The 99133-nt window shown below is 66.3% G+C and carries 83 protein-coding genes and 2 pseudogenes; 47 read left to right on the plus strand and 38 right to left on the minus strand.

Going from position 1 to position 99133, the window contains the following annotated elements:
• Window positions 1–249: 249 nt before the first annotated feature.
• Window positions 250–498 carry a hypothetical protein gene (locus tag ACFQZZ_RS08080; RefSeq protein WP_378676122.1) on the plus strand — a complete coding sequence of 83 codons (249 nt, stop codon included), beginning with the start codon at window positions 250–252 and terminating at the stop codon, window positions 496–498.
• Here the strand turns inward: ACFQZZ_RS08080 and ACFQZZ_RS08085 are convergent.
• Entirely contained in the window at window positions 492–2663 is a 2172-nt protein-coding gene (locus ACFQZZ_RS08085) for a putative bifunctional diguanylate cyclase/phosphodiesterase (RefSeq protein WP_378676125.1), read from the minus strand. The genes ACFQZZ_RS08080 and ACFQZZ_RS08085 overlap by 7 nt on opposite strands.
• Before the next feature lie 139 nt (window positions 2664–2802).
• Between ACFQZZ_RS08085 and ACFQZZ_RS08090 the strand changes: the two genes are divergently transcribed.
• Window positions 2803–3609 (plus strand): SAM-dependent methyltransferase, encoded by an 807-nt coding sequence (locus ACFQZZ_RS08090; protein WP_378676128.1) that lies wholly within the window; start codon window positions 2803–2805, stop codon window positions 3607–3609.
• Between the two features lie 85 nt (window positions 3610–3694).
• Window positions 3695–4696, plus strand: coding sequence for an aldo/keto reductase family protein (locus ACFQZZ_RS08095; RefSeq protein WP_378676130.1), 1002 nt, complete (start codon window positions 3695–3697; stop codon window positions 4694–4696).
• Window positions 4697–4905: 209 nt separating this feature from the next.
• On the opposite strand, the gene ACFQZZ_RS08100 is transcribed toward ACFQZZ_RS08095, so the two are convergent.
• From ACFQZZ_RS08100 to ACFQZZ_RS08115, 4 genes are all read right to left on the minus strand, one after another.
• Window positions 4906–6132 (minus strand): cytochrome P450, encoded by a 1227-nt coding sequence (locus tag ACFQZZ_RS08100; RefSeq protein ID WP_378676133.1) that lies wholly within the window; start codon window positions 6130–6132, stop codon window positions 4906–4908.
• An 80-nt stretch (window positions 6133–6212) separates the two neighbouring features.
• A complete protein-coding gene (locus tag ACFQZZ_RS08105; RefSeq protein ID WP_378676135.1) occupies window positions 6213–7055 on the minus strand; it encodes a cytochrome c biogenesis CcdA family protein in 843 nt (280 codons plus the stop codon).
• Window positions 7052–7861, minus strand: coding sequence for a DsbA family protein (locus ACFQZZ_RS08110; RefSeq protein WP_378676137.1), 810 nt, complete (start codon window positions 7859–7861; stop codon window positions 7052–7054). The genes ACFQZZ_RS08105 and ACFQZZ_RS08110 overlap by 4 nt, the downstream gene beginning before the upstream one ends.
• Window positions 7862–7983: 122 nt before the next feature.
• Complete coding sequence (locus ACFQZZ_RS08115; protein WP_378676139.1) at window positions 7984–8421, minus strand: hypothetical protein; 438 nt, start codon at window positions 8419–8421, stop codon at window positions 7984–7986.
• 299 nt (window positions 8422–8720) lie between these two features.
• Here ACFQZZ_RS08115 and ACFQZZ_RS08120 point away from each other — a divergent pair, with 299 nt between their 5' ends.
• Together ACFQZZ_RS08120 and ACFQZZ_RS08125 are read left to right on the plus strand one after the other, a co-directional pair.
• Window positions 8721–10547, plus strand: coding sequence for a S8 family serine peptidase (locus ACFQZZ_RS08120; protein WP_378676142.1), 1827 nt, complete (start codon window positions 8721–8723; stop codon window positions 10545–10547).
• 17 nt (window positions 10548–10564) lie between these two features.
• Complete coding sequence (locus tag ACFQZZ_RS08125; protein ID WP_378676144.1) at window positions 10565–11923, plus strand: serine-threonine protein kinase; 1359 nt, start codon at window positions 10565–10567, stop codon at window positions 11921–11923.
• Between the two features lie 17 nt (window positions 11924–11940).
• Here ACFQZZ_RS08125 and ACFQZZ_RS08130 read toward each other — a convergent pair whose 3' ends face one another.
• Window positions 11941–13257, minus strand: a complete 1317-nt coding sequence (locus tag ACFQZZ_RS08130; RefSeq protein WP_378676147.1) for an FAD-dependent oxidoreductase — start codon at window positions 13255–13257, stop codon at window positions 11941–11943.
• A 36-nt stretch (window positions 13258–13293) separates the two neighbouring features.
• On the minus strand, window positions 13294–13776 hold the full coding sequence (locus ACFQZZ_RS08135) for a MarR family winged helix-turn-helix transcriptional regulator (RefSeq protein ID WP_378676150.1): 483 nt from the start codon (window positions 13774–13776) through the stop codon (window positions 13294–13296).
• 103 nt (window positions 13777–13879) lie between these two features.
• Between ACFQZZ_RS08135 and ACFQZZ_RS08140 the strand changes: the two genes are divergently transcribed.
• Entirely contained in the window at window positions 13880–15415 is a 1536-nt protein-coding gene (locus ACFQZZ_RS08140) for a DHA2 family efflux MFS transporter permease subunit (protein WP_378676153.1), read from the plus strand.
• 106 nt (window positions 15416–15521) lie between these two features.
• Here the strand turns inward: ACFQZZ_RS08140 and ACFQZZ_RS08145 are convergent, their stop codons facing one another.
• A complete protein-coding gene (locus ACFQZZ_RS08145; RefSeq protein WP_378676155.1) occupies window positions 15522–15953 on the minus strand; it encodes an SRPBCC family protein in 432 nt (143 codons plus the stop codon).
• Between the two features lie 412 nt (window positions 15954–16365).
• On the opposite strand from ACFQZZ_RS08145, the gene ACFQZZ_RS08150 reads away from it, so the two are divergent.
• The 5 genes from ACFQZZ_RS08150 to ACFQZZ_RS08170 all read left to right on the plus strand — a co-directional run bounded on the left by ACFQZZ_RS08150 (window position 16366) and on the right by ACFQZZ_RS08170 (window position 20469).
• Window positions 16366–17829, plus strand: coding sequence for an ATP-binding protein (locus ACFQZZ_RS08150; RefSeq protein WP_378676158.1), 1464 nt, complete (start codon window positions 16366–16368; stop codon window positions 17827–17829).
• Entirely contained in the window at window positions 17829–18263 is a 435-nt protein-coding gene (locus ACFQZZ_RS08155) for a roadblock/LC7 domain-containing protein (protein ID WP_378676161.1), read from the plus strand. Before ACFQZZ_RS08150 ends, ACFQZZ_RS08155 begins: the two co-directional genes overlap by 1 nt.
• 34 nt (window positions 18264–18297) lie before the next feature.
• A complete protein-coding gene (locus tag ACFQZZ_RS08160) occupies window positions 18298–18648 on the plus strand; it encodes a DUF742 domain-containing protein (protein ID WP_378676164.1) in 351 nt (116 codons plus the stop codon).
• Window positions 18623–19228 carry an ATP/GTP-binding protein gene (locus ACFQZZ_RS08165; RefSeq protein WP_378676167.1) on the plus strand — a complete coding sequence of 202 codons (606 nt, stop codon included), beginning with the start codon at window positions 18623–18625 and terminating at the stop codon, window positions 19226–19228. The genes ACFQZZ_RS08160 and ACFQZZ_RS08165 overlap by 26 nt, the downstream gene beginning before the upstream one ends.
• Before the next feature lie 143 nt (window positions 19229–19371).
• Window positions 19372–20469, plus strand: coding sequence for a cytochrome P450 (locus tag ACFQZZ_RS08170; protein WP_378676170.1), 1098 nt, complete (start codon window positions 19372–19374; stop codon window positions 20467–20469).
• 80 nt (window positions 20470–20549) lie between these two features.
• On the opposite strand, the gene ACFQZZ_RS08175 is transcribed toward ACFQZZ_RS08170, so the two are convergent.
• From ACFQZZ_RS08175 to ACFQZZ_RS08185, 3 genes are all read right to left on the minus strand, one after another.
• On the minus strand, window positions 20550–21980 hold the full coding sequence (locus ACFQZZ_RS08175; protein WP_378676173.1) for an amidase: 1431 nt from the start codon (window positions 21978–21980) through the stop codon (window positions 20550–20552).
• 140 nt (window positions 21981–22120) lie between these two features.
• Window positions 22121–22342: a hypothetical protein gene (locus ACFQZZ_RS08180; protein ID WP_378676176.1), complete on the minus strand. Its 222-nt coding sequence runs from the start codon at window positions 22340–22342 to the stop codon at window positions 22121–22123.
• 82 nt (window positions 22343–22424) lie between these two features.
• Window positions 22425–23141, minus strand: a complete 717-nt coding sequence (locus tag ACFQZZ_RS08185) for a DUF4386 domain-containing protein (RefSeq protein ID WP_378676178.1) — start codon at window positions 23139–23141, stop codon at window positions 22425–22427.
• Between the two features lie 99 nt (window positions 23142–23240).
• Between ACFQZZ_RS08185 and ACFQZZ_RS08190 the strand changes: the two genes are divergently transcribed.
• Complete coding sequence (locus ACFQZZ_RS08190; RefSeq protein WP_378676181.1) at window positions 23241–23960, plus strand: TetR/AcrR family transcriptional regulator; 720 nt, start codon at window positions 23241–23243, stop codon at window positions 23958–23960.
• 313 nt (window positions 23961–24273) lie between these two features.
• On the opposite strand, the gene ACFQZZ_RS08195 is transcribed toward ACFQZZ_RS08190, so the two are convergent.
• From ACFQZZ_RS08195 to ACFQZZ_RS08205, 3 genes are all read right to left on the minus strand, one after another.
• Window positions 24274–25410 (minus strand): BTAD domain-containing putative transcriptional regulator, encoded by a 1137-nt coding sequence (locus tag ACFQZZ_RS08195; protein ID WP_378676184.1) that lies wholly within the window; start codon window positions 25408–25410, stop codon window positions 24274–24276.
• A 116-nt stretch (window positions 25411–25526) separates the two neighbouring features.
• Window positions 25527–27368: an alkyl/aryl-sulfatase gene (locus tag ACFQZZ_RS08200; RefSeq protein WP_378676474.1), complete on the minus strand. Its 1842-nt coding sequence runs from the start codon at window positions 27366–27368 to the stop codon at window positions 25527–25529.
• 473 nt (window positions 27369–27841) lie between these two features.
• Window positions 27842–29425 (minus strand): amino acid permease, encoded by a 1584-nt coding sequence (locus tag ACFQZZ_RS08205; RefSeq protein WP_378676187.1) that lies wholly within the window; start codon window positions 29423–29425, stop codon window positions 27842–27844.
• A 254-nt stretch (window positions 29426–29679) separates the two neighbouring features.
• Between ACFQZZ_RS08205 and ACFQZZ_RS08210 the strand changes: the two genes are divergently transcribed.
• The 3 genes from ACFQZZ_RS08210 (at window position 29680) to ACFQZZ_RS08220 (ending at window position 33022) form a co-directional block, all read left to right on the plus strand.
• Window positions 29680–31224 (plus strand): phytoene desaturase family protein, encoded by a 1545-nt coding sequence (locus ACFQZZ_RS08210; protein ID WP_378676189.1) that lies wholly within the window; start codon window positions 29680–29682, stop codon window positions 31222–31224.
• A gap of 64 nt (window positions 31225–31288) precedes the next feature.
• Window positions 31289–32263: an NAD(P)H-dependent flavin oxidoreductase gene (locus ACFQZZ_RS08215; protein WP_378676192.1), complete on the plus strand. Its 975-nt coding sequence runs from the start codon at window positions 31289–31291 to the stop codon at window positions 32261–32263.
• A 315-nt stretch (window positions 32264–32578) separates the two neighbouring features.
• Window positions 32579–33022, plus strand: coding sequence for a hypothetical protein (locus ACFQZZ_RS08220; RefSeq protein WP_378676195.1), 444 nt, complete (start codon window positions 32579–32581; stop codon window positions 33020–33022).
• A gap of 24 nt (window positions 33023–33046) precedes the next feature.
• Here ACFQZZ_RS08220 and ctaD read toward each other — a convergent pair whose 3' ends face one another.
• Entirely contained in the window at window positions 33047–34789 is a 1743-nt protein-coding gene (ctaD, locus tag ACFQZZ_RS08225; RefSeq protein ID WP_378676198.1) for a cytochrome c oxidase subunit I, read from the minus strand.
• Between the two features lie 425 nt (window positions 34790–35214).
• Here ctaD and ACFQZZ_RS08230 point away from each other — a divergent pair, with 425 nt between their 5' ends.
• A complete protein-coding gene (locus ACFQZZ_RS08230) occupies window positions 35215–36720 on the plus strand; it encodes a phosphatase PAP2 family protein (protein WP_378676201.1) in 1506 nt (501 codons plus the stop codon).
• A 250-nt stretch (window positions 36721–36970) separates the two neighbouring features.
• A complete protein-coding gene (ald, locus tag ACFQZZ_RS08235) occupies window positions 36971–38077 on the plus strand; it encodes an alanine dehydrogenase (RefSeq protein WP_378676203.1) in 1107 nt (368 codons plus the stop codon).
• On the opposite strand, the gene ACFQZZ_RS08240 is transcribed toward ald, so the two are convergent.
• Complete coding sequence (locus ACFQZZ_RS08240) at window positions 38074–38589, minus strand: Lrp/AsnC family transcriptional regulator (RefSeq protein ID WP_378676206.1); 516 nt, start codon at window positions 38587–38589, stop codon at window positions 38074–38076. The two genes, ald and ACFQZZ_RS08240, sit on opposite strands and share 4 nt — an antisense overlap.
• A 338-nt stretch (window positions 38590–38927) precedes the next feature.
• Between ACFQZZ_RS08240 and ACFQZZ_RS08245 the strand changes: the two genes are divergently transcribed.
• On the plus strand, window positions 38928–39821 hold the full coding sequence (locus ACFQZZ_RS08245; protein WP_378676209.1) for an EamA family transporter: 894 nt from the start codon (window positions 38928–38930) through the stop codon (window positions 39819–39821).
• A gap of 54 nt (window positions 39822–39875) precedes the next feature.
• On the opposite strand, the gene ACFQZZ_RS08250 is transcribed toward ACFQZZ_RS08245, so the two are convergent.
• From ACFQZZ_RS08250 to pruA, 3 genes are all read right to left on the minus strand, one after another.
• Entirely contained in the window at window positions 39876–41309 is a 1434-nt protein-coding gene (locus tag ACFQZZ_RS08250; protein WP_378676477.1) for an amino acid permease, read from the minus strand.
• A 168-nt stretch (window positions 41310–41477) separates the two neighbouring features.
• Entirely contained in the window at window positions 41478–42452 is a 975-nt protein-coding gene (locus ACFQZZ_RS08255) for a proline dehydrogenase family protein (RefSeq protein ID WP_378676212.1), read from the minus strand.
• A complete protein-coding gene (gene pruA / locus ACFQZZ_RS08260) occupies window positions 42452–44104 on the minus strand; it encodes an L-glutamate gamma-semialdehyde dehydrogenase (RefSeq protein ID WP_378676215.1) in 1653 nt (550 codons plus the stop codon). The genes ACFQZZ_RS08255 and pruA overlap by 1 nt, the downstream gene beginning before the upstream one ends.
• Window positions 44105–44280: 176 nt before the next feature.
• On the opposite strand from pruA, the gene ACFQZZ_RS08265 reads away from it, so the two are divergent.
• The 3 genes from ACFQZZ_RS08265 (at window position 44281) to ACFQZZ_RS08275 (ending at window position 47709) form a co-directional block, all read left to right on the plus strand.
• Window positions 44281–45933, plus strand: coding sequence for a PucR family transcriptional regulator (locus ACFQZZ_RS08265; protein ID WP_378676480.1), 1653 nt, complete (start codon window positions 44281–44283; stop codon window positions 45931–45933).
• Window positions 45934–46171: 238 nt separating this feature from the next.
• A complete protein-coding gene (locus tag ACFQZZ_RS08270) occupies window positions 46172–47008 on the plus strand; it encodes an RNA polymerase sigma factor SigF (RefSeq protein ID WP_378676218.1) in 837 nt (278 codons plus the stop codon).
• A 29-nt stretch (window positions 47009–47037) separates the two neighbouring features.
• Window positions 47038–47709, plus strand: coding sequence for a S1 family peptidase (locus tag ACFQZZ_RS08275; protein ID WP_378676220.1), 672 nt, complete (start codon window positions 47038–47040; stop codon window positions 47707–47709).
• Window position 47710: 1 nt separating this feature from the next.
• On the opposite strand, the gene ACFQZZ_RS08280 is transcribed toward ACFQZZ_RS08275, so the two are convergent.
• Window positions 47711–48814, minus strand: coding sequence for a glutamate--cysteine ligase (locus ACFQZZ_RS08280; protein ID WP_378676222.1), 1104 nt, complete (start codon window positions 48812–48814; stop codon window positions 47711–47713).
• A 148-nt stretch (window positions 48815–48962) separates the two neighbouring features.
• On the opposite strand from ACFQZZ_RS08280, the gene ACFQZZ_RS08285 reads away from it, so the two are divergent.
• The 4 genes from ACFQZZ_RS08285 (at window position 48963) to ACFQZZ_RS08300 (ending at window position 50707) form a co-directional block, all read left to right on the plus strand.
• Window positions 48963–49172, plus strand: coding sequence for a hypothetical protein (locus ACFQZZ_RS08285; protein WP_378676225.1), 210 nt, complete (start codon window positions 48963–48965; stop codon window positions 49170–49172).
• Complete coding sequence (locus tag ACFQZZ_RS08290) at window positions 49169–50008, plus strand: alpha/beta fold hydrolase (protein ID WP_378676228.1); 840 nt, start codon at window positions 49169–49171, stop codon at window positions 50006–50008. Before ACFQZZ_RS08285 ends, ACFQZZ_RS08290 begins: the two co-directional genes overlap by 4 nt.
• A 74-nt stretch (window positions 50009–50082) precedes the next feature.
• A complete protein-coding gene (locus ACFQZZ_RS08295) occupies window positions 50083–50235 on the plus strand; it encodes a hypothetical protein (protein WP_378676231.1) in 153 nt (50 codons plus the stop codon).
• Window positions 50236–50374: 139 nt separating this feature from the next.
• On the plus strand, window positions 50375–50707 hold the full coding sequence (locus ACFQZZ_RS08300) for a hypothetical protein (RefSeq protein ID WP_378676234.1): 333 nt from the start codon (window positions 50375–50377) through the stop codon (window positions 50705–50707).
• Window positions 50708–50788: 81 nt separating this feature from the next.
• Here the strand turns inward: ACFQZZ_RS08300 and ACFQZZ_RS08305 are convergent, their stop codons facing one another.
• Window positions 50789–51571: an IclR family transcriptional regulator gene (locus tag ACFQZZ_RS08305; protein WP_378676236.1), complete on the minus strand. Its 783-nt coding sequence runs from the start codon at window positions 51569–51571 to the stop codon at window positions 50789–50791.
• 87 nt (window positions 51572–51658) lie between these two features.
• On the opposite strand from ACFQZZ_RS08305, the gene hutH reads away from it, so the two are divergent.
• The 4 genes from hutH (at window position 51659) to ACFQZZ_RS08325 (ending at window position 57681) form a co-directional block, all read left to right on the plus strand.
• Window positions 51659–53206: a histidine ammonia-lyase gene (gene hutH, locus ACFQZZ_RS08310; RefSeq protein ID WP_378676239.1), complete on the plus strand. Its 1548-nt coding sequence runs from the start codon at window positions 51659–51661 to the stop codon at window positions 53204–53206.
• A 159-nt stretch (window positions 53207–53365) separates the two neighbouring features.
• The gene (gene hutU, locus ACFQZZ_RS08315; RefSeq protein ID WP_378676242.1) at window positions 53366–55018 is read left to right on the plus strand and encodes a urocanate hydratase; all 1653 of its coding nucleotides are present in this window, start codon (window positions 53366–53368) and stop codon (window positions 55016–55018) included.
• Window positions 55019–55085: 67 nt separating this feature from the next.
• Complete coding sequence (locus ACFQZZ_RS08320) at window positions 55086–56285, plus strand: allantoate amidohydrolase (protein WP_378676244.1); 1200 nt, start codon at window positions 55086–55088, stop codon at window positions 56283–56285.
• Window positions 56286–56376: 91 nt separating this feature from the next.
• Window positions 56377–57681, plus strand: coding sequence for a formimidoylglutamate deiminase (locus ACFQZZ_RS08325; protein ID WP_378676247.1), 1305 nt, complete (start codon window positions 56377–56379; stop codon window positions 57679–57681).
• A gap of 37 nt (window positions 57682–57718) precedes the next feature.
• On the opposite strand, the gene ACFQZZ_RS08330 is transcribed toward ACFQZZ_RS08325, so the two are convergent.
• Both ACFQZZ_RS08330 and ACFQZZ_RS08335 read right to left on the minus strand, forming a co-directional pair.
• A complete protein-coding gene (locus ACFQZZ_RS08330) occupies window positions 57719–58618 on the minus strand; it encodes a dienelactone hydrolase family protein (RefSeq protein ID WP_378676249.1) in 900 nt (299 codons plus the stop codon).
• A gap of 83 nt (window positions 58619–58701) precedes the next feature.
• Window positions 58702–59133 carry a MarR family winged helix-turn-helix transcriptional regulator gene (locus ACFQZZ_RS08335; protein ID WP_378676252.1) on the minus strand — a complete coding sequence of 144 codons (432 nt, stop codon included), beginning with the start codon at window positions 59131–59133 and terminating at the stop codon, window positions 58702–58704.
• An 85-nt stretch (window positions 59134–59218) separates the two neighbouring features.
• On the opposite strand from ACFQZZ_RS08335, the gene ACFQZZ_RS08340 reads away from it, so the two are divergent.
• On the plus strand, window positions 59219–61033 hold the full coding sequence (locus tag ACFQZZ_RS08340) for an ABC transporter ATP-binding protein (protein ID WP_378676256.1): 1815 nt from the start codon (window positions 59219–59221) through the stop codon (window positions 61031–61033).
• A 62-nt stretch (window positions 61034–61095) separates the two neighbouring features.
• Here the strand turns inward: ACFQZZ_RS08340 and ACFQZZ_RS08345 are convergent, their stop codons facing one another.
• The 3 genes from ACFQZZ_RS08345 to ACFQZZ_RS08355 form a co-directional block, all read right to left on the minus strand.
• Window positions 61096–62160 carry a PQQ-dependent sugar dehydrogenase gene (locus tag ACFQZZ_RS08345; RefSeq protein ID WP_378676259.1) on the minus strand — a complete coding sequence of 355 codons (1065 nt, stop codon included), beginning with the start codon at window positions 62158–62160 and terminating at the stop codon, window positions 61096–61098.
• A 106-nt stretch (window positions 62161–62266) separates the two neighbouring features.
• Window positions 62267–64090 (minus strand): protein kinase, encoded by a 1824-nt coding sequence (locus ACFQZZ_RS08350; RefSeq protein ID WP_378676262.1) that lies wholly within the window; start codon window positions 64088–64090, stop codon window positions 62267–62269.
• 73 nt (window positions 64091–64163) lie between these two features.
• Complete coding sequence (locus tag ACFQZZ_RS08355) at window positions 64164–65048, minus strand: bile acid:sodium symporter family protein (RefSeq protein WP_378676264.1); 885 nt, start codon at window positions 65046–65048, stop codon at window positions 64164–64166.
• Window positions 65049–65256: 208 nt separating this feature from the next.
• Between ACFQZZ_RS08355 and ACFQZZ_RS08360 the strand changes: the two genes are divergently transcribed.
• Entirely contained in the window at window positions 65257–67314 is a 2058-nt protein-coding gene (locus ACFQZZ_RS08360; protein WP_378676266.1) for a CocE/NonD family hydrolase, read from the plus strand.
• A gap of 123 nt (window positions 67315–67437) precedes the next feature.
• Complete coding sequence (locus ACFQZZ_RS08365) at window positions 67438–71457, plus strand: hypothetical protein (protein WP_378676268.1); 4020 nt, start codon at window positions 67438–67440, stop codon at window positions 71455–71457.
• Between the two features lie 103 nt (window positions 71458–71560).
• Here the strand turns inward: ACFQZZ_RS08365 and ACFQZZ_RS08370 are convergent, their stop codons facing one another.
• On the minus strand, window positions 71561–72661 hold the full coding sequence (locus tag ACFQZZ_RS08370) for a serine hydrolase domain-containing protein (RefSeq protein ID WP_378676271.1): 1101 nt from the start codon (window positions 72659–72661) through the stop codon (window positions 71561–71563).
• Window positions 72662–72886: 225 nt separating this feature from the next.
• Between ACFQZZ_RS08370 and ACFQZZ_RS08375 the strand changes: the two genes are divergently transcribed.
• Together ACFQZZ_RS08375 and ACFQZZ_RS08380 are read left to right on the plus strand one after the other, a co-directional pair.
• On the plus strand, window positions 72887–73396 hold the full coding sequence (locus tag ACFQZZ_RS08375) for an RDD family protein (RefSeq protein ID WP_378676272.1): 510 nt from the start codon (window positions 72887–72889) through the stop codon (window positions 73394–73396).
• A gap of 403 nt (window positions 73397–73799) precedes the next feature.
• Complete coding sequence (locus ACFQZZ_RS08380) at window positions 73800–74321, plus strand: gluconokinase (protein WP_378676274.1); 522 nt, start codon at window positions 73800–73802, stop codon at window positions 74319–74321.
• Here the strand turns inward: ACFQZZ_RS08380 and ACFQZZ_RS08385 are convergent.
• Together ACFQZZ_RS08385 and ACFQZZ_RS08390 are read right to left on the minus strand one after the other, a co-directional pair.
• A complete protein-coding gene (locus ACFQZZ_RS08385) occupies window positions 74318–75121 on the minus strand; it encodes a M50 family metallopeptidase (protein ID WP_378676277.1) in 804 nt (267 codons plus the stop codon). The genes ACFQZZ_RS08380 and ACFQZZ_RS08385 overlap by 4 nt on opposite strands.
• Before the next feature lie 43 nt (window positions 75122–75164).
• Entirely contained in the window at window positions 75165–76229 is a 1065-nt protein-coding gene (locus ACFQZZ_RS08390; RefSeq protein WP_378676280.1) for a Gfo/Idh/MocA family oxidoreductase, read from the minus strand.
• Window positions 76230–76519: 290 nt separating this feature from the next.
• On the opposite strand from ACFQZZ_RS08390, the gene ACFQZZ_RS08395 reads away from it, so the two are divergent.
• On the plus strand, window positions 76520–78244 hold the full coding sequence (locus ACFQZZ_RS08395; RefSeq protein WP_378676283.1) for a thiamine pyrophosphate-dependent enzyme: 1725 nt from the start codon (window positions 76520–76522) through the stop codon (window positions 78242–78244).
• 10 nt (window positions 78245–78254) lie between these two features.
• On the opposite strand, the gene ACFQZZ_RS08400 is transcribed toward ACFQZZ_RS08395, so the two are convergent.
• The 3 genes from ACFQZZ_RS08400 to ACFQZZ_RS08410 form a co-directional block, all read right to left on the minus strand.
• Window positions 78255–79196, minus strand: a complete 942-nt coding sequence (locus ACFQZZ_RS08400) for a tellurite resistance/C4-dicarboxylate transporter family protein (RefSeq protein ID WP_378676286.1) — start codon at window positions 79194–79196, stop codon at window positions 78255–78257.
• 412 nt (window positions 79197–79608) lie between these two features.
• Entirely contained in the window at window positions 79609–80280 is a 672-nt protein-coding gene (locus tag ACFQZZ_RS08405; protein ID WP_378676288.1) for a response regulator, read from the minus strand.
• Complete coding sequence (locus ACFQZZ_RS08410) at window positions 80262–81950, minus strand: ATP-binding protein (RefSeq protein WP_378676291.1); 1689 nt, start codon at window positions 81948–81950, stop codon at window positions 80262–80264. The genes ACFQZZ_RS08405 and ACFQZZ_RS08410 overlap by 19 nt, the downstream gene beginning before the upstream one ends.
• 149 nt (window positions 81951–82099) lie before the next feature.
• Here ACFQZZ_RS08410 and ACFQZZ_RS08415 point away from each other — a divergent pair, with 149 nt between their 5' ends.
• The 5 genes from ACFQZZ_RS08415 to ACFQZZ_RS08435 all read left to right on the plus strand — a co-directional run bounded on the left by ACFQZZ_RS08415 (window position 82100) and on the right by ACFQZZ_RS08435 (window position 86769).
• Entirely contained in the window at window positions 82100–82906 is an 807-nt protein-coding gene (locus tag ACFQZZ_RS08415) for an ABC transporter ATP-binding protein (protein ID WP_378676294.1), read from the plus strand.
• Entirely contained in the window at window positions 82896–83783 is an 888-nt protein-coding gene (locus ACFQZZ_RS08420; RefSeq protein ID WP_378676296.1) for an ABC transporter permease, read from the plus strand. Before ACFQZZ_RS08415 ends, ACFQZZ_RS08420 begins: the two co-directional genes overlap by 11 nt.
• 2 nt (window positions 83784–83785) lie before the next feature.
• Window positions 83786–84838 carry an ABC transporter substrate-binding protein gene (locus ACFQZZ_RS08425; RefSeq protein ID WP_378676299.1) on the plus strand — a complete coding sequence of 351 codons (1053 nt, stop codon included), beginning with the start codon at window positions 83786–83788 and terminating at the stop codon, window positions 84836–84838.
• Between the two features lie 116 nt (window positions 84839–84954).
• Window positions 84955–86106 carry an aromatic ring-hydroxylating dioxygenase subunit alpha gene (locus ACFQZZ_RS08430; protein WP_378676302.1) on the plus strand — a complete coding sequence of 384 codons (1152 nt, stop codon included), beginning with the start codon at window positions 84955–84957 and terminating at the stop codon, window positions 86104–86106.
• A gap of 33 nt (window positions 86107–86139) precedes the next feature.
• Entirely contained in the window at window positions 86140–86769 is a 630-nt protein-coding gene (locus tag ACFQZZ_RS08435) for a TetR/AcrR family transcriptional regulator (protein WP_378676305.1), read from the plus strand.
• A gap of 84 nt (window positions 86770–86853) precedes the next feature.
• Here the strand turns inward: ACFQZZ_RS08435 and ACFQZZ_RS08440 are convergent, their stop codons facing one another.
• Window positions 86854–87657, minus strand: coding sequence for a siderophore-interacting protein (locus tag ACFQZZ_RS08440; protein WP_378676308.1), 804 nt, complete (start codon window positions 87655–87657; stop codon window positions 86854–86856).
• 53 nt (window positions 87658–87710) lie between these two features.
• On the opposite strand from ACFQZZ_RS08440, the pseudogene proY reads away from it, so the two are divergent.
• Together proY and ACFQZZ_RS08450 are read left to right on the plus strand one after the other, a co-directional pair.
• A pseudogene (gene proY / locus ACFQZZ_RS08445) lies at window positions 87711–88142 on the plus strand (proline-specific permease ProY); the annotation flags it as partial.
• Between the two features lie 239 nt (window positions 88143–88381).
• Window positions 88382–89095, plus strand: a complete 714-nt coding sequence (locus ACFQZZ_RS08450; RefSeq protein WP_378676311.1) for an endonuclease/exonuclease/phosphatase family protein — start codon at window positions 88382–88384, stop codon at window positions 89093–89095.
• On the opposite strand, the gene ACFQZZ_RS08455 is transcribed toward ACFQZZ_RS08450, so the two are convergent.
• A complete protein-coding gene (locus ACFQZZ_RS08455; RefSeq protein ID WP_378676314.1) occupies window positions 89054–90460 on the minus strand; it encodes a flavin monoamine oxidase family protein in 1407 nt (468 codons plus the stop codon). The genes ACFQZZ_RS08450 and ACFQZZ_RS08455 overlap by 42 nt on opposite strands.
• Window positions 90461–90671: 211 nt before the next feature.
• On the opposite strand from ACFQZZ_RS08455, the gene ACFQZZ_RS08460 reads away from it, so the two are divergent.
• Both ACFQZZ_RS08460 and ACFQZZ_RS08465 read left to right on the plus strand, forming a co-directional pair.
• Window positions 90672–90881: a hypothetical protein gene (locus ACFQZZ_RS08460; protein WP_378676317.1), complete on the plus strand. Its 210-nt coding sequence runs from the start codon at window positions 90672–90674 to the stop codon at window positions 90879–90881.
• Window positions 90878–91642: a hypothetical protein gene (locus ACFQZZ_RS08465; protein WP_378676320.1), complete on the plus strand. Its 765-nt coding sequence runs from the start codon at window positions 90878–90880 to the stop codon at window positions 91640–91642. The genes ACFQZZ_RS08460 and ACFQZZ_RS08465 overlap by 4 nt, the downstream gene beginning before the upstream one ends.
• A 12-nt stretch (window positions 91643–91654) precedes the next feature.
• Here ACFQZZ_RS08465 and ACFQZZ_RS08470 read toward each other — a convergent pair whose 3' ends face one another.
• The 3 genes from ACFQZZ_RS08470 to ACFQZZ_RS08480 all read right to left on the minus strand — a co-directional run bounded on the left by ACFQZZ_RS08470 (window position 91655) and on the right by ACFQZZ_RS08480 (window position 94899).
• Window positions 91655–92149, minus strand: a complete 495-nt coding sequence (locus ACFQZZ_RS08470) for an SRPBCC family protein (RefSeq protein WP_378676322.1) — start codon at window positions 92147–92149, stop codon at window positions 91655–91657.
• A gap of 105 nt (window positions 92150–92254) precedes the next feature.
• Window positions 92255–93667, minus strand: coding sequence for an MDR family MFS transporter (locus ACFQZZ_RS08475; RefSeq protein WP_378676324.1), 1413 nt, complete (start codon window positions 93665–93667; stop codon window positions 92255–92257).
• Between the two features lie 431 nt (window positions 93668–94098).
• Window positions 94099–94899: a hypothetical protein gene (locus tag ACFQZZ_RS08480; protein ID WP_378676327.1), complete on the minus strand. Its 801-nt coding sequence runs from the start codon at window positions 94897–94899 to the stop codon at window positions 94099–94101.
• A gap of 293 nt (window positions 94900–95192) precedes the next feature.
• On the opposite strand from ACFQZZ_RS08480, the gene ACFQZZ_RS08485 reads away from it, so the two are divergent.
• On the plus strand, window positions 95193–95939 hold the full coding sequence (locus ACFQZZ_RS08485; RefSeq protein ID WP_378676330.1) for a TetR/AcrR family transcriptional regulator: 747 nt from the start codon (window positions 95193–95195) through the stop codon (window positions 95937–95939).
• Window positions 95940–95946: 7 nt separating this feature from the next.
• Here ACFQZZ_RS08485 and ACFQZZ_RS08490 read toward each other — a convergent pair whose 3' ends face one another.
• Window positions 95947–96945 (minus strand): diiron oxygenase, encoded by a 999-nt coding sequence (locus ACFQZZ_RS08490; RefSeq protein ID WP_378676333.1) that lies wholly within the window; start codon window positions 96943–96945, stop codon window positions 95947–95949.
• 79 nt (window positions 96946–97024) lie between these two features.
• Here ACFQZZ_RS08490 and ACFQZZ_RS08495 point away from each other — a divergent pair.
• Both ACFQZZ_RS08495 and ACFQZZ_RS08500 read left to right on the plus strand, forming a co-directional pair.
• Window positions 97025–97814, plus strand: a pseudogene (locus tag ACFQZZ_RS08495) (acyl-CoA dehydrogenase family protein); the annotation flags it as partial.
• 80 nt (window positions 97815–97894) lie between these two features.
• Complete coding sequence (locus tag ACFQZZ_RS08500) at window positions 97895–98557, plus strand: hypothetical protein (protein WP_378676336.1); 663 nt, start codon at window positions 97895–97897, stop codon at window positions 98555–98557.
• Window positions 98558–99133: the final 576 nt, after the last annotated feature.

Below are 99133 nucleotides of genomic sequence, written 5' to 3' on the forward strand. Positions count from 1 at the left end.
GCAAATCGAGGCACCGGAATGTGGTCCGCAGGGCGAGCTCTCGCTGGTTGCCCACCCGTCAGGATAGCGAACCGACCGACCGCTATGGCGCGCTTTGGGCCGCCGAAAGTGCGTGTGGCGGAATGGCATTCGGCGTACGATTTGGGTTGCGCATCAAGGTTGCTGTCAGTGATCGGCAGCGAAATCATCGCCACCCCAATGGGTTTGGCGAGCTAACCCTATTTCCAATAAGTTTCGTGGAGTCAAGTAATGCCCGGAACAGTTCTCGCACCAGGTCAGAACGCGAATTTCGGAGCAGGCGTGCTCGCCGGCAGTCTAGTGGTCACCACGCCGACGGCGGGGACCTTCAGTGTCACCCTCGGCGGCGGGGCCGCGGTACCCCACGCGCCTGGTGTCGCGGGCGGCGTGACGGTCGCGGTCAACGGCGCCGCTGTCACGGTGCTCAACACCACGCCGGGCGTGGGTTCGCCTGCGGGAGATATCGTCCTGAACTACTGACCCGTTGGTGCGGCTCGAGAGCGGGCCGCACGCTGCGGTGGTGCGGGTGACCGGCCTGCGAGCAGGTCGGTCACCCGGTCGATGGGCATGGGCCGATGAAACAGCCAGCCTTGGGCGGTGTCGCAGCCGAGGTCGTGGAGACGGTTGGCTTGGTAGCGGGTTTCGACGCATTCGGCGGTGACGGTGAATCCGAGCGCGTGACTGAGTTCGATGATCGATTCGAGAACGAGTACATCGGTGGGGCTGACCGCGTCGGGGGTGCGGATGCGGTGGACGAACGGGCCGGCGAGTTTGATCACGTCGAGTGGAAGTTGGCTGAGGTACGCCAAATTGGAGTAGCCGGTGCCGAAATCGTCGATCGCGATGTGGACACCGAGCGCGGCGAGCGTGCGCAGTGCCTCCAGTGGCCGCCCGCTGGTCTGCATGAACGCCCGTTCGGTCAGCTCGAGTTGCAGGCTGCCCGGGGGGATTCCGGTGTCGGCGATGACGTGTTGTACCCGGTCCAGCCAGGTGGGGTCGGCCACTTCGGCGGCGGAGACATTGACGCTGACGGTCGGTGCGCGGTCGGGGTAGCGGTCGTGCCAGTGGTGGCTGTCGCGGCAGGCGCGTTCGAGGACGAGCGCGCCCAGCGCGCCGATGTGGCCGTTGTCCTCGGCGAGGTCGACGAACTGGGCCGGGGTGAGCACGCCGAGGTCCGGATGCCGCCAGCGCACCAGGGCTTCCACCGCAACCATCCGCTGGTCGGCCAGGGCGACGATCGGTTGGTAGTCGAGGAAGAGTTCGCCACGGGTCAGCGCGGCGGGCATGGCCGCCGACAGCTCGGTGCGGGTGTGCTCGCGCCTGCCCCGGTCGGCGTCGAACACCGCGTAGCGGCCGCGCCCAGCGGCCTTGGCCCAGTACATCGTGGTGTCGGCGGCTTGGAGGAGTTCGTCGGCGCTGGTGTGTTCGGCGCGGCCTTCCATCACACCGATGCTGGTGGTGACGGACAGGTGGTGGCCGTGGACGTCGAACGGCCGGGCGAAGGCATCGAGCACGGTCTGGGCGAACTCGGCCACGTCGTCGCCGTCGGCGGATTGTGGGACGAGGATGACGAATTCGTCGCCGCCCATGCGGGCCACGAGCTGACCGGGTCGGGTGGCGCAGGCGCTCAGGCGGGCGGCGGCCTGCACGAGCAGTGCGTCGCCGATCGCGTGCCCGAAGGTGTCGTTGACGAATTTGAAATGGTCGAGGTCGACGTAGCAGAGTCCGAAGGTGGCGGTGGTGTCGGCAAACGCGGCGGCGAGCGCGTCGATGAAGCGGGACCGGTTCGGCAGACCGGTCAATTGATCATGGTGGGCGCGATAATTCAGCCGTTCCCGCAGCGCGCGCCATTCGGAGATGTCTTCCACCAACACCAGCGTGTATTGCGGGTCACCGTGCTCGTCACGGATGAGTGAGACGTTGAGATTGGTCCACACCGTGTGGCCGTCGCGATGTAGGTAGGCCTTCTCCAGTTGCACGTTGTCGTGGTCACCCCGCAGCAGCGCCACGTAGAGATCCCACATGCCGCGATCGTCGTCGGGGTGCACCAGATCGGTGACCGAGAGCTCGCACATTTCGGTGGGCAGATAGCCGAGCATGGCGGCGAATGCGGTGTTGACCTCGATGATCCGGCCGGTCAGATCCGAAAGCCCGGTACCGATTCCGGCCTGGGTGAACACCGCGCGCAACCGCGCCTCGCTGGCCCGCAGCTGTTGCTCGACGCTGCGCCTTGCGACGATCTCGGCGGCTCGTACGCTTTCCTGCTCGGCGAGCAGCCAGCCGCGGAAGGTTCGGATGTAGCCGCTCGCGAACGCCCCGAGCAGGTCGGCGAGGCGATCGGGCGGTATTCCGCCCGCCGCACCGAAATGTCCTCCGAGTACTGCGATACTGCGGCCGAGCACCTCGTCCCCGACGAAATGCGATCGAGCGAGCTCTGCCCCGAGCTCGGCGATCCGAGCTGTCGGTTCCGGAGTGTGGGCGGCGGCCTCGAACTCACCGGCCAGTTCGGTCAGCAATAGGCGCGTTTCCTCCGCGCTCATCGGCACCACGTGGTCACGAGCCCCACCCGTGAGTGCGGCCGTCCAGCGGCCGGCCAAGGCGTGCGGGCCGTCGGAAGCTGGCCCGGGCCCGGCATCCCAACCCATGGGGTCTGATCTTACCGCCGCAGCAGGCCGCGCGTGAACTACAGCATGGTGCGCAGCGCTGGGATACTATGGCGGCGCCTCCGTCCTCGATGTGCGGGTGCAGCTGAAATCTGTGCGGTACGAAAGGATTTCATACTCCATGACCAGACCGAGTTGGGCTCCCGAGGGTATTGATCTGGACCGTCCGAGCGCGTCGCGCGTCTACGACTATTTCGTCGGCGGCATGCACAACTTCGAGATCGACCGGCAGCTCGCACGGCAGATCGAGGCATTCACCCCGAACGTCGCCGAAACCATGCGCGCGAACCGGGATCTGCTGCGCCGCTGCGTGCGCTTCCTCGTCGACGCGGGAATCAACCAGTTCCTCGACATCGGTTCCGGGATCCCGACCGTCGGCAACGTGCACGAAGTCGCCCAGGGACGCGACCCGTCGGCGCGGGTGGTCTACGTCGATATCGACCCGGTCGCGGTCGCGCACAGCCAGGCGATCCTCGACGGTGACGCACGCACCGCGGTCATCCAGGCCGACATCGCTCAGCCCGATGCCATTCTGGCCGATCCGCAGGTAGCGAAGTTGATCGACTTCGCCGAGCCGGTCGCGGTCCTGCTGCTCGGCGTGCTCCATTTCGTGTCGGACGAGGCCGACCCGCTCGGCTGCGTAGCCGGTCTGCGGGACGCGGTCGCTCCAGGTAGCTTCCTCGCCATCACGCACGCCACGTCGGACGGGCAACCCACCGAGGTGCTCGAGGCACAGAAACTCTCCGGCCGTACGTCGACAGAGATCGTGCTGCGCTCCAAGGACGAGATCGCCGCCTACTTCGACGGTTGGTCGCTGGTCGAACCCGGACTCGTCCACCTGCCGCTGTGGCGGCCCGACAACCCGGACGACATCGGCGCCCATCCCGAACAATCCGGCGCCTACGGGGGTGTGGCGCGCAAGCACTGAACTCCCGGCCGTGGACGGCGCCTATCCTCGGAAGCTGACGTGACCCGTCGCCCCAGGTACCGCCCTCCAGACCCGAGGAGCACCGATGGAATACCGCAGGCTCGGCCGCAGCGGCCTGACGATCAGCGAGATCGCCTACGGGAACTGGCTGACGCACGGATCCCAGGTGGAGGCGGACGCGGCGAAGGCCTGCATCCGCGCTGCGCTGGACGTCGGTATCACCACCTTCGACACCGCCGATGCCTATGCGGGCACCCGCGCCGAGGACATCATGGGGCGCGCGCTGGAAGGCGAGCGCCGATCGGGGCTGGAAATCTTCACCAAGGTGTACTTCCCGACCGGGACGGGTGAGAACGATAATGGGCTGGGGCGCAAGCACATCCTGGAATCGGTGGACGCCTCGCTGCGTCGGCTGCGCACCGACTACGTCGATCTCTACCAGGCACACCGATACGACCACTCCACTCCGCTCGAGGAGACCATGGAGGCCTTCGCCGACGTGGTCCGCTCCGGCAAAGCGCTCTACATCGGCGTTTCGGAGTGGACTGCCGACCAGCTGCGCGCCGGGCATCAGCTGGCCCGTGAATTGCGGATCCCGCTGATCTCCAATCAGCCCCAGTACAACGCGATCTGGCGCGTCATCGAAGCCGAAGTGCTTCCGGCCTCCGAGCAATTGGGTATCGGGCAGATCGTCTGGTCGCCGATTCTGCAGGGCGTGCTCACCGGAAAATATCAGCCGGGCCAGCCACCGCCCGAAGGGTCGCGGGCCACCGACGAAAAGGGCGGAGCCACCTTCGTCGGTCGCTTCCTGCGCGACGAAGTACTCGAACGCGTCCAACTGCTGCGACCGCTCGCCGATGAGGCAGGCTTGTCGCTCGCTCAGCTCGCCGTGGCCTGGGTACTGCAGAACCCAGGCGTCTGCGCCGCCATCATCGGCGCATCGCGTCCCGAGCAGGTCACCGAGAACGCCGCCGCCGCAGGCACCCGACTCGACACCGACCTGCGGAAAGCCATCGATGAGGTCCTCGAACCCGTCGTCGAACGCGACCCACGGCTCACCGCGGGCTATCCGGCCAACAACACCTGACCCCCACCTGCTCGGTCAGTCGACCTGCGGCAATACCTCGGCGGCGAGGCGTGTTGCCGGGTACTGGAGCAGCTGCTCGTCACCGGTCCGCCGTTGGTGACCCGGTTCGCGGCAGGCGAAAAGCTCGCGGTCACGATCGAACCGGCAGGCGGCTCGGCGCAGCCGACCAGCACGCCGATCGTCGGCATCGATCTCGGCTGAGCTCGGGACTATTCGAACCGCACTTCCCAGCGCTTGATCCCGTTGAGCCAGCCCGAGCGCAGCAGCTCTGGTTCGGCGACCTGGCTGATATCGGGCATGGCGTCGGCGATGGCGTTGAACATCAGGTCGATCTCCAGTCGGGCCAGGTTCGCGCCGAGGCAGTAGTGCGTTCCGGCGCCGCCGAATCCGACGTGCGGATTGGGGTCGCGCAGCACATCGAAGGTGAACGGATCGTCGAAGGCTGTCTCGTCGAAATTGGCCGAGCTGTAGAACATTCCGACTCGCTGGCCCTTCTCGATCGCCTGGCCGCCGAGCTCGACATCCCTGGTCGCGGTGCGCTGGAAGGCGGCGACCGGCGTCGCCCATCGCACGATCTCGTCGGGCGCGGTGCGCGGGCGACGCTCGCGATAGAGCTGCCACTGATCGGGGTGGTCGACGAAGGCCTTCATGCCGTGGGTAATGGAATTGCGGGTGGTTTCGTTGCCGGCCACCGAGAGCAGGATGACGAAGAAGGCGAATTCCGACGAGCTGAGGTGCTCGCCATCGATATCGGCATTGACCAGCGCGGTGACGATGTCGTCGGCCGGGCATTTGCGCCGCTCCTCGGCCAAATTCCAGGCGTAGCCGGACAATTCGAGCTGCGCGGTGGCCGAGTCACCCGCGAATTCCGGATCATCGGCTCCGATCATCTGATTCGACCAATTGAACAGCTTCTTGCGGTCCTGCTGCGGGACACCCAGTAGTTCGGCAATGGCCTGCAGCGGTAGCTCGGAAGCGACCAGCTCGACAAAATCGCCGCTGCCGTTTTTCTTCGCGTCGGCGACGATAGTCGCGGCCCGTTCGGTGAGCGCGCGCCGCAGGCTCTCCACCGCACGCGGCGTGAAGCCCTTCGACACGATGCGGCGGCTCTTGGTGTGCGCAGGCGGGTCCATATTCAGCATGATCACCCGCTGCACTTCGATCTGTTCGCGGGTGATCTGCGGCTGATAGCGGATGATCGCGGTGTTCTCGGTCGAGGAGAAGACCTCCGGATGTCGCGAAATCTCTTTGATATCTTCGAGTTTGGTGACCACCCAGTAGCCGCCGTCGTCGAACCCGCTCACGCCCATCGGCTGCGCATTCCACCAGACCGGCGCGGTTCGCCGCAGCTCGGCGAACTCCTCGACCGGTCTGCGTGTCGCCCACAGATCGGGATCGGTGAAATCGAAGCCCGCGGGTATCGACGGTGTGGCCATGGCCACCTCCCAGACTGGAACGCGTTCTAGACGTCAATTCAAGCACGGGAGAGGGCCGGGGCGGAGCGGTTCGGACGGCCTTATTGCCGACTCCGGGTTGGTCTACCGCCGCGCAGCAGCCACCACGCCGAACCCACCATCGCGGTGGCGCCGAGCAACAGCAGCACCGTAGTGTCGGACACTGCGTCGCCGAAATGTCGCACCCTGTCCTCGAGGGCGAATTCGGTATCGGCGCCGAGTACTCCGGGCAGCGCCGAGGCTCCGTCGAACAACAGGAATAGTGCGCCGAGCAGGATGAAGAAGAGTCCGGAGACGGTGGACGTGGTGTGCAGGCGCAACGGCCCAACGATGAAACCGCGACCGCGCAGCCAGCGCCTACTGCCGAGATCGAAACGGTCCCAGAGCAAGGCCAGCAGAAACAGCGGCACCGACATCCCCAATGCGTAGACGGCGAGCAAAAGCCCGCCATTGATCGGGGAGCCGCCGACGGCCGCCACCGTGAGGATCGACCCGAGGATCGGCCCCGCGCAGAATCCGGCCATTCCGTAGACCATGCCGAGCACGTAGACCGCCCCGGCCTGCTCAGGCCGCCCGCGACGGGCGGCGGCGCGCTGCGCGAAACCCGCCGCGAACCCGCGGCCGAAGATTTGCAGCACGCCCATCGCGATGATGGTCCACCCTCCGATGGCGATCAGCAGGTCACGGTGGCCGATGAAGAGCCGACCCGCGAACGACCCGGCAGCGCCGAGTGGGACCAGGGTGGTGGCGAGTCCGAGATAGAACAATCCGGTGCGGGCGAACAGCTTTCCGCGCGAGCTGAAAGAGTAGGCGAAGAAGCTGGGCAGCAGCAGCGCGCTGCACGGGCTCAACAGGGCCAGTAGTCCACCGAGGAAAGCGGCGAAATAGCCGATGCCGCCGGTCATTTCCCGAGGTCCTTGCCGCCGTCGCGCATCGCGCTCTGTTGAGCGGCCTCGATAATGGCGACGAACTGTTCGACCTGCTGGGCGCCGAGGACCGGCCTGCCGTTGATCAGGAACGCGGGCGTCGAGGTGATACCGAGATCGAAACCTTCGTTGGTGTCGGTGCGCAGCGCCGTCCGCGCGGCGTCCGAGCTCTGGTCGGCACGGAACCTGGCCATGTCCGGCACCCCGGCCAGCTCGGCGAATTCGGCCAGCTTGTCGGGGGTCAGTGTCCCGCTGTTCTTCTTCGGCGTGCTGTCGTAGACCGCCTTGCGGAATTCCCAGAACTTGCCTTGCTGCCCGGCGGCCCAGGCTGCCCGCGCGGCGTCCGCGGACTCCGCACCGAAGATCGGGAAGTTGCGCCACTCGATTCGCAGTGCACCGGCCTCGACATACTTCTCGATCAGCGCGGGTTCGGTGTTCTCGGTGAACAGGCGGCAGAACGAGCACTGGAAGTCGGAGTACTCGATCATGACGACGGGCGCGTTCACTGATCCCAGTGCCAGCGGGTCCTGCTGGTCACGCCGGGCAAGCTTGGCCAGTTCGCGGAATTGCGCGTTGGCGTCGGACGCCACCGGCGTGCTGTCGCCGGTGCGGCCGCTATCGGAATCCTTGCCGCCGGTCAGTACGACGGCGGCGATCACCAGACCGCCCGCCGCGACAAGGGCCAGCGCGGCGGCGATCGTGCGCGTCCGCGAGGTGGTTTCGGCGGCAGGCTCGGTCGCGTTCGGAGATCTACGGGGGCGTGCGGAGTTGGATCGACGTGACATTTTTCGGGTGCTCCTGACGGCCCGCTCCCGGTGCGGGGCAGGCGTGGACTACGGATGGGGGCATGACGGGACCAGGACGGAGATTCCGGAACGAGTCCGGGCAGGGGCCCGGCGTGGACCCTCTAAATCCGCAACACCGTCGTCAGGTGCGGGGCAGGCAGAGGCCGGTCGACGGTTCCATGCCGCTCATCGGCCGATGGGTACCAGCACGCGGGGATCGCCGTGAGACGCGCACCGCGCAGTGCGACCGGAAGCTGCCCGCCATCCCGCGGCGGGACGATGACCGGCACTGCCTCGGTGGCGCCGATACGCCCGTTTCCGCCGCAGCGCGGTGGCCCGTGGATGGAATCCGGCTGCGCCGACGCGTCCGGGTCCGGCAGCGGGAAGGCTTCGGATCCACCGGATACCTGCGACGTTTCGGTGGTCGACACCTCTTGCGACAGAGTGCTTCCGGTGATCAGACCGACAACGAGCCCGAGTACGGCGAGCACACCGACGAGCAGCGCACCGCAGCGCTGCTGACGGCGCCGACGAAGCGGCGCGTCGGGAAGGGCGGTCACGGCCGCACCATACCGGATCGGTGTCGTCCAGCGGCAACTACGGCGTAGCGTCGGGCTCGACTCGCTATGTCTACCCATCAGTCCGCTCCGGGCGGTCCGCTCCCGGCCGGATGGTCGTCAAGGGTGCTTCCAGTACTCCAATGAAGTCGTGTCTGCGCAGGTGAGGACGAGTAATGGACTACCCGTGTTATTGCGGCGCCGCGGTTCTACCTTCAGTGGGGTAGCGCGAAATCTCGGCGACGGTGCGCGATGGGCAGCACGACCTTCGCCGGGACGCGCGCTGAGGTAAGGAGACGCGCATGGCACTCACTCCGATCCCCGACCTCGGAGACCTGATTCTCGTTGCGCTGCAGGATGTGCAACAAGGAACCCCGGAGCATGTGATCGATCTGATCGAGGCGATGCCCGAGTTCCATCCCACCGAGGAAGATCGACAACCGGACCCGGCGCGCGAGAATTTCGTGCGATGGCAGTCGCGGGTCTATTCCGCGCGGCGTTATCTCGGCGACGAGGGTTTCGTCCTGTCGAACCGCCATCAGTGGCGCATCACCGAATCCGGTAAAGACGCCGCCCAAGAAGCACGGCGACGACTGACCAACCCGGAACTGCCTTCCGTCACGCAGAGTCCGGACCAGCGAAACCCCATTCAGCACAGTGTGATCACCAGGCCACTGCTCGATCCGGATGTGCGAGCACGGGTGCTCGATCAGCCGAGCGACGACGGCCAGCGGCTGTCGGTCGTCATCGAGTTGAATGTCGGCTACCTCGGTGGGCTGCAGGCGGCGACCGCCGCGCTGACCCGACTGCTCCACCAGCTCAACCATGGCGAGCGCAAGCCCGCCGCGGTCGAGCTGTTCGACGAGTACGTGGGGGCCAGGATGTCGATGCGGCAGGTCAAGCGGCTGGTCGAGCTCGATCACGACGAGCGACAGAATAATCACGGGCAGAACGTGATCCATCGCATCTGGCCCAATTTCCCGGTCAAGCCGCTGATCGATGTGTCGGCACGCACTGTCAAGGCCGACGCGGCGCGGCGCGCGTTCGACGCGTGCGGGCGCGGAATCCGCTGGGCGGTGGTTGATTCCGGGATCGATCGGACGCATCCGCATTTCGATGCCGGAAAAACCGTGCTCGCCGATGATGTCTTTCCATTGCACCGCGACTTCACCCAATCGGTGAATCCGGGCCCGGAGACCGCCGATGCGGCGCTGACGGATGGTTTGGGGCACGGTACCCACGTCGCCGGAATTATCGCGGGCTACCTCCCGAATGCCTTCCCCGAAGAGAACATTCAGGTGGTCACCCAGCAGTACACCGAGCCCGACGACCCACGGCCACTACGCGGATTCCGAAAGGTCGAACCCGCAGCGGTTTCCGGTATGGCGCCGCAGGCGCACCTGGTCAGTCTGAAGGTGCTGCGCTCCGAAGGCACGTCCGACATGATCTCGGTGATGGCCGCACTGCGGTATGTCCGGGAAATCAACGGCGACAACGACAAAATGACGAAGATCCACGGCGTCAACATCAGTTTGGGATACGAATTCGATGCCGAATGGTTCGCCTGTGGGCAGAGCCCACTGTGCAAAGAGGTCGACCGATTGGTCCGGTCCGGGGTGGTTGTCGTCGTCGCGGCGGGCAACACCGGCTACGGCCGGTTCAGTGCGCGGGAACGGCAGACCAATGTCGGTCTCACCATGACGATCAACGATCCGGGAAACGCCGCACGCGCTATCACCGTCGGTTCGACGCACCGTCAATCACCACACACCTATGGTGTTTCGTACTTCTCGTCGAAGGGGCCGACCGGCGACGGCAGGCTCAAGCCCGACCTGGTCGCTCCTGGGGAGCGGATCACCTCCTGCGCCACCGGGAAAGCCGCGGCCAAGTGGGGCATCACCGACGTCGCTTCGGGCGTCGCGTGTTACGGCGCGGACACCGGCACGAGCTTCGCGGCGCCGCATGTATCCGGAGCGATCGCCGCATTCCTCTCGGTGCGTCCGGAGTTCATCACCCAGGCCGACGAGGTCAAGGCGATCTTCGTGAAATCGGCTGTCCCGCTCGGCCGGGAGCGCTATTTCGAGGGCGCCGGTCTCGTCGACCTGATGCGCGCACTGCAATCGGTCTAGAACATCGGAGAAAGACAATGACCAAGGACATCGGCGGGCTGCCGCTGCTCGAGCTCAGGATCGACGAGAACGGTGATGTCGACCCCGACGGCGAGCGCGCGCTGGCCGCCGAACTCGACGCGACCGAACCGACAGATCTGCTCGTCTTCAGTCACGGCTGGAACAACACGCCCAGCGTTGCGAGTCGCTTGTACGAAGCCTTCTACGCGCAGCTGCCGCCGCTGCTCGCCGGACACGGTGTGCCGGACCGGAAGATCCTGCTGCTCGGCGTTTTCTGGCCTTCCAGCCGCTGGTCCGACGAACCGATTCCCGATTTCGACCCGGCCTCGGCCGTCGATCTCGGTGGCGGCGGGGGAGCGGCCGGACTCGGCGCCGCGCCCGAATTCGCGCCGCCCGCACCCCCGGACGCGGACATGCAGGCGATGATCCGTGCGGCGTTTCCGGATCAACAGCGCGCGGCGCTCGACGAACTGCTCGAGCTCCTGGTCAAACGGCCCGATGACCGTGCGGCACTGCAGCACGCGCGCGACCTCATCCAGACGATCGCCGCCGCGACCATCGGTGACGGCGACGGCGACGGCGAGCAGGCCGACGAACCGCCTTTCATCGCACAGCCTGATCCGGACGCGGATCTGTTCTCCCGCTTCGCAACCCAACTCGAAGAGCTCGGCATCGTGACCGGTGGCGCCGGTGGCGCCGCCGGATTCGGCGATACGTTCGGCCGCCTCTGGCACGGCGCGCAGGAGGCCGCCCGCCAACTCACCTACTTCCAGATGAAGCACCGCGCGGGCACCATCGGCGAACGAGGCCTCGGGCCACTGCTCGGGCGGCTGCTCGCGCGTAGACCCGCCCTGTGCATCAATTTGATCGGCCACAGTTTCGGCGCCCGCGTAGTGTCCTACGCACTCGCCGGGCTGCCCGCGAACAGCGCGGTCCGTTCGGTCACCCTGCTGCAGGGTGCGTTCTCCCACTTCGCCTTCGCCGCGTCGCTCCCGTTCGACGCGCGTCGCAGCGGGGCGTTGAACGGGAAGGATGCGAGGGTCGACGGCCCGATCACCGCCTGCTACTCCGAGCACGACTCCGCGGTCGGCACGCTGTATCCGCTGGCGTCGATGCTCGGCCGTGAGGACGCGGCGGGCTTCGATGACGTGACTTACCGCTGGGGCGGTATCGGCCACGACGGGCATCAGCCGGACGTAGCGGCCCTGGCGCTGCTCGACGTGGGAACCCGATACGACTTCGCCGGGCGCAGGCTGGTCAACATCGACGCGGCCCGCGTCGTGAAGAAGGGCTCGCCACCGTCGGGAGCCCACTCCGACATCATCCACCCAGAGCTCGCCTGGGTCGTCGTGTCCGCGGGCGGACTCGTCGGCTGACCGGCCGGCGACCATTCTCACTCGGAGCCGAAGCCCGCGAACATCTTCCGCTTGAGCGGTGGCACGGCCTCCGCTACCCGGAATACCGTCCGGCCGATGGCCCGCCCGACGGAGTTGTCGGACACCGTCTGCTCGGCGGCGGTCAGCGAGTCGCGCACGGCCGCGAAGCCGTACTCGATCATCTGCGCCTCGTAGTCGTGGATGGCGGCGAGCAGCGGTTGCTCGCCGTTGGCGGCGGCGACCAGTTTGCGGCACAGCAGCTGGGCGTCGCGCAGCGCGACATTGGCACCGATACCGCGGAACGGCGTCATGCTGTGGATCGCGTCGCCGAGCAGGGTGACATTCGTCGTCTCCCACTGCGGCACCGGAACCGAGGTGCGGATCGGGATGAGGGTGATGGTGTCGGTCTCGGATCCGCCGACGAGTTCGCGCAATTCGGGCGCCCACCCGGCCGTGAGCCGGTTGACCATGTCGTGCAACTGCGTGGCATCCAACGATTCCAGCTCGCCGGGGTAGTCGCCGCGCTTGGCGGCGTAGGCCCAGAAGACGTACGGCTGGGTGTTGTCGAAGAGCGCACCGGGGACGAGCGCGGCCGCGCCGTCGTTGCCGCCGATGCCGGAGTACCGCGGGTCCGGCCGATCGAATTCGTGCGGAGCGATGAACATCCCACATCCTTTGGGCGGCATGACCGCAAGGGGTGAGGCCAGGAATTTCGGCGCGAGCCGCCGCCTGCTTTCGTCGGTCAGGGTGAATTTGCCCGCGACGGTGACGATGCCGGTCTCCACCCGCTCCGCCCGCGGAAGGCGTTGTGCGCGAACGCGCGACGTTCCGCCGTCCGCGCCGACCAGGACATCACCGATGGCGGAACTGCCGTCGGCGAAGTAAGCCTCGACCCGGCCGTCGGGCAGTTCGGCGTAGCCGGTGATCGCCTTGTCGTACTGCACCACGGCACCGAGCTCGGCAAGCAGGATCTGGCGCAGGGTGATCCGGCTGATGCCGTAGTGGCGGTCGACCTCGTCGCGTTCACCCTCGGTCGCCTCGGAATCGAGATTCAGCAGCTCCTTCATCTGCTCGGTGACGAAGCCGAATCGGGTGGCGCCCTTGCCCGCGCTGACAATGAACGCCTGGTAGGCGGCCTCGGGCAGTAACCCGTGCAGCGCCCTGCTGCCGCTGGGATTGATGTGAATGCGGAACCCCTGCACCCGGTCGGTGCGGTGGCGGTCGCGTTCGTACACCGCGACGCTGACGCCCGCCTTGCGCAGGCCGTTGGCCAGCGCGAGACCGCCGATGCCGCCACCGGCGACAATCACATGCGGGGACTTGTTGGCAGACATGACATTTCCTTCCAATCTGTGCAATTCGCAGCACTCTTATTCCTGGCTCCAGCCGAAGGGCCTGCTGCGCCGCCCGGCATGGTGCTGTTGCTCCGCGCCGTGGGCGGCCCAGGACTCGATCAATCGGTCGAGCAATCCGGTCAGGGCGACCACGTCGGCCGCCGACCAGTCGGCGATCACCGCGCCGAAGACCTGCGCGCCGACGTCGAGGAACTGCCGCAGCTCCGCGCGGCCCGCGTCGGTCGCTTCGAGCAGCACCGCACGCCGGTCCGCCGGGTCCGCTTGGGTGTGCACCAGTCCGGCATCGGTCAACGCTTTGACGTGTCTGGTGATCGAGGAGGGCAGGGCGCTCAACCGCTCGGCCACCTCACCCGCCCGCAGCGGGCCGTGCTCGACGGCCAGCTGCAGCACGCCAACTCGGACCGGATCGAAGGCCTTGGCTGTCCCGACGCGCATCGCCTCGGAGAAGCGCGCGGTCGTCCTGGCCAGTGCGGCGATCTGATCGTTATTTGCTTGCATGAAACAACAGTAGATTATTTGATTCCGTGAAACAACTATCGTTGGGCATTCGAAAGAACGGAATCTGCTGGTTCTTCGGACGCGGAGGTGTCACCCTTAACCGGTGAACCATCCTCCGGATAATCAGGCGGGGTCGGACCCGTCGATCGACAAGCTGGACGCGGCGGTGTTCAAGGTGGCAGGCGTGGTCGTGCTCGGCGCGATCATGTCGATCCTCGACATCACCGTCGTGACCGTCGCGATCCCCACCTTCCAGCTCGAGTTCGATACGAGTTACGCGATCGCGGCGTGGACGATGACCGGTTACACGCTCGCGCTGGCGACCGTCATTCCGCTCACCGGGTGGGCCGCGGACCGGTTCGGTACCAAACGTCTGTACATGATGGCGCTGACGTTCTTCGTGCTCGGATCGGTGCTGTGCAGCTTTGCCTGGAACATCGAGTCGCTCATCGCCTTCCGCGTGATCCAGGGCATCGGCGGCGGCATGCTGATGCCGCTCGGCATGACGATCATGACCCACGCCGCGGGCCCGCAGCGCATCGGCCGCGTAATGGCCGTGCTCGGCGTGCCGATGCTGCTCGGCCCGATCGGCGGCCCGATTCTCGGCGGCTGGCTGATCGACGCGTTCAGCTGGCACTGGATCTTCTTGATCAACTTGCCGATCGGTATCGTCGCGCTGGTTCTCGCCTTCATCGTGTTCCCCTCGGACAATCCGGAACCGTCGGAGTCGTTCGACTTCCTCGGCATGCTGCTGGCCTCGCCCGGTCTCGCGCTGTTCCTGTTCGGCGTGTCGTCCATACCCGAACAGGGCACGATCGCCTCGGCGAAGGTGCTCACGCCCGCGGCCATCGGCCTTGTCCTCATGGTCGCGTTCGTCTTCCATGCGCTGCGCACCGAACATCCGTTGATCGATCTGCATCTGTTCCGCAACCGGTCGCTGACCTTCGCGGTCCTCACGATGGTGCTGTTCGCGATCGCGTTCTTCGGAGCGGGTCTATTGCTGCCGAGTTATCTGCAGCAGGTTCGCGGTGAATCCGCGTTGGCCGCCGGATTGCTGATTGCGCCACAGGGTCTCGGCGCGATGCTCACGATGCCGATCGCGGGCCGCCTGGTCGACAAGATCGGGCCGGGCAAGATCGTGCTGTTCGGTATCGCGCTGATCGCGGTAAGCACGTCCTTCTTCACACAGCTCGAGGCGGATACCTCCTACCTGGCCATGTGCGGCGCACTGTTCGTGATGGGCCTCGGCATGGGCTGCACGATGATGCCGATCATGACCGCGGCGATTCAGACGCTGACCCACCAGCAGGTGGCCCGCGGCTCGACCTTGATGAACATCATCAACCAGACCGCGGGCTCGATCGGCACCGCGACCATGTCGGTGGTGCTGACGAACCTGTTGAAGGATCAGCCGTTCGCCGGACCGGCGATCGCGTCCAACTCCAATCCCGCTATCGCAGGGCAGCTTCCGCCGGGTGCGGTCGAAGCGGGGCTGAAGCAGGCTGCCGAGGCATTCAGCAACACCTACATCGTCGCGCTGGTCCTCATCGTGCTGACCTTGGTCCCGGCATTCTTCTTGCCGCGCACGAAACCGAAGGATTCGGAGATCGCCGATGCACCAGCGGCGGTGATGCACTGACACGCACCACCGCGGTGCGATGCGGCCAGGCGTCGGTGTTGTCACACCGACGCCTGGCCGTTCGCATTCGAGGCGGTTGTCGGCCGACAACCGCCCCCGCTCGAGCTCAGGCGTAGAGCGCGACGAAGCGGTCGAGGGAGCGCTCGATGTCGCCTTTGAGTGCGCGGGCGACGCCGGAGCCGATGGGGCCGAACAGGGGTGGGCCGCCGAGATCGATCGAGACGGTGACCGCGGAACCCGCGCCCTTGGGGGCGACGATCATTTCGAGGCCGAACTTGGTGCCGCCCTTTCCCGCTCCGGTCAGCGCCAGCCGGCGGGGCGGCTCGGCGGCCTGCACCGTCCAGGTCACCCGGTTGCGCAAGCCTTTCGCCGAGGCGACGCCGACCAGTTTCGTGCCCACCGTGAGCTCGCTCGGAACCTCGCTGCGCCACGCCTCGTGCATGGTGAGCCACTGGTCAAGCTCATTGAGATTGGAGGTGTGCGACCACGCCTCCTCCGGGGAGATCGGAACGTCGACGGAGACCTTCAGCTTTGCCATCCGCGCATGGTATCCGGTACCCGGAGTTCCATGCCCGCCTCGCCCGCGCCCGGAACCCGGGGCGCCGCAGCAGGGGATGATCCGGGAAAGGGCCTGGCGGCGGCCTGATCCGGCACTGCATCGCACGAGATCTACTCCGCTGCACCGAAGCTCGTTCTCAGCATTGAACTCGTATCCGGAGAGACTTCCTGGCAATGCTGCTAATGTGGCCGAGTCGTCGGGAGGCAGTGGCCTCCGACGCGGACCTGATCCGACCAGGGTTGCTCATGGTCGGCGTCGCGAGGAAGGCGAGACGAAGCGCTGTGGCAGAAGCCTGTGGCACCCAAAGGAAACGCACAGAAGTCTCGACACAGACCGTGACGTGGCCCGGCTTGTCCGGTGAGCCTAGAGCCCGAATACGACGAGAGAACTGATGAATCAAGATATCGCCGTGGTGCTTTCATGGATCCTCGCCCCCGCGCTGGTGCTTGCCGTGGTGGCGGCGCTGTACCTGGCGCAAACCGCCAGACAGCAGCGAGCACGCGCCGCTGCGCTGGCGCAGGAGCATGAGGCACTAGTACAGCAGAATCGAGCGCTCGAAGAAGCCGTCGAGCACCTCGCCGTCACCACACTGCCCTCGGTGTCCGAGGCGGTCCGCCGCGGTGAGATCACGGCGCCTTCGATCGAAGTGCCCGCGGGCATGGAGAATTCGCGGTTCGCGCAGCTCTTGCGGTGGATCGCCGAGCGCTACGCCGATGAGCTGAGACTCCTGCAGATCGAAACACGGGAGTCCGTCAACCGCGAGGCCGAGGACAAGGCGCAAGCGGCGGTCAAGTCCGCTCAGGAGACCGCTCGCACCGAGGTCGAGTCGTCGTCGCGTGCGGCGACCAGTGCGGCGGTGCGGTCCTTCGGCACCTCGGTGGTGAGCCTCGGCGCGGACGTCAGCCAGGTGGTCAGCGCCGCACTGCGTGAACACCGCGACGACGAGGTCTACGCGACCCTCACGCGCATCGACCACACCGTGCAGCAGATGCTGCGCCAGGCGCAGTCGTACGTGATCGTGTGCGGTGGCCTGCCCGGCCGACGTTGGCCCGCGCAGTCGCTCACCGACGTCGTCGGCGGCGCGACCGGCCGCGTGCGTGACTACCTGCGCGTGCGACCCAACCAGCTCGATCGCACTGTCATCAGCCGAGCGGTGGAACCGCTCGTGCACACGCTCGCCACGCTTCTCGACAACGCGCTGCGTTATTCGCCGCCGACGTCGTACGTCGACGTCACCTTCCAGGAGGGTCATCACGGCGTCACCGTCATCGTCGACGATGCGGGCGTGCGGATGAACCCTGAGCAGATGGAGGAAGCAAGGCAGGTGCTCGCCCATGAGCGCCCGGTCGACATCCACCAGCTCGGCCCGTCGCCGAAGGTCGGTTTCCCCGGTATCGCGGCGCTGGCGCGCCGCTACGGGTTCACCGTCTACATCGATGGCCCCAACGTCTATGGCGGTATGCGCGCGATGGTGTACATCCCCGAAGCCCTGCTCGTCGCACCACAACCCGGTGATAACGGCATCGCGGCCGTCGCCCCCGTTCCTGCTCCCGCCGAGCCAACGCCGGTACCGGTACCGGCGGCGGTCGGCGCACACGAGCAGCCGGTCGAGGACCAGCCGTTCTCGGTGCACGACATCACCAGCGGCGGCTTACCCAAGCGGCGTCGCAGAACGACGGCACCGGCACCTGCTCCGGTCGGCGCGGTTCGCTCCGACACCGAACCCGGACTTGCTCGACCCGATGTCGCAGCAGCTTGGCAAAGCGGTTCCAAAAGTGGCCGCGCGGCCTCGACCGACAGTTTGCCGCTAGCCAACAACACCCCATCCGACCACACCGAAGGGATGACATCCTGATGGGCACACCGATTACGGCGGGGGCCGACAGCACCAACAAATTGGGCTGGCTACTCGAGGATCTGAATGCCCCGGGTGTCCGATTCGCCGTGCTGTTGTCCGATGACGGACTGCGGATCGCACACTCCGGTGGGGTGTCCAAAGACGATGCCGAACGTTTCGCGGCCGCCGCATCGGGTCTGCGTTCGCTCGGCAAGGCGCTCGGCGAGTTCTGCGGTAGCTCCGATAATGGCGTGCGACAGAACATGACCGAGTACGACCAGGGGATGATCCTCATCACCGCGGCCGGTGAGGGCGCGCTGCTGGGCGTGGCCACCACCACCGATGCCGATGTCGGCCTGGTCGCGCATCGCATGAATGAGCTTGCCGGGCGGGTCGGGCACGAGCTCGGCAGCCAGCCACGTGGGAGGGCTGATAGCGGCGGCTTGCCGTGAGCGCCACGCAGCCGAGCGCTGATAAGGCGCAGCCATGAGCGGGTCGCGGCGGGATCCGGATCTGGTCCGCGCGTATGTGCGGACCGGAGGACGAACGCGGCCGAGTCGTGAATTGGACCTGGTTACTTTGGTATTGGTCGCCAAGGACCCGGTGCCAGGCGTCAGTCCCGACGCGCGCCAGGTGCTGAATCTCTGCAGCCGCCGCAGCGCTCTTTCGATCGCCGAGATCGCTGCCTATCTCGATCTACCGCCGTCGGTGGTGAAGATCGTCGTATCCGATCTGCTCGACAGCGAGCACCTCGTCATGCCCCGTCCGGCAGCTGTCGTGCCGGAAATCTCTTTGCTCGAGGAGGTACTCAATGGACTCCGTGCTCTCCCGGCCTGAGCGCGACGTCGACTATGTTCCCGACACCGTGACCAGGTCGGTAAAGCTCCTGGTCGCGGGCAATTTCGGCGTCGGCAAGACCACGTTCGTGAACAGCCTCTCCGAGATCAAGCCGCTGCGCACCGAGGAGACGATCACCGAGGCAAGCGTCGGTGTCGACGATATGGCGGGGCTGCCGGGAAAGTCGCAGACGACCGTCGCGATGGACTTCGGCCGGATCACGCTGAATCCCGAACTCGCGCTGTACCTTTTCGGGACGCCGGGCCAGAAGCGCTTCGTGCCGCTGTGGGAAGAGCTAGCCCGTGGCGCGCTCGGTGCGCTGGTGCTTGTCGATACCCGGCGCATCGAGAAGGCCGACGAGGTGCTGTCGGTGCTCGAGGAGCGCGGTGTGCCGTATTCGGTGGCGGTCAATCAGTTCGAGGGCGCCAAACGCTATCCGCTCGAAGAGATCCGGGACGCGCTCGATCTCGCGGCTGGAACGCCCTTGACGTCGCTCGACGCGCGCAATAGGAGTACGTGCCTGCGGTCCATGATCACGCTCGTCGAATTCCTATTTCACCGCCAGGAGTCACGTATTTGACCACGCAAGTGTTTGGATCTTGCCCAGTACCGCATGGATCGCCGATCGATACCGATGGGCCCCGCGTTTCCCTCTATTCCGAAGAGTTCGCGGCAGATCCACACCGCGCCTATCGCGCGATGCGTAGTCAGTACGGTTCTTTGGTGCCGGTCGACCTGTCGCCCGGCATACCCGCCACCCTGGTGATCGGATATCACACCGCCGTAAGGATTCTCAACGATCCCGATCACTTCCCGGCCGATCCGCGCACCTGGCAGCGGTACGTGCCCGGCGAGTGCCCGATCCTGCCGATGCTGGAATGGCGGCCGAACGCACTGCGCAGCGCGGGTCTGGACCATCTGCGCTACCGGCAGGCGAACACCGCGAGTATCGCCGAGATCGACCTGCACGCACTGCACGCCGTTGTCGAGAGGGTCGCCATCCCGCTGGTCAATACCTTCTGCGAAGACGGTGCCGCGGACCTGATCAGCCAGTACGCGTTTCCGCTTACCTTCGAGGTTCTCAATACGATGCTCGGCTGCACGCCGGAGATCGGGCACCAGGTCGCGATGGGCATGGCCGCGATTTTCGAGGGCGTCAACGCGGACAAGGGCAATGCGATGCTTACCGACGCATTGCTGGAGCTGGTCACCCTCAAACGGAAAGAACCCGGCGACGACATCACCACGCGGCTGCTGAGGCAGCCTGCCGAGCTCAGCGATGTCGAGATGATCCACCAGTTGGTCACCCTCTACGGCGCCGGCATCGAGCCGCAGCAGAATCTGATCGTCAACACGCTGCTGCTGATGATGACCGACGACCGCTTCGCCGGCGACGTGCACGGTGGCAGCCTGTCCACCCGCGACGCCCTCGACGAGGTCCTGTTCACCGACCCGCCGATGGCGAACTACTGCGTCTCCTTCCCCAAGCAGCCGATCCTGATCGACGGTGTGTGGCTGCCCGCGCACCAGCCCGTCGTCATCAGCATGTCCGGCTGCAACAACGACCCCGCCATCGGGAGCGGTGAATACACCGACAATCGTTCGCATCTGGCGTGGGGTGTCGGGCCGCACGCCTGCCCCGCAAGGTCGGTCGCGTACCTGATCGTGCAGGAGGCCATCGACCAATTGCTCGACGCACTCCCTGAGCTCCAACTGGCAGCCGACGTGGAGGACCTGGCATGGCGGCCGGGACCCTTCCATCGTGCCCTGGTCTCGCTACCTGTCGTTTTCCCCAAATCGCCACCGTTGCCGGTGTTCTAGGGATCCAACGGGGATTGACATATAGGGAGTCCGCGCGGATTCGGGAGCGTAAACCGGTCACCTTGGTCGCGTGGAGGTTTTCACGGGTGGGCCGGTTCGAGCTCGGGTCGTCGATCGGCCCACGGGCGGGCCTGCTCGAGTTGGGTGGCTACGCGCAGGATGCCGAGTTCGTCGTTGGGGCGGGCGATGAGTTGGGCGCTGAGCGGTAGCCCGGAGGTCGACCAGCCCGCGGGGATCGAGGCGGCGGGGTTGCCGCACACATTCCAGACGGCGGTGTAGCTGGTCATGGGGACGCTGCGCTGTATCGCACGGATTACCCCAGCGCCGTCGAGCCTGCCGACGGGGGCAGGCAGGTGCGGCATGGTCGGGGTGAGTAGCAGGTCGTAGTGGTCGAAGACCTGGTTGACCGTCGCGGCAATCTGTTCGCCGCGGTGTTCGGCCCAGCGCAGCACGGGTTCGGGCGCGAGACCGCGGGCGATGGCCGCGATCGTGCGGGTGCGGCGTTCGAGCAGGTCGGGCCGGTCGACTCGTTCGGCTTCCTCGCGGACCCCGCCGAGGAACTGGGGAAAGAATGCCGAGGTCACATCCGGGTAGCGAGGGTCGAAGTCTTCAACGCGATGGCCGAGCCCGGCTAGCAGGTCCGCGGTCGAGCGAACTGCCGCAACGCATTCCGGGTCGGGGCGGATGCCGGGCACGGCAGCCCGAAGCGACACCGCGATCCGCAGCGGGGTCGCGGGCTCGATCGCGGCGAAGCTGGTGTCGGGAGCATGCCAGCGGTCCGTCGCGCTGCTTCCGCTGATGATGTCGTAGAGCAGTGCGCTGTCGGCGACCGTCCTGGTGAGCACACCCAGCGTGCCGAGTGCCCGCCACAGGTCGCGGTGCGGCGCGGTACTGACCCGTCCCCGTTGCGGTTTCAGACCGAACAGGCCGCAATACGCCGCCGGTATCCGGATCGAGCCGCCGCCGTCACCGCCGGTGGCGGCCGCGACCACGCCCGCCGCGACGGCAGCCGCGGATCCGCCGCTGGAGCCGCCGGTCGTGCGCGTCGGATCCCATGGGTTGCGGGTGTAGCCGTGCGCCGCCGACTCGGTGAACGGCCAGGTGCCGAACTCCGGCAGCGCGGTCTTACCGACGATGATCGCCCCTGCCGCCCGCAGCCTGCGCACGATCTCGGCGTCGGCGGGGGCGGGCGTGATCATGGAGGCGCCGCCGAAAGTCGTTGGCACACCCGCGACATCGACTTCGTCCTTGATCGCCATCGGCACGCCGTGCAATGGCCCGAGCTGTTCCCCGCGCGCCTGCCGTTCGTCGAGTGCACGGGCCTGTGCCAGTGACTGATCGGCCAGCACCCTGGTGAACGCGTTGAGCCGCGGCCCAAGCCGCTCGATCCTGGCGAGGGTCTGCTCGGTCAGCTCGACCGCCGACACGCGACCTGAGCGGATCGCTTCGGCCTGCCCAGCCACCCCGGTGAAAGCGAGCCCCTCGGTGCGGGCGCTCGTATCCTCGCTCATCGCGTTCCTCTCGGTCCTTGCGACGGAACGCGACGGGGGTCGCACCGGCGCGACTGGCTGGACGAATGTTCAGTTGCCGAGTACACGCCGACTCGCCGGGCGTGTCAACTGCGACAGTCATTCCGGCGGCAGGCGTGTCGTCAGTCCTCGCTGCTGCGCCGATCGCCGATGAAACGAAGCAGGGCCGGTTCGGCGGAGGTGAGACGATCGACCTCCGCGCCGCCGGTGCATTCGTAGAGACCGACAGTCACCCGACCCGATCGTCGGCCGACGACGCGCCACACCGCCCCGGACTCCTGCCAACGACGCAGGATCGCGACCACGTTCGACGTATCGCTGTCGCCGGGGCGTGGATCGGTCATGGTCTGGTCATCCTGTCGAGTGCTGACGTCGAGCCCAGGTTACGACGTCGGCGTCGCCGCTGCGAGCCTCCGCTCTCAGCTCTCATGCGACAGACGGTTCCGTGCGTGGTTCCGCCGCCGAGGTGTCGCGAGATGGCATGAATCCCTTGACGATCAGGTACACAGCGAGGCTGACTTCCCACACGAACACCGGGAGTGCGGCGATCGAGCCCCAGACGGAGATCTGGTCGTAGAGCCCGAACAGGACGGCGGTCGCCGATACACAGATGAGTGCGCCACCGGCGAGCCCGATCACGGCGATGAGCCGCGGCACGAGCCGGGATCGGTGCATCAGGGAGGCGAGTAGCAGGCTGTTGGCGCCCAGGATGAAGTTGGGTCCGAGCAGGAACGTCCAGTCGTGGATGGCGACGAGGGACTTGCCGACGGTGACGAGTGCGGGGTTGTCCTGGCCCGCGGTTCCCGCCAGGTCCTGACGCAACGTCACGACCGAGAGAACGCTGATGATGCCGACAGTGATGACGGCGGCTTCCAGCAGGCGACCGCAAACGTAGCCTATGGCCACGCCGTGGTCATGCCTGGCGAGGACGGGATACAGCACGACCGCGGTGCCGATGACGGCGACGACGAGGATGAGCTCGACAAGCCCGCCCATCAGCACGCGACCGTCGGCGCCCGCACCGACGACGTACTCCGCGTCGCTCAGGACCGGTTGGTATAGGGCCAGGCCCGCCATTGCGGTGACCTCCGTGATCAGGAAGAGCACGCCTGCGGCTACCGCCGCTGTCCTCGTTGAGCTCATGTGGACTTCTCCTTCGTGACCGAGGTGTACGGCGTACACCTCGAGTGTCCCGTGGAATGCTAGGTGTACGATGTACACCTCGTCAAGAGGAGGATTGGTTTGGCTCACCAGACGCAGGTCACGCGCCGCACCCCACTGAGCAGAGCACGGGTCCTGCGCGCCGCCGTCGCCCTCGCCGATGACACCGGCATCGACTCCCTCAGCATGCGCAAGCTCGCACAGGAACTCGGCGTCGTGCCGATGGCGCTGTACAAGCACATTGCGAACAAGGAGGAACTGCTCAGTGGCATGGTCGACGTCGTCGTCGGCGAGATCGGTCCGCCGGAACCCGGTGTCGAATGGAAGGCCGCGGTCCGGCAGCGAATTCTCGCGGCACGCCGAGCGCTCCTGCGCCATCCATGGGCGTCGCGAGTAATCGAGTCGCGCGCCGCGCCGACGCCGATTGTGTTGGCGTACATGGATTCGATGATCGGGATGTTTCGGGCGGGCGGTTTCTCCGTCGACCTCACCCATCATGTGATGCATGCGCTGGGGAGCCGGATGTTCGGTTTCACCCAGGAGCTGTTCGACGCTCCCCAAGGCATGGACCCGCAGGCGCCCGCGCTGGACGAGATGTCGGCCCGCTATCCCCACATCATGGAGATCGCGGGCGCGAACCACGACCGACACACTGTCGTCGGGCCCGGCTGCGACGATCAGTTCGAGTTCGAATTCGCGCTCGACCTCCTCTTGGAAGGGTTCGAACGACTGTGGCGTCAGGGTTGGAGCTCCACCGACCGGCCACCCAGCGGCGCTCCAGTGCGTGGCACCGCTGGATAGGTTCGACTACCGAGTGGCAAGCGACCCGTAGGTTTTGCCGGTCAGGGATTTGCGTCGGGGCACACGCGGCTCAGGTGAAACATGTCGGGACCAGCGGCGTGAGCATGGTCCGGTATGGCGAGGCTCGAACCGGCTATGGCTATGGCGCCTACCGCCACCGGTAGTACGCGACGCAGGGTGCGGACAAGGGATGCGACCATGGTTTTTCGGTCCCTTCCAGGGCTTTCCAGCAGATCTCGGCTGAAACTCACAGTGCTGGAGGAGGCCAATGAGGTTCTAATGAACCGCCAATGGCTCAGGTCCCGCTGCAAGCTCATGGCGGCGGGGGGTCGAGGGGAACCAGCACGAATGTCAGGTCGGTGTCGCCGATGCGGACGACGGAGCCGTCGGCGAGCGCGGCGCTGTCCATAACTCGGACACCGTCGACGTAGAGGCCGTTGGAGGACATCAGGTCCTTGACTACGTGGGCTCGGCCGTTGCTCACGATCACCGCGTGGTGGCGGCTGACCTTGCCCTCTTCGAGCACGATGTCGTTGTGCGGCAGCCGTCCGATCCGGGTGAAGGGGCCGTTGACCGGGTATCGGCGGCCGGTCGGATCGCGCAGAAACGCCTGGTGTACATGGGAATCCCGGTCGATGATGGTGGTCGCGCGGAAGGCCGTGGCGGCTGCGACCGAGCGGGCATCGAGCGGCTCCTGCCGCAGCATGCGCGCCTCCAATTCACGGATCGGCCTACCGGGATCGATGCCGAGTTCGTCGGCGAGAGTCGCGCGCACCCGCCGCACCGCCTCGAGTGCGTCCGATTGCCTACCGCTCACATACAGCGCGGTAATCAGTTGCTCCCACAACGGTTCCCGCAACGGATGGTCGTCGATGAGTAGTGTCAGCCCCGAGACCACCGCCTCCGCGCGGCCCTGCGCGATATCGGCCTCGGCGCGCGCCTCGATCACGCCGATTCGTTCGTCGTCGAGTGCAGCGGCATAGGCGTCGGCGAAACCGAGCCCGCGTAGATCCGCGAGGGCCTGCCCACGCCATTGCCCGAGCGCGTCGGTCATGAGTTCGCTTGCCGCAGAGAAACTCCCGGCAGACAACGCCCGCAACCCGGAGTCCCGCAGCGTGCGAAACCGCTGCACATCAAGGGCGTCCTCGGCCACCGCGACCCGATAGCCCGCCCCGACGTGCGCTAGCAACGGCCGTGCGTCAAGTCCCGCGTCCCGCAGGGGTTTCCGCAGATTCGACACGATGGCGTGCAGGCTCACCCGCACATCCGGCGGCGGGTTGCCCTCCCACACCGCCTCGGACAGCGCATCCACCGACACATGCCGATTGGCGTTGATCACCAGATACGCCAGCGCAGCCCGCTGTTTCGGCCCGCCCAAATTCTGGACAACGTCGTCGATCGTCAACTGCATCGGGCCGAGCACCCCGAACCGCGCCCGTGTATCGGCCATCGCCGAACTCCTCCCGACCTACATCCAACCCTCCAGTGTCCCTCTGATTCTGTGTATTTCGCACCTTGTCGGCCGAATAGTGATGCAGCGTGTACGGCCGAGGCGGCTCGACTGTTCTATGGGGTCACGATCGCGAAGTTCGGATTGGGCTTGTCGAACAGCCCCGACAGCTGCTTCAGCGCGGCCACGTTGCCGTCGATGCTGATGTCGCCCTTCAGAACTGCCTCCTGCATGTTCGCCCCCGCGAGCATGGTCTCGGCGAACGCGCCGCGGGTCAGCGTGACGGTCGCGTCCGGGGCGGGCAGGTTGTCGTCGGCGGTGCGGGCGTAGTGGATGAGTACGCCGTTGCGCAGTTCGGTGCGTTGCACGCGGTTGTCGGCGTCCCGGAAATGCCAGTCGGTGACGACGTTGATGTCCCAGGCCTTCGGCCCGTCGAGAAAAAGGGAGATGGCGTCGAAGGCCTGGTCCACGGTGAGCGCGGACAGCATGCCCTGCGCATTGGCCTTGGTGGGGGTGCCGAAAGAGCCGTTGCGCAGTTCGTAGGCGCCGCTGAGATAGAAGTTGCGCCAGGTTCCGTTCTCGGCGCCATATGCGAGCTGCTCGAAGGCGCTGGCCTGCATGTTCTTTGCCTTGGTGTTGTCGGGGTCGGCAAAGATCACGTAGTTCACCATCTGCGTAACCCAGCGGTAGTCGCCTGCGTCGTAGGCCTTTTGCGCTTTCTTCAGCACCTCGTCCGCGCCGCCCATGGCATCGACGTGCCTTTTGGCCGACTCGACCGGCGGATGCTCCCACAGGTGCGCGGGGTTGCCGTCGAACCAGCCCATGTACCGCTGATAGATCGCCTTGACGTTGTGGCTGACCGAGCCGTAATAGCCGTGGGTGGACCAGTTCTCGGTGATCGCGGGCGGCAGCCGCATCATCTCCGCGATCTCGCTGCCGACATAGCCCTGATTGAGCAGCCGCAGGGTCTGATCGTTGAGATAGCCGTAGAGATCACGTTGCAGTGCAAGGAATTCCACGATCTTGTCGGTGCCCCACATCGGCCAATGGTGCGAGGAGAACACCACATCCGAGTTGCGCGCGTACCGGTTGATCGACTCGGTCAGGTACCTGGACCACACGTGCGGGTCGCGAACCAGTGCGCCGCGCAGGGTCAGGATGTTGTGCAGTGTGTGCGTGGCGTTTTCGGCCATACAGAGGATTCGGCGGTCGGGGAAGTAGAGGTTCATCTCCGAGGGCGCCTCGGTGCCCGGTGTCATCTGGAACACCATGCGCACCCCGTCGATCGTTTCTTCCTGACCGGTGTGGGTGATGTCGAGGGTCGGGTCGATCAGGGTGGTGGTGCCGATCGAGGTTGTCTGGCCGAGGCCGGTACCGACCTGGCCCTTGGGCCCGCGCGGCAGGGCCGCGCCGTACATGTAGGCGGCCCGTCGGGCCATCGCGGTGCCCGCATAGATGTTCTCTGCCACCGCATGCTCCAGGAAGCCCGACGGCGCGAGCACCGGGCAGCGTCCCGCGGCAACGTCTTCCTTGGTGGTGACACCCATGGCCCCGCCGAAGTGGTCGACATGCGCGTGCGAATAGATCAGGCCCGTGACCGGGCGGTTACCGCGCTGCGCGCGATAGAGGGCGAGGCCGGCAGCCGCGGTTTCGGTGGAGATCAGTGGGTCGATGACGACCACACCGGTATCGCCTTCGATCAGCGTCATATTGGACAGATCCAGGCCGCGAACCTGATAGAAGCCGGGTGCGATCTCATACAGCCCCTGCTTGACGGTCAGCTGGGACTGCCGCCACAGACTCGGATTGACCGACAGCGGACACGGATCGCGCAGGAAGCTGTAGGAATCGTTGTCCCACACGGTCTTTCCGGTGGCATCCTGTACAACGCCCGGCTCCAGCGCGGCAATGAATCCGCGATCGGCGTCGGCGAAGTCAGCGGTGTCCGAGAACGGCATGGTGGTCGAGATCTGCTTGTTCGCATCAGCGATGTGATCCGACGGATCGGTCGGCGTCGAGGACGGATTCACCTCGGTGGAGTCACCGCAAGCGGTCAGCCCGGCGCCGGCGCCCGCCACCGCGAGTGCCGCCGCGCCGACGCCGAACACCCCTCGTCGCGAGACGCGTGCCGCTGGCTTGCCGCCCTCGTTTCCGCGATCACCATCGACCATTGCCGATCTCCTGTCTCGATCCATTGGCTGCTGGCGGCAACCTACTTCGAGATTGCTGCCTGATAGCCCACGCTACCTGCTATTGCACTAAGAATGCAATACGGTGCGAGTGATCTGACCGGCTACCCGCTGCAGTCCAAGGGCCCGCACAGGCTCGGTCGAGTACCGTGCGGCAGGCGAACCCGCCGCCCCGGCAGTCATTGCGTCACCGAACGTAGTGCCGCTGTGTTTGCCGAGGTCGGCGGGTCGGTCCCGCTGGGTCAGGCGATGACCGGCGCCTCGTCTTCCGGTATTCCTGCGGGCGGCGGCGTGTCCTCGACCGTCCGCTTGGGGCCGGTGAACCAGCGCCGGGCCGACACCAGCCACCAGATTCCGATTGCGCCGACCACCACGACCAATGTGATCGGAGCATAATTCACTGTGTTCCAGGTGAATTCGCTGTTCCACGGATAGCCGCGGTCATCGGTCGGCAGGACGAAAAGCAGGCTGATGAACACGATCCAGATCAGCGCGACGATGCCGATCGGTCGATACCAGGGACCGAGTTGCCAGGGGCCGGTGTGGAATCTGCTGCCGTGCAGCTGCCGCAACAGGATCGGGATGCCATAGGCGATGTACAGGCCGATGGTTGCGACCGAAGTGGCGGCGGCGTACGCGGTCGGTGCGTTCGCCGCGGGCACCAGCATCGACGGAATCAGCAGCACGAACGCGAAGAAGGAGATGAACAGCACCGCGTTCACCGGCACCTTGCGAGCCGAAAGTTTGCTCCAGAGTGCTGATCCCGGCACCGCACCGTCGCGGGAGAACGCGAACAGCATGCGGGACGCGGAAGTGACCGAGGCATATCCGCAGAACAATTGGGCGATGGCCGCGATGATCAGCAGCAGGCCCGACCAGAACGAATTCAGCGAGTTCTCCAGGATGTAGATCACCGGGTAGCCGCTGTTCTTCTCCGGATTCAACGCGTCGTCGAGATTCGGAATCGCGAACGTCACCGCCAAAATGAGCAGATAGCCGGCGACCGCCGAGACGACGATCGTGTTGATGATGCCCTTCGCCGCGGTGCGCGCCGCGTCGTGCGTTTCCTCCGACATGTGGGCCGACGCGTCATAGCCGGTGAAAGTGTATTGCGCGTGCAGCAATCCGAGCAGGAAGCTGAACGCCACCCCGCCGAAGCCGACCGCGCTGTTGTCCACGGTTTCGGTGAACACGAACCCGACGCTCTGATGGTGGCTTACGCCGAATCCGAGCACGATGACGAAGATCGCCACACCGCCGACATGCCACCAGGCCGAGACGTTGTTGATCACCGCGGACAGATGCGGCCCGATCGCGTTCAGCACCGCGTGCAGCACCAGGATGACGAGGAAGACGAGAAATATTGCGGTGCGATCGGTTCCGATGTCGATGCCGATAACGTTCAGCACGGCGGTGGTGAAGATAGCCGCGCCGTAGTCGATGGCCGCGGTCACCGCGATCTGGCCGATCAGGTTGAACCAGCCGGTGAACCACCCCCACACCGGGCCCCCGAGCTCCGACGCCCACCAGTACAGGCCGCCGGAAGTCGGGTAGGCGGAGGCCAGCTCGGCCATGGCCAGGCCGACGAACAGCACCATCACCGACACCAGCGGCCACCCCCAGGCCATCGTGATCGGTCCGCCGTTGGCCAGACCGATTCCGTAACTGGCCAATCCGCCCGTCAGGATCGAGACGATGGTGAAGCTGATGGCGAAGTTCGAGAATCCGGACCAGGATCTGGATAGTTCTTGTTTGTAGCCGAGTTCGGCGAGCCGGCGTTCGTCGTCCGACAGTGAATGGTTTTGCGGCGATTGGGCTTGGGTCATTTTTGCTCCCGGGTGAAAACGCTGCCCTCATACGGCGTTTGCCAGAAGATAAGTGTGAAGTGAACCCGGGTCAATCGCAGGGAAACATCGAAACCCGGCAGATTCGTGATCGACCCCCGCCTGTTACAGGTGCGGAGATAGCTGACGGACAGTGCGAACGGGGCAGCCTGCGTGGGTGCGACTCGCTGGCGGCCGTACACCGTCATGTCCGGTCCGTGGCCAGCGATTCGTGGTATCGAGGATGAATGAAGCCGATGCGCTCCTCTTACGACGTGGTTGTGGTCGGTGGTGGCCACAATGGGCTGGTGGCCGCCGCCTATCTGGCGCGGGCCGGGCGGTCGGTGCTGGTGCTCGAGCGGCAGTCGCATACCGGGGGCGCGGCCGTGTCGGCGCGGGTATTCGCGGGGATCGATGCGCGGGTGTCGCGGTATTCGTACCTGGTGAGCTTATTGCCGCAGCAGATCGTTCGTGAGCTGGGATTGCGGTTTGCGACGCGGCGCAGGCGGATCTCTTCGTTCACGCCGGTGGGTGACGGTGGTCTGCTGATCGACACCGGTTCGGCGGCACGTACGCGGGAGAGCTTTGTCCGGCTTATCGGGTCCGACCACGATTTCGACGCGTGGCAGCGGTTCTACGGCAGGACGGGTGCGCTTGCGCAACGGGTGTTCCCGACATTGACCGAGCCGCTGCCGTCGCGGGCGGAACTGCAAGGCATCGTGGACGACTCCGCTACCTGGGCGGCATTGTTCGAGCGGCCGCTGGGGGAGACGATCGAGGCGGAGTTCGCCGACGACACGGTGCGCGGTGTGGTGCTCACCGACGCGCTCATCGGAACCTTCACCTACGCGCACGATCCGGAGCTACGCCAGAACTGCTGCTTCCTCTATCACGTGATCGGCGGTGGCACCGGTGACTGGGATGTGCCGATCGGCGGCATGGGCGCGCTCACCGACGCACTGGCTGTGGCCGCCCGCTCCGCGGGCGCGGAGCTGATCACCGATTGCGAGGTGACTGCCATCGAAACCGACGGTGTCGCGACCGAAGTGCGCTTCCAGGGTGGCGCGGTCGCAGCGGGTCACGTGCTGGTCAACGCAGCACCGCACGAGCTGCGACGACTGCTCGGCGAGCCTGAACAGCCGAAACCCGAAGGCTCCCAACTCAAAGTGAATATGGTCCTGCGTCGGCTGCCGCGGTTGCGTGACGCGAATACCGACCCGCGCGAGGCATTCGCCGGGACCTTCCACATCGCCGAGTCGTATGCGCAGCTGGATCAGGCCTATCGGGAAGCGGCGAGCGGGCGAATCCCCTCCGCGCCACCTTCGGAGATCTACTGCCACACGTTGACCGACCCGTCGATACTCGCTCCGGAGGCCGCTGGTCTGCACACGCTGACCTTGTTCGGGTTACATACGCCTGCAAGGCTTTTCGCCACCGACCCCGATGGCGCGAAGGTCGCGACGGTAAAAGCCGCTCTCGCGCAATTGGATGCGGTGCTCGCCGAGCCGATTGCCGATTGTCTCGCCCTCGACGCGAACGGTTCCCCCTGCGTCGAGGCGAAATCCCCTCTCGACCTGGAACATGAGGTCGGCCTACCCGGCGGCCACATCTTCCACCGAGATCTGGCCTTCCCCTACCGAACCGACGAAGGGGGCAACGATCCCGCCACTCGCTGGGGCGTGGCGACCGGCCACCGCGCCGTATTCCTGTGTGGCGCAGGCGCGGTGCGTGGCGGCGGTGTCAGCGGAATCCCTGGCCACAACGCGGCCATGGCCGTACTCGAGTCGCCGCGCGTCACATGAACCATGTCCCGTTCGCCGGGGATATCGTCGTTGGCGACGATGGGTCACGAGCGAAGGGGCGGCGATGGCACTGCGGACGGATCTGACCGGGATGTTCGGGATCGAGCATCCCATCGTGCTCGCGCCGATGGGGGGCGTCGCCGGAGGGGTGCTGGCCGCGGCGGTGTCCGAGGCGGGTGGACTCGGGTTGATCGGGGCCGGCGGGGGTGACCGGGAGTGGCTCGATCGCGAATGCGGACTTGCTGCCGACGGTACCGGCAAACCATGGGGGATCGGCCTGCTGCTCTGGGCGATCGATATGGACATCGTTTTGTCGGTGATCGAGCGCCGCCCGCAAGCGATCATGTTGTCCTTCGGTGACCCCGCACCATATGCCGCCGCGATCCGCGACGCCGGGATCCGCCTGCTCGTGCAGGTGACCGACATGGACGAAGCCGCTCGCGCGCTCGACGTAGGAGCGGACGTGGTTATTGCGCAGGGCAGCGAGGCCGGCGGGCACTGCGGTCATCGAGCGACGTTGCCGTTCGTGCCCAGCGTTGTCGACCTGGCCGCGTCGACACCCGTGCTCGCCGCTGGTGGCATCGCCGACGGTCGCGGCCTGGCCGCCGCACTCACACTCGGCGCCGCGGGTGCTCTCATCGGAACCCGCTTCGAGGCCACCCACGAGGCACTGATCTCCGCTGCGGAAGCCAAAGCCATTGTCGCCGCGCACGCGAGCGACACCGAGTGCAATCGGGCCCTCGATATCGCGCGCGGGTCCGCGTGGCCTGCCGAGTATCCCGCCCGCACTCTCCGCAATCCTTTCCTCGACCGCTGGCACGGCCGCGAAGCTGAACTGGCAAGTGATCCTGTTGCGCTACAGGAGTATCGAGATGCGGCCGAACGGGATGACCTGGACTATGTGCCGGTGTGGGCAGGCGAGGCCGTCGATCTCATCACCGATCTCGAGTCCGCCGCAGATCTGGTCGGTCGTATCGGCCGGGATGCCGAGAAGGCAATTCTGGACGCCGCGAAACGGTGCGTAGCCGCGACGAAATGACCGGCGACGGTGTCTGCCCGCGACCGCCTCTTCGACCGAAGGACCGTCAGTCGACCTGCCGTGCGGTTGCGCTGAGCTGCTCGACTCAACGGGACGGCCGGTGCGGGCGAGGTGGCTGACCTGCGGCAACTTCGTCGAATCGCCGTGCCGATCGGCCGCCGAGCAGCGGTCGAGCCGATATCATCGTTCGCACGGGCAGCTGCCCTGCCAGGTTCTACTTGGTGATTTGCGCACAATATATGCCCTGGTAGATCGACGATTCGAGGTAACGCGCCGACGCTCGGGCTCCGGTGTCGAGCGATGAGGACTTGAATCATGACCTACCGGACAATCGGAGCCACGACAGCGACCGCCGGGCGTTGGCGCCTGCGCGCAGTGGCCTGTGCGGCAACACTCGCGGCGGCGACGGCCGCCATCTCGTTCGCCACACCGACCGCGGGCGCCGCGGTTCGGCAGCTCGGGGTCTTCCCCGACAACGCCTACGGATTGGCGACGAACTACGGGACCGGCTGCGCATACACGTTGGAGGCCATCCTCACCCAGGCGGTCGACCCGGTGTTCTTCTACGACAACGGGGTCCCGCTCGGCGGCATCGCCCCGTCGGGTGGCGTCGCCCTCTTCAAGTGGGTTCCGACCACGCTGGGCAGGCATACGCTCGCCGCCCTTCAACTGCCGGACAATAGGGTCGTCGCGACCGTGGACATCCGGGTCGGCACCGGCGTCCACGTCGGCTGGGCTTGCGTCGTCTTCGGCGGCTGAACGCAGCGCCCGCCCCGGGCTGACTTACCGCTCCGCGTGCGCCTCGCTGACCTCGTAGCCGGTGTGCTGGGGCGTGCCCCAGCCGACGTGCGCTTCGGCGCGCATCCGGTCGACCATGTGCGGGTAGTGCAGCTCGAAAGCCGGTCGCTCCGACCGGATGCGCGGCAGTTCGTAGAAGTTGTGCCGCGGCGGCGGGCAACTGGTCGCCCATTCGAGCGAGTTGCCATAGCCCCACGGATCGTCGACGGTGACGACCTCGCCGTAGCGGAAACTCTTGAAGACGTTCCACACGAACGGCAGCACCGAGGCACCGAGAATGAACGAGCCGATGGTGGAGATGGTGTTGAGCGTGGTGAATCCGTCACCCGGCAGGTAGTCGGCATAGCGGCGCGGCATGCCCTGGGAACCCAGCCAATGCTGCACCAGGAAGGTGGTGTGGAAGCCGAGGAAGGTGGTCCAGAAATGCCACTTTCCGAGGCGTTCGTCCAGCATGCGGCCGGTCATCTTGGGGAACCAGAAGTAGATTCCGGCGTAGGTGGCGAACGCGATGGTGCCGAAGAGCACGTAGTGGAAGTGGGCGACAACGAAATACGTGTCGGACACGTGGAAGTCCATGGGCGGGCTGGCCAGCAGGACACCGGACAGGCCACCGAACAAGAACGTGACGATGAATCCGACCGAGAACAGCATCGGTGTCTCGAACGTCAGCTGACCGCGCCACATGGTGCCGATCCAGTTGAAGAACTTCACACCGGTCGGGACTGCGATCAGGAAGGTCATGAACGAGAAGTACGGCAGCAGTACGGCGCCGGTGGCGTACATGTGGTGTGCCCATACGGCGATCGACAGTGCTCCGATGGCGAAGGTCGCGTAAACCAGCGCGGTGTAACCGAAGATCGGCTTACGACTGAACACCGGGAAGATCTCCGACACGATCCCGAAGAACGGCAACGCGATGATGTACACCTCGGGGTGGCCGAAGTACCAGAACAGGTGCTGATAGAGAAGCACGCCGCCGGTGGCCGGATCGTAGATGTGGCCGCCGAGATGCCGGTCGTAGTACAGCGCGAGCAGCGCCGCGGTCAGAATCGGGAACGCGAGCAGGATCAGAATGCTGGTCACCAGAATCGTCCAGGTGAACACGGGCAACCGGAACAGCGTCATACCGGGCGCGCGCAGGCACACCACCGTGGTGATCATGTTGACCGCGCCGAGGATGGTGCCCAGACCCGACACCGCGAGGCCGAAGATCCACAGATCGGCACCGACGCCCGGCGAGTGCACGATGTCGGTGAGCGGGATGTACGCCGTCCAGCCGAAGTCGGCGGCGCCACCCGGGGTGACGAAGCCCGCGGTCGCCATGCTCGCACCGAACAGGTACAGCCAGTAGCTGACTGCGTTCAGACGGGGGAACGCGACATCGGGCGCGCCGATTTGCAGCGGCAGCACGATATTCGCGAACGCGAACACCACGGCCGTCGCGTAGAACAGCAGCATGATGGTGCCGTGCATGGTGAACAGCTGATTGAACTGTTCCGGCGAAAGGAATTGCAGACCCGGCCTGGCCAGCTCACCGCGCATCAGCAAGGCGAGCAGGCCACCGATCATGAAGAACGACATCGACGTGAACAGGTACATCTGGCCGAGTACCTTCGGGTCGGTCGTCGTGACCAGCCGGTAGATAGCCGAGCCCTTCGGCCCGAACCGCGCAGGAAACGGCCGCGTCGCTACCAACTGCGGCACTGGCTGTGGCTCAACGGCGGTCACTGATCCTCCTGGTGCGGGACGAACCTGACAACAAACCAGCGATAGCGTATGCGCGGCAAACCCTTATTCGGGCGCATAACCAGCGGACACGCCCTACTCGGATAGAAATTCTAGCGAGGAGTTACCCACCGTGGCCACAGCTGACGCGGCCGAACCTGCTCTCGCCTGCGACGGTGGCGGGCCACGATCGCATCGGGACCGCGACCCCGGAGAGTCACGGCTTCACCGCATCGGACGCCGCACAGACTGCCGACGACACCGTCGGCCTGCCCTGCGAGACCCCCGGCAGCTGCAATGCCTGTCTGACGGCACCTACACCACGTCCAATTCCATTGGGACGGAATCAAAGTCCAGATGATCGGCACACCGCCGAAGTAGTCGGCGGTCGCGGGCACGGATCCGGCGGTTCTCGATAGGCTTCGATCATGCGACGCCGAAAGCGCAAGACCTCGAGCGCGCAGCTGCCAGGGCTTACGAACGGCTTGGATCGGCTGCTCGTGGACCGCAGTGCGCGGGTTCGACCCACTCCCGCCGATCGGTTACTGCGGACCTTGAGCATGAGCGCCAACTACAGCAGGTTGTGGGTAGGGGTGGCCGCGGGCCTCGTCGTGGTCGGCGGACGTGCGCCGCGGCGTGGCGCGGTGCGCGGGCTGCTCGCGGTTAGTGTGGCCAGCGCGGTGGCCAATGGCATTGCCAAACCACTGTTTCCGCGGCGCAGACCACCGGACGAGTCGGTTCCGTTCGTGCGCAGGCTGGTTTCTCCGCCGGTGTCGTCGTCGTTTCCTTCGGGGCATGCCGCATCGGCGGCGGCCTTCGCGACAGGGGTCGCCCTCGAATCCCCGGCCGCGGGCGCGCTGGTTGCCCCGATAGCGTTGGCGGTCGGATACTCACGCGTGCATATCGGGGTGCACTGGCCATCGGATGTCGTGGCAGGCGCACTGCTCGGGAGCACTATCGCACTGACTACTCGACGCTGGTGGGCGGCGCGTCCCGACGAGCCCGCCACGCTCGGACCGGCCATGCGCATCGAGCCGGTGCGGGACGGAAACGGGCTGCTGTTGATCGCCAACCCGTATTCCGGCAGTGGCACCGGCGACGACGCCCTGCAGCTACTGCGTAAGCGCCTGCCCGCGGCGGAGATCCTCGAGCTCGACCCCGCGGTCGACCTCGCCGCGCAACTCGACGACATGCTGAGCCGAGAGCACTTCGTCGCCCTCGGCGTGCTCGGCGGCGACGGGACGGTGTCGAGTGTGGCCGCCGCCGCGGTGCAATATCGGCTGCCTCTCGCGGTCTTCGCGGGCGGCACACTCAACCATTTCGCGCGGGACGCGGGGGTGGAGGATATGGCGCGGACGCTGAACGCCCTGGAGGCGGGGGAGGTCGTCCGGATCGACACCGCGCGGGTGCAATTCGATCGTTCCGAACCCCAAACCTTCATCAACACGGCCAGTCTCGGCGGCTACCCGGACTTCGTCCGACTGCGTGAGCGATGGGAGACGCGCATCGGCAAATGGCCGGCCGCGGGAATTGCCATGGTACGACTGCTGTTTCGGGCGCAGCCGTTGCAAACCACCATCGATGGCGCGGGCAGCGCCATCTGGATGCTGTTCATCGGCAACGGTCGCTACCACCCGTCGCACCAGATCCCGATGTCACGACCCGAAATCCACCGCGGCACCCTCGACATCCGCTATCTGCGCGCCGACGTCGCCTTCTCGCGCACCCGCCTGATCTGGGCGACGCTCACCGGAACGCTGGAACGCTCGGCGACCTACGTCCACCGCCAAGCGGGCCGCTTGGATGTCGGCGTCGCCGTTGCCCCCGTTTCGTTGGCCACCGACGGCGAAGTCGACCACCGCGGCAAAGATTTCACCTTCACCAGTCAACCGTCTGCCCTTACCCTGTTCCGTCCACCGGACGAGAAGCCTTGACCTGCCGGTCGTCGCGATCGAAGCGCCGGGCGAGTGGTGCCGAACACCGGCGGGGGTCCGAAGATGTTTCGAGCGGGACGGCTGTGGAGCCCGGATTTATGAACTCTTGGCGTGTATTCAGCTTAGTTTGAGAACTATATTCATCTATCTAGACCTGATCTTGCATAATCTTCATACTCTCTCCTGTAGTGATCCCCGCCTCATCGGGGTCACAGATCGCAAACCGCCGAATCGACGTTCAGGAGTCTTGGTGAAGATCGGAATTCCTCGTGAGGTCAAGAATCACGAGTACCGGGTCGCGTGTACGCCTGCCGGGGTGCACGAGCTGGTTTCCCGAGGGCATGAGGTGTACATCGAGGCAGGAGCCGGTCGCGGATCGGCGTTCGAGGACGAGTCGTACGGGGTTGTCGGCGCGCATGTGCTGGAAACGGCCGACCAGGTCTGGGGGATCGCCGACCTCGTGCTCAAGGTGAAAGAGCCGGTGGCGGAAGAGTATTCGCGGATGCGCGAGGACCAGGTGCTGTTCACCTACCTGCACTTGGCGGCGTCCAAGGACTGCACCGACGCGCTGCTGAACTCCGGCATCACCTCGATCGCCTACGAGACGGTCACCGGACGGGACGGCTCGCTGCCGCTGCTGGCTCCGATGAGCGAAGTCGCGGGCCGGTTGGCTCCGCAGGCGGGCGCATACCATCTGATGCGCAGCGGTGGCGGACGCGGCGTGCTGATGGGTGGCGTGCCGGGCGCGCGGCCCGCGAAGGTGGTCGTGCTCGGTGCGGGTGTCGCCGGCAGCAATGCGATCGCCGTCGCCGTCGGTATGCACGCGGATGTGACTGTCCTTGACCTGAATATCGCCAGGCTGCGCGAAGTGGACGCCCAGTACCGGGGGCAGGTGCGGACCATCATCTCCAACAGCTTCGAGGTGGAAAACCTGGTCCGTGCAGCCGATCTGGTGATCGGCGCGGTGCTGGTGCCGGGCGCGAAGGCGCCCACGCTGGTGTCCAATGACCTTGTCGCGCAGATGAAGCCGGGCTCCGTGCTGGTCGACATCGCGATCGATCAGGGTGGCTGCTTCGTGGATTCCCGGCCGACCACCCATGCGGACCCGACCTATCGGGTGCACGAATCGGTCTTCTACTGCGTTGCCAACATGCCCGGCGCGGTGCCATACACCTCGACTGTCGCGCTCACCAATGCCACACTGCCGTACGCGATCTCGATCGCCGAGCGGGGCTGGCGCGAGGCGACGGCCGCGGATCCGGGCCTGGCGAACGGGCTCAGCACCCACAAGGGCGTCCTGCTGTCCGAATCCGTCGCGGCCGCACACGATTACGTCGCGCAGCGCCTGGCGGCCTAGGGGAATATGCGGTTCCGCGGTCGTAGGTGCTCGAAGATGAGGATCGTCTCGGTCGAGGCGACCGCGGGATGTGCGCTCAGATGGTTGAGCACGAACACCCGCAGCCCGTCGGTGTTCGCCGTGGCGACATGGATCAGATAGTCATCGGCACCCGCGATGAAATACACGTTCAGCACCTCGTCGAGTTCGGATAATTGCTCCCCGAACTGGGCGAGGTGCTGGCGTGCGTTGCCGTGCACGCGCACCGCGATCATGGCCTCCAGGTTCCTACCGAGCGCGGCCGGATCGATATCGGCGTGGAACCCACGGATCACGCCACGTTCGACCAGCGACCGCACCCGCCCCAGACAGGTGGACGGCGCGATCCCGGCAATGGCGGCGAGGGCATTGTTCGTGATGCGCCCATCCCGCGCGAGCTGATCGAGCAGGACCCGGTCGATGTCATCGATCGGGACGGCCTGGCTCGGCTTGCTGGCGATGGCCGGTATCGCAGGCGTCTCGTTCTTCCGCACAACCTCGACGGTACAGAACATCGTTCGCTGGATCGCCTTGTCGACAAACAATATTCGGAGGCTAATTCTGTCGGCCTCGGTATACGATCGACCGGTGAACACGTACTGGCATGTTGTCACTCCGCCGCCGTGCGCCTGATCGGGCGCACCTGCTGAATTCTTGACAAGCGTTCCCGGCTGACCCGCCAGGGCAGTCAGGGCTGTGTCGTGCGCCCGTTTCGAATCCACCTCCCACCGGAATTCGACGACGGAAGTTCACGACTGTGCCGAATCGCACCACTTCTCTGCCTGTTTCCAGGTCTGCTCACAGACCGCGGTTCAGCTTCTTCAGCGGGCCGATGCCCATCCTCGCCGCCTCGGTGTTCTGGGGTACGACAGGGACCGCCAGCTCCTTGGCTCCGGCGGGTGCCCCGGCCGCGGCCATCGGCTCGGCGGGCCTTGCCCTCGGCGGTCTGCTGCTGTTTGTCTCGAACGGCGGCGCCCGCCTGACATGCACCCGCGCCGAACGCGGTCTGCTGCTGATCGGGGCGCTCGCGATAGCGGGGTATCCGATCAGCTTCTATCCGGCCGTCGCGCACACGGGCGTTGCCGTTGCCACGGTGGTCACCCTCGGCAGCGCACCGGTGTTCGCCGGTCTGCTCGCCTGGATCATCGGGCGAGCCCAGCCGACCAGGCGCTGGCTGTGCGCCACCGCGGCGGCGGTTCTCGGCTGCGCCGTTCTGGTGCTCGGACCCGAACTGACCGGGGGGACCGCTCCGGTGAACCTCGTCGGCATCGTGCTCGCCGCTGCCGGCGGGCTTTCCTACGCCGTCTATTCGCTGATCAGCGCGAACCTCATCGCGCGAGGCCATTCGTCGAACTCCGTGCTCGGGTCGATGTTCGGCGTCGGCGGTCTGCTGGTGCTGCCGGTCGTGCTGTGCACCGACACGTCCTGGCTGTTCACCATGAGCGGTGCGGCGGTCGCGCTGCATCTGGCGATCTTCCCTACGTTCATCGCCTACCGCCTGTTCGGCTATGCCCTGCGGCACACCACGGCGCAGGTGGTCATCACCTTGACCTTCGCCGAGCCCGCCGTTGCGGCAGTCCTGGGTGTTGTCGTACTCGGCGAACGCCTGCCGATCATGTCCTGGTGTGGACTGGCGGTGCTCGCCCTCGCCCTCGTGGTACTCGCCGCGCCCGCTGGCGTCCGCCGCGATCGGGTGCGTCGGCGCGCTGAACCGGCAGCCTGGTGAGCTGACAAAACGACGGGGGTGGCGCGTACTCGCGCCACCCCCGTCGTCCCCTCATCAGCCTGCGGTAGCCGGCTTGCCGGCGTCCGCGTTGAGCTTGGAATGCGTGCGGGAATAGGTGAAGTAGACGACCAGCCCGACGACCAGCCAGGCCGCGAAGCGCACCCAGGTCTCCCACGGCAGCGACCAGATCAGGTAGACCGAGAAGCCGATGCCGATCAGTGGGATCACCGGCATGAACGGCAGCTTGAACTCCCGCGGCTCGTCGGGCCGGGTGCGGCGCAGCACGATCACGGCCACCGACACGACGATGAAGGCCATCAGAATGCCGATATTGGTGAGTTCCGCGACCACGGTGATGTCCAGCAGGCCCGCCATCACCGCAGCGCCGATACCGACGATCCAGGTCACCCTGGTCGGCACCTTACGAACGGGATGAGTCTTGGCGAACCATTCGGGCAACAGTCCATCGCGGCTCATGGCGAACCACACGCGGGTCACGCCGAGCATGAAGGTCAGCACCACGGTGACGATGCCGACGATGGCGCCGACCGCGATGATGTTCGCGATGCCTGGCATGCCGACCGATTCGAACGCGGTGGAGAAGCCGCTCGTCGGGCTGATCTCGGTGTACTTCTGCATGCCGGTCAACACCAGGGTGGCAAGGACGTAGAGCACCATCGCGATGGCCAGCGAGTAGATGATCGCCTTCGGCAGGTGCTTCTTGCCGTCCGTGGATTCCTCGGCTGCGGTGCTCATCGCGTCGTAGCCGAACACGGCGAAGAACACGGTCGCCGCGCCGGTCCACACCGCGCCGGCGCCGAAGGGGAAGTACGGGGTGTAGTTGGAGCTGTCGATGTGGAAGACACCGAGCGCGATGATGAGCACGACCAACGCGACCTTGATACCGACCGCGACGGTCTCGAACCGGCCGACGCTCCTGATGCCGCGGGAAAGCAGCCACGCCGTGCCGAGGCAGAACAGCATCGCGAAAACGTCGACCACGTGGCCGTCTCCGGTGCCGCTGGCACCCATCATCCAGTCCGGCAGCGAGATGTCGATCTGTTCGAGCAGGAATCGGAAGTATCCGGACACGCCGATGGCGACCACCGCCGCCACCGCGATGTATTCCAGCAGCAGATCCCAGCCGATGAACCAGCCCGCGATCTCACCGAGGGAGACATAGCCGTAGGTGTACGCGGACCCGGCCTTGGGCACCATGCCCGCGAACTCGGCGTAGCAGAGTGCGGCGGCGGCGCTGGCGACGCCGGCGATCAGGAACGAGATGAGCACCGAGGGACCGGTGACGGAGTGCGCTACCGAACCGGCGAGGGTGAAAATGCCGGCGCCGATGATGCCGCCGACGCCGATCGCCGTGAGCTGCCACAGACCGAGCGATCGCGACAGTTGCTCATCGGCGGGCGTATCCTCGTCGACTTCCCGTAGGGGTTTGCGGCGCAACATCTGGCTGCGCAACTCCGCGATGGACATAGACATCCTTTCGTCCTCTGCGCCACCGCTACGATGCAGTAACCCAGATCACACGTTCAGCTGGAGCTAGCTAATACGACCACAGCTGCGGTGTGATCGGCGAGTTGGATAAATAACGTTCAGGTGCCTTTGTCCGATCGGACTACAGCCCTGCGATCGGTCCGGCCCTCAGCGCTGGCTTCCCGGAACCAGCGAGCGCACGAAAAATGCCAGGTTGGCCGGGCGTTCGGCCAGTCGACGCATGAAATAGCCGTACCACTGATCGCCATAGGGCAGGTAGACCCGCAGGTGATGGCCCTCCTCGACCAACCGTCGTTGCTCGACATCTCGGATGCCGTAGAGCATCTGGAACTCGAACTCGTCGGCCTTGCGATCCACCTCCGTCGCGAAGCGCTGCGCGGCGTCGATGATCGCCGGGTCGTGGGTGGCGACCATCGGGTAGCCGTCGCCGTTCATCAGGATGCGCAGGCAGCGCAGGTAGGACGCGTCGACGTCGGTTTTGCCCTGGTAGGCGACGGACGCGGGTTCCTTGTAGGCGCCCTTGCAAAGGCGAATGCGCGAACCGTGGCCGGACATGTCCTGGCAGTCGGACTCGGTGCGGCGGAGGTATGCCTGCAGCACGGTGCCGAGCGTGGGGAAGTCTGCACGCAGCTCCCGCACGATGGACAACGTGGAATCGGTGGTGGTGTGATCTTCGGCGTCGATGGTGACCCACACCCCCGCTTCAGCGGCAGCGGCGCAGATCTGGTGCGCATTATCGCGCGCGATCGCGTGCCCGTCATCGGCGAGGGACTGGCCGAGTGCCGAGAGCTTGAGCGACACTTCCAGCGGCCCGACAATGGTTCCGGTGCTGTCGACCAACTCACGCAGCCGAGCCAGCTGCGACAGCAGTTGTAGGTAGTGCGACACCGTGTCGTGCGCCTGATCGATCTCGGTGGTGTCCTCGCCGAGGTAGTCGATGGTGATGTAGCGCCCGGAGCCGAGCAATGCGGTGGCGGTGGCGATCGCCTCGTCCTCGGATCGGCCCGCGACGAACCGGTCGACGAGTTTCTTGGTCGCGGGCATCCGCGAGATGGTGCGCTCGATACGGGGTGATCGGGAGGCGGCCAGCATGGCGGGCCGCAGCAGACCGGACTTTGCCATCACTTGGCCTCCGATTCGGTTGCCTGGTGCGGGTATCGGTGGTCGGTCGGCGGGACGAAGGTCTCCTTGAGGGTGCGTGCCGAGGTCCAGCGCAGCAGGTTCTGTGCCGAGCCCGCCTTGTCGTTGGTTCCGGACGCGCGACCTCCGCCGAACGGCTGCTGCCCGACGACGGCGCCGGTGGGCTTGTCGTTGATGTAGAAGTTGCCCGCGGCGAAACGGAGGCTGTCGGTTGCCTTGGCGACGGCGTTGCGGTCCTCGGCGATGATCGAACCCGTCAGGCCGTAGGCCGAGCCCTGATCGACCAGGTCGAGGGCCGCGTCGAAGGATCCGGCGACGGAATCGTCGTAGACGTGGACCGCGAGGATCGGCCCGAAGTATTCGGTGCTGAACGCCTCGTCGGTGGGATCGTCGCCGAGCAGCACGGTGGGGTCGACGAAGTAGCCGACGCTGTCGTCGGTGTGGCCGCCTGCGGCGATCGTCAGGCTCGGCGTGGCCTTGGCGCGGGCGATCGCGTCGGCGTTGCGGTCGAAGGCGCGCTTATCGATAACGGCGCCACCGAAATTGGTGAAGTCGGTGACATCGCCGTAGGTCAGCGCGGAGACCTTGTCGATGAGCTCGCCCGCCATCTTTGTCCACACCGACTTCGGGACGAACGCGCGCGAGGCCGCCGAGCACTTCTGGCCCTGGTAGTCGAACGCGCCGCGGATCAGTGCGGTGGTCAGTACCGCCGGGTCGGCCGAGCTGTGTGCGAGCACGAAATCCTTGCCACCGGTTTCTCCGACCAGGCGCGGGTAGGTGCGGTAGTCGGCGATATTGGTGGCGACCGCACGCCACAGGTGCTGGAAGGTTTTGGTGGAGCCGGTGAAATGGATTCCGGCCAGCCTGCGGTCGGTCAACACCACGTCCGACACCTCGGGGCCCGCGCCGTGCACCAGGTTGATCACTCCGGGCGGCAAACCTGCGGCCTCGAGCAGCTTCATCGTCCAGTACGCGGCGACCGCTTGGGTCGGTGCGGGCTTCCACACCACGGTGTTGCCCATCAGCGCGGGCGCGGTCGGCAGATTCCCGGCGATCGCGGTGAAGTTGAACGGGGTGATCGCGTAGACGAAACCTTCCAGCGATCGGTATTCGAGCCGATTCCACACTCCGGCGGACGAGATCGGCTGTTCCGCCAGAATTTGCCGCGCGAAGTGCACATTGAAGCGCCAGAAGTCGACCAGCTCGCACGGCGCGTCGATCTCGGCCTGATAGGCGGTTTTCGACTGCCCCAGCATTGTTGCGGCGGCGATTGTTTCGCGCCACGGGCCGGACAGCAGATCCGCGGCGCGCAGGAACACCGAAGCTCGATCCTCGAACGACAATGCCCGCCAGCCCGCTGCCGCGGCGGTGGCCGCTTCGACCGCATCCCTGGCATCGTCCGGTCCGGCTGTGGTGAGCGTGCCGAGCACGGCGGCGTGCCGATGCGGCTGCACCACGTCGATGGTCGGACCCGCGGTACGTCGGTGCACGCCGCCGATGACATGGTGGACCTCGGTCGGCGTAGCTTGCAGTTCGGCCAGCTTCGCCCGCAGTCGCGCACGTTCCGCGCTGCCGGGGGCGAACGTCCCTACCGGTTCGTTGACCGGCTGCGGGGTGGTCGCAATGGTGTCCATGAATCCTCCTGGGGTGTATGGAGTTTCGAAAGGTCGTGGACGACGACGATTGAGCGGAAGTCAACACCGGAAAACGGCACGAAGAATGAGCCAGTCGGACAAAGATAGAGTTGCCGCCTTGTCCAGCTGGCTAAAGTGCTGTACTGGGTCCGGAAAGTGAGGTGTTGACAGTGGCAATGAATGCGCAGACCGAGGGCAGCACACTGCGTGAGCTGCTCGACGCCCTGGACACCGCGGTGGTCGAGCTCGTGGACGCGCCGGAGGGCGATACGGTCGCGATACGGACGGTGGCGCTGGTGGACAGCTCCGATCTGACGGTGGAGACCGAGTCCCGCTCACCCATGCAGGACATGTATCTGCACGTCGGCATTGCCGAAGCCGAGGCGGTGCAGTGGCTGCGCGCTGTCGGCAAACGCCCCGTCGTGCACCGGCCGCGTGCGGTGCTGTCGAAGATTGCGCACGAGTCCGACGCCGTCCGCACGGCCGCGCACCGCGTCGGTGTCGCGCTGGTAGCGGTGCACCAGCAGGCGCGGTGGGATCAGGTCTTTCCGCTGATTCGCCGGATGCTCGAACGCGCGCGTGGGCAGCGCTCGACCACCGAGACGCGGGATCTGCTCGACGCGGACACCGATCTGTTCGGTCTGGCCCAGATCGTCGCGCAGAATGCGGGCGGCATGGTGTCCATCGAGGACCCGCAATCGCACGTCCTGGCGTACTCGGCCTCGAACGAGGCCGCCGACCAGTTGCGGATCCTGTCGATTCTCGGCCGCGAGGGACCGCGTGACTACCTACGCATCCTGCAGAAGTGGGGGGTGTTCGATCAGCTGCGACAGACCGACAAGGTCATCGACCTGCCCGCACACGACGAACTGAACATCAAACATCGACTGGTGGTCAGCATCCGGCGTCCGGCGGACGGAACTGCCGGTACGCCAAGGGTTCTCGGCACGATCTGGCTCCAACAGGGCGACAAGCCGTTCAAGCCCGACGCCGCCGAGGTCCTGCGCGGTGCATCGGCGATCGCCGCGCGCATCATCTCCCGCAGCCTCGACGCACCCTCCACCGAAACACTGTTGATACAAAGGCTGTTCGGCGCTCGCGGCAGTGGCGTCGACGTCCCGTCGGTGGCGAGCGCGCTGAACATCCCGGTGACCGGGCCCGCCGCGGTGGTCGGATTCGCCCTGACCGACATTGCGCAGGCATCGACCGAATCGGCGTCCCTCGGCAACGCACTACGCTTGCACGCCAGCTCATTTCGCCGCGACTCGCTCACCGCGGTACTCGGTGACCGAGTGTATGTCCTACTGCCGCACTATCAGTCCGTGCGTGCGGTGAACGCGTGGACGCGCCAGTTGGTCGCACAGTTCGAAACGAAGCGGTCCCTCGTGCTGCGCGCGGCCATCGCCATCCCCGTCGCCGATCTCACCCATGTCGCGAGCGCGCGGACCGAGGTCGACCGGGTTCTCGACAGCACCGCGACCACCTTCCCGAAAGGGCGGGTGACGACGCTGGCCGAATCCCGCACCGCTGTCCTGCTCGCCGAGATCCTCGACCTCGTCGGCGCCCGACCCGACCTGCACGACCCCCGGCTGCAAGCCCTGTTCGACTACGACCGTAAGCACGCCGCGAACCTGCAGGAAAGCGTCGAAACCTACCTGCGCGAACACGGCGACGTCCGCAGTGCCGCCGCCGCACTCCAGGTGCACCCGAACACGCTGCGCTATCGCATCCGCAGAGTCGAGGACATCGTCGGCGTCGACCTCGCCGACCCGGCCGACCGTCTCCTGCTCGAAGTGCAGCTCGCACTACCTCGCCGCGCCGACGCCTGAGCGCGCCACGGTGCCGATGTGCCGCCCGGTCGCCCGGGTATGTCGATAGCTGTCAGCTACTTCCGGATGACCACGGCGGATCTACGACCCGTTTGCCATTCGGATTTCGGCCGCTTCGGCGCAGGTCCGGCACCGATCTCCGACCGGACGACGGCCGAGGTGGTGCTCGCCTCTTTTGAACCGCGGGCTACCGGGTACCCGACAAGAATCGAATTCCGTTGGGAACGAGGTTTATCGGATGAAGGACGAGTCGATCACCGATCGGACCGAATCGCCGCGACACACACGTCGCGGCGACAGCTACGACGACATCGAGCCCTGGTTCGAGAAGTTGGCGGCGCTCGAGGCGACCGACCCACACCGTGCCACGATGCGAAATCACGTCATCGATCTTGCCCTACCGCTGGCCGAGCACATCGCTCGCAAATTCGCGGGCCGCGGCGAATCCTTCGACGACCTGCTCCAGATAGCGCGTCTCGGGCTGGTGCAGTCGGTGGACCGTTTCGATGTGTCCCGAGGCAGCGCGTTCCTCGCATTCGCGGTGCCGACCATCATGGGTGAGGTGCGCAGGCACTTCCGTGACCGCACCTGGTCGGTGCGGGTGCCGCGCCGGCTGAAGGAGATCCAGCTGAAGATCGGTCCGGCGACCGAGACGCTGTCGCAGCGCCTCGGTCGTATGCCGAGCGCCCGCGAGCTCGCCGAGGAACTCGACGTGGAGCTCGCCGAGGTCACCCAGGCGCTGGTCGCGCGCAACGCCTACCGGGCGAACTCGCTCGACGCGGCGAGCACCGACGACGGTGAGCAGGCCGCGCTGCCGCTGATGGACACCCTTGGTGCCGTAGAGCCCTGTTACGGCCTGCTGGAGGACGCCATGGCAGTGCGTCCGCTTGTCGCCGCGCTTCCGGAGCGGGAACGGCAGATACTGATCATGAGGTTCTTCGAATCGAAGACCCAGCAACAGATCGCCGACCGCCTCGGCGTCTCGCAGATGCAGGTATCGCGCATCCTGACCAGGACGTTGAGAAAGCTTCGTGAGCAAGCCTCGTATGATGAACACTTTTCACGTGCAGCGTGATGCGAACGAACTTCCCACCCTGGAGGGACATGTTCAAATTTATCGAGGTGGCCAACGCGGGCTTCGCCTTCGTCTCGGTCGCGGCCCTGGTCGGGACCGCTAGCGGGGCGGCAACGGCCGCACCCGTCGCGCCCGCGGTCGGGGGTGGTTCCGGCATCATCATCGACAATCAGTTCCAGTGCACCGTGACCACCGTCGGTCATGACGCGGCGGGCAGACTGGTCGGGCTGACAGCGGGCCATTGCGGGAACCCCGGCTCCCAGGTGGTCGCCGAGGCCAACCCCAACTACGGGGTGGTCGGCCGGTTCGTTTATTCCGATAAGAATCTCGACTACGGCATTATCCAGTTCGATCAGGGCCGGATCACCCCCGTCAATCAAGTCGGGACCGTCACCATCACCGAGATCGGCGCTCCGGCCCAGTTCCCGATGGTCGTCTGCAAGAAGGGCCGCACCACCGGCAACACCTGCGGTGTTGCCTGGGGCGACGTCTTCGGGACGAACAGTGAGACCTGGACCCAGATGTGCGTGTTGGAGGGTGACTCCGGTGCGCCGGTCGTCGTCGGCTCGACACTGGTCGGGATGGTGAACGCCTACCTGGCCATCGGCTGCTTCGGCCCTGAGGTCGGCACCACCATGAGCGTCATCATGAACAACATGAATGCGCGCGGCGACGTCGGCGCCGGTTTCCTGCCCATTTGATTCACCAACAGCCCTGCAGGGTCGCCTCGGTCAACTCGGCGACGACGTCATCGACGTTGCGTCGCCCGCGAAAAGCGTTGATCTGGCGTATCGCACCGTTGCCCCTGGCAAGGACGGCGGCCATCGAGTCGGCGACGAAGGTCCGCTCGCCGAGCTCCTCCAGCGCGGGTTCGACGTGCTCGACGAGCTTGGCGAGTTGCGCGACGGCCGGTCGGACCCGCCCGTCCACCGGGTCGACGCTGTCGCCGTCGAGGCCGCTGCGCGCGGCCTTCCAGTACGCCGCGCGCAAGATCTCGGCCGTCACGGGGGGAGCGGTGCGCCCCTGTGCCAAGGACCTGCGCGCCATCAGGACGGTGGCCCGGACCAGGGTCGCGAGCAGGGCGGTTTCCTCGACGGTGGCGGGTATGTCGCTGACGCGGATCTCGACGGTGGGAAACGACATCGACGGGCGGACGTCCCAATAGACCATCTTCTCGTCGAAGATGCTGCCGCTGGACAGCATCATGGCGACCATCGCGTCATATTCGCCCACCGATCGGAAATACGGCGGCGGCCCCGCGCTCGGCCAGCGTCGCCACAGGATGCTGCGCCAGCTGGCGTAACCGGTCTCGGCCCCGCGGTAGATCGCGGAGTTCGCGGTGAGCGCGAGGAACAGTGGCAGCCACGGCCGCAAGAAATTGCCGACCTGCAGCGCGACCTCGCGGTCGGGAACGCCGACGTGCACGTGGCACCCGCACAGCCCCTGCTCATGGGCGAGCATGCCGAAGTCCGCGGACATGCGCCGATAGCGTGGAGTGTCGGTGATCGGGAACGTCTGCGGCACGGTCGGCGGAATCGCCACCGCGAGCAGTCGGGCATCGTTCTTCTCAGCGCACGACGCGATACTCCTGCGCAGGTCGCGCAGCTCATCGCGCAGCTCGGTCGCGCTGGTGTGCACGGCGGTGTTCGTCTCCACCTGGCAGCGGGTGAGTTCCAGTTGGAGCCCGATACCGAGCTCCGCCGCTGTCTGCGCGACCGCCACATTCTTCGGAGCGGGCGCACCTGTCCGCGGATCCGCAAGGAGAAACTCCTCCTCGACACCGAAGGTTGCCGAGTCTGCGTCCATAGGAGCAGGCTACCCGCCTTCATCAGGGCAAACGTGAGCTCGGTACCGGATCGCGCACGAGGATCTGGAGGCTTTCGCCGGGCGGCCGGTGCCCGCGCCTGTGCGCGAGACGGCTGGGCGTCGGCGGCATACCGAGGTGTCGAGCATCGTGCAGGTCGACGCGATCGATGCCGAGACAGCGGATCGGCTGGCCACGCTGCTGATGGGCGCGGCGGCCACACGTGGTGCGGGTGATGAGCCGCTGCGGATCGAGACGGCCTATGACGAGGAGGGGGCGCGCATGAAGATCATCGTCCTCGGTGGCCTGGCCGACACCGCTCGGTTGTTCGACTATATGGAAGGGGTTCTCGCGTCATGAGCGGGATCTACAAGTCCGACGCGGGCGCGGATGAAATCAAGCGTCGCTACCAGGAATTACTGCGCGACTGGCCGGTTCCCGCCGAACGGGTACTGGTGCCGACCCGCGAAGGCGAGACCTTCATTGTGGTCTCCGGCCCCGAAGACGCGCCACCGGTGCTGCTGCTACACGGCTCGGGATCGAACACGACGATGTGGCGCGGCGATATCGCTTCCTGGGCACAGCATTTCCGCACCTATGCCATCGACATCATCGGCGAACCTGGCGGCAGTGCGCCGTCCCGACCGACTTTGGGCTCCGAGGATTACGCGCTGTGGCTGGACGATGTGCTGGATGGTCTCGGGATCGCGAGCGCCGCGATCATCGCGGCCTCCCTCGGCGGCTGGATGGCGCTGGACTACGCAACTCGCAGACCGGAGCGGGTGACCCGCCTTGCGCTGCTGTGTCCAGGCGGCCTGGGCAGGCAGACGATGGGCTGGCTGGTAAAGGCGGTGTTCCTCCGCATGTTCGGACGCTGGGGCGTACGTCGGTCGGCGCGTACCGTCACCGGCCTCGACATCCCGCAGGCCGGACCGGTTCTCGACGATGTGGTGCTGACCTTCAGCCAGTTCAAGCCCCGCACCGAGCGGCTTCCGGTGTTCTCCGACGACGACTTGCAGCGGCTGACCATGCCCGCGGTGGTGATAGTCGGTGGCCGAGATGTCCTGTTCGACTCCGCGGAAACCGCTCGGCGTGTTCAACAATGCATCCCGCACGCGACTGTGCACCTGCTGCCCGATGTCGGGCACGCGATCCTTGGCCAGACCGATTCCATTCTGGCGTTCCTGCGCGGCTGACCTGGCTGCTGGCAGGCGAACTCGCCACGGCCGCAGGCGATTACACCAGCGCCTTTGCCGTATACGAGCGGGAGTTGCGCGACTACGTGAAGATCAACCAGGACGGTGCGCACGAGGTGGTCGGCATGCTCTTCGCCGAGCCGCCGCTGCAGGAGGTATTCGATGCCATGGCGGCGAACCCGCCGGAGGACGAACCGGATGCCCTCACACTGAAGACCTATGGGTGACGACGACGCGCACCGCCCGGCCGCATTCGGTCGGGCGAGACGCCGTCCGGCGTGATGTTGGTGTACTACGCTTTGCTGGACGTTGTCTCTTCCTTGGAGACAGTGGGTGACGGGCAGCTTCACGAGGGTAGGGGCGGGAATGAAGCCTTGGGGACGTACCGAGCAGGTTCCGGCGGAGATTGCGAGCTCGCTCGTTTACGGTGCGCCGTACGAGACGGCCGAAGGAACAACGGTCATCACCGTCACCCGAATCGGTGGCATCGTTCGGCCGACCGCAAGGCCGGTCGGAGTGTTCTCGGTACACGACGGAAAGACCTCGTGGACACCCGCCGTCGACGGCACCCGGATAGCGCTGCTCGGCGAGACGATCGGCCTACTGTCCGCGGTTATCGCGACGCTCGCGGTGCTGCGCCGTCCACCATGGCCGGATCTGTCGCGCGGCGCACTCCGCGACTGGCTGCGCCGAGAATAGCCGAAAGGCTGGTGGCTGTGGCGCCAGCGAGGTCGATGCCAACTGCGCGATGGCCATGCAGTCGACGCTACCGGAGTCCGTCTATTCGGCACGCCCACCGATGCGGCGGGTGAGATCGTCTGCGGTGTAACGGACTCGAGCGGCGAGGCCGGACCAGTCGGCATCGCAAGGTTGCTGGGTGCAGTGATGACGCAGTGTCACGCTGATCGCGGCGATCGGACGGTGGTCGTGGTCGAACACGGCGTAGGCGACGGACGCGAAGCCGATGGTCACGTGGCCGTCCTCGCAGGACCAGCCGCGGCGGCGTTCCGCGGCGAGGGTGGTGCGCAGTTGCGCCAGGTTGGCCGGTCCCCGGTCGGTGCGGCGCACGAATGCCGCTGCGGAGGGGAAAAGGGCTCGCACATGCGTGGCGGGCAGATATGCGAGGATCGCCCGTCCGGATGCGGTCAGGTGGGCGGGTAATCGGACACCGACGTCGGTCACCAAGGTCTCCGGTCGGGCGGGCCGCTCCTTGATCAGGTAGAGCAGTTCGTTGCCGTGCAGCACGCCGAGGTGCGCGTTGTGTCCGACCCGTTCGACCAGCTCGCGCAGCAGCGGGCGGGCCAGCCGTTCGAGGGGGTCGTGGCGCAGGTAGGCCGAGCCGAGCTCGAATGCCGCGATGCCGAGTCCGTAGCGTCGTTCGGTGGGCAGCCGGGTGACGAATCGGGTCTGCTCGAGCTCCACCAGCAGGTGGTAGGTGGTGGAGCGGGGCAGGTCGAGCTCGCGGGCGATAGCGGAGGCGGACACCGGTCCGGCTCGCCCGGCCATCAGCTGCAGGATCGCCAGTCCGCGCCGCAATGCCGGGATATCGCTACTCGGACACATGCCCACTTCCTAGTATTGTCTCGGATTCCAGACTAAACCTGGCCGCGCCTCATTCTCCACCGGCTCCGCGCACGGTGGAATGGGCATATGTCGGATACCACGCAGCTACAGACGGTCGAGCTGGACGGACCGTTGACCATGGAGCATGTCGTCGCCGTCGCGCGCCTCGGGGCGAAAGTCCGATTCAGCGAGGCCGCCGAGAAACGCCTGACCTCGGCGCGGCAGCACGTCGATGCGCTGGCCGCGGGCACTGTCCCGACCTACGGCGTATCCACCGGCTTCGGCTCCCTCGCGACCCGCCACATTCCGCCGGAGAGCCGCGCGGCGCTACAGCGATCGCTGATCCGCTCGCATGCCGCGGGCGCCGGTCCTGCGGTCGAGCTGGAGGTGGTGCGCGCCATGATGCTGCTGCGGCTGCGCACCCTGGCCACCGGCCACACCGGTGTGCGGCCGGAAACCGCGGTCACCTTGGCCGCGATGATCAACGCCGGCATCACCCCGATCGTGCACGAATACGGATCTCTCGGCTGCTCCGGCGATCTCGCGCCGCTGGCCGCGGTGGCATTGGCATTGATGGGAGAGGGTGCGGTCACCGATTCCGCCGGAACCGTTGTCTCGGCGGCAACGGCATTGCGCGCGAACGGAATCGAGCCGGTGACCCTCGCCGAGAAAGAGGGGCTCGCGCTCACCAATGGCACCGACGGCATGCTCGGCATGCTGGTCCTCGCACTCGCCGATCTGCACCGGCTGCTCGACATCGCCGACCTGACGGCCGCGATGAGTGTGGAGGCATTGCTCGGCACCGACCGCGTGTTCGCCGACGACCTGCAGGCACTGCGCCCGCACCCCGGCCAAGCGCATTCGGCGCGGCGGATCCTGGCTGCCCTCGCGGGATCCGAGATCGTCGCCAGCCACCGTGGCCCGGACTGCAACCGAGTGCAGGATGCCTACTCGCTGCGCTGCGCCCCGCAGGTGCACGGCGCAGCACGCGATACCGTCAGCCACGCCGAGACGGTCGCCGAGCGAGAGTTGGCCTCCGCCATCGATAATCCGGTTGTGCTCGCCGACGGTCGGCTGGAATCCAACGGCAATTTCCACGGAGCGCCGGTCGCTTACGTTCTGGACTTCCTTGCCATCCCGGTCGCCGACGTGGCAAGCATGTCCGAACGCCGTACCGATCGGATGCTGGATGTCGCTCGCTCCCACGGTCTCCCGGCGTTCCTGGCCGTCGACCCCGGCGTCGACTCCGGTCACATGATCGCCCAGTACACCCAGGCGGGCATCGTCACCGAACTCAAGCGGCTTGCGGCACCCGCGTCGGTCGACTCGATCCCGAGCAGCGCTATGCAAGAAGACCATGTATCGATGGGCTGGTCGGCCGCACGCAAGCTGCGCAGAGCGGTATCCGGGCTGTCATCCGTCCTCGCGGTCGAATACCTGACTGCCGCACGCGCACTCGACTTCCGTGCCCCACTGCGTCCAGCACCGGCCACCGCGGCTGCACTCGCCTTGCTGCGCACCAAGGTCGATGGCCCTGGACCGGACCGCCATCTGGCCCCCGAGATCGCCGCAGCGACAGAACTCGTCAACTCCGGCGAGCTGCTTCGCGCCGTAGCACCCCACCTCAGCCCATAACCGAATCCCCATCCGAGGGAGACAAGTCATGTCAGCAGCGCTGCTTGTGTCGTCGAGTGGCACACCATCGAGTGGGCTTCTCGGTATTCGCCGCAGTCATGCGTCACTGGCGGGCGTCGATCGCGGTGGGGCGGGTTTCGATGGGATGGAAGGGCTTTGATGGCGCGGAATGTTCGGGCAGCTCGGGGGTCGGGGTTGACGGCGCGGAATTGGCAGGCCGAGGCGGCGTTGCGGATGCTGCACAACAATCTGGATCCGGAGGTGGCCGAGCGGCCGGACGATCTGGTGGTGTACGGCGGGACCGGGAAGGCCGCTCGGGACTGGGCCAGTTTCGACGCGATCAGCCGGTGCTTGACGACGCTCGATGTCGATGAGACTTTGCTGGTGCAATCGGGGAAGCCGGTGGGGGTATTCCGTACGCACGAGTGGGCGCCGCGGGTGCTGATCGCCAACTCGAATCTGGTGGGGGATTGGGCGAATTGGCCGGAGTTCCGCAGGCTGGAGGCGCTCGGCCTGACCATGTACGGGCAGATGACCGCGGGCTCGTGGATCTACATCGGCACCCAGGGCATCCTGCAGGGCACCTACGAGACCTTCGCCGCCGTGGCGGACAAGCGATTCGGCGGCACCCTTGCGGGCACCCTCACCCTCACCGCAGGGCTCGGCGGAATGGGCGGTGCGCAGCCGCTGGCGATCACCATGAATGGTGGTGTGGCACTGGTGGTCGAGTGCGATCCGGCCCGGGCTCGGCGGCGGGTGCGTGACCGCTACCTCGACGAGATCGCCGATGACTTCGACGACGCGGTCGCCCGCGTCTCGACGGCACGCAAGCAGCGAAAAGCGTTGTCGGTCGGACTGATCGGCAATGCCGCCGAGATGCTACCGAAGCTGCTGGTGGCCGGTGTCGAGGTCGATATCGTCACCGACCAGACCTCCGCCCACGACCCGCTCGCCTACCTGCCGCGTGGCGTCGACCTCGACGACTGGTCGGACTACGCGGCGAAGAAGCCGGACGAATTCACCGATCGGGCCCGAGAATCCATGGCCGATCACGTCGACGCCATGCTCGGGTTCCTCGATCGCGGCGCGGAAGTCTTCGACTACGGCAACTCGCTGCGCGGCGAGGCGAAGCTCGGCGGTTGCGATCGGGCATTCGACTTCCCCGGGTTCGTGCCCGCCTACATCCGTCCACTGTTCTGTGAGGGCAAGGGCCCGTTCCGCTGGGCCGCGCTGTCCGGCGACCCGCAGGACATCGCCGCGACCGACCGCGCGATCCTGGATCTGTTTCCCCACCACGAATCCCTGCGCCGGTGGATCAGCCTCGCCGGGGAACGTGTTGCCTTCCAAGGGCTCCCGGCCCGCATCTGCTGGCTGGGCTATGGCGAGCGGCACCTGGCCGGGCTGCGCTTCAACGAGATGGTGGCCAGCGGCGAAGTGCGGGCGCCCGTCGTGATCGGGCGTGACCACCTGGACTCCGGCAGCGTCGCGTCCCCGTACCGCGAGACCGAGTCGATGGCCGACGGATCCGACGCCATCGCCGACTGGCCACTGCTCAACGCCCTGGTCAATACCGCCTCCGGCGCCAGCTGGGTATCCATTCACCACGGCGGCGGTGTGGGCATGGGCCGCTCCATCCATGCCGGACAGGTCTGCGTGGCCGACGGAACCGCGCTGGCCGCGCAGAAGATCGAGCGTGTGCTGACCAACGACCCCGGCATGGGCGTCATTCGACACGTGGACGCCGGGTACGAGCGTGCCGGTGAGATCGCCGCCGAGCGTGGTGTGCGGATCCCGATGCAGGAGGACAAGTGAATACCGGACGGGATATCTCGCGTGGCCGAAGGAGCGGTGTGCTCCGCTGGCGGATAGGTAGATGTCTATGAGCGCCGATCGTCTGTTGGGCCAGATCGCCGATGTCGGACGTGATGTCGGACGCGGCGGCTATTCGCGGCATGTGTTCGACGACTCGGAGTTGGCGCTGCGCCAGTGGTTCATCGAGCAGGCCGGTTTGCGCGGCCTCGCGGTGCGTACGGATCGCAACGGCAATATCTGGGCGTGGTGGGGACGTCCAGGGCAGGGCGCCGTTGTCACGGGAAGCCACCTCGATTCGGTGCCGGGCGGCGGCGCGTTCGACGGCCCCCTCGGCGTCGCCAGTGCCCTCGCCGCCGTAGATATCTTGCACGCCAAAGGTTTCACTCCGGTCAAGCCGCTCGCGCTGGTGGTGTTCGCGGAGGAGGAGGGCGGCCGGTTCGGTGTGCCGTGCCTCGGCTCCCGGCTGATGACGGGAGCTCTCGACGCCGACCGCGCCCGCGGGCTGCGTGACACCGCCGGAATCACCCTCGCCGAGGCCGCCACCAAGGCCGGGCACGACCCGGAGCGTTTCGGCGCCGATCCCGAATCACTCGCCCAGATAGGCTGTTTCATCGAGCTACACGTGGAGCAGGGCCGCGGCCTCATCGACTTGGACAGCCCGGTCGCCACCGGCAGCTCCATCATCGCGCACGGCCGGTACCGGTTCTCCTTCTCTGGGCAGGGAAATCACGCGGGAGCCACCCTGATCGCCGACCGCCACGACCCGATGCTGCCCGCGGCCGCGGTGATCGCCGCCGCTCGGCGCGCCGCCGCCGCAACTCGCGACGCCAGAGCGACCGTGGGTCGACTCGTCCCGGTGCCCGGCGGCACCAACGTGATCGCGTCGACCGTCGATCTCTGGCTCGACGCCCGAGTGCCGGGCAACGGCCGCACGACCGCTCTCGTCGACGACATCGCCGAAGTCGCCCGCGTCGCCGCGGCGGAGGAAGGGTGCGAGGTCACCGTGACCGAGGAGTCGTATTCGGACGATGTGGTTTTCGACGAACCGCTGCGCCGCCAGATGGACGATGTACTCGGCGGCGTTCCCGCGCTACCCACCGGAGCCGGCCACGACGCGGGGATCCTCGCCGCGCATGTTCCGTCCGGCATGCTCTATGTGCGCAATCCGACCGGAATCAGCCATGCCCCAGAAGAATACGCGGAGCCCATCGATGTGGATTTCGGTGCGATGAGCCTCGCGCATGTGCTGCGGGAATTGGCCGGATGATCAGGTATTGGACCGGATATTCCGCCCTGGCAGACGATTTCGCCGTGGCGGGGGAGCCACCCGCCCTCCGGCGGCGAGAGGAGGCGGTCGGATGAGCGTGTATTGGGCCGAGTATGCCTGGTTGCCGGATGGTCTCGCCGAGTCGGTGTCGATCGATGTCGACGGGGAGATGATCGGATCGGTGGTGGTCGGCGCCGCGCGGTCGGGAAAAGTGCTGGCGGGGTTGACCGTGCCTGGGTTCGCCAACGCGCACTCGCACGCCTTTCATCGGGTGTTGCGTGGGCGCACCCACCATGATCGCGGCACGTTCTGGACGTGGCGGGAACGGATGTATGCCGTTGCCGCCCGGTTGGATCCCGACTCGTATTACCGGCTGGCGCGCGGGGTGTACGCCGAGATGGTGCTGGCGGGGTACACGAGTGTCGGCGAGTTCCACTATCTGCACCATGGCCCCGGTGGCGTGCCCTACGACGATCCGAACGCGATGAGCGCGGCGTTGGCCGCCGCCGCCGAGGACGCCGGGATCAGGCTCACGCTGCTCGACACCTGTTATCTGTCGGGCGGATTCGGCTGGCAGCTCGACGAGCATCAGCGGCGGTTCAGCGACGGCGATGTGGGTGCGTGGGCCGAACGCGCCGCCGCATTCACACCGAAGTCGGACCTCGCGCGAACGGGGGTGGCCGCGCACTCGGTGCGGGCGGTGCCGCCGGGGGCGCTGCGGGTGGTCGCGCAACAGGCCGACGGCAGGCCGGTGCATGTCCACCTGTCCGAACAGCCCGCGGAGAATCGCGATTGTCTGGCCGCGCACGGCCGCACGCCGACCGCGTTGCTTGCGGAGACCGGGATGCTCGGACCTCGGACGATCGCCGTGCACGCGACACATGTGACCGCCGCGGACATTCGGCTGCTCGCCGGAATGCGCGCGGGCGTGTGTGTCTGCCCGACCACCGAACGCGATCTCGGTGACGGCATCGGCCCCGGTCGCGCGCTTGCCGACGCCGGGGTGCGACTGTGCCTCGGCAGCGATAGCCATGCGGTGGTGGACGCCTTCGAGGAATGGCGGGCGCTCGAATTGAACGAGCGGCTGGCCAGCCGCTCGCGCGGGCGCTTCGATCTTGCGCAGTTGTACAGTGCGGCAACAGACCACGCGTCGATCGGCTGGCCCGAGGTGGGCCGGATCGAAGCGGGCGCGGCAGCGGATCTGGTGACTGTCGACCTCGACTCGGTCCGCACCGCGGGCACCGACCCGGCCGCCGCGCTGTTCGCCGCCACCGCCGGCGATATCCGCGAGGTTCTGGTAGCGGGCAAAGCCGTTGTCGCCGAGCACCGGCATGTGCGGTTGGAGTCTCCCGAAACTCTCCTGCGAGACGAGATTCAGGCATTGTTCCGAGCGTGATCACCGCCGGGATGTACCCGGCCGTCGCGACGTCTGCTCAGCCCAGCCAGGCCCGGTACCAGTCCACCGTCCGCCGCCAGGCCTCGTCCGCCGCGGTCGGGTTGTACCTCGGTCCGGTGTCGTTGAAGAACGCGTGGTCGGCATCCGGAGCCACGAACACCTCATACGGTAGGCGCGCGTGTTGCAGCGCCGCTTCCGCGCCGGGCCGCGACGCGTCGATTCGGGCGTCCTGTGCCGCGTAGACGGCCAGCACCGCGGCCTTCGAACCGGAGACGTCGCCGTTGTCCGGGAAGGGGCCGTAGAACGGGGTGGCTGCGGCCAGCTTCGGTGTGCCGGACGTCAGCAGCAGCCACACCAGGCCGCCGCCGAAGCAGAATCCGGTGGCACCCACCTGCTGACCGGGCGCCCGCCGCTCGAGTTCGTCGATCCCGGCCCGCAGGTCGGCGACGAGCTTGTCCTGCGGGATCTTGCTGAGCGCGGCGGTGGCGGCGGCCGGGTCGGTGAAGACGCCGGTGCCGCCCGATTCGGAGAGCAGGTCGACGGCGAGCGCGGAGTACCCGACGCCCGCGAATCGTCCTGCCACCGAACGGATGTGGTCGGTGAGCCCCTTGTTCTCGTGGATGACGAGTACCGCGCCACGCGGCTGTGCCGCCGCTGCCCACGCGCCCCGCAACTCGCGACCGTCGGGGCCGGGGAAGGTCACCGGCGTGGTGAGCACCGCGGTACTCATCCCCGGCGGCGGCGCCGCCGAACCGGTTGCCGATGTCACCGGATTCGCAGTCTGTCCATCGCTCGAACAGGCTGCGAGCAACGCGGCCGCCGTCGTCGTACCTACTCCGAGCAGTCCGAGACGGCGCAGCGCCTCACGCCGGGTCAATAACCCGTCGGCATGGTCGGCAGCGATTTCTTCGACGATGTAGCGCTGCAGCGGCGTCATGAACCCCAGCCTAAGACCGAAAACCGAATGCCGGTGCGCCTTTCTGCGATCGTGCGAACGGTCGCGCAGAGGGCAGGCATCCGCTAGCAGCGGTCGCCTGCGTCGAGGGCGGCCAGCAGGTGGCGCAGTGTTTCGCGCTCGTCGGGGGAGAGTGCGGAGAACAGTTCTTCTGCGGCCTGTCGGCGGGCGGCGGACATTTGGGACAGGGCGGCGCGGCCCGCGTCGGTGAGGGTGACCAAGGTGGAGCGGCGGTTGGACGGGTCGTGGGCGCGGCCGACCAGGCCCGCGGACTCGAGGGCGTCGACAACCGTGGTGGCGGAGCGGGGGACGATGTCGAGCCGTTCGGCGAGTGCGGCCATGCGAAGCGGCTCGCTGTGGCGGGCGATGATGCGCAGCGCGCGAGCTTGGGCGGGAGTCAGGCCGAGTGGCGCGAGGCGGGCCGCCTGGTTGCGGCGGATCCGCTTGGCGGCTCGCAGGAACAGCTCGGGCAGGTCACTCTCGGGAGCGGTATCCACAAAGCTGAGCATAGCTCATTATTCAGTGGAATAATTGTGAGTCATACTCAGTTCTATGGGTAGTTTTCCGTGAAAGGAGGCGCCTATGCAGCCCCCACCCGCTCAACTCGGCCGGATCGTCCGGCTTTTCCGGCCCTATCGGGCCCGCCTTGCTCTGGTGGCCGCGCTGGTCGGCCTGTCGTCGGTCGTCTCGCTCGCCTCCCCGTTCATGCTGCGCGGCGTCCTCGATGTCGCACTCCCGAACGGTCGCACCGGCCTGCTGACCGTCCTTGCTGTCGGCATGGTCGCGGTAGCGGCGTCGACCAGTGTCCTCGGCGTGCTTCAGACCTACATCTCGACCGCGGTCGGACAGAATGTCATGCATGACCTGCGGTCCGCGGTGTACGCCCGGCTGCAGCGCATGCCGCTGTCCTTCTTCACCGCAACCCGCACCGGCGAGGTGCAGTCCAGGATCGCCAATGACATCGGCGGCATGCAGTCGACGGTCACTTCGACCGCGACCTCCCTGGTCTCCAACTTCACCACCGTCGTCGCCTCGATCATCGCGATGCTCGCCCTCGACTGGCGCCTGACCGCGGTGTCGCTGATCATGCTGCCGTTCTTCGTCTGGGTGAGTCGCCGCGTCGGCAACGAGCGCAGGAAGATCACCGCTCAGCGGCAGCAGAAGCTGGCGGGCATGTCGGCGATCGTCGAGGAATCGCTCTCGGTGAGCGGGATCCTGCTCGGACGCACGATGGGCCGCTCGCCCGCGCTGATCGACAACTTCGCGAAGGAATCGCGCGGACTTGTCGACCTGGAGATTCGCTCCGGCATGGCCGGTCGCTGGCGGCAGTCGACCATCCAGATCGTCATGTCGGCGATGCCCGCCGTCGTCTACTGGGCCGCAGGACTGACCGTCGCCGCCGGGCATCCACTGGTGTCGATCGGCACGCTGGTCGCCTTCACCACCTTGCAGAGCAGTCTGCTGCGGCCGATGGTGCAACTGCTGTACACCGGTGTCGAGGTGCAGAGCTCGATGGCATTGTTCGGCCGAATCTTCGAGTACCTGGACCTGAAGCCCGACATCGAGGAGCCGCAACGACCGCTGCCACTGCCGAAGGCCGTGGGTGAGGTCCGATTCGAACAGGTCGGTTTCTCCTATGGGTCCGGCACTCGGAATGTGTTGAGCGACATCGATATCACCGTGCCCGTGGGGACTCGCACGGCCGTTGTCGGCGAGACGGGTTCCGGCAAGACCACTCTCGGGTATCTCGTCGCACGCCTATACGATGCGACCTCGGGTCGGGTCACGATCGATGGAACAGATGTGCGGGACCTGTCTTTCGCCGATCTCGCCGGTGCCGTCGGCGTGGTGTCTCAGGAGACCTACCTGTTCCACGCGTCGGTCGCCGACAACCTGCGTTTCGCCAAACCCGATGCCACGGACGAGGAATTGCACGCCGCCGCGCGGGCCGCGCAGATCCATGACCACATCTCGAGCCTGCCGGACGGATACGACACGATGGTCGGCGAGCGCGGCTACCGGTTCTCCGGCGGCGAGAAACAGCGCCTCTCGGTCGCGAGGGTCATCCTGCGCAATCCGCCGATCCTGGTGTTGGACGAGGCGACGAGCGCGCTGGACACCCGAACCGAACGCGACGTCCAGGCCGCCATCGACGCCCTGTCGGCGGGCCGTACGACCATCACCATCGCCCACCGCCTCTCCACCATTCGGGACGCGGACCAGATCGTGGTCCTCGAGCGCGGCCGGATCGCCGAACGCGGAACACACCGACAGTTGGTGGAATCGAACGGCCGATACGCCGAGCTCCTCGCCCGCGACACCACGTTCGACACCGAACAGGACCTGGCCGAACTCGAATTGCTGAGTACACCAGTAGTTTTCGACAAGGCGCTATGACCGAGGCGTCGGTGGCGAACGAAACTCCGAACCACCGGCCGACTGTCGCGGCGCGTCTCGGTTCAACGCGCGGGGAAGCGGATGATCCGGTCATCGCCCGCGCGTGGTTCGCCGCGCCCGTCGGTGTTGGACGTGGTGAGCCACAACGCGCCGTCCGGTGCGATCTCGACCGTGCGCAACCGGCCGTGGTCCTCGAGTCGTGCCACCGGTTCGCTCGGCCTGCCGTCGTGAAGTGTGGCAGTCCATAGCCTTTCGCCGCGTAGCGCAGCGACGTAGAGGGTGTCGGCGGCGATGGCGATACCCGAGGGCGATGCGGCCGACGGTGCCCAGACCAGCAGCGGTTCGGTATATCCGCGGTCGGCGCCGCCCATGCCCTCGACCTGGGGCCAGCCGTAATTGCGGCCCGGCTCGATCAGATTGATTTCGTCGAAGGCGTTCTGCCCGAATTCGGCGGCGAAGAGCCTGCCCGCGCGATCCCAGGCCAGGCCCTGCACGTTGCGATGGCCGAGGCTGTATATCGGCGAGCCTGACGTCGGATTCCCTGGTGCCGGGTCGCCGTCGGGTGTCAGCCGCAGGATCTTGCCATTGGGGTTCGCGGGATCCTGCGATCGCGCGGCCTGACCCGCGTCGCCGGTGCCGACGTACAGCATGCCGTCCGGACCGAACGCGAGCCGGCCACCATTGTGGTTTCCGGCCTTCGCTATTCCGTCGAAGATCACCTCCGGCGTGCCGTCGAGCCGGAACCGCACGATCCGATTGTCCTGCGCGGCGGTGAAATACGCGTACACGTAACCGTTTTCGTGATAGCGCGGCGAGACAGCCAACCCGAGCAGGCCGCCTTCGCCGCGCGCGACGACGCCAGAGACCGCATAGACCTGCTCCGGCGCGCGCCCGGGGGACACGCGCAGCACCCGGCCGCTGTCGCGCTCCGCGACCAGAGCGTCACCATCGGGCAGAAACGCCAGCCCCCAGGGGACTTCGATGCCGCGAGCGATTTCTTCCCCAGCGCCCAGATCGGGCACCCCCGCCGTGCTGCTGCTCGCAACCGTGGTGGCGGTGCCCGCGGACCGCTCTGGTTCGGAACTGTGGTCGCAGGCCGATACCGCACCCGTGACCAGAACCGCCATGGCAACGACACCCAGCCTCCGACGCGCGCGTGGGGCGGGCATCAGGGTGGAAAGGTGCGTTCGTCGGATCGCCATGAACCAGGGTTGCACGAGGTCGGCCGTGCCGTCAGCCGCTCTTGCGCAGCACCCCGGTGATCGGGCCGAGCAGTCCCGGCATGCTGTAGGACAGCGACCCGTCCGGTTGCAGCGTGACCGTCGACACCGAGCCATTGTCCATGCAGTCGGCCGGACTTTCGACAAGCCTTGCCACCAAGGTTATTTCGGTAGAGGCCACGGTTTTCAACCGTTCGACGCGGGAGCACTTCTGGCGCGATACCGAGCCGGTGTTCGACGACTTGGCTATTTCTTCGCCGATCTGCCCTTCCTCGATGGTCAGGTCGATATCGAACGAAACGAGGATGTCCCTGGCGACCCCGGTCCAATGACCGACAAACCCTGCGGGCACGCTGCCCGCGGCGGTAGCCGACGTGGTGCTGGAAGGCGCTGAGGTCGAGGTTTCCTGGACCGATGACGCGGGCGCTGTGGTGCTGGCGACCACCGAGGTACCGGTAGTTGCGGACGTTCCTGGCGATTCATCCTTCAGCTGTCCGCCGATGACGAACGCGCCGCCCGCGACCGCGACCGCCGCCACCAGGACACCGGCGATCAGCGCGCCGCGACGGCCGCCGGACTTGCGGGTCGACTGTGCCGTGTCGGGACGTGCCGAGGATTGCGCTCCATGGACCGGCATGGGCTGCGGTCCGGGTCGGTCCGTGGGCAGCGGCTCGGTCCACTGCTGGGGTGCGCCCTGCTGCCCGGGCCAGTCCGGCCCGGTCCGGTAGGACTGGGTGCCCCTGGTCCGATCCATCGGTGGCATCCCGGTCCCATAGGACGGTGCGCCTTGCTGCCAGGTCTGATCCGTCGGCCGGTTCCCGTACGGCGGTGCGCCTTGCGGCCCCGACTGGAAAGGAGGCGAATAATTCAGCGCGGGTCGGGAGACCGTCGGAGCGGACCGCGACGGATCCGGAACCTGCCCGCGCAGTGCGTCCGGCACCCGGACCGGGCCGGAGTCCAGGTCGAGCAGCTGCACCGCTCGCCTGCTCACCTCCTCGAGCACCGGTGCGGGCAGCCAGCCCGCGCGTTCGGGCACGCCGAGGTCGAGCAGTGCGGCATGCAGCTGCTGCGGTGTCGGGCGCGCGGCCTCATCCTTGGCCAGGCAGGCGGCGATCAATGGGCGCAGCCGCTGGGGCACGCCGTCGAGCTGCGGTTCTTCGTACACCACGCGAAACAGCATCTGCACTGTCTCGCCGACACCGAAAGGCCCGTGCCCGGTTGCCGCGAACACGAGAACACCGCCGAGCGCGAAGACGTCGCCTGCCGGACCGACCGGTGTGCCGAGCACCTGCTCCGGGCACATGAAACTCGGTGAGCCGATCACACTGCCGGTAGTCGTGAGCGCGCTGTCCTCGACGGCACGGGCAATGCCGAAGTCGATCACCTTGGGGCCGTCGATGGCGAGTAGCACATTGGACGGCTTGAGGTCGCGGTGCACCACCCCGGCCTCATGTACCGCGATCAACGCTTCGGCCAGTCCGTGCGCGAGCACAAGCAGCGGGTTTTCGGTGAACGTGCCGAACTGCTCGACGGCCTCGGTCAGTGAGAATCCGGCCACATAACCCGTTGCCAGCCACGGCGGATCGGCGTCGACATCCGCGTCGAGTACCGCTGCGGTGAACTGCCCACCGACGCGCCGTGCCGCGGTGACCTCGCGTCGGAAGCGTTCACGGAATTGCGTGTCACCGATGAGATCCGGTCGGATGACCTTCACCGCGACCGTGCGGCCCCCCGAACTGCGTCCGAGGTACACCCGGCCCATGCCGCCCGAGCCGAGCAAGCCAAGTAACCGGTAGTCCCCGATCCGCGTCGGATCGTCCATGTCAAGCGGTCGCATCGCGACGTTGGTTTCCCTTCGGATCGAATTCGAACTCCCGAAAGGCTACCCACCTGCCGACCGGGGTGTCCGCTCACGTCGACGCGAGCTCTGCCGGTCGGGCGCCGCGAACACGTCGGGCCAGCAGATACGCCGCGATCGCGGCGGGGATGTTCATGAGCACGCCGTACACGGCGGGCGGTACCGCCATCGCACTGTTGTGCAGGACCGTCGAAGCGACGGCGATGGCGAGCGCGCCGTTGTGGATGCCGATTTCCATGGCCGAGGCAATCGCCTGATCGGCGTCGACCAGGAAGAGCCGCGGCACCGTGTAGCCGATGACGAAGCTCAGCGTCGATAGCACGAGACTGATCGTGGCGAGCTTGCCGATGTTCTCGGTCAGGGTGTCGAATTCGCGGCCCACCGCGGCGACGACGACGAGCAGCAGCACGACGGCAGACACGATCTTGACGTTCTTGCGCATCCGGTCGGCCCACGCGGTGAAGCGACGATGCACCCACATGCCGATCGCGGCCGGGACGAGCACGATCGCGAAGACCTGGACGAACTTGTCCGGGCGCAGCCCGATGGCCGCGTCCTGCTCCATGAACAGCGTGTACGCCAACGAGACAACCAGCGGCAGGGTGAATACCGCGAGGACCGAGTTGATCGCGGTGAGCGTGATGTTCAAGGCCACATTGCCACCTGCGATATGACTGAACAGATTGGCCGACGGGCCGCCGGGCGCGGCGACGAGCAGCATCATTCCGACTGCCAGGGCGCCCTCGAGCCGGAACAGATAGACAAGGCCGAGGCAGATCGCGGGGAGCAGCACCATCTGACACACCAGGGCGATGACGGCGGCCTTGGGATAGCGCAGGACGCGGGCGAAGTCGTCGACGGTCAAGGTCAGGCCGAGACCGAACATCACCAGTGCCAGGGCAAGTGGCAAGAATACCGCGAAAATCGTTGAACCCATTCGGATCTCCTCGTTGCCGGACTTGATCGGGTGTCGACGTTATCGACTCGGGCAGCAGGAAGCGAGTCGGCCGGGGGTGCTGCTACGCGCGAAATGCGACGAACCGACCGGACCGTGCCTAACCGAATATTCGCCAATCGGTTGCTAGGGTCGGCTCGCACTCATGTGTTGATCTGTCGGACGTACCGCGTATCGGTCGAGGAGGGTCATGTTGTCGGGGCGTGAAATGACGCGGCTGTTTGTCCGCACGTTCCGATTGGCGATGGCGGCCGGTGCGGCGGCGACGATGATCGTCGGTGCCGCCGGGACCGCCGCGTCGCAGGAATCGACCGGCAACACGCACACCGAGAAGTGGACCGCGCTACACGACGGTCCGCAGCAATACCCGGAGATCCACATCGACTGGGATGTCCCGATCCAGATGAGCGACGGAGTCGTGCTGAAGGCCAACGTGTATCGGCCGGTCGACGGCTCCGGATCGATCGTCGAACAACCCCTGCCGACGATCGTGAACCTCACCCCGTACACCAAACTCTTGACGAACCTGGTCAATTCCGCGCTGTCCATCCCGGGCCTCCAGCCGCTGGCCATGGAGCTTGCCCGGCGCACCAATCTGTCCGGCACGCCGATCAGCGGATTCGGTGACCTGCTGCACTTACTCGACGGCGGCACGGTCAGGACCGTTCTCGGCATCGACGACAACCTGATCCGCAGCGGATACAACCTCGTGGTCGCGGATGTGCGTGGCACCGGCTTTTCGCAGGGCAGCTGGGAGACACTCGGCGTGCGTGAGCAGTTGGACACCCACGAGGTGATCAACTGGGCGGCGGCTCAGCCATGGTCGAACGGCGATATCGCGATGAGCGGCGGTTCCTACGCCGGTATCAACCAGTTGCGTGCGGCCGAAAACGCGCCGTCCGCACTGAAGGCCATCTTTCCGGTCGAGCCGGGCAGTGACCTGATGCGCGATGTCGTCGCGCCGGGCGGCGGTGTCGGCACCACCTTCCTGCCGCTGTGGCTCAGCAACGTGAACCAGCTGAAACTGCTACCGGACATACAGTCGATGTTCAACGGCACCTTCGACTGGAAGTGGTTCCACGAACGCATGGCCGACCCGAGTACCAATGTGGATCTGCTGGCCCAGGCACTGCTCACGCCTTCGCTTGACGACATCCCGCCCGCACTGCAGGCCGCGCTGGATGCCGAAAGCCCCTTCCGTCAAGGCATTCTGGGACGTCCGGAGCGAATTACGGTGCCCACCTTCGTGTACGGCGGCTGGCACGACATCTTCGCCAACAGCGCGACCAAGCTCTACAACGCCATCCCGTTGCCCCCTGGAAAGAAACAGCTCGTCGTCGGCGACACTTATCACGCGAACCCGGGGGCGGGAACCGGCTACGGTGTGGCCCCGCCGCGACTGGATGTGATGCAGCGAGTGTGGTTCGACAAGTGGCTCAAGGGCATCGACAACGGGATCAGCGATTTCGGCCCGATCAACCTCTGGGAGCAGGGTGGCGGGTGGATCACCATGGCGCAGTTCCCGCAGCACGAGGTCAATCACCGCCGCGTCTACCTCTCCGCCGCACCGAGCGGCAGCACCGACGACAGCCTGCACGACGGATCGCTGACGAATGTGAAGCCGACAGACCAGGCAACATTGACGGTGGCGCCCGGACTCACCACCATCTGCTCGCGCGACACCGCCCAGGGCTCGGCCGGAATAACCGCGGTACTCGACGTCTGCGCCAAGGACTCCCGCATCGCCGAACGCAACGGGCTCACCTTCACCAGCGCCGAGGTCACCGAGCCGACGGTGATCTCCGGCCCGATCAACGTGCACCTCAACACGATTCACGACGCATCCGACGGCTATTGGAGCGTCACCGTCAACGACGTCACGCCCGAAGGCGCCTCGATCGTGCTGAGCACCGGCCAGCTCACCTCCTCGATGCGCACGGTCGACGAGTCCAAGAGCGTCCGTTCGGCCAACGGTGACTACACCGCCCCCTACAACCCGATCACCATCGACAGCTTGCGCCCGGTCGTGCCGGGCAAGCCGACGACACTGGATATCGCCGTCATACCCACCCAGGCCGTGCTGCAGCCAGGGCACCGCCTGCGCGTCGACGTCTTCGCCGGGAACTCGCCCAAGGCACTGGCTTTCCGGCCCCTGCTCAACAACACGAAAATGAAGCCCCAGCACCTGCGGCTCGACCCGGCCGCGCCGAGCTTCGTGAACCTGCCGACCAACCGTCCCGTCGACTGACGCTACAGCTGCGACATCACCTGCGCGGCAATCAGTTCGAGGTGCTCGCGTAGCCCGCGGCGGCACCGGCGGTGGTCGCCGAGGCGTTTGATCGAATCCCACACGCCTGGGCATGATTGGCGGGTGGCGAGCGCGGTCGAATCGGCAGAGCAATTTCGTACCGGTGGATCGCCGAGGACGATCTTTGCGCGACGGCTCGTCGAGCTGTTCGACGCGGCGGGCAATCCGACCTTGCGCCAGGTGGCGGCCGCGGCGCAGGCGCGCATGAAGGCGGCGCGTGGCCAGGCTCGGGGGAGCACGGCGTCGTTGCAGCGCATCAGTGACTGGCGGTCGGGCAAGAATGTGCCCGCGCAGTTCGAGCCGCTGGTACCGGTATTGCTGACGCTCGTCGACCTGACCAAGAAGTCGGCCGATCCGGTGTCCGGCGCACTGGTCGACCTGCAGGAGTGGCAGCGGCTGTGGAAGGCGGCGGACTCCTGGCGACCCGAGTCCGACGACGCGAATACCGTCTGCCCCTACCGCGGCCTTGCCTCCTATGGCCGTACCGATGCCGACCAGTTCTTCGGCCGTGCCGGCGCGACCGCCGAATTGGCCGAACTGGTGCTCGGTCCGATCGACGGCAAGGGGTCGATCGATGCGCGGCAGAGCGCGGCGGACGGTGGCGGCATGGTCGCACTGGTCGGCGCCTCGGGCGCCGGGAAGTCATCGCTGCTGCACGCGGGCCTGATCCCCGCTGTCCTTGCGCAGAGCGGCGATTGCGTGGTGGCGACCCTCACGCCGGGCGCGCGGCCGCTCGAGGCATTGACCGAGGCGTTGGGTGACCCGGTGGCCGACTGGGCGGTGGGCCGGCGTGGATTGTTGATCGTGGATCAATTCGAGGAACTGTTCACCGCGTGCCACGACGACGGTGAGCGGGACGCCTTCCTCGCTGCGTTGGCGGACATCGCCGGGCCACACGAGAATCGCTGGGGCATAGTCGTGCTGGCTATCCGCGCCGACTTCTACGCGCCGTGTCTCGACTACCCGGTCCTCGAGGATGCCCTGAAGAACCGCGACTACGTGCTCGGCCCGATGCGCCTCGGGGAGTTGTCCGAGGCGATCACCGGCCCGGCCCGAGCGGCGGGCCTCGAACTCGAGTCCGGGCTGGTGGAATTGGTCATCACCGAGCTGTGTGGATTGGGCGATCATCCGGATCGGCGCCGATACGATCCCGGCGCGCTGCCACTGCTATCGCATGTCATGGCCGCGACCTGGCAACATCGAGAACGCCTGCGGCTGACCGTGGCCGGATACCGCAAAGCTGGCGGCGTGACCGGCTCGGTGGCCGCGACCGCCGAGCGGGCGTGGGACGAGCTGACCGTGTCCCAGCGGATCGAGGCGAAACCGCTGCTGCTGAGCCTGGTCAGCGTGGGATCTGAGGGCCACGACACCCGACGTCGCGCGGACCGCGCCGAATTGATCACGCGGGCTGTGGATTCCGAGGCCGCCGCGGCCGTGCTGGAGACATTGGTCCTGGCCAGGCTGGTCACCTCGGATTCCGACAGTGCCTACTTCACCCACGAGATCGTGCTCGGGGCATGGCCACGATTGCGTGCCTGGATCGACGAGGATCGGGTCGGCTACCTGATTCGGCAGCGACTGGAATCCGACGCGGTGGACTGGGCCGCGTCGGGGAGCGACCCCGCTCTGCTGTACCGCGGCACCCGGCTGACGACGGCAAAGGAGGCGGCGGGCCGACTCGACAGCACCGAGGTAGTGGCCGAATTCCTCGCGGCGGCGCAGTCTTCCAAGCGTCGGTCGCGCCGCTGGGCGGCCGCGACCCGAACCGGCTTGGCACTGCTCGGAGTCGGTGTACTCGTGCTTGCCATCGCGGCCTACGCACAGGGCAGATTGACCTCCGAGCAGCGCGACAACGCGATGCTGTCCGCGGTGCTCACGGCTTCCGAAGGCCTCCGCAGCACCGACCCCTCGCTATCGGCCCAACTCGACCTGGTCGCGCACCGGATCCGGCCCGATGACCAGGTAGTGAATTCGCGCCTGCTGAGCACCCAGAACCTGCCGTTGGCAACACCTCTCACCGGGCACACTGGGGCGATCGGCCAGATCGCGTATCACCCCGGTGGCCGAGTGCTGGCCTCCGCGGGCATCGACCGCACCATTCGTCTCTGGGATGTCGCGGATTCGGCGAATCCGCGCCAGCTGGGCGCTCCGCTCCGGTGTCCCGATCCCGCGACCTCTGTCGCATTCAGTCCTGACGGGGCGGTGCTGGCCGCGGCATGCGGTAGTTCGATACGGCTGTGGAACGTCGAGAATCCGGAGCATCCGGTGGCGTCGGAATCGCTTCTGCCCGACGGCGGCAGCCAGGTGACCGCGGTGGTCTTCAGTCCTGATGGACGAATATTGGCCGCGGCCAACGACAACCGCACCGTGACGCTGTGGGATCTTCACAGTCAGGGGCGTCTGCGAAACCAGCCGCTACCAGTCGGCGCCTCGCGACCGATCGGCGGGCCGATCCGGTCGATGGTCTTCAACCCGCGAGGCAACTGGATGGCCATCGCCGATGACAACTCGGTTCAGCTCTGGACTGTCGCCGACCCGGCCTCGCCGGAGCCACTCGGTCCGTCGATCACGGTGGCGGCGCGACCTATTCGCGCGATCGCTGTCAGCCCGGACGGCGCGACGCTGGCGATCGGCACCGGCGAAAGCTCATTCCTGTCGGCGGGCATCGGAGATGCCACGGTGGCGCTGTGGAGCCTGGCTGATCCGCTGCGGCCATATGCACTCAGCAGCGTCTTGGTCGCCGCCAAGTCAGCCCTGGGGTCGGTGGCGTTCAGCCCGGACGGTGACGCCATGGCCACCGGCGACCGCGCCGGGGTAACGGTATGGAATATCGCCGATAGGGCGCACCCGACGCGGCTGGGTGAACAGCTGTTGGCGGCGTCCGCGCCCTGTCCGGAAGTGAGCCTGACGCCGGTCTGCCAGGACGAGCAGAATTCGCTGGTGTTCAGTGCCGATGGTCATACGGTGGCAGCCGCGGGTACGCGTGGCGTGGTGCGACTGTGGTCGTTGCCGCCTGCCGTCATCGGCGGTCGGCTCGGTTGGTCGGTGCTGGGGCCTGCGTTCAGCACCTCGGGCAGCATGGTGACAGGTGCGATCGACGGCGACGCGACCCTCTGGGACCTGCGTGATCGCGCGAGCGTGCGGCAGTTGGCCAATCTCGGACCCGGGCCGTTCCACGAGTTCGGTGCCGGGTCGTCCATCGGCCGTGATGGTCGTCTGGTTGCCACCACCTCGGGATCGCCCCCGCGGCTACGACTCCTCGAGGTAAGTGATCCCACGCATGTTCGGACACTGATCGAAATTCCCAATGTCTTCGCCGGGTGGTTGAGCCCCTCATCGCGGTACTTGTGGACCCTGTCCGACAAGGCACCGTGGAGCTTCCAAATCTGGGACATATCCGATCCCGTACGACCGGCACGACTCAGCGGACCGGTACCGGCCGCCTCGGCGCCTTCGGGCGCGATCGCGGTAGCCGGAATGCACGACGGCGTGGTGGCGACGATGGGACCCGAACTGGACGCTGCCGGTGAAAAGCTCTATGCGATAAAGCTATGGGACCTGTCGAATCCCGCCGAACCGCGTGAGGTCAGCCGAATTACGAGCGAGCCGTCGAAGCCGATCAGTTGGTTCGGCATGAACCCCGACGGGAAAACCCTGGTGAGTTTGGCCGCGGATACGCTGCAAGCCTGGGATATCACCGTGCCCTCGAATGTTCGCCCGCTAGGCGAATCCATAGCCACCCACGGCTTGAATATCCAATCGATCGATTTCAGTCCCGACGGCCTCCTGATGGCCACCGCGAGTGCGGATTCCACGGTGCGACTCTGGGATATCACCGACCGTGCGCGTGCGAAACCGATCGGAAACTCCATCACATTGCCGAGCACGACGAGCTGGCAACTGGCCTTCGACCCGGCGGGCCGGTATCTGATCGGCACCGGCAACGGCGTCATGAGCATGTGGGATCTCGATGTCGAGCACGCAATCGCGCGGATCTGCGATGTCACCCGTACCGTGCTGACCCGCGAGGTATGGCAGGCGAGGCTGCCTCAGATCGCCTATCGTCCGCCCTGCGGGGAGTGATTGCGCGGCCGGTGATTCGGTAACAGTTCGCGCTGCGGTCGTTCGAGGGCGGAAAGCTGTTCTGTCACATCGACGCGAGCAACTCTCGCGTGCGCCCTGTCGATCACCGCGCGCAGTAGGCCCTGATGATGGCGTCGCCGAGGTCGTAGTTGCCGGGCGTCTCCACGAGCAGGTGGTATTCGTTCGCGGCGGCGACCACCTGTCGGCTGCCGTCGTCGCTCATCATCATCTGGGCCGCGTAGCCGAGAACCAGACCGACGTAGACCCACGTGCCGCCGCACGGGGTCTGTGCGCGGAAGGCTCCTAGTACGTAGCTGCCGACGCTGCCGTCCATCGGCATGGTCGTGGTCAGTTCCCGCTGCTGTGCCGGGGCGAGGAGCTGCCCGGAATGCAGGGCCCTGGCAAACGTCGCGAAGTCGTCCAATGTCGACACCATCGCGCCTGCCGCACCGTACACCTGAGGATTGGAGAACGACACGTCGCGCTGCCAGGTGTAGCCGTGCAGCCAGTTGCCGCGCAATGTGGGATCGGTGGTGGGGAATGTGGTGTCGCGCAGGTGCAATGGCTCGATGATGCGGGTGCGCACTTCGACGGCGGGGTGGTTGCCGGTGACTGCCGTGATGACCATCCCGGCGAGCAAATAGTTGGTGTTGGCGTAGGAGAACCGCTCACCCGGTGCGCCGCCTCGCGGCAATGACGTCGCGATGTTCACCAATTCCTGTGGATCCCACGGTTGTCGTGGGTCGGTGTTGGCCAGGTAGGGCAGTGCGACTCGTGGGTCGCTCGTGTACTCCGCGAGCCCGGAGGTGTGGTCGAGCACCTGGCGGAGGGTGATGGCGGTGCCGCCGGGGACCGCACCCGGGATCCACCGATCCAGCGGGTCGTCGAGGGTCAGTCGACGTTCGGTTTCCAACTGCAGCACCACCACTGCCACGAATGCCTTGGTGAAGCTGCCGATCCGGAACTGTGCGGCCGGGTCGGCAGCGGCCCTGGTCGCCAGATCGCCGTAGCCCGCATGCACGTACTGGGTTTCGGAGCCGCGACGGACCAGGCCGATGACACCGGGAAAGCCGTGCGCGACAGCGGCTTCGGCGCCGGTTCGCAAGATCTCGGCGGGCGTTGCCGGCTCGTCGGCCCCGGCCGTGCCGGTCATCGCCATCATGAAGAGCGCGGCGATGAGCGCGGCTCGGACGGACGTGATCACGAGTTCCCCTCCAAAAGAATTCGGTGCGGAAACTACCGCAGCCAGGACGACAGCGATTACGCGTGGGTCCCTCCGTCGCGAGCGGATTCCGGTCCGGAATCCGGTTCCACTGCTGTGACCATTGGTTTCCCGACGTTCGGTGGTGCTGAGCGGGACACCGGCCACGCCTGTCTCGCTAGCGTTTTCACCGCAGCGGTCGGTGCCGACGACAGACGGGGAGAACAGATGAGCACGCCCAATTCCGCATACCTCGATATACCGGCGGGCCGGTTTCAGCTCGCGGGTATGTGGTCTCGGCTCGGCGCGCGCATCATCGACACGATCATCATCGGCATCCCGATCGGGATCGTCGACGCCGTCATCTACCGAGCCTCGGTGCCCTACGACGGTATGGGCGACGACAGTTCAGGCTTCGGAATCGCGGAGTTGGTCCTCGCTGTTTTGCTAGGTCTTGCCTTCAGCTTCGCCTACGAAGTCGGCCTGACCGCAACGCAGGGCGCGACATTCGGCAAGAAAGCACTCGGCATCCGAGTAGCCCGCGCCGACACCGCGGGCGCGCCCGGCGAAGGCGTCGGCGCCGGGCCGGCATTCACCCGATGGGCAACCCTCGTATTGCCCAGCGCGCTGTGCGGACTGTGGGGATTGCTCTGCGCGGCATCACCATTGCTCGACGACCTCGCCGGGCAGGGTTGGCACGACAAAGCGGCCGAGACCTATGTGCTTTCCGCGCGTTAGTCCGATGACCCAGAGCCCGACGGTCGTCGATGACATACCGCCACCCCACGCTGCGAGCGCCGACCCGGATGTTCCGGTCCGGAATATCCGAGTCGGGTCCTCCACCTGCCTATATGTGCTCAGTCGTGCGATGTCGCCATGGCGGCCACCGTGGCGGGTTTCCTACTGTTCGGACGTGGATTCGAACCGCCGAATCCACTCGGCTCCGGGGCCCGAGACCACGAGCGGGTGGGGCATTTCGTCGGCTGGGCCATCTGGAGGGGAGTCCAGCCGACGAAATCCCACTAGCGTCGAAGGTCTGGCTCCGCGTCCGCCGCGACGAAGACAACGTTCCAGGAGCCCGGTTAGTGTGACCCTGATAGGCGAGACGAAGGGGCCTGCCGATGGCAGCTGAGGAGGCGGTATGACCGAAGAGGCCGCTGCGCCCGTTGTTGTGGTGATGGGTGTTTCCGGGTGCGGGAAGTCGACGGTGGGTCGATTGCTTGCCGAGACCTTGCATGTCGAGTATGCCGAGGGGGACGACTTTCATCCGGAGCAGAACATCGCGAAGATGGCGGCGGGAGTGCCGCTGACGGACGCGGATCGGGCGCCATGGCTCGACATCGTCGCGGGGTGGTTGGCGCGGCGGCAGGGGCGTGGTGGGGTGGTCAGCTGTTCCGCGCTCCAGCACAGTTATCGGGACCGGTTGCGGGCAGCGGCGCCCGAGGTGTTCTTCGTGCATCTCGCCGCGTCGCGGGACGAGCTTGCGCACCGGATGGCCTCGCGGCGTGGTCATTTCATGCCATCGAGTCTGCTCGATTCGCAGCTTGCGGCGCTGGAACCGTTGTCCGCCGACGAGCGCGGCATCATGGTGGACGCGACCCGCGCTCCGGCGGAGCTGGTGCGGGAAGCCAAAGTAGCGCTGGGGACCCAGGCTAACGCTTAGCTGCCGGGCAAGGCGGGCGCGGGGCAGGTCCCGCCGGACAGGTCGGGAATACATATCCCCGTCGCATCCACGAGCAGCAGACCGCCGCCGACGACCAGCGCCGCCACCGCGATCGCCCCGAACACCAGCACCCACAGCAGGCCGGGCAGGTGGGTGAGCCGGGCGAGCTGATCGGCGTCGGAGTCGGCGCCACCCGGCGTGTTCCAGCGCCGCCGTCGGCCACGCTGCAGTTCGATCACAGGCCTGGTGCCCGCGAGCAGCAGGAACCAGGCGCCGAGGTAGGCAAAACCCGCTTGGAGGGTGTCGGTTCCGAACCAGGAGACGGCAAAGACGATGGCGCCCAGGCCGAATACGGTCAGCAGCCCATAGATATTTCGGACCTTGATCAGCACCGCGGCGAGCAGGGCGATCGCGGTCCAGAGCATCAGCGTGATCCGTTCGGCACCCAGCAGTGCCGCGAAACCGAGGCCGAGTAGCGGCGGTGCCGGATAACCGGCCATCGCGGTGAGAATCATCCCGAGGCCGTAGGGCTTTCCGCTCGACACCGTCAGACCCGAAGTGTCCGAATGCAGTGTGATGCTGTTGAGCCTGCGCCCGGTCAGCAGCGCGAACAATGCGTGACCGCCCTCGTGTGCGATGGTGACCACGTTGCGGGTCAGCCGCCAAACCGGTCCGTAGCCAACCAGAAAAAGCGCGGCCACCCCCGTCCCGACGACCAACCACCACGGCGGCGCCATCTGCGTCGTTGTCAGCCGATCCACGATCGACGTACCGCGTTCGACGAATTCCGCTCTGCTCACCGCCGCACCTTATCCGTCGAAACCTGGTCGCGCCCGTCACAGTTCAGTTGAATGCGGGTCTCACGATCTCGGCGCGCGCGGCCGATCGCCGTGCGGCGTCCAGGATGAGCAGCGTGCTGATCGCATCGCGCGGGTTCACCGGGACGGCGGCGCCGTCGAGCAGGGCAGCGGCCATCGCCGAATAGAACGCGAGGTAATTGCCTGCGAGGGTCGGGTACGGCGCGGTATTGGGGTCCGCGCCGAGCAGCCCATATCGCTCGGGTTCGACTGTGCCCCACTGTCCCTCGCCGTCATCGGGCCGTCGGCCCGCGCGCAGCGCTTCCTCCTGCGGGTCCAAGCCATAGGTGACATAACCCGCTTCCGAACCGAGCACCCGCAATCGCGGACCGAGCTGCGGTGCCACCGCGCTCATCCACAACTGGGAGCGAACGCCCGACTCATGGGTGAGCGCGAGAAACGCGTCGTCGTCGGTCTGGATCCCCGCCCGCCGCCGGTCCAGCTCGCAGTACACCGTGCGCACCGGCCCGAACAGCGTCAATGCCTGGTCGACGAGGTGGCTACCGAGATCGAAGAGCAGGCCCGCGCCGTCCTCGGCGCTGCCGACCTCACGCCATCCGCCCTTCGGCACCGGCCGCCACCGCTCGAAACGCGACTCGAAACGCCGCACTTCGCCGAGCCGACCGTCGGTGTCGAGTTCGCGCACGGTCAGGAAGTCGCCATCCCAGCGGCGGTTCTGGAAGACCGACAATGCCAGGCCGGCCCGCTCGGCACGCGCCACCAGGTCCTCGGCTTCGGCGACGCTCACCGCGAACGGCTTGTCGACAACCACCGGCAGACCCGCGTCCAGTGCGTGCCGTGCCAGCGGCGCGTGAGTCCGATTGGGCGTCGCGATGACGACGAGATCGAGCCCTGTGGTGTCAGCGAACAGCTCGTCGGCGCTCGCGACCACCCGCACACCGGGATGCTCCTGCCGCGCCTGCTCGGCTCGCTCATCGGACCCGGTGACCACCGTCGCGACCCGCATGCGCGGCTCGGAGGCGATCAGCGGTGCGTGGAACACCGATCCGGCCAGTCCGTACCCGATGATCGCGACCTCGATACTGCTCACGCGGAAGACGCTACCGCGCGGCCCGGTGGCAGCAGCGCAGCAGCGCGTGAAGGAACGGCGGGCGAGATCGTGCCCGCGCAGTCGAGTCGGCTCGACGCAATCGGTGCGTGGATGGCAGGCGAGCGAAGCGGCTGTGAAGATTGCCGGAGGAGCCTGACCTCCAGATCGCCGCAGTGTCCGATGTTTGCCGATTGATTGCCATTGCATGCTTATCCGTGTCACATTGGTAGCTCGTGTGGCGGTCATGTGCGTTCCACCGCCGAGAAGTCGATGTCGAATCGGAGGCTCGGATGGTCATGAATGTTGCGGACGTAATGTGGAAGATGCTGGCCGAAGCCGGTGTCAAACGGTGTTACGGCATCGTCGGTGACGCGTTGAATCCGACGATCGACGCGCTGCGGCGTCATGGCGGCATCGAATTCGTGCACGTGCGGCACGAGGAGGCCGGTGTGTTCGCCGCGGTTGCCGAAGCGTGTCTGACCGGCGACCCGGTGTGCGTCTGCGGGACGGCGGGTCCCGGTGTCATGCATCTGCCGAATGGTCTGATGGATGCCAAGCGCGAAGGCGTCCCGGTCATCGCCATCGCGGGCGACACCGTGACCAGTGTGCTCGACACCCAGGCATTGGAGGAGGTCAATCCGTACACCGCGTTCGCGGTGGCCTCCCGCTATACCGGCCGGATCGTGAATGCGGAGCAGACGCGGGCGGTCGTGCAGACCGCCATCCGGACCGCGGTGGGCGAGCGCGGGCCTGTCGTGATCGCGCTGCCCGGCGATGTGGCGGTCGCGAAGGCGCCGGCGGGTGCGTATCAGGCTGTGCTGCATCGTCCTCCGGTGCTCCGGCCCGCCGACGAAGACCTGCGCGCGTTGGCCGAGCTCATCGATTCCGCCGGCACCGTAACCATTTTCGGCGGCGACGGCTGCCGGGAGGCGCACGACGAGGTGGTCGCGCTGGCCGCCCGGCTGCGGGCGCCGGTGGGCTATGCCTATCGAGGCAAGCAATGGCTGGAATGGGACAACCCGTTCGCGGTCGGGATGACCGGGCTGCTCGGGTGGGGCGGCGCGTATCAGGCCATGCACAACTGCGACCTGTGCCTGCTGCTCGGCACCAGCTTCCCGTTCGCCGAGTTCTATCCGGAGAAGCCCAAGAAGGTGCAGATCGACGCCAAGGCATCGGCGGTCGGCAGGCGCACCCATCTCGACATGGGGTTGGTCGGCGACATCAAAGACACGTTGCGCGAACTGCTGCCGCTCATCGCGGAAAAGACCGATGACGCGCATCTGGAGCGTGCGGTGCACAGTACCGAGAAGTGGCGTAAACGGATGAGCCACTACGTCACCCGCGGCCCAAGAGTAAGTCCTATCCGGCCCGAGTACCTGGTCTCCACCATCGACGAGATGGCAACGCAGGACGCGATTTTCACCGTCGACACCGGAACACCGTGCATCTGGGCGGCGAGATACATCACCGCAACCCGCGGCCGCAACATTATCGGCTCGTTGTCATGGGCTTCGATGGCCAACGCCATGCCGAACGCGATCGGCGCCGCACTGACCTGCCCCACCCGGCAGGTGATCGCGCTGTGCGGCGACGGCGGAATCACCATGCTGCTCGGCGATCTGATCACCATCGCCACGCTCGAACTGCCCGTCAAGTTGGTCGTCTTCGACAACGCCGAACTCGATTTCGTGCACATCGAAATGGAGGAGGCGGGCCTGTTGCCCTTCGGCACCGACTTACAGAACCCTGATTTCTCCAAGGTCGCCAAGGCGCTGGGCATCACCGGACTCCGTGTCGACGATCCGGCCGACGTCCGCGGCGCCGTCGAACAACTGCTGGCCACCCCTGGCCCTGCGCTGCTCGACGCCGTGGTCGACCCGCACGCGTTGAGCATGCCTCCGCACGTCGGTTTCGGCGAGGCCGAGGGGTTCGCGCTCAGTATGGCCAAGCAGGCGATCAATGGCAGCCTCGACGAGGTGATCGACAGCACCGTGGGGAATGTGCGGCTTTTCTAGCGCGGACGCATCAGCGGACTGGATCGACGTCGAATGTAGTTCGCTCCATGAGCAATGCGGCGAAGGTGAGCAGCCAGGCGCCGACGGCTACCACCATCAGCAGCTTGCCCAGTGTCTGCAGCCCCGACACGCCGGCGTCGGCACCCGTGCAATAGGCGGCGACAGCGGTCATTGCGAGCGGGAAAACCGTCGCCCAGCGACGAATGTCGTAACCGGGCCGTGGGCGGATGACCTCGGCGATCATGAGAATTGTGTAGACGAGCAGGTTGAGGCCGAGCACGAGCAGCGCGGTCACCCGCAGCGCGTTGTGCGCGGTACCGGTCCAATGGTGGGACGCAACCAGTTTCGACGCGGCGAGCGCCGAGATTGCCAATGCTCCGGTGGCCATCCACTGATCGCCGGGGCCGCTCCAGACCTGCTGCAGATCGAAGCGGAGCAACGCCGCGACGTAGAGCACCAGCCCGAGGCAGAACAGCCCGAGCGCCACCGGCGCGAGCCAGTCGCCCTTGTCCGCGAGCGCCAGCGTGCCTGCCAGCATCGCGAGTCCCTGGGTCGCCACGCAGGCCAGGAAGGCGGCGCCCGCCATCCGGCGCTTCCAGTGGTGCAGCACCGCGAACATCAACACCGGCCAGAGTGTCGCCGCAAGCGCCAGCATGGCCGCCGCCGCGGCGTGCCAGCCGAGCAGCGAAAAGCGGGTGCCGAGCACCGTGCCGGCCGCGATAGCGGTCAATGCCGGCGGGGTATCGGCCTCGGCTTCCCAGCGAGAACGGTGCCACAGCAGCCGGGCCGCGAACTCGATAGCGAGCAGGGCCAAGACCGCCACCGCGAGCGCGAGGGCGATCCAGGAAGCCACTTCGAAACCGGTGAGATGCAGCCCGACCGACACGATTCCGGTCGCCATGACAAACGAGCCCGCCGCGGGCGGTAGGTCCTGCCACCATCGTTGCGCCACCGGGCTATCACATCTCGAGACGGCACCTCGGTCAAGCAACCTGGCAGCAATCGTTTTCGGCGCGGCGGCTGCGACATGCCGTGCCGGTGGGTTGTGCTTGGGTCGGAGGCTGCGGGCGACAGGTCACCAGGTGGCGTTTGCTTCGTCGTTGAGGCGCTGGAGGGTGTCGGGATCCCATGGCTGGAGTCCTCTCAGCTTGTCCGAGGCCAACACGCTCTGCGGGATGTCCTTGCATGGATCGAACCGCGGCACATCAGACGCTATCGAAGACCCGGACGTCTTGTCGCGCCTCCGGAGGGTTCAGCGCCACTGTTCCCCGACGGCCCGCATCCGGCCAGCCCAGCAGCCAGCACTCCCGCCATGAGGAACACTCCCGCGATCGCCCGGATGCTCACCCCCGCTTCCGCTCGCGTCACCCACGACGCGTAGCGGAGTACTCCTGCTCGGGGCGTCCGGTGGTGCCGTATCTCAGCCGCATTTGGACCGTGCCGGAGCCGACCAGGTTGGCGAGATAGCGCTGGGCGGTGGCGCGGGAGATGCCGATGGCGGTGGCCACTTCGCCGGCGGATAGGGGGGCGGTGGCTTCGAGGATTGTGTGCAGGACAAGGTCTTTGGTGGGTGAGACCACCGTCGCTTGAAGGCTGGGCGTGGCGGCTGGGCGCAGCGCTTGGAGGGCCTCTTCGATGCTTGCGTTGTCGACCTGGGGTGCGGCCAGGGTTCGGCGGTAGCGGGCGTAGCCGGCCAGTCGGGCCGCAAGAATGGTGTGTGGGAAGGGTTTGACGAGATAGGCCAGTGCTCCTGCGGCCAATGCGGCTCGGACGCTTGCGCTTTCGGTGGCGGCCGTCAGCACCATGCTGTCGCAGTGCAGTTCGCGGACGAGGTCTAAACCGGAACCATCGGGCAGGTACACATCGACAAGTGCGAGGTCGATGGTGTTGGCGGCGAGCAGTTCCCGCGCGGCCGACAGCGTGTTGGCGGTGCCAGCGACGGTGAAACCCGCGATGGATTCGACGATTCCGGCGTGCAGGTTCGCCACCCGGAAATCGTCGTCGACTACCAGGACGGTCAGATCTGTTGCGGCCATGGCATCTCGCTGTCTACGAGCACTCCGGGGATTCGGGCAATGAACTCGGCGCCGAGCAGGGGCGGGCTGTCACCGCGCGGGCTGGCCAGCCGGACGTCACCGCCGTGGGCTCGTGCGATCTGTCGGATCAGTGCGAGGCCGACACCGCGTCCGCCGGGCACACCACCGTCCTCACGGGTGGAGGTGCCCTCGGTGAACAGGCTGTCGAGCATGCCGGTGGCGATGCCGTCACCGCTGTCGGCGACGGCAATGTGCAGTATCGAATCCTCCTGCACCAGTTCGACTTCCACCTGCTTCATCGGGTTGTCCGAGGTGCGGGCCGCCTCGATCGCGTTGTCGAGCAGGTTGCCGAGCACGGTTGTCACGTCGACGGGATCGGCGAGATTGCCAGCCACCCAGGTGTTCGGGCCGAGGACGAGTTCGACGCCACTCTCTCGCGAGTGCGCCGCCTTGGCTGCGAGGAACGCTTGCAGGTAAGCATCGTGAATCGCGTCGATACCCGGTGTGGCCGCCCCCAACGGGCCCGCGCCGATCAACTCGTCGATGACATGCGAAGCCTCCTCGGTGCGCCCACCGTGTAACAGGCCGCTGAGCAGGTGCATCTTGTTGGAGAACTCGTGGCGCTGCGCGCGCAGCACGGTGCTCATCGTCTGCACCGCATCGAGTTGGCGGGTCAGCGATTCCACATCCGTGCGGTCGCGCACGATGAGCACCGCACCGAGATCGCGGCCGTCGCGGCTGACCGGCCGTGCGGAGACGACCACGATGTGCGAGCCGACAGTGGCCGGGGTGGGCTGCTCGTCGAGAGACCGAAAGACTTCGAGAACCCTTGGGGTCAAACCGATCTCGCCCACCGGCCGACCGATACCGGTATCGATGCCGAGCAGCCTGCGCGCCTCGTCGTTGACGAACGTGGTGCGCCACGACGAGTCGACAGCGAGCACACCCGCGCCGATACCGTGCAGCACCGCCGCCTGACCGCGCACCAGTTCGGCGAGCTCGGCCGGCTCGAGTCCGAGTGTGAGCCCGCGCCACCGGCGAGCGAGCATGGCCGATCCGAGGATGCCGACAATCAGCGCCGCGCCGATGAGCAGCGCGGCGGTGCGCAGATCGGCGAGTAGCTGTCCGCGGATCGCCACGGTCGAGATGCCGACACTGACCTGGCCGACCACCCGATCGGAATCCGGTGCCACCACCGGCACTTTCGCGCGCATCGAGTCGCCGAGCGTGCCGCGTTCCTCGACGATGATTTCGCGGCCGGACAAGGCTTCCGACGGGTCGGTGCTGACATGTTCGGCCAGCCGCGCTTCGTCGGGGTGTGCGAGTCGGATGCCCGCCTCGTCGGTGATCACCACGAACAGTGCGCCGGTGCGCTGGGTCGTGTCGACAGCGATCCGCTCCAATGGGCCCGCGGCGAGTTGCTGCCGCTGCTCGAGATCGGGGGCGACAGTGCCCGCCGTGTACCGAGCGACCTCGCCGCGCACCGCAGGGTCGGCGGAAACAGTGCGCGCGATGGCGAGTGCGCGCTGGCCGTACGCGTCGCGCAGCCGTTGATCGCTCACGTAGCCGAACACCGCGAAGGCGACACCGAGGGTCAGCGTGACGACCACGATCTGCAGGAGCAGAACCTGGGTGCGTAACCGGACGGCCGGTGTGCCCTCATTGGCCATTTCCGCAGCATAATGCACCTCGACGTGCGTGAGCAGAATGCGCACAACCTTCGAATCGGGGAGTTTGCACGGGTTGTGCGCACAAGTCCCGATGTGTGATCCGGACCACGTAACTTTCGGTCTACCTGATCCAGTAGGAGCAAAGAGTAATGACCGAACCACTGATCGAGCTGCGGAGCGCGACGAAGCGTTTCCCCGGCACCGGAGGCGGCATCCATACCGCCGTCCGGAATCTGGACCTCGCGGTCCAACCCGGCGAATTCGTCGCCGTCGTCGGGCCGACGGGATGCGGAAAATCCACCACCCTGTCACTCGTGTCGGGGTTGGAACCCGCCTCCGCGGGGCGGACGCTGGTGCGCGGCAAAGATGTCGACGGCATCCCCAGCGGCGTGGGCTACATGTTCCAGCAGGACGCGGTGCTGCCATGGAAGAGCGTCCTGGAAAACGTCGCATTCGGCCCGCGGCTGCGCGGCGCCTCGAAGGCCGAGGCACGTGAGAAGGCCAAGAACTGGGTGCGCACGGTCGGCCTCGCCGGATTCGAGGGCTACTACCCGCATCAACTCTCCGGCGGCATGCGCAAGCGGGTCGCGCTGGCGCAGACACTGGTCACCGATCCCGAGATCCTGCTGATGGACGAGCCGTTCAGCGCGTTGGACGTGCAGACGCGGCAGCTGATGCAGGACGAGCTGCTGCGCGTCTGGGCGGGCACCGGCGCGGCGGTCATCTTCGTCACCCACGATCTGGAAGAGGCGATCGTGCTCGCCGACCGGGTGGTCGTGATGACCGCGAGCCCGGCGACGATCTGCGGCGACTTCACCGTGGGCCTGGAACGCCCACGCAGCGTCGAGGAGGTTCGGCTCACCACCGAGTTCCGCGACATCTACAAGGAAATCTGGGAAACGCTGCGCGATCAGGTCGAGGCAGCCCGAGGCAAGGGAGCCTCCCGTGTCGCATAGCGTGCTCACCGAGGCGGCCGAGTCGGCGCCCGAGGTCGAAATCGAAACCGAGCAGCAGATTCTGGACCGGGTGCGGGGCAATGCCCGCCGCGAGCGGCTGCGCACCTGGGGCCTGCGCGCCGCACTCGTCGCCATCTGGCTCGGCGCGTGGGAACTCACCGCCACGCTGTGGATCGACCCGTTCTTCTATTCGAAGCCGTCGGCGATTTGGGATCGCCTGGTCGAATGGTTCACCGAGGGAACGCAATTCGGCTCCATCTGGCTGCAGATCTTTACCACCGTGCAGGAAGCGGTGCTCGGCTTCGTGATCGGCACCGTCGCGGGCGTCGTGCTCGGCGTGCTGCTCGGCCGCAGCAAGTACTGGGCGGAGGTGCTTGCCCCGTTCATCAAGGCGCTCAACGCCGTTCCGCGAATCGTGCTGGCGTCGCTGTTCATCATCTGGTTCGGTCTCGGGCTCAGCTCGAAGGTCGCGACCGTGGTGGTGCTGGTGTTCTTCGCGGTGTTCTTCAACGCGTTCACCGGCGCGCGGGAAGTCGACGGCAACGTCATCAACAATGCCCGCATCCTCGGCGCGAGCCGCCGTCAGGTGCTGAGCTCGATCGTGCTGCCCAGCGCGACCACCTGGATCCTGTCGAGCCTGCACACCGCCTTCGGCTTTGCGCTGATCGGCGCGGTCGTCGGTGAATACGCCGGGGCCAGTAAGGGTTTGGGCCTGCTGATCAGCAATGCGCAGGGCACTTTCGACTCCGCGGGCATCTACGCGGGCATGATCATCATTACGGTCATCGCGCTCATCGCCGAATGGGCGATCGGTCTCGCGGAGAACCGATTGCTCAAATGGCGTCCCTCGCAGGCGACCTCGAACCACGGGATCTGACGATGAGGTACTTCAAGCATCTGACGATCATCGTCGGGGTGATCGCGGCACTGCTGCTTGCCACCGGTTGCCGGGATTCCCGCACTATTCCGATGGTCGATGGCCGCCCGCAGATCACCATCATGGTGGGTGGCCTGGAGAAGGTGATCTACCTGCCCGCCATGCTGGCCCAGCGCCTCGGCTTCTTCGAGAAGAACGACGTCGACGTGAAGCTGCTCGGCGAACAGTCCGGTGCGTCCGCGGAAACCGCGCTGCTCACCGGCGATGTGCAGGCCGTTGTCGGGTTCTACGACCACACCATCGACCTGCAGGCCAAGGACCAGTGCCTGACCTCGGTGGTGCAATTCGCCGACGTGCCAGGGGAAGTGGAGCTGGTGTCCGAGCAGGATGCCGCGACCATCACCTCCGCGGCCGATCTGCGCGGCAAGAATCTGGGTGTGACGTCGCTCGGCTCGTCGACCGACTTTCTCACCCAGGCGCTCACCGGGCAGGAAGGCATGAGCACCGCCGACTACACCCGCGTGAAAGTCGGTGCGGGCCAGACGTTCATCGCGGGCATGAACCACAATGGCATCGACGCGGGTATGACCACCGACCCCACCGTCGCGCAGATGGTGAACTCCGGCGACGCGAAGATTCTGGTGGACATGCGCACCGAGGAGGGCACTCGTGCCGCGCTCGGCGGGCTGTATCCGGCGTCGTCGCTGTACATGCGGTGCGACACCGTCGACGCGCACCCGGACATCGTGCGCAAGCTCGCGGCGGCGTTCGTGCAGACCCTGCAGTGGATCAAGACGCACACGCCGCTGGAGATCGCCGACAAGATGCCGCCGCAGTACGCGTCGGCGGGCAAGGATCTCTACGTCCAGTCGATCCGTGACTCGATCGGCATGTTCAACGGCAACGGGTTGATGAAACCCGAAGGTGCCCAGAATGTCCTGAACATCCTCGGCAAGTATTCGAAGAACGTGCGACCGGTGCGCGACCGCATCAAGTTGTCCGACACCTACACGACACAGTTCGTGGAGGAGGCGCTGCGGTCATCGCCGCGGTAACGGGCAGTTCCCTGTGACTCCGCTCGTCATCCCTTCGGAGGATGCCGCACGGGTTATCGCTCGATAACCTATGGTCGAGGTTATCGAGCGATAACCGGCACGACAGGAGGTACATCATGCCCGTGATCGCCACACCGGTAATCGAGGAAATCCTCGCGGACCTGCGCGGTTACCTCGACGACGAGCCACCCGCGCTCAGCCTGCCGCCGAGCGCCTACACCTCGCAGGAACTCTGGGAAATGGAGCGGGAGCGGATATTTCATTGTTCCTGGATGCTCGTCGCCCATGTCGATCAGCTCGCGGAGACCGGTGCGTATGTGGCAGTGTCCATTGCGGGGGAGTCGGTGGTGGTGACCCGCGCCGGTGACGGGACGCTGCACGCGATGTCACCGATCTGTAGGCACCGGCTGATGCCGCTGATCGAACCGGGCGCGGGTCGCACCGACGCCTTCACCTGTCGGTACCACCTGTGGAAATACGCCCTGGACGGGCGGCTGCGCGGCGCCCCGTACATGGGCGGGAACAAGGATTTCGAGCCGAAGGACTGCCGGTTGCCGCAGTTCGCGGTGCAGGAGTGGAACGGTTTCGTCTGGGTCAACCTCGACGCGGGCGCGGAACCGATCGGCGCCCATCTCGACCTCGCCGCCCATCAGTTCACCAATTACCGCCTGGCAGAGATGGTTCAGGTCGATTCGTGGTCGCTGCAATGGCAGGCGAACTGGAAGCTCGTGATGGAGAACGGACACGAGAACTACCACGTCATCGGACTGCACCGGGAGACGCTGGAACCGTTCATGCCCGGCGGTGGCGACGTGCACGTCGAGCAGTACTCGCCGTGGGTGCTGCACGCGCGGATCCCGTTCGTCGCGCCGGTGCAGCCGGAGGCGTTGGCACTCGACGAGATACAGCGGGCCAACGGCATGCTGTTGCTGTCGTTTCCGAGCAGCGCCTTCATCGGGTTGGGTGATCAGATCGTCTGGCTCAGCTTCATTCCGCTGGCCATCGATCGAGTCCAGGTGGTCGGCGGTGTGCTCACCACCCCCGAACTGGCCACCGGCTCCGACGCGGTGGCCAGAACGCAGGATGCCGTGACGGCGATGATCAACGATGAGGACCGCATCGGGCTGGAGGCCGTCCAGCGCGGTGTCGGATCCCGGTTCGCCGAACGTGGCCACCTCAGTCCGAAGGAACAGCCGGGAGTGCTCGCGTTCTATCGGAACCTCGCCCGCGCGCTGCTGCGCGAAGGCCCCTGGCCAGGCGCATTGTGAAGCGGCGACGGCGGGGTTACTAGCCTGGACCGCATGCCTGCGGAGATCTCGCGATGGAGCCCGGCGGCCGAGCGCATCCTGCGCACGGCCGCCCAGCTCATCGCCGTGCGCGGTTTCGCCGCCACCTCCACCCGTGACATCGCGGCCGCCGTCGGGGTGCAGCAGCCCGCCATCTACAAGCACTTCTCTGCCAAGGACGACATTTTGGCCGCCTTGGTCCAGCTGGGCCTGGAACGGCCGCTGGCGCTGGCCGACGAACTCGCGGCGTTGTCCGCACCCGCGGCGGTCACCCTGCACCGCTGGCTGCGGGAATCCCTCGAGCACCTGCGTGATTCGCCGTACCTGCTGATATCCATCCTCACCACACCAGAACTGCAGCGCACTCGCTTCTCGGCCGAAGTGGATCTGCTCGCCCGTTTCGATCGCGTCGTTATCGGGATGGTCGAGGCGGGCCAGCGCGAAGGCGACCTGCGCGCGATGAACCCGGTGTCGGCGGCGCGACTGGTGCAGGCCCTTTTCGATGCGCTTGCGCTCCCGGAGATCGCGGTGAGTCCGGCCGAGATCGTCGAATTCGCCCTGACCGGGCTGCTGTCGGATCCAGCCGGACTCCCCGAGATACAGCGCGCCGCGGACGCTCTGGTCGTCAGTCCCGCAAGTCCGTGAACCTGCGGTGGCACGCCGGTCGGCGGGATGTATTGACAATCCACAGGATTCGCCACAACCCGGAGGCGCTTGCGCGATCGTCCGTCACCGATGCCGATCAGGTGACGGGGCGAGCTGTATCAACTGCCCGCGCGCCGGTTCGGCCTTCTCCTGCGCCGCGAGGTCGGCTTTCCATGCACGGAAGCCTTCCTCGGTGCGGCCGCGCCGCCAGTAACCGGAGATGGAGGCCGCCCACTCGGCGGGCACATTGCGTTCGCGACGGATGTAGCGGCGCAGATCGTGCATAACGGACTTGGCCTCGCCGTGGATGAAGACCTGAACCTGTCCGTCGTCCCACGGCGCGTTGCGGACCGACTCGGCGAGCAGTTCGCCCGTCGCGCGCGTCCCGCGATGCAGCCAGGTGACCTCGACACCCGCGGGTGCGGTGAGCGTCAGCTCGTCCTCAGGGCCGGATACCTCGATGAACGCGCGACCGCGCGCGGTGGCGTCCATGGCTTCCAGGGCGGTGGCGATGGCGGGCAGTGCCGCCTCGTCGCCAGCCAGCAGATGCCAATCGGCATCCGCACGAGGCGAATACGCGCCACCGGGGCCGAAGGCGTCGATGGTCTCGCCCGGCTGAACCGATGCTGCCCACGGACCCGCGATGCCCTCGTCGCCGTGGTAGACGAAATCGACGGCGAGCTCGCCCGCTGCGGCGTCGAGGGCGCGAACGGTGTAGGTACGCAGCACGTCGATGCCGTCGCGCGGGAATATGAACTTCACGTAGGAGTCGCTGAACTCACTGGGCTCGAACGCCGAGAAGCCCGGCCCGCCGAAATGAACCCGTATGAGGTGGGGTGTCAACTGCTCGGTGCGTTGCACGGTCAGCGTGGTGCGGGGTCGTGCCAAGGTAACCTCCGATAATCAAATATTAGGGTTGCCTTACTAAGGTACCTGGTTGATCACCGGCTGCGCTGGGCAAGCTCAGTTCGCGCTCGGTCCCGTTCTCCGGCATCGCCGCCTCTGCGGCCGCGATGGTCATCGGCGTGATCGTCAACATCATCTCGCCGGACAAGGCCTTCGCCTACATCACCTCGGTCAGCACCATCGGCATCATCTTCGTCTGGGGCATGATCCTGGTCTGCCATCTGATCTACCGCGCCAAGGTGGCGCGCGGGGAACTGCCCGCCAGTGACTACCGGCTGCCTGCCGCGCCCTACACGACGGTTCTCGCGCTCGCGTTCCTCGGTCTGGTGGTCGTGCTGCTCTTCTTCACCGAAAGCGGCCGCACCGCGGTGGTTGTCGGTGCAGTCTGGGCGGTGGTGGTCTGCGCGGGCTATGTGGCACTCGACAAGCTCGGCCAACGCAGCGCCACACTCGAACCGGTCGAGTAAGGCGCCCGTCCCGGCAGACCGGTCGACAGCCGGCGAGGAGCGCGCATGGTCACGATCATCGGCGGTGGCGTCGCCCGCTGGCAACCGTTGCCCTCGAGTGGCGCATGGCTGAGGCGAAGTGCGAGAACACCTCTCGCTGATGTGCACTCGGCCTGGCCATCAGCCGCCTCTGCGCGCAACACGCTCGCATTGTCCCGGGTCGCCGCACCAGGACACGGAAGTCGCTAGCATCCCCACCTATGATCACCGTCGCCACCTGGAATGTTCTGCATCGCGTGCATGCGGAGAACTGGGGCGCGGACGTCATCGGGCGGTGGCCGGTCGAGGTGGAGCGGATCGCCGCGATCACCGCGCGGGTAGCCGAGCGTGACGAGCACGTCATCGCGCTGCAGGAGGTCAGCGGGGATCAGCTGGAAAGTCTGCGGGTTACCTTGCCGGGGCGGACTATTCACGCGTTGCGGTATCCGAGGGTTCCGGTGCCACGGCACGGTGCGAGCCCGTTGCGCGATTCTGGGGAATACCTCGTGCTCCTGGTCGACGGAGACGGACAGGAGGTCACCGCCGAGCCGTTCGAGAACGATCCGGGCAATGGGGCGCTCGCGGTCCGAACCGCCGGACTGCTTGTCATCGCCACCCATGTGAGCGGCGATCGTCGCCGCACCCGACAGATGGCGCGGCTGGCCGAATTGGCCACCGGTGTATCGGGATCCGCCGCCGTGCTGCTCGGCGACTTCAACATCGACCGCACCGCTGTCGAGGCCGGTCTCGGCGACGGCTTCGTCATTGCGGACCTCGCGCCGGACTCGCTGCCGACCCGGCCACGCACGTCGGGCCCGAAGTCGCAGTTCATCGATCACGTGGTCGTGCACGGGGCCGAGGTAGGCGATGCGGGAGTCGATGACGCCGTCGAGCTATCGGATCACAACGTGGTTCACGCCACTATCAGTATCTGAGCGCGCCATGGTCGGGGTTTGGGCGATTTCGGCGGCGGCGCGTTCGCCGGAGCGGATGGCGCCGTCCATGTAGCCCATCCAGGTGGTGGCGGTTTCGGCGCCTGCCCAGTGGATGAGGCCGGTGGGGGTGCGCAGGGCCGGGCCGTATTCGGTCCAGGTGTTGGGTGGCATGAAGGCGCCGTAGCAGCCTCGGGTCCATTCGTCGGCGGACCAGTCCTTTTCGATGTAGTCGCGTGGGGTAGCGGCGGCTGGGCCGAAGAATCGTGTCAGGCAGGACAAGACGATCTCGCGGCGTTCCTCGGTGGCGCGGCGAGCCAGTGCTCGCGCGTCGCCGCCCTCCAGAAAGGCGAGCAGGACACCGGGATCGCCGTCGGGCGGGGAGTTGTCGAAGGTGACTTTCACCGGACCCGTTGCGGCGGTGACCTGTCCGGACAGTCCCTCGGCGCGCCAGAAGGGGCTGTCGTAGACGGCCATGCATTTGATGACCGAACCGTTGGGCATGCGCTGGGTGAGCTGGTCGCGGTCGGCGGGCAGTGCGGGGGAGTAGACGAGCCGACCGGCCAGGGTCGGGCTCATCGCCACGATCACCCGGCGAGCGTGGATCCGGGCTTCGTCACCGTGCACGATGACGGACGCGTTCAGCTGCTCGATCCTTCGCACCGGCGTACTCAGCAGCACCCGATCACCGAGCTCGGCGGCCAGGGCCAGTGCGATGCGCTGGGAGCCGCCGACGATGCGAGTTTGCTGTGCGCCGCCATCGGTTTCGATCATCGGGTCGACCCCGCCGCCCGCATTCAGGTAGGCCAGTAGATGCAATAGCGAAACGTCGGCGGGGTCGGCGGCCCAGACCGCCTTGCAGACCATGGTGATGGCCTGTCGTGCGACCGCCGTGCGCAGGTTGCGTCGCATCCACGATTCGACGGTCTCGGTGTCCCACGATCGAGCCCGCGCCGCCGACCACGGCGCGTCCGCGGGGACCGTGCGGGCCATTCGATCCAGGCGCTGCAAGCCGATCCACGCTTCGAGCAGCGCGGGGGAGGCGATCAAGGGGATTCGGCCGCGGTAGCGATGCAGCCGACCACGATGCTCGAAAAGATGCCTGCCCGCGGTGTGGGTGGGAAAGGTCTCCAGGCCCAATTCGGCGATCATGGCCAGCACCCGATCCTGTCCGGGCCCGACCCACTGCCCGCCGATCTCGACGATCTTGCCGTCGCCGATCGGATGATTCAGCGTCCGGCCGCCGACCCGATCCCGTGCCTCGACGACAACCACATCGAGGCCGTGCCTCCGCAGCTGCCGCGCGGCCGTCAAACCGGCAAGACCCGCGCCGATCACCGCGACATCCACCGTGTGCTCGAGGCTCATTGTGACCACCGATCCGCCGACTCCGGGTCGTCGGTCAACGACCTGGTCGTTCGACCAGACGCTATGACCCCGGGGGTAGCACCGTCAACTGGCTGGTGATCATGTGAGAAAGTATTGCGAGCCATAGCCGCGGCGACATCGGGTTCGACCGAGACGAATAACGACGTGCGATCGCGATCCACAGATACTCCACTGTCGTATGGAGGTTTGGATGACAACCAAGACGCTGGCCGAGTTGGTGCCCGGCGACCTGCCCCCAGGAATCGCCGCGCTACCCCCGGACGTACTGACCGAACTCGCTTCCGTGGTGATGCGGGCCGGGCGCGAACAAGGCGAGGAGCTCGGGGCCGCGGCGATGTCACTGCTGGACTTCGTGCCCCGCTTCCTGCGCGGAGCGGTGAAAAAGGCGGCCGGACTGTGACCGACGCCGACCTAACGGTGAGCACCCAGTTGATCAAACTTGCACGGACGCTGGGTGTTCCGGTCGATCAGCTCACCTATCTCGCCGACGTGCCCGACACCGACCTTCGCGATTTCCGATTCCAAGTTGCCGACCTGTTTTTCGAGGGACAGTCCGAGGGCCTGCGCAGGGTCGCCGCCGCGAGCAAGGTGGTTCCCACTCCGATCATCGCGAAGCTGGTGACGCGCAGCCGCAACGCGCTGTTTGCGGCGCGGATGTCCGGGGTGCTCGATCCATCGCACGCCGTGGACGTCGCCAAACGCCTGCCGACCGACTTCCTGGCCGACGTCGCGACGCAACTCGACGCACGCCGAGCGGCACCCATGATCGCAGGGTTGCCCACGGCCACCGTAGTCGCCATCGCCGAAGTACTTGCCGCGCGGAGTGATTGGCTCACTCTCGGCGATCTGGTCGCCACCATCTCCGACGAGGCGGCGCGGGCAACCGAAGCGGTTCTCGACGGTGTCGCCCTGGTCCGTTCGGCCTATCTGGTCGACGATGCCGAGTACCTGGAGCGGTTCGTCAACCTCGCCTCGGTATCGAAACTCACCGAAATGCTCAGGGCCGCGGCCGAACACGATCTGTGGTCGGAATTTCGGCCGACCCTGGCCGCACTGTCGGAATCCGCGGTCGAGGCGGTACGCACCGCGGCGGAGCGGCTGCCGCCTGAGCTCGGCGACCGGGCGTTGGCCGAGATCGCCGATCGCCGATCTGCTTCGTAGCCTGCCTGAGCGTCAAGGCTTTTCAGCGGCCGCCTTGAGCGCATTGAGCCGCACCTCCTGCACCTCGCGAACCTTCGCGGTGTTGTAGATCAAGGTGAGCCCGATGCCGCCCATCGACTCCGACACCGTGACCTTGGTTCGGGTGTCGTCGAGCGGCTCGAGCACGTGGTGGTCGACCGCTTTGATCCACATCGAGATTCCGGACCAGGTGAGCTCGCGACCCGGGTCGACGACGGCGAAGGTGGAGCTGACGGCGCCGCTGCCGATCTTCCAGCGGAAGGTGCCGCCGGGCGCGACGTCGGTCAGATCCAACAAGTCGAAGCCGGGATACCAGGTCGGCCAGTTTTTCACATCCGACAGGATCTGCCACACCCGATCGGTGGGCGCATCGATGACGATGGAGTGCTCGCTGACGATCGGCGCAGCGGTGTCGATGCGGCCCTTCGTCGCGTAATCCTGGTGCAGCGTTTTCAGATCCGGTCCGCTGTAGAACAGTTTGCTCGCCACGGAGCTCTCCTCAGATCGACCGCGGTCGCGGTCAATCCACGCTCCTCCGGTACGCGGCAGAGAGTACCCGCATCTGCGACAAAAGTCGCTACAATCGCGCCGAGTCTATGCCGGGTTCGTGCCTCGGCTGGGCATCATCGCGGCCGCGACCACCATGACAAGAGCCATCACCGCGACCGCCACGAACACCAGGTGCACCGCCGAGGACAGCGTCGCGGCGGTGGGGTGGTCGGTATCGCCGATGCGGGAGTTGACGATCGCACCGAAGACCGCGACACCCACCGCACTGCCGATGGATCGCGCGAACATATTCGTCGAAGTCACGACGCCACGTTCGGTCCACTCCGCACTGGTCTGGGCTGCGATCAGGGTGGGGGTGGCGACCAGGCCCATGCCGATGCCGATCACGAAACACGACGTGGCGATCTGGATCAGCGTGGAGTCCGCGTCGATCAGCAGCGTCGACGCGGCGCCCAGGGTGGCCAGTGCGCTGCCGATCAGCGCGGTGAAGCGGAAGCCGATGCGCAGATACACCTTTCCGGCTTGGGAGGCGGCCAGCGGCCAGCCGAGGGTCAGTGCGCCGACGGTCAGACCCGCGACGAGGGCGCCGGTGCCGAGCACACCCTGGGTGAACGTCGGTACGTAGGAGGTCAATCCGAGCAGGATGGCGCCGACGAGCAGGGACACCAGGCTGCTCGCGACGATTACCCGTCGGGTGAACACCCACAGCGGCAGGATCGGGTTCTCGGCGCGCCGCTCGACAAAGCCGAACAGTGCCAGCATCAGCGCGCCGCCGCCGAAGATGACGATGCTGGTCGGTGCCGACCAAGCCCAGGCCTGACCACCCTCGAGCAGTCCGAGGATGAGCGCGCCCGCGCCGACGGTGAGCAGGCCGGCGCCGAGGTAGTCGACGCGCTGTTTACGGCGCGGCGCGCTCTCGGTGAAGCTGCGCAGCAGCATCCACGCGGCCAGAGCGGACAGTGGCAGGTTGATCAGGAAGATCCAGCGCCAATTGATGTACTCGGCGAACACCCCGCCGAGCAGTGGGCCCAGAACCGAAGACATTGCCCACACGCTGGCCAGGTAGCCCTGCACCTTGGCGCGCTCGGACAGTGTGTACAGATCGCCGGCGATCGTCATGGTCATGGGCTGGATCGCTCCGGCGCCGATGCCCTGTACCGCGCGGAAGATGATCAACCCGAGCATGCTCGTCGCCAGTCCGCACAGCAGCGAGCCGAGTGCGAACACCGCGATCCCGAACAGGATTACCGGTCTCCGCCCGACGGTATCAGCTAATTTTCCGTATACGGGAACCGTAACCGCTTGTGCGAGTAGGTAAATCGAGAACAGCCAGGGGAACTGATTGAAGCCGCCGAGATTGCTCGTGATGGTGAGCACCGCAGTCGCGATAATCGTCGAATCCAGCGCAACCAGTGCGGTCGCCAACATCAGCGCACCGAGGATCGGGCCACGCTCGGATCGGAATCCGACGGATGACTCCACTATCTCGGTCGCCACCGGGCGGCCCCTCTCGTTCGTTCGACTAACCATCTCGAACGAACGTATCGTGGCTTCAGCTATTCCCGCACGGAAATATTTCCAGCTGTGGCGAACTCGGCAGCTTTGTCGGGTGCGCTCGCGTGCAGGGATCCCAGGGTTGGACTCCGATGGCGCTGCCCGACGGCAGCGGCTGGATCGTTGCCCTCCCCGGGCGAGTTGGTGCTGACGGTGCGGGAGCCGCGACTGCCCGCTGTACTGGAAGGCTGCCGAACCGATCTCCGAATGGGCCGTCGACCCCGGCTCGAATCGGCCGGGGTCGACGTGGCGATCGGCGAGCCTTTGCTACGAAGGCAACCTGACACGACCGTACGCAGCTCGAACGCCATTGCGGGACTGAACTGTTCGGCACGAGCCTCGACCCGGCTCGTGGCTGGAGTGGCGGCGCGGACTCAGGGCAGGGTCGAGGGCTGCTCGACGGTGACCGGTTCCGGGGCGAAATAGCCTTCGGCCGCGCCGATAGCTGCTCCCACTGCCGCGCCGGCCGCGGTAAAGGGTGCGGACGCCATCGCGAAGCCGAGCGCCGCACCTATCGGCGGAACGATCACCAGGCCTATCGGTGCGAATGGCAGCCCGGCGACGAGGCCGGCGACCACGCCGATGACCGCGCCGGTGACAGAGATCGGACTGGCGAGCACAGTGCCTACCACCGCGCCGACTGCGGCGCCGCCGAGAGCGTGGTCTGCGATTCGCTCGGAACGTGCCTCGTCGATTCCGGCCGAAGCGAGGGCCTGGGCCACGGCGGCTTGCGTGTTCGCGGCCGCATCGTTGATCTGCGCGCTCTGGTCGGGGTTCAGCCACTCGGGCCGGTCGACCTCGAGGTGGCCGAAGCGGATTCGATCGTCTGCTGCCTCGATCGGTGCCACCGACGGAGTGGGCGCGGTGAGATCCGACGCGGGCAGGATGTGCGGCTCGACGGCCGTATCGGCGATGGATGTCGCGACGCGTGCGTCTGCGCTCGGGGCGTCGAACAGCGCGGCGGCGGTAATGCTCCCGAACGCAGTCGAATTGCCGACGATCGCCGGCCCGTACGGCGTTTGAATGATCGTTGCGTCGGCAGGTAATTGCTGGTCAGCGGTGGCGGTGCCGGTACCGATCACAGCGAGGGACAAGGGAAGTGCGCCAGCGACCACGAAGGAAGCCGCGCGCACATAGAAGGGACGGGTCGGAGTTTTGTGCGGATGTGTGCCCATGGATGACCTCATTCTGTACGTCGATGCATACCTACCGCATTCGTAGCCGAGGGCCGTTCGGATGAATGTTGAAATCGTGGAATCACATTCCGGTCAGTCGGTTCGTTCGGCTGGTCGGCTCGAGCGGGGGAGCAGGGCCTCGACCAGTGGTCGCGCTCGGGTGGGCGGACCGGTCGCACCGAACGCCTGCACGGTGGCGTAGACGCCCTCCATCACGAGGTCGAAGTGTGGCCGCCGACTCTGATGTCGCCATCGGGCCAGGTGGCGGGTGACTGCTGAGTAGACTGCCGGGCATGTCGATCGCTTCGTCGCCGTCACGGACGCCAGGGGCGATCAGCGGCTACGACGCACGCTGGGAGCAGCATAATTCCGAGCGGCAGACGCTGATTTTGCAGGCCGCCGTCGCACTGCTCGAGGAGAGTCCGGCGGGTACCGACGTGCCCGTTCACCAGATCGCGAAGCGGGCGGGTCTGGCCAAGTCGGTGGTCTATCGGCAGTTCAGCGGTCGCGAAGAGCTGGAACGCCGCGTTCGGTCCTATCTGGCCGATGACTTCGCGCAGGTGCTCGACGCGAAGCTCGACGTGTCCAACGGTTCGATCCGGGAGATTCTCACCCGCACGATTCGTGCCGTCGCGGACTGGATGTCCGACCACCCACGCCTCGTCGAATTCGCGCGCACCGGCCCCACCCATACCGGGGATCCGAGCATCGATGCGGTGAGCAGTCTGAAACTGCGCATGTCACACACGGCGCAGGAGCTCATCGCCTCGATCGGCCGGATGATCGGCGCCGACCCCGCGCCGTTCGCGTCTGTTCCGTTCGCGGTGGTGACGATGGTCGAGGGTGTGTTGGCCACCTGGATCAGGGAGCCGCAGCCGAGCAGATCACGTGCGGAGATCGTGGCCGACCTTGCCGAGTTCGCCTGGTATGTGCTCGACGGCGCGGCACGGTCGATCGGCCTTGTTGTCGATCCGGACGACGAATTGACCGCGGTGATCGCGGGTTTCACCGACGCGGGCGAGGCCGCGGTCGATTCGTGATGCCCGATCAGCTGCCGACGGCCACTCTGCGCTCCGGCTCGCTGCGATAGCGCGAGGGTGCGCCGTCGATGTGCAGCATCTTCCACAACCGTCGAGTCACCGGATTCATCAACCCGAGTTCGTCGGCAAGCGAACGCATGTCGCCGAAGTAGCCGGTCAGGATCTTGCGGGCCTCCGGGCTGCGCCAGAATGCCTCCTTGATCACTTCGCGCGGGATGTCGAACTTCGTGGCGAAAGACCGTGGGGGCGTCATGATTTCGCCCGCCAGCCAGCGCATCGCGAGTGGGAACGCCAGTGCGCATACTGCGGTCGAGGCCGGATTCAGCTTCGCGATGTGCGCCTCGAGGAACTCGTTGGCGAACGAGATGTGCCGCGCTTCCTCGGCGATATGGATCTCCATCGTGCGCAGCACCGCGGGCGGGAGGTTTCCGCCCTGGCGGATCAGTGCCTTTTGATAGTGGTCGATCGGTTCCTCACCGCCGAGGATCCCGATGACGAGGATGACATGTGCGTAACCGCCCGCGACACCGATGAACGGCGACAGCGCCCGGAACACCGGCCGCATCCCCGGCACGTCCACACCGATCCGGTTGACCAACTCCTGGAACATCTGGATGTGATTGCACTCTTCGGTCATCTCGTGCAGGCAGTAGCGGAACTCGGGAGAACCGTTGGGCAGCTTCATGATGTATTGCATCAGGCCTCGAATCAGGATGCTCTCGAAGGCGGCGCCCACCTTGATGGTGTTGGCTACCCGCCATTTCCCGATCTCGATCTGGCGAGCCCGCGGCAACTGCCGGTACCACTCGGTGGCGCCGAGCGGGTCGATCTCCGGCGAAAGTATCCACCGCGGATCCTTCGGGTCGATCGCGAAATCGGGTCCGTCCCAATCGATGTCGAGGTATGGATCGAAATTCCTGGTGACCGAACCCTCCGACAACGTCTGTAGGACTTCGCGATAGTCCTGCTTCCGATTCCCGGTGCGCGGCGAAGTTGACAGCGTCATCGGTGCCTCCTCGTGTGTGGCGTGCATCTCTCTATGGATAATTTACCGAGACTTGCCGTCCCAGTAAATACCCTGACGCGATGGCATCGTCGCGCATTACCTGCTCGCCTACGGCACCGAAGAGCAGAAACAGCGGTGGCTGCCGAAGATGGCCAGCGGCGAAGTGGTCGGCGCGATCGCCATGACCGAGTCAGGCACCGGTTCGGACCTGCAGAACGTGAAGGCCAAGGCGATCAGGGACGGCGACGAATACGTCGTCAACGGATCCAAGACCTTCATCACCAACGGCGCCCAGGCCGACCTGATCATCGTCGTTGTCAAGACCGACGTCAGCCAGGGCGCCACCGGGATCAGTCTGGTGCTGGTCGAGGCCGGCCGCGACGGCTTCCGTCGCGGCCGGATCCTGAACAAGATCGGCCAGAAGAACCAGGACACCTCCGAGCTGTTCTTCGAGGACGTCCGCATCCCGGTCACCAACCTGCTCGGCACCGCGGAGGGCCAGGGCTTCGTCCAGCTCATGCAGCAGCTCCCGCAGGAACGCCTCATCATCGCCGTCGGCGCCGTCGCCGGAATGGAGACCGCGCAAACTGGCCGAGGTCGCCACCGAAGCCAAGGTCGCCCGCGTCTTCACCGACGACTGCATCGCCAAACACATTGTCGGAGAACTGGACATCCCCACCGTCGCGATGGCGAAGTGGTGGACCACCGACCGCGCGATGTCGGTCGCCAGCGAATGCCTCCAGCTACACGGTGGATACGGCTACATTCAGGAGTACCCGATCTCCCGCATGTGGGTAGACAACCGCGTGCAGATGATTTACGCGGGCACGAATGAAATCATGAAGGAGATCATCGCTCGGAGCCTCTGACCGGACTGCGCGGTGGTGGGTATGGGTCGCCGACCGCCGCGCCGGGTCGAGGTGGCCATCTAGTGGTGTAGCTTCGGTCTGTGCCGCGCTGGTTCCGAGTTCACGCTCCAGAGGAGGACGCGTGGTATTGGTTCGAGGTGGGCGATGACGGGTGGGTACTGCGACAGGCAGTGTTCGTAGCGGCATTGCCCGTACCTGTGCCTGATGCGCCTGTCCCGATCATCGACGGTGTTGTCGGCGGAGCGTCTGTTGCGGCGTCGGCTGACGAACTTGTCCGGGTGCGCGAGATGTACGGGTTGCCTGGCGTGCAGTTTTACGAAGCCGTTTATGGCGTGCTGGCCGAAGGGCCTATTGGCACTGCGGAGGGTGCCGTGGACGCTGCGCGGGCAGAGTTCGAGCAGGTATGGAACATGGCTCTGCGGCATCGTCACTTCAGCCGCTACGACACCGGTCCGCTCCCGGTAGGGACACGTGTGTCGGGGACCGTGGCTGCCCTACCTTGGGGGCCGGGTATTACAGGGTTGTTCGTGGATATCGATTCGGCGGCCCAGGGCTTCCGGTCGCCGGACGACCGCCCGGCCGGATACTTTGTGGACCTACTCAACTTGCCTCGAAATCCCGAGGATTGGCCGCGGGTCGGAGCCGTTCTCTCACTGGAAGTAACGACCATCCGCATCAGTCTGCACTCGCTGAACAAACGCACGGATATCCAAGTCAGGCTCCGGCCAGTTCACGACGCGTGAACCCGGCTCTCGGGTTGATCGCGCAGCGGCCGGCGGTGGCAGATCGCCAGCATCAGTCGGGAGAGGCTGCGGCAGATCCTGAAGGCCGAGGGGATCTCGTGGCAGGCCACGAAGACATGGAAGGCGGGCAAAGATCCCGAGTTCACCGTGAAGATGAACCGCGTCCTCGACCTCTACGACCATCCGCCAACGCGTCTTCGAGTGCCTCTGGTGGTGTCTTGAATCCGAGGATTTGTCGAGGTCGTTGGTTGAGTTCGTCGGCGGGCACCGACCAGTTTCGTGACGTACTCCCGACCGCGGCGGCGTGTGCGCGGATGGCATTCGGCGTTGAATGCTTGTGGGCTGGTCGGTGACTCGGCGAGTGAACCGTTTACCCGTCTTGGGCGGGCACTTCAAATGCGCGTCCGCCCGTCGGGGTCCGACACGGCGAATGACCGGTGCGATTATGGCAAATTCACCGCAATAGTGTGCACTCGCTGATGTGTTGCGTAGTGGCACAAAAGAAGTCCGGCCCCGAGGGGCGGCACGGACGGAGCGGTGATCTACCGAGACCGAATCAGGCGGCGGGCTGGGGCT

This window comes from Nocardia sp. GCM10030253 (assembly GCF_042675075.1).
Lineage (GTDB): Bacteria > Actinomycetota > Actinomycetes > Mycobacteriales > Mycobacteriaceae > Nocardia.

Coding starts and splice junctions, on each gene's coding strand:
- ACFQZZ_RS08185 (WP_378676178.1), bottom strand. CDS start 23,141: ATGAGCTCAACGAGGACAGCGGCGGTAGCCGCAGGCGTGCTCTTCCTG.
- ACFQZZ_RS08300 (WP_378676234.1), top strand. CDS start 50,375: ATGAAGCCTTGGGGACGTACCGAGCAGGTTCCGGCGGAGATTGCGAGC.
- ACFQZZ_RS08450 (WP_378676311.1), top strand. CDS start 88,382: ATGATCACCGTCGCCACCTGGAATGTTCTGCATCGCGTGCATGCGGAG.
- ACFQZZ_RS08480 (WP_378676327.1), bottom strand. CDS start 94,899: ATGGGCACACATCCGCACAAAACTCCGACCCGTCCCTTCTATGTGCGC.
- ACFQZZ_RS08120 (WP_378676142.1), top strand. CDS start 8,721: ATGGCACTCACTCCGATCCCCGACCTCGGAGACCTGATTCTCGTTGCG.
- ACFQZZ_RS08220 (WP_378676195.1), top strand. CDS start 32,579: ATGACCTACCGGACAATCGGAGCCACGACAGCGACCGCCGGGCGTTGG.
- ACFQZZ_RS08270 (WP_378676218.1), top strand. CDS start 46,172: ATGAAGGACGAGTCGATCACCGATCGGACCGAATCGCCGCGACACACA.
- ACFQZZ_RS08395 (WP_378676283.1), top strand. CDS start 76,520: ATGGTCATGAATGTTGCGGACGTAATGTGGAAGATGCTGGCCGAAGCC.
- ACFQZZ_RS08345 (WP_378676259.1), bottom strand. CDS start 62,160: ATGGCGGTTCTGGTCACGGGTGCGGTATCGGCCTGCGACCACAGTTCC.
- pruA (WP_378676215.1), bottom strand. CDS start 44,104: ATGGACACCATTGCGACCACCCCGCAGCCGGTCAACGAACCGGTAGGG.
- ACFQZZ_RS08275 (WP_378676220.1), top strand. CDS start 47,038: ATGTTCAAATTTATCGAGGTGGCCAACGCGGGCTTCGCCTTCGTCTCG.
- ACFQZZ_RS08085 (WP_378676125.1), bottom strand. CDS start 2,663: ATGGGTTGGGATGCCGGGCCCGGGCCAGCTTCCGACGGCCCGCACGCC.
- ACFQZZ_RS08095 (WP_378676130.1), top strand. CDS start 3,695: ATGGAATACCGCAGGCTCGGCCGCAGCGGCCTGACGATCAGCGAGATC.
- ACFQZZ_RS08135 (WP_378676150.1), bottom strand. CDS start 13,776: ATGCAAGCAAATAACGATCAGATCGCCGCACTGGCCAGGACGACCGCG.
- ACFQZZ_RS08320 (WP_378676244.1), top strand. CDS start 55,086: ATGAGCGCCGATCGTCTGTTGGGCCAGATCGCCGATGTCGGACGTGAT.
- ACFQZZ_RS08460 (WP_378676317.1), top strand. CDS start 90,672: ATGACAACCAAGACGCTGGCCGAGTTGGTGCCCGGCGACCTGCCCCCA.
- ACFQZZ_RS08180 (WP_378676176.1), bottom strand. CDS start 22,342: ATGACCGATCCACGCCCCGGCGACAGCGATACGTCGAACGTGGTCGCG.
- ACFQZZ_RS08090 (WP_378676128.1), top strand. CDS start 2,803: ATGACCAGACCGAGTTGGGCTCCCGAGGGTATTGATCTGGACCGTCCG.
- ACFQZZ_RS08105 (WP_378676135.1), bottom strand. CDS start 7,055: ATGACCGGCGGCATCGGCTATTTCGCCGCTTTCCTCGGTGGACTACTG.
- ACFQZZ_RS08430 (WP_378676302.1), top strand. CDS start 84,955: ATGCCCGTGATCGCCACACCGGTAATCGAGGAAATCCTCGCGGACCTG.
- ACFQZZ_RS08110 (WP_378676137.1), bottom strand. CDS start 7,861: ATGTCACGTCGATCCAACTCCGCACGCCCCCGTAGATCTCCGAACGCG.
- ACFQZZ_RS08410 (WP_378676291.1), bottom strand. CDS start 81,950: ATGGCCAATGAGGGCACACCGGCCGTCCGGTTACGCACCCAGGTTCTG.
- ACFQZZ_RS08350 (WP_378676262.1), bottom strand. CDS start 64,090: ATGCGACCGCTTGACATGGACGATCCGACGCGGATCGGGGACTACCGG.
- ACFQZZ_RS08355 (WP_378676264.1), bottom strand. CDS start 65,048: ATGGGTTCAACGATTTTCGCGGTATTCTTGCCACTTGCCCTGGCACTG.
- ACFQZZ_RS08200 (WP_378676474.1), bottom strand. CDS start 27,368: ATGCCGTTCTCGGACACCGCTGACTTCGCCGACGCCGATCGCGGATTC.
- ACFQZZ_RS08375 (WP_378676272.1), top strand. CDS start 72,887: ATGAGCACGCCCAATTCCGCATACCTCGATATACCGGCGGGCCGGTTT.
- ACFQZZ_RS08165 (WP_378676167.1), top strand. CDS start 18,623: ATGGACTCCGTGCTCTCCCGGCCTGAGCGCGACGTCGACTATGTTCCC.
- ACFQZZ_RS08490 (WP_378676333.1), bottom strand. CDS start 96,945: ATGACGCTGTCAACTTCGCCGCGCACCGGGAATCGGAAGCAGGACTAT.
- ACFQZZ_RS08305 (WP_378676236.1), bottom strand. CDS start 51,571: ATGTGTCCGAGTAGCGATATCCCGGCATTGCGGCGCGGACTGGCGATC.
- hutU (WP_378676242.1), top strand. CDS start 53,366: ATGGCGCGGAATGTTCGGGCAGCTCGGGGGTCGGGGTTGACGGCGCGG.
- ACFQZZ_RS08280 (WP_378676222.1), bottom strand. CDS start 48,814: ATGGACGCAGACTCGGCAACCTTCGGTGTCGAGGAGGAGTTTCTCCTT.
- ACFQZZ_RS08250 (WP_378676477.1), bottom strand. CDS start 41,309: ATGTCCATCGCGGAGTTGCGCAGCCAGATGTTGCGCCGCAAACCCCTA.
- ACFQZZ_RS08155 (WP_378676161.1), top strand. CDS start 17,829: ATGGGCACACCGATTACGGCGGGGGCCGACAGCACCAACAAATTGGGC.
- ACFQZZ_RS08290 (WP_378676228.1), top strand. CDS start 49,169: ATGAGCGGGATCTACAAGTCCGACGCGGGCGCGGATGAAATCAAGCGT.
- ACFQZZ_RS08360 (WP_378676266.1), top strand. CDS start 65,257: ATGTTGTCGGGGCGTGAAATGACGCGGCTGTTTGTCCGCACGTTCCGA.
- ACFQZZ_RS08340 (WP_378676256.1), top strand. CDS start 59,219: ATGCAGCCCCCACCCGCTCAACTCGGCCGGATCGTCCGGCTTTTCCGG.
- ACFQZZ_RS08415 (WP_378676294.1), top strand. CDS start 82,100: ATGACCGAACCACTGATCGAGCTGCGGAGCGCGACGAAGCGTTTCCCC.
- ACFQZZ_RS08195 (WP_378676184.1), bottom strand. CDS start 25,410: ATGGCCGATACACGGGCGCGGTTCGGGGTGCTCGGCCCGATGCAGTTG.
- ACFQZZ_RS08405 (WP_378676288.1), bottom strand. CDS start 80,280: ATGGCCGCAACAGATCTGACCGTCCTGGTAGTCGACGACGATTTCCGG.
- ACFQZZ_RS08485 (WP_378676330.1), top strand. CDS start 95,193: ATGTCGATCGCTTCGTCGCCGTCACGGACGCCAGGGGCGATCAGCGGC.
- ACFQZZ_RS08255 (WP_378676212.1), bottom strand. CDS start 42,452: ATGGCAAAGTCCGGTCTGCTGCGGCCCGCCATGCTGGCCGCCTCCCGA.
- ACFQZZ_RS08215 (WP_378676192.1), top strand. CDS start 31,289: ATGGCACTGCGGACGGATCTGACCGGGATGTTCGGGATCGAGCATCCC.
- hutH (WP_378676239.1), top strand. CDS start 51,659: ATGTCGGATACCACGCAGCTACAGACGGTCGAGCTGGACGGACCGTTG.
- ACFQZZ_RS08175 (WP_378676173.1), bottom strand. CDS start 21,980: ATGAGCGAGGATACGAGCGCCCGCACCGAGGGGCTCGCTTTCACCGGG.
- ACFQZZ_RS08160 (WP_378676164.1), top strand. CDS start 18,298: ATGAGCGGGTCGCGGCGGGATCCGGATCTGGTCCGCGCGTATGTGCGG.
- ACFQZZ_RS08125 (WP_378676144.1), top strand. CDS start 10,565: ATGACCAAGGACATCGGCGGGCTGCCGCTGCTCGAGCTCAGGATCGAC.
- ACFQZZ_RS08245 (WP_378676209.1), top strand. CDS start 38,928: ATGCCCATCCTCGCCGCCTCGGTGTTCTGGGGTACGACAGGGACCGCC.
- ACFQZZ_RS08265 (WP_378676480.1), top strand. CDS start 44,281: ATGAATGCGCAGACCGAGGGCAGCACACTGCGTGAGCTGCTCGACGCC.
- ACFQZZ_RS08325 (WP_378676247.1), top strand. CDS start 56,377: ATGAGCGTGTATTGGGCCGAGTATGCCTGGTTGCCGGATGGTCTCGCC.
- ACFQZZ_RS08210 (WP_378676189.1), top strand. CDS start 29,680: ATGCGCTCCTCTTACGACGTGGTTGTGGTCGGTGGTGGCCACAATGGG.
- ACFQZZ_RS08230 (WP_378676201.1), top strand. CDS start 35,215: ATGCGACGCCGAAAGCGCAAGACCTCGAGCGCGCAGCTGCCAGGGCTT.
- ACFQZZ_RS08380 (WP_378676274.1), top strand. CDS start 73,800: ATGACCGAAGAGGCCGCTGCGCCCGTTGTTGTGGTGATGGGTGTTTCC.
- ACFQZZ_RS08080 (WP_378676122.1), top strand. CDS start 250: ATGCCCGGAACAGTTCTCGCACCAGGTCAGAACGCGAATTTCGGAGCA.
- ACFQZZ_RS08100 (WP_378676133.1), bottom strand. CDS start 6,132: ATGGCCACACCGTCGATACCCGCGGGCTTCGATTTCACCGATCCCGAT.
- ACFQZZ_RS08150 (WP_378676158.1), top strand. CDS start 16,366: ATGAATCAAGATATCGCCGTGGTGCTTTCATGGATCCTCGCCCCCGCG.
- ACFQZZ_RS08435 (WP_378676305.1), top strand. CDS start 86,140: ATGCCTGCGGAGATCTCGCGATGGAGCCCGGCGGCCGAGCGCATCCTG.
- ACFQZZ_RS08330 (WP_378676249.1), bottom strand. CDS start 58,618: ATGACGCCGCTGCAGCGCTACATCGTCGAAGAAATCGCTGCCGACCAT.
- ACFQZZ_RS08145 (WP_378676155.1), bottom strand. CDS start 15,953: ATGGCAAAGCTGAAGGTCTCCGTCGACGTTCCGATCTCCCCGGAGGAG.
- ACFQZZ_RS08455 (WP_378676314.1), bottom strand. CDS start 90,460: ATGAGCCTCGAGCACACGGTGGATGTCGCGGTGATCGGCGCGGGTCTT.
- ACFQZZ_RS08130 (WP_378676147.1), bottom strand. CDS start 13,257: ATGTCTGCCAACAAGTCCCCGCATGTGATTGTCGCCGGTGGCGGCATC.
- ACFQZZ_RS08205 (WP_378676187.1), bottom strand. CDS start 29,425: ATGACCCAAGCCCAATCGCCGCAAAACCATTCACTGTCGGACGACGAA.
- ACFQZZ_RS08425 (WP_378676299.1), top strand. CDS start 83,786: ATGAGGTACTTCAAGCATCTGACGATCATCGTCGGGGTGATCGCGGCA.